This window comes from Clostridium sp. (genome assembly GCF_036660475.1).
Lineage (GTDB): Bacteria > Bacillota > Clostridia > Clostridiales > Clostridiaceae > Clostridium_J.
In genome coordinates this window covers 1-115,343 of record NZ_JAVXAO010000008.1, presented here as the reverse complement: position 1 = coordinate 115,343, position 115,343 = coordinate 1, and the positions used below count along the sequence as shown (strand labels likewise).

Genomic DNA, 115,343 nt, shown 5'->3' with positions numbered 1-115,343 from the left:
CCATACAATTCTCCTCTTAATTTAATAGTAATTCATTTAAACCCTTACCCTAGTTCTGATTTTCTTTCCTATGTATGCTGCCACAAAACAAAGTAATATATCGCCTGGAATATCTAACGGAAGGGCAGCAAGTAACAATGACCAAATTCCTGTTGAGGTTCCTACATAAAAGTTTAATATGCAATATTTATATATTATTCCTATAAAATAAACTACACCCATAGCTATTAAGCAGGCTATTAACATTTTTCTAAAACTTAAATTTTCTCTCTTTTTTGTAATCATTCCAACTACATATGAAGCAACTATAAACCCTAATAAATATCCAAAGCTTGGACGAATTATATAAGCAAGTCCTCCGCCCGCTGCAAAAACAGGAACTCCACAAAGTCCAATGAGGACATATACTCCAACTGATGTAGCACCCCTTATAGGTCCAAGTATAATTCCTGCTAGTAAAACAAATAGGAATTGCAATGTAAAATAATCCATGAACGGTACTGGGATCTGTATAAATGCTCCTACTGCTACTAGTGCTGCAAACATTCCACATAAAATCATTGAATGAGTTTTTGAAATTGATTGTTCCATAATAATTAACTCCCCTTTCTTATATCATTAATTTATCATTGCACCACCAAATTGTCAACCTTAATTTTATTTATAGTTTACAATATACTTTACTTAAAAAGCTCATATATAATGTACAATATTAACTTTTAAATGTTACTCCATTTTATTTTTCCATGAAAATTATAGTAATTAACTTTATTTCTAAAATCATACAAAACACGATTTAACCATAAAAAGGTATATACCAAAACCTAAGTTTTAATATATACCTTTTATATGGATATAAATCACTAACTATCCACAATTATTTCATTAAATTGTGTACATATTCCTTAAGATTTAATGTCTGTTTTTTAATTCTAGCTTCCTCTGCAACTAATGACATTACATGACTTTGAATTGACACTTTGCCTGTAGTATATCTGTCTTCAACCTTACCTGTTCTTACAAGGTTGAAGAAATCCTTCATTATTCCACTATCACCGCCACCGTGTCCACTGTCAGGCTCTTTTACATCTATAACTTTTAAGCCATTAGTTCTAAAATCATATATTTCAATTTTATTTGTTTCAGTATTTGCTCTAACTTCTCCATGAGTTCCCATAAACCTAGTTATTCTAGAAACTTTAGATGTAAATGCAGTCATAGTAAATGCCACAGTAACAGCATTTTCAAAATTTAAACTTACTACCTGATTATCCACTACGTTATTATCGCAGTGATAAACACATCTTCCGTAAGGTCCTTCTGCTAATGCTTTTGTTATTCCCTCATTAGATAAATCCTCTGTTATAGCACTAGTCGGCCATTGTCTTGTTGATGTGGTATTTGCATCAGAACTACTTTTAAAGTATATTTTTCTAGCATCGTATGGACAATCTTTTATTTCACATTCTAAACATATCTTAGATGCGCCCTCAGGTGCACACTCTGTTTTAAAATGTTTTGTGCTTCCATAAGAAGCAAGACTCTCACAAGGACTATTTGCAAACCAGTACATAAGATCCATATCATGGCAACACTTTGCAAGAATCATTGGAGCAGATTCCTCTTTATTTCTCCAATTTCCTCTTACAAAACTATGAGCTTGGTGATAATATCCTACATTTTCTATATGTTGAATAGTTATAAGCTCACCTATCTCTTTGCTATCTAAAATATTTTTAAGCTGTTTAAAAAATTCAGTGTATCTTAAAACATGACACACTAATAAATGTAGATTCTTTTCTTCAGCTTTGTTAACCATTTCTACACATTCTTTTAAATCAGGTGACATAGGTTTTTCTAAAAGTATATGATATCCAAGTTCTAAAGCCTTCATTGTAGGGTCATAGTGCATTCTATCTTGAGTTGAAACTATTGTAACATCCCCAATTTTTCCAATTTCTAAAGCTTGCTCCCAAGAATTAAATACCATATCATCACTAAGATTGAACATATTTTTAATATTTTCTCTTCTCTCCTTGATGGGCTCTGCTACAGCAACAATTTCAACTTCATCACTATGTGATTTTATGTATTTTGCGTAGATTAATCCCCTATCTCCAGCTCCTAGCAATATTACTTTAGTTTTTTTGTTCATATCAATATCCCCCTTATGTAATTTTTTTAATTTACTAAACATACTAATGCTAAATAAATTAAGTTAAAAAATAAGTTTATAACTATAATAATAAGTTAAAATTAATACACTGTCTAGATATGATGAAATATTTAAAATATATGTTTAAAATTTAGTAATTAGTAAATAATTATACTATACCCAATTAATATCTCCATATTAATTAATTTACCACCCAATTAAATCGAAATAGACTAGAACAAGTCGTTACTCCTCCTTGTTCTAGTCTATTTGTTTTCAAACATCATTTACAATTATTTCATATTACTAACTCTTACCCTAATTTTCAACTTATATAAAACAATATATACTAGTATTATTTTATATAAATATGTATATCCTAATAATGTTGTAAATCAAGGAGGTGTTATATTGTCAAAGAATTGTTGCAACCAGAAAAACAAAAAAACTACAACCCTTAAATCTGACCCAAAAGGCCCTAACTATCAAGAAGGTGTTAAAAACAAAGCAAATGAACATACACCTACTGGTGAAAAAGAACCTTCAACACATACCACATTTAAATAATATGTTAAATAAGAAAGAGATTACCCTATTAAACTTCATGATAAATTATCATGGCTTAATAATGTAACCTCTTTTTTATATAGCTTCAACTAAATCTATAAATAATTATAATGTATCCCTATTTTTAAGAGCTATATTAGAATCCTCATTAAGCGTTCGCTTATAAAATATAGTAAAGCAAGTTATGGTGCTCAAAGCTGCTAAAATATCTGCGATTGGCTCTGCAGTAAGAACAGCTTGAAGTTTAGCTTGGTCACCTGTAAAGAAAATTGGAAGTATAAATATTAATGGAATTAATAAAATTATCTTTCTTAACAGTGCCAGAATAAGCGATATTTTCGCTTGTCCAAGGGCAAGGAATGTTTGTTGACAAGCACTCTGTGCTCCAAATAAGAATATTCCTGCAAAGTATATCTTAATACTCCATGATGTTATTGCCATAAGTTGTGGATCATTGTTAAATATACCTACAAATACTCCTGGGAACAACATAAGGGATCCCCACATAAACGTTGTATATGCCAAACAGCATGTGATTAATAACTTAAATGTCTTCTTAACCCTATCTATTTGCTTTCCACCATAGTTATAACTTATGATAGGCTGTGCCCCCTGAGTTAATCCCATAAGTGGTAGCATTATTATTTGCATAATACTGCTCATTATTGTCATTGCACCTATAGCTAAGTCTCCACCATATACTTTAAGTTGATTATTTAAAGATATTAATACTAAACTTTCTGTAGCTTGCATTATAAATGGAGATACTCCGAGCGCCATAATTCCAAGAACTACCTTTGGGTTTGGAATTATATGTTTTTTTCTTATTTTAAGAATGCTCTTCTTTCCAAACAGGAAGAATAAAACCCATATAGCTGATACCGCTTGGGCAAGTATGGTTGCAAGTGCTGCCCCCTTAACTCCCATTCCAAGTCCAAATATAAATATCGGATCTAGAACTATGTTTATAACTGCTCCAACCATTACAGTAACCATACCAATTTTTGCAAAACCTTGAGTATTTATGAAAGGATTCATTCCAAGTGCTATTTGCACAAATATAGTTCCAATAAGATATATAGTTAAATAGTCATTAGCAAATCCAATTGTTTGATCGCTAGCACCAAATGCCCAAAGTATAGGTTCTTTAAATATTAGTAATCCAACAGTTAACGTTAATCCCATTAAAACAAGTGTAGAAAAACTATTACTTACTATCTTTTCAGCACCATCATTATCTTTTTCACCCATTTTTATTGCAGCAAGAGGAGCACCTCCCATACCAATTAAGGCACTGCACGCTGATATAATCATTATAATTGGAAATGCAACTCCAACCCCAGCCATAGCCAACTCTCCACTTGGCATTCTTCCAATAAATATTCTGTCAACTATGTTATATAACACATTTACAAGTTGAGCAATAATAGCTGGAAGTGCTAACTTAAATAATAAACTTCCTACTTTATCTTTTCCTAAATCCATATTACTATTTGACATTCAATCATCTCCCTATCTATCAATTTACAACCTACATACTAGTTATATTTATGTAATTTAAAATTTAATACATCTATAACATTTTGGCCACTCAATAAATTATTATATCACTTTATATCGAAATAATAAACTCTTTGCGAAAAGTTAACCGTTATTTAAATTCCTTGCCAAATAATATTAAATTATAACTCAAAATAAAAAATGGTAAGAATTCTAACCTTACCATTTTACACATATGTCTAACTAAATTTGTAGATTCTATTTATTTAAAATCCATGAAGTATTTTAAAATACAAATTATACATCATTAATTAAAATTTATATAAATATTTTTTAAAAATTGTTGTCTGACATCAAAATCCATAGGGCAACATAAATCCAAAATCCTGCTCCTGCAAAAATTGTAGATACTACCCATATAATTCTTAATACTTTTACATCAAAACCAAAATACTCTGCTACGCCTCCACAAACCCCTGCTATTGCGGCATTGTTAGACTTACATAATTTATTATTCATATAAAGCATCCCTCCATTGCATTGCAAATTTTTATGTGTCTTATATTTATTCATATGATATTTATATGCTGTTATATTTACAATATATCAGTATAGTTCATATACTAACACATTCCAATATCCTAAAATAATTTTATTATTTCTCATTTGTAAATATAGAAAACAAATCCTTTATTTTTACTCTGTTTCCGGTGTGTAATATTACAACAGAGTATACTCTAGCAGTAAATAATGTTAATACAATAATTGTTACAATAATTATTAATAACGCTATTAACATTTCTCCAACACCTACACTCCCTGATAAAATCATTGATGGAATATAAAAAGGTGATGAGAATGGCATATATGTTGCTATTTGGGCAACTAAAGAACCTTCCGCCATTATTGCTGCATATGCAATATAAAACCCTATAATTGAAATAAATGATACTGGCATTATTGCAGTATTTAAGTCCTCTAATTTGCTTATTGTAGCTCCAACTAGTGCATTTAAAACTGCATATAGTACATATCCCAAAATAAAGAATAATATTATTAAAATTATTTGTAATACTGGTATTTTCCCAAGAATTCCTGCTATATCAAAAATGTTGGCAGAAGTGTTTATAAACTTCTTAACTATAGCTCCACTTCCAACAAATGAAATAAATGCTGTAAGTAAAATCGATGCAAATTGAGTTATTGCTAAGAATCCCATACCAACACATTTACCAACTACAAGCTCCATTGGTTTTGTTGAAGTAAGTAGTAGTTCCATTACCCTTGATGTTTTTTCTGCTACTATAGAACTTGCAACCCAATATCCATAGAAATAAATTATATAAAACAATAACATACAAGCTACCATAGGAAATACCATCTTTATAATCATATCTTCAAAGGTATCATTTTCATCACTTGCAGCCATAACTCTTGTACTAATAGGTGTTGATAACTTACTTGTATCTTCTGGTGATATACCTACTTTCAAAAATCTTCCAGCATTTAAATTACTCGATATAACTTGTGCTAGTTTTTCTCCATCCTCTGATGATACAACGTCACTATTAGATGGAGTAATCACCTCCACATAATACCCTACAGCTTCATTGCTTATAGATACAAGTACCATGTTCTCATCAGTTGTATCCATTTTTTCAATTAACCTTGTTCTTGATTCTTCAGCTTTTTTAAAGTTAAGATCTGGAAACACAGCCTTAATTCCTGGTGTTAAATCTATATTTAAATCTGAATCATCCATATAGTAGGCTGTCTCAATAGCAATTTCCATTTGACCATTGGCCGATGTCCCACCATCTTTAGCATCATCTTTTCCTGTAAATGCCGGAATAAAATTAATTAAAGATGTTAATATCAGTACCGCGGCTAATATTATCGTAGTAGAAATTTTAAACGACTTCCCCTTAACCTGTTGAACTACAGTAAATTTAGTAACCTTCCAAAAGTTATTCATATCCATTCTACTCACCCACCTTTTCTATAAATATTTCATGAAGAGTTGGCTCTCTAAGTTCAAATCTTATAACTGGAATATTTCTATTTAGTATTTCCTTAAGTAGATTTGTTGCTTCTTCTTCCCTTGTAACATTTAATTCTATAAAGTCATTATTTTCATTTAATATATCCATATTAGACTCTTTAATTAACTCTCCAATATTACCTTCACATTTTAATAATAAATGATTTCTTCCATACGACTTCTTAATTTTATTTAAATTTCCACTAAGCACAGTTTTTCCTTTGTTAAGTATCACAAGATTATCACAAAATTCTTCTATAGTACTCATTTGATGACTTGACATTATTATATATTTCCCTCTTGAAATTTCTTCTTTAATAACCTCCTTAAATAAATCCGTATTTACTGGGTCTAGTCCACTTAATGGTTCATCCAAAATTAAAATATCTGGATTTGATATTAATGCAGCTATAAACTGAATTTTTTGTTGGTTTCCCTTTGAAAGCTGCTCTGCTCTCTTATTTCTATATTCTGTAGCCTCTAACCGTTCAAGCCAATATTCTATACTTTTTAAAGCCTCTTTACGTTCCATTCCTTTAAGTTCTCCAAAATATACAAGTTGATCTATTATTGTAAATTTTGAATAAATCCCTCTCTCCTCAGCTAAATATCCTGTAGAAACCTTCTTAGAATTATAGGTCTCATCATTCCAAGTAATAGTCCCATTATCCTTCTTTAGCATTCCGAGCATCATTCTTATAGTTGTCGTCTTGCCAGCGCCATTGGTTCCAAGTAATCCAAATACACCAGGTTCTTCTATAGCAAAACTAAGATTATCGACTACAACCTTGTCTCCATATTTCTTAACTAGATTATTTACTTTTAGTGACATGTCTTCGTCCCCCTCATTTCATTACATGTGATATTCTGTATTTACAAGTATCGAAACTTTAAATTTCGACACCAATAACCAATCATATCCAATTAATATTGTACCACACTTTAATTCACTATCTCAATAATACATGTTAATTATTTAACATGTTTTTTATTATAATAAAAAATAATTGATATGTATTTTGTGTAATAATAAAACAATTTTATTACAATTTATAATTAAAAATAGCACTTAAACCAGCGCTCCATCTAGAGGCCTCAAATCCTGTTAGCTCTAAGGGTTTAACCCCCTAAGAACATAAAAATATAAAAACATAAAAACATGCAATTACTGTAATTTATTTTAATTTTCCTATACATTTAAAAAAGAGTAAAATAATTTAAATTATTCCACTCTTTTTTTATTATCTGAATTAAATGTTTAGTTATCATAATAATTTTTATAGTATACTTTTTTAAAGCTCATACCTTTTATAATTATACCCATTACTCCTATAGCTATGATGATATCACCAATACTTGCTATCCCACCATATCTCAAAACCTTATATGGTATTATATCAGCTAGAATTTTAAAATTAGTTTCATTTGTTAAAATAGAATATAACCCCTTTATTTCAACATTTCCACTAACCCCCAAAAATCCCATTGCCCTTGTTCCTATAGGCATAGTACAGTTATTGCTAAATATAACTATTGCATTTAGTAATAATCCTAGTCCTATTATTAAAACCATTTTATTTTTTCTATTAACAACTATAAAAATCATTATAAGTCCATACATAATTATATTAAAAAAATATGTAAAATATCCTATACCTAAAAATTCATTTTTTAGTAAAATTTTCATTATGAGTTCTATTGAAAATCCAATTATTACAAGATATAAAGATGTAAACCTTAAATTATTTAAATTTCCAAGTCTACCCTTCAATAAATATCCGATTATAATAGCAAGAACAATTGCAAATAAAAACATAATTATCCCCCATAAACAACCTTATCTTCATAATGTGTATTAGTTGATTGATTTATTTCCTGCTCCCTCAATATTTTAAGATAAACTTCAGCTATCAGGGGATGAAATTGAGTGCCTGAATACTTTTCTAATTCTTCTATGACCACATTCATAGGTAACCCTTTTCTATACGGTCTATCTGATATCATAGCGTCTACAGTATCCGCTAACTGAACTATATATACATTCTGTGGGAGTTCATCACCCTTTTTACCATCGGGATAACCCTTACCATCATATCTTTCATGATGGTTCCTAACTATTTGATGAACATAATTAATATTCTTTATTTCCTTTATTATCTTTAACCCTATTGTTGAATGATCTTTTATTTTATTAAATTCATCATCCGTTAGCTTCCCTGGTTTATTTAGTATGTTATCACTAATTCCAATCTTACCAACATCATGAAGCATCGCTGCCACATTTAATTGCTCAATTTCCCATTGATTATATTTTAATTCCTTTGCAATGATTGTAGATATTTCCGCAACTCTTCTAGAATGACCCTCAGTATACTGGTCCCTCGCATCTATTGCATTCATTAGTGCTTCTACCGTTTCTATAAATTGAGATTTAGAATTTGTGTATAATACTAGCGTATATCTAATTAACATTATAGGGAATATTATGAATACCATTCCCCAATACGTATATTTTTGATATACATTTGCAACAAAAATTCCTATTGGTATCATTACAATAGAATTTAGTATCCCTGGACTAATATTATTTAAAAAGCAATATATCACTTTTTTCCCTAACATTATAGACATTAATATAGATATTATTAACACATTAATCACAAGATATGTAAGTCCAAATAATATAATTGGCAGTATATAATTATAAACATTTTCAATATTTAATATTCCACCAAATAAATTATAAAAATAATTTCCTGCTAATATCGGTAAAATTAAAGCGCAACAATTAAATATTGTACCATATATAGGTGTATTAAATACATGCATATAAATATCTTCTTCCACTTTAATAACCCTGCATAAAAAACCTAAAACGGTTATTATAATGCAGTTAAATGTCCCAAATAAGATATAACAGGCTAATGTAATAGCAAAACTTGTACTAAAAGATATATTCTTCACTGCTATTGTAAACGATTCTGTTAAAAAAGTTAAAGCAATAAAAAAAATAATAGCACCATAATTACCTATATCAAGCTTTATGCCTCCAATATACATTGAGAGTATTAATGATGTTATCGTTACAATGTACATTACAATAAAAAAAAGCCGTTGTTTAACTGGTAACTCTTTCATTTGCTAGTCCCCCTAAAATATATCTAATGCCGATTATATTGGTTATACTATACTTATTATCTAAATATCCAAGTTATACTTGATCCACCAGCCATTGCTAAAGCAAGTAAAGCTATTAAAGCTGGCATGATTTTCTTAGAGTTTTTCATGTTAAAATTCCCCCTCACATGTAAATTAACAACGATCCGCTAAAAATCTGCCATAATTTCCACTCCGCTAAGGGAAGATTTAATAATATAATCGGCCATTAAATCAAATTAATTATTTTTCTACTATTCTATTCATTGCATCTAGAGTAGCTTTTGCAATTGCTTCATTGATATCAGTCTTTACTACTGCTGTTCCTATAAGTATTTCCTCACAATTATTATTAATCATATTCACAATTACAGTTGCAAAGGATATATCTCTTGATGTATTTATATTAATATCTTCTATATCAAAAGTAGATGCTTGTCCTGTTATTTTCTCAACAGTTGATATAGTCGCCTTGGCTATTACCTTACGCCTATTACCACTTGTACTTATAGCTGTTTCACTAGCGCTATATTCTTCGTCTCCCGCTTTAAGCCTTACTTGACACTCAATATTATTATCTTTAATTTCTATTGAAATCCCTTCATATTTTATTCTTTTTACACCTTTTTTCTCTTCACTATCTATCTGGGCTATGCTTATTATCTTTCTATCAATTCTATAATCAAATATAGCAAGAAGTGCCGATTCTATGTCCCTTACAATCTGCTTAGGTGACCTTATTGTATTTGCAATAATATGCGCCTCTATTAATTCCTCATCGCTAAATATAATCTTAGCATGAGTTACGCCTTGAATTTTTGTTATAATTTCTTGAAATGATACAAAATTCATAATTAACACCTCTTTTTACATTTACAGTTAAATTATACCTTAATTTTCTATAATGTACAATCTATTATTTTTAACTTTTATAGTAAATTGTTTTAACATGTTTATTTACAGAGATATTTACACAATTTAGAACTTTGCCGTTTTTTTATAATATTTATCATGCAATTACTTCAAATTTTTATCTTTATATTTACATTAAATCTATAAAAAACACCCAATAAATAGTTGCAATCTATTTATTGGGTGTTATATATAATTTCTCTTAACCGCCTTAAAATTTTATCTCACTCTGCGATGATGCATATTCCTTTGTTTCTCTCGGAAGACCTTTATTCTCAAGTCCCTGTTCAACTAATCCTTTTATAATTGAATATATCACTGCAAATGCTGGAACCCCAAGTATCATTCCAATAAAACCAAAAAATCCATTCCCTATAAGTATGGCAAACATTACCCAAAATGCAGTTAATCCAGTAGAGTTTCCTAATATTTTAGGACCTAATATATTTCCATCAAATTGTTGTAGCACAAATACAAATAGTATAAACCATAATGCCTTAACCGGACTTGCAATAAATATTATAATTACGCTCGGTATAGCACCAATGAATGGTCCAAAAACTGGTACAATATTGGTCATTCCTATTATAAAACTTACAAGTAAAGGATATGGCATTTTAAATATTTTCATACCTATAAAACATATTATTGCTATAATAAATGAATCTAATAGTTTACCACTCAAAAATCCCATAAAGGTTCTATGACTTGACCTTGTAAGCTCTATCATGTATCTAACAGGTCTCTCTGGAAGTATTGCATATAAAAGTTTCTTTGTTTGTGCAAAAAACTTTTCCTTTCCTGCTAATAAATATATAGAAATAATAGTTGCAACAAATATATTAAGAACATATTGAGTAATGTCAGCCGAAAATTGGAATAAATCCATTATTGCACTCCCTGTAATACTAGTTATATAATTAGAAATATTACTAAAATCCTGAATTACTTCGTTTACCATTGTGGCATCCAAATTTAATCCAATGACTACACTATTAATATAAGTTTCTAGTGATTTAATATAAACTGGAATATTATCTATTAATGTAGTTATGCTACGGCTTAACTCCGGAATTAATATTGAAAATATGATGCCTATACTTATCCCAGCCAATATATATGTAATAGTAATTGCTAAAAATCTCTTTAGTTTATATTGCTTCTTCTTATCCAAGAAGCATAAAGCTCGCTCTTCTATTATCCCCATTGGAATAGCTAAAATATAAGCTATTGAAAATCCATATATAAATGGTGTAAGCAGACTCATGACACCTCTTACACTTCTAAAAATACCACCCATATTTTTAATTGTAAAGTATAAAATAATACCTACAGATAATACTATAATATTTGATACGGTTCTTCGTTTTACACTTGAATTTACTTTCAGCTTCATAATTCACTCCTTTTTCCTATTCAATTATTTATAAGACTATATAAGTATACTATTATTTCTTTTGCTTTTCTACTGTTGCTAACTATTAATTTATTATATGACCACGAACACCATAATCCATATCGCTATATTTAACAATATTTCATTTGCTTTATATTTATATAATTACCTTATACTCGAAAGAACCCACTTTTTTTCTCTATTTACTACTGTTACAGTATTATACACAGGTCCCTCAGCACCATTGCTTGTAGATAAATTAAATTTAACTCTATATAATTTTAACTTATCACTAACATTAACTACATCATTTATCTCATAGCCTGTCACCCAAGGACTAGATACTCCCGTTACCCACGAAATATTCTCATCATCTTTAAGTTTCTCTTTAAATTCTGCCTTAAGTTCATTATCCATTACAGCGTATTGAAGTACTCCATTTCTTGTCATTATCCCCTTTGCCCAAAGCTCCACTGCTTCCTTATCTGAATCTGCTCCAAATTCATTTATAGCCTCTTCTGCTAAACTTATATGTTCAATTAATTTATTGTTAACTACTTGGTTATTATCCGCCATAGCCTGTATATATGGTCCACTACCTTTTTGCTCCATATAATTAAAAAAACATACAATAGCAACTGAAGAAATTAATATACTCCAAGTAATTACTCTTACCATAGTTTTTCTCATTGTTATTACCCCCTGTAAATTTTAACAAGCAACTTCTACATCATGTTCATCCACTTAGGTAGGTTCAATTTTCAAAATATAAAATTTTGAACACCACTGAAATAAAGCTTACAAATAGGTTACCCTACTTGTAAGCTTTGCATACTCATTATTATATTTCTAAATTTAATTTCAACATTGTATTAATATTAATACCCATTCTAAATTGAATTACTTTCCAGTGCTACCAAATCCCCCGATTCTTTCCTCATCAGAATTACAATTATCACTTACTAAAAAAGGAATAAACATAGCTTGTGCAATTCTATCTCCTTTTTTAATTACATAGGGCTCTGTTCCCAAATTCAAAAGATTTATCCCTAAATTTCCATCATTCTTAGGATTACCATAATAATCACATTCAACCCAACCTTGTACATTTCCCATTATAACCGGATGACTTCCCATAGAACTTCTAACATTTAGAAGTAAAGCTTCTCCTTGCTGGAAATAGGATTTTATATCAGTCCATATTAACTCCTTCTCAGAAGGTTTTATTACTATGTCTATTGGTGAGTATAAATCATATGCTATGGAATGCTTACTCCCCCTCGTTGGCATCTGAACCTCCACCCCCGGATGCTTTCTCTTTTCATCTATAACTATTTCAAACCCTCTTATTTTCATATCTATATCTCCATTCATTTTCATATTAATATAACCCAACTTCTACGACCTTATTTTCTTTTAAACTCTCTTTCACATCTATAATTCTTTGTGACTTACTTCCTCTAAATTTTAAGGTTACATCCCTTTCACTTAGCTCAAATCTACCATCTACAACTACATCTACATATTTTAATACTTCAGCTTTACCTAGTTCAAATAATTGTTCCCAAGTATATCCTGTATATATCCATATATTTTTATTAGACTTTTCTTTTAATCTTTTAAGTAGTTCCAATGTATTTTCATATTGAATTGTTAACCCATCGCCACCACTTATAGTTATATCAGTATGTGGATTTTTTGTTAGCTTACTTACTACATCGTCAATATCATACCCACAACCTTCATCATCCCAGTATCTCTCATTATGACACCCTAAACATTTATGAGTACACTTAGCAATGTAGCAAACTTCTCTAAGCCCTATACCTTCATTTAAAGAGCATTGATTGTAACCTATTAACCTAATTGTATTTTCCATTTTTTCACTTCCTTAAAAAGGAGCTTCTCTAGCCATTCCCAGTAACCATATCCTATCACTGTTTTTGCTAGTGTCGCCCCTATTCAAATTACATCTTTATAATCAACCATACTGAACTACTAAGAAAATAAATTCAAGGAACTAAATTTTAAATTTAGTCATTTCACTATGTTTAAATCGCTCTTTAACTTCTGCCTGTTTTGCCTTATTAAAATTACGATAATCAGTAGTCAAATATCCCGTTACTCTTCTAAGCTGTTCTATTTCTTTACTTCCACACACTGGGCATTTATCATTAAACTCTGCTTGGTAACCACATTCAAGACATGTATCTATTGGAAAGTTAAATGCCAAATATGGTATATCTAGTCCAAAAGCATAGTCAACAATCTGCTCTATTGCCTTAGGATTCTGAATTACTGAGCTATCAAGTTCCACATAGGTTATACATCCTGATGTAGGATACTTTGTAAATGGAGCCTCTAAATTTAGCTTTGTAAATATATCTACATTTTTCCACACTGGAACATGATGTGAGTTTGTTACCCAATCCCTATCTGTAACATTCGGTATAATACCAAACTCTTCTCTTAATCCTTTAATTTCTCTATTTCCAGTTATTATTGTTCCGCATGTAGATTCAACAGGTGCAGCATAACATCCAAAGTTTAAGTCATATCTTTCTGAAGCCTCTTCAGCAAATTTTGATATTCTTTCAACTACAGATAGTGCAAATTTATGAACCTCTTCATTATCCGCATGATCTAATCCAAATAAGGCTTGGCACATTTCTGCAATTCCAACATACCCAATAGCCTGGCTTCCATGCTTCATTACATCATAAATACACGTTTCTGAATTAAACTCTCCACCTAGCATACTTTTATTTTTATACATAAACGGAGCAGATTTAGGACTTTGCGAACATATAAATTTAAATCTATCCACCAATGCTTCTGCACTTAGCTCGAGTAGTTCCTCAAGTTCCTTCCAAAATCCCTCAATATCTGCTTCACTTCTATCCCCAAGGCATATACCATGCTTTATTCCAATCTTAACTAGATTTATAGTCACTGGAGTTACATTTCCCCTACCAACCTTTGAGAATCCCATACCATGTCTATCAAAGCCTACTAATGTTCTACACCCCATAGTGGCCATAGCTGTATCTGGGTTATTTGTATCCTCAATATTTTTGCTCCAATCACAGTTTACCCAATTTGGATATATTCTCTTTGACATAGATTCGATTGCTAATCTCTTTAAGTCATAATTCTTCGTACCTTCTACATCATTTACCCCTTTTTTATATTGGAAAATAGATATTGGGAAAATACTTGTTTTATGATATTTGCCTATCCCATCTATACTCGCCATCATTAACCATCTAGTAATCATTCTACCCGCCACTGTAGCTCTCTTTCCTAAATTAATAGATGTAAATGGAACCTGTGATCCTGGTCTAGATTCTAATGTATTTAAGTTATGATACAACCCTTGTGCTGATTGCATTCCTTCCCTATCTAACTCCCTTAATGCAAAAGCTGTTAGCTTAGGATATTTCACTTTAAGTAGTTCCTTATTCTCTACGCATATTTCATCGGCTAACTCTCTCCACTTAACTTCCTTTTCTTCAAAATAGAAGTATGCATCTGCAAAATGCTTTCTAAATGATATATCAACTTGTTCTTCTAAATCATAGTCAATATGACAGCTTCCTGTCCCACCAAATTGTTCTTGACTTTGAATTTGGAATATTACAGCTACTAGCTGAAATGCGGTGGATAATCCATTTGCCCCTCTTACATCACCATTTCTAGTAATAAATCCATTATTAATTAGCTTTTTTATATCAGGAAAGCTACAGTTATGCATTCCTGTTGCATAGCTATCTAGATCATGTATATATAATCGATTCTCAATATGAGCATTTGCAACTTTAGGTTTTATCATTTTGTCTAAAGTATATCTTTTCAAAATTACATTAGCACTTTCAAACTTACGCCCACCAAAGCTATGCTCATCTACGTTTGCATTAGAATTCATAACGTCTGAACATTGAAGTACCTTATCTAATTTTTTATATGTATCACCATTGGTATCCCTTGCTATTCTTCTTTTCTCACGATAATCTCCATAAGCTTTTGCAACCTTTATGTCATTTTGCTTCAACGCATTAATTACGATATCTTGAATCACTTCAATAAATATTTGGTTTTTATTTAGTTCCAATATGTCTCTTTTTATAATTGATTCTATCTCCACATATTGTTCTTCAAACCGAATATCTTCCCCATAAACCTCTTCATGAGCCTTCTTTATGGCTATGTGTATCCTTTCCATGTCAAAATCTTTAACTCTAGAATCCCTTTTAATAATACTTAATTTCATATTATTCCCACTTTCTTTAAACCTTTAATATACATATCACCAGCAAACATATTTCTCTTTACTTCTATTATATCTTTCACATAGATTTTGCGCAAAGACCATAGCCTCAATTTAATCTCACCTTACTTAATATTTCAACATAATCTTTTAAATTCCAATAGATTTTACTCTCTTAATTAAAATTTATTAGACTAACGAAATTTATAATAATAATAAAATATTCAATATTTTTTTTAATACTACTTAAATATTTTTCCTGTATAAATTCCTTATGATTTTGGAAAATTAATAATGATATTTAATAAATAGGAGGTCTTAAAAATGAATTTCAAGGATAGTGAAACTAAAATCAACTTAATGAGAAGCTTTGCTGGCGAAAGCCAAGCTAGAAACAGGTATACCTTTGCTGCCAGTGCCGCTAAAAAAGAAGGTCTTTATGTAATTCAAAATGCTTTTTTATACACTGCTAATCAAGAACTTGCTCATGCAAACCAATTTTACAAAAAACTAAAAGAAGAGGCTGGCAATGTTATAGAAATTGGTGGTGGAGCCTATCCTGTAGATTTATATGACTCCACACTAAAGCTACTTAAATCTGCCCATCATAACGAATATGAAGAATATGATGATGTGTACAAGAAATTCTCAGAAATAGCTAAACAGGAAGGATTCACCGCCATTTCAACACTTTTCACTAATATAGCCTCTATTGAAAAGATTCATGGAGACAGATTTAATTGGTTTGCTACTCAATTAGAGGAAAATACATTATTTAAACGTGATACCTCTATTCAATGGCAATGCACTAATTGCGGATTTATATATGAAGGAAAAGAGGTGCCTAAATATTGTCCTGTATGTGAGCATCCTCAGGGATACTTTATTGAATTCTGCCGTGCTGAATTCGGCTCAAACTTTTCTTAGTTTATCAATATAAAATAATAAGTATTTACATTAAACTTTTGGCAAGTTTTTCAAAATATTTTTGTGAATATTAAATCCCTAAACGCTAATACTAACCTTGTAATAGATATTGCTTGAAGCGTATTTATTCAACACCTAATAACTATCTTATTCTATATGTCTAAATAAATTTAAGGGAGTGAATTTTAATGGAAAAAAATCAAAGTATCAAATGTACAATTACTAACTGTAAAAACCACTGTTGTAGTGATGACTATTGTACACTAAATCAAATACAAGTAGGAACTCATGAAGCTGACCCTAAAATGGTGGAATGTACAGATTGTAAGTCTTTTGTTCTTAAATAATTCTTTTTAGAATTTTTTCGTTAAATTTATTTGACCACAAACAATCATCTAAATCAAATGATGATTGTTAAAATCTTAGAGGCCCCATATAAAATTATTATATGGAGCCTCTTTTACTATCCACCTAATGTAACATCCTGCTCTTGATACCATTCTAAAGCCTCATTAAAATGCTGAGGTTTAAAATCAGGCCAAAAATCATCTATTACATAAAAGTCAGCATAAACCGATTGAACTGGCAAGAACCCACTAAGACGCCTTCTACCACCCCATCTTATTATTAAATCCACTCTTGAAATATTCTTTGATTCTATTTCCCTGGTTAAACTACTTGTTCCACCAATATTTTCTTTAACAAAATTCAAGTCTTTTTTCCAACTATAATTTATTAAGAAATTAACCTTTATTCCACCTTTACCACATACTTTTCTTTCTGTATAAGGTAATAGTACTTCTGGAAATAAATCTGAATTAGTATTTCCAATAACAAGTATTTCTGAGTCTTCCATAGCTATTAATTTAACTGCCTTTATACATGCATCTATAAACGCCTCCTTTTGTGGTGTTGGCCTCTTTGCATTGTCTGTTGTAAATCCATAAAAGGTTATTTCTTTAACCCCCGCAGCTTTGCACTGTTTAAATAATATGAGCCCTGGATCTATCCCAGATACATATCCACTTTGTTTCGATAAACCTTTATCTTCTGCCCATCTTCTATTTCCATCTGGGATTACCCCTATATGATTTGGTACTCTCATTTAATGCCCTCCTACTTAACAATAATCCAAATGATATTTTCTTATCCTCAAAATACCATTTAGAATATAGTTCCCATTTAATATTAGAAATAACCCTATCTCTCTGCATATTTTTTTTGAATTATGCTAAATTTATATATGTATAAAGTGTATTTACTGCTAATTTCACAATGTAAAGTTGTATTCTATAACATAATTTGCTATTCTTACATATGTAATTGGAGGAATGATATATGAAACTGTCAGAAGAAGATAAAAATCGGCAAATAAATAAAGAAGCTATTATTTCTATAATAGTATATGTATTGTACTTTATTTGGTGGTATATTACAGGGTTCGGTTTAGGAAATAGAGATCCTTCAACCTATAAATATGTAATGGGCTTTCCAGTATGGTTTATATTAAGCTGCTTTGTTGGACCTATTCTACTTATTTTAGTTGTAATATTTACAGTAAAACATTTTTTTGTAAACTTTAATTTGAATAGTGATGAAAATGATGACAAATAGAATTAAAGTGAGGAATCTATTATGAAAAATTTATTGATATTAATTCCAATAGTTATATATTTAGCTTTAAATTTATGTATAGGCCTTTGGATTAGTAGATCAGCTTCTAAAGAAAATACTAAAAACGGATTTATAAATAATTATTTTATAGGTGGAAGATCCATGGGCGGCTTCGTTCTTGCCATGACCATGATTGCTACATTTACTAGTGCGGGAAGTTTTATTGGTGGACCTGGAATTGCATACTCTGTTGGATTAAGTTGGGTACTAGTGGCTGTTGTTCAGGCTCCAACCGCATTTCTTACCTTTGGTATTCTTGGAAAGAAATTTGCTATAATCGCTAGAAAAATTAACGCTATTACAGTTACTGATTATTTAGCTAAACGCTATGAATCTCCTACTGTTGTTATTTTATCCTCCCTTGCCCTAGTAATATTTTTTATTGTTACAATGGTGGCTCAATTTATAGGTGGCGCCGTATTATTTCAATCCATCACAGGGTATTCATACTTAGTTGGTTTGATCCTATTTGGTACTATAGTAATTCTCTATACTACTATAGGTGGATTTAAAGCGGTTGTTATAACTGACACAATCCAAGGAATTGTAATGCTCTTTGGTACTGTACTAATTCTTTATTCCATTATAAAAACTGGTGGTGGACTAGATGCTATTTCAGCAAAATTAACTACTATAAATCCAGCTTGGAGCACACCTCTTTCAGGTGGCAATTTTACTCCTGGATATATCTTGTCCTTTTGGGTACTTGTTGGTATAGGCACTTTAGGCCTACCTCAAAATACTGTTAGAGCCATGGGTTTCAAAGATACTAAATCTATGCATAATGCTATGATTTATGGAACAATAGTATTCTCTGCTCTAATGTTTGGTATGCTACTCGCTGGAGTCCTTTCAGGGGCAATACTGCCACCTGGCATCTCAAACTCTGATATTGTTATACCAACCTTAGTAATTGAAATTATGAATCCCCTCGTTGCTGGAATATTCTTAGCTGCGCCTTTAGCTGCAGTTATGTCAACAGTATCTTCTATGCTTATTTTATCTTCAGCAGCAATAATAAAGGATATTTATCTTAATTACTTTATGAAAATTGAACACATTAAGGAAGACTCTAAATTCGAAAAAAAAATTTCAAGAATGAGTTTATGCTCTACTGCTATAATTGGAATAATAGTATTTTTACTTTCAATACAGCCACCAGATCTCCTTACTTTCATTAATCTATTTGCCTTTGGGGGCCTAGAAGCAGCCTTTTTCTGTCCAGTAGTTTTTGGGCTTTATTGGAAAAGAGCTAATGCTACTGGCTCAATACTCTCTATGATATTTGGAATTGGCTCCTTTATTTTACTTTCCAGCATTGGTTTTACCCCTTGGGGTATTCAACCAATTGTCCCAACTCTTTTAATTTCAATAGTTTCCTTTGTAATTGGAAGTTATCTAGGTAAACGACCTGATGGAGATGTACTAAAGTTGTTCTATGGGACAGATAAATAGCATTTCAAATTAAAATTAACTTAAAAAATCAACATCCAAGTTAATTTTTATGCTATAAACCAATTTCAAAATATAGAAAAGTGCTGACTCCTTAGATTGCCGAAAAACATATAGTTTTTCGACTGTCTTTGGTTTCAGCACTTTTTCATTTTTCATATTAGACATCTGAAAATAAATAATAGGTCAAATATACGAAGGATATTTTGATTTAAACAAGGAAGCATATTTCTCAGATAGTATCACTATCTGAGGGTTCTGCTGAAGACATGCAAATCAAAATAGCCGTGGATACTAACTTATTTATTTTTTGAAATATCTATCTACTTATTATTTCAACATCATCATGAGCTAATGCAAGTCCTTGTATTTCATACTCACATTTCTTATATATTGGATTCTCAAGTATTCTTTTAAACTCTTCATTGCTTACCCTATAAGTATATTCTCTATTTCTACAGTGACAATGTAAAACATTAATTTCCATTCCAATAAAATCTTTATACCACTTTTTATCACCAGCACTAATGATTCTTATTTTTTTGGGACCTTGTTCTTTTTTCATACTAATTGCAGCTTCATCTATAATTCTTTTATATCTTCTCTCATCACTAGGCACAGTTCCTAATATTTCTCCATTACTATTATTAGAAATTAAAGCTTTTTGGTCTGATTCAGACATTTCTTGGCATTTAAACGAAATTTCATCAGTATCATTTACTGATTCATGGACTGAATAACCACAAAGAGTTAGAAGTAATTTATAATCATACCTTTGATTACTATTAATAAGCTTCACTAACTCCTTTATAAGCTTGCATAGTACTGCCATATCCTCATTTGAGTCTAAACTAAGCTTTCCTAAAGTAAAGTAGTAAGCGGTTGTTATAATCTCATAATAATCATTCTCATTATTTTTACGATAAGATGCATTTGTCAATTTTGGAGAAAGTGCACATATTTCTTTCCCAGTACCTTCATATTTCATTCTCTGTAATCTGAAAATAACTTCACCAGTACTTAATTTAAGTTCAACATTCTTACCACTTGCAAAGTCAAACTTTAAATTCATTGAATCCTTAAAGCTGTCACATAGTGAATTTAAACTCTCAACATAATTTGGAATAATGCTAGCAAAAAACTCGTCATTTCCAACGTTCTTACCTTGTAAAATTTTAGGCATAAAATCCATCTCCTCTTACTACTACTATTTGATTTGGTCTATCATAAAAATAGGTCGCTGTTCGAACTGCCTTGGTTGTTATACATTTGCTTCTCTGGTTTCTATATTCAAAAACAAATTTAAATATAAATCCCCAAAATGCACCCAATGCTTTTTTATCATAATCTGTGATTTCAGATATTGTACCATTTATGCTAACAAAAACCTCCACTGGTGGTATGCTTAAAATATCATTCGCAAAGATTAATTTATTAAGTAAATCCTCATTTTTAATAAGTTCAATACACATATCCCATAGTTGGCCTGAATTCTTAAACTTAGAAAAAGGCTTATACCGTATTGTAAATTCCTTATCTATCTTTTCTAAAATATCTTGTGTAGTAACTTCCACGTCATCACTCCTAGGATAAAAATATAACCCTTAATATATTACCCTTAATTTTAAAGGGTTATACATTAAGGGTATACTTATAAGTCACTTCTGTCAATGCTTAAGGTATTTATTATATATCTACACTTATTTATAAATATATAATCTAACAATTAGTATATACATATATTTGAAAACTATTCCTTTTATTAAAATTTTAATCATGCATATATGCTCTAATTACTTGATACATTTCATTCCTTAAAAATCCAATGAGGATTTTACCCTCCATTTTAAATTCTGAATTTCACATTTTAAATTACAATTTATTTAGATAAACTCCATCTTCCAATTAAAATATCCTGTTTCCTCGTTCTTTTCATATCTAAAATAAGCTGCAAAGGTATTTCCCTTCTTGCTTTTTAATCCTCTAAACCCAACCTTACCATTTTTAAGAAGTAGTTCCACCATTTCTTTTGTTATCTTTTTACCATAGGATTCTATATACTTATCATTCTTCCAAATAGTAAACTTACAGCCATTTTTCCAATTAGAGCAACCAAACCCCTTATCACCTTCAATAATATGATTACCACATACAGGACATGCACCAACACTAGTTGCCCCTTCTGGTAGCTCAACCTTTATCTTAGAAAGCATAGATTCATCCTTCTTAATAGCCTCTACAGATTTATTTGTGAAATCACAAATATGATTTATGAAGGTTTCCTTCATAACCGTACCTCTTTCAATATCTGATAAAGTTTTCTCTAGCCTTCCTGTATATTCCAAATCAAACAACTCTCTTACTGGAAACATTTCAACCATAGTAGTTCCAATTTCTGTGCATGTAAGATTTTTACCCTTAGTAGTTATATATCCGATATCCTTAAGCTTTTTAATGGTTTCTGCTCTAGTTGCTGGTGTCCCTATACTAAAGCCACTTAGGATAGATTTCATTAGTTCTTCTGAAGTTTCCTCTCCATTTTCATCTGAAGAATTTTCATCTCCCTCATCACTATTATCTTCCTTACCCATACTCTTTCCACAGGTTTCCATAACCCTTAAAAGTGTCTTTTCTGTATGGTTTTTAGGTGGTTTCTTAGTTACAGTATTAACCTTACTATCTACTACATCTACTACTTCCTTTTCCATAACTAAAGGTAATATGGTGTCTTTAGTTTCTATCTTTTCCACCATACGCCATCCTTCAACTATTTGAACTTTCCCTTTAGATATAAATACACCTTTTATGTTTTCATCATATACTTTTGCAGTAATTTTACTTTCCTCAAACTCGGCTATAGGCATAAACTGCATTATGAATCTATTCTTAACTGCATTATAAACAATCGCTTCATCCGCACTAAGACCACTGGGCTTTATATATGTTGGAACTATTGCACTATGACTCTCTACCTTTGAATTATCAAATATCCTCTTAGTTTTCGCAAACTTTATGTGTTGTTCGTAGGGTAACCCCTTCTTTAAAGTCTCTAAAACCTTTCTCGTCTTCTCTTCTAAGCTTTCTTCAAGAACAATACTTGACGTTCTTGGATAAGTAATAAACTTTTTTTCATAAAGTGATTGTGCCACCTTTAAAACTTTATCTGACGTCCATCCCTTAAATTTACTAGTTACATGCCCTTGAAGATTTGATAAGTTAAATAAATAGGGCGGATACTCACGTTTCTTTTCTGTCTGTTTTTCAACAATCTCCGCTGTCTTCCCATCCAATAACTTAGATATATTGGCTAAGTAATTCTTATCTTCAAATTTCTCATCAAATTTTTCATCGCCAACCTCTGATGTGTTTTCATAATATAAGCCTTCGTACTCCTCATTGTTTTTAGTTTTAAAAGTAGCCCCAAGTTTATGATATGTAGTTGCCACGAAATCTTTTATTTCCTTATCTCTATCATAAATAATCTTCAAAGTAGGAAGTAACACTCTTCCAATATTCAAAATTTTAACATCTTCAAATTTATATCTTAAAGTAGCCACTGAGGTTAAATTTATTCCAATAACCCAATCTGCCCACTGTCTTCCAATCCCTGCATCCTGAAGTGATTTCATCTCCTCATTAGGCTTTAACGTCGCCATACCCTTCTTAACTTCATCGGGTGTCCATTCATTTAATAGTAATCTATAAACCGGTTTTTTCTCATTAAAATATATGAAGAGCTCATCTGCAATAACTTGACCTTCTCTATCAAAGTCCGTTGCTGATATAACTCCATCTACATTCTCTCTATTAATAAGAGATTTAATAATATTAATCTGTTTCTCTGCACCCTTATCTGTTATATTTCTATTAAGCGAATCAGATTTCACCTTATATCTAAACTCCTCAGGTATAAACGGAAACTTAGAGAATTCCCAGCCCTTCATGGATTCATCATAATCCCTAGCATCATATAACTGTAATAAGTGACCAAACGCCCATGTAACTAAATAGTCTTCCCCTTCAAAATATCCATCTTTTCTAGTTTTTATATTTAAAGCCTCTGCAATATTCTTTGCCACGGAAGGTTTTTCCGCAATAATAACCTTAGCCACTGTACTCACACCTTATCTATTTTCTTTTAATTGATTGCCATGCTTTAACTTAGGGTTTATACTAATTTCACATTATCTTCCCTAAAGCATATCCTAGTTGATTTATTTCTAGATAAATAATATACCATAATATTAACCCATTTGTTCTGTAAGTTAATTAAATTAATTAGGTTCCATGGTTTTATAAACGCTACTAATTATTTTATAGTTTAGTTTTACTACATCCATAGATTCCTCTAAAAACAATTTATATCCTATATATAAATACTAAAATATATATGTACTTTTTTATGTTATTAAAACATCTATGTCTCTTACTATTATATCCCATAAAACATGTTTGTTAAACAAAAAACCAGTTAAATATATATTACACTAGTCTTGTACCACTATATATTTAACCCATAGTTTACTTTATATCTATAACAATAAAACTAACTAACTATTCACACCCATTTAATTAACATATTACGAATTAAAGGGGATAACAATATCGTTATCCCCTTAAGGTTTATCATAGTTTTATCTTTTATAACAAAGATTCAAATATAGAGAAAGTTTACTATAAAGAAGTAATATAATCTTTAATACTTTGAACTACAGTGTGTATATTCTCTTCAGTTATCCAATAATGAGTTACAAATCTCATTGTCCCATTTTCTGCACCATTTATTTTTATTCCCTTTGAAAATAAATAGTCTACTAACCCATTTGAAGGAATAGATTCATCCAATGTTAAAAATACCATATTAACATGAATATCATCTTCAAAAACAGTTATTCCAGATATACTACTTAATTCTTTCGCTAATAGTAATGCTTTTTCATGGTCTACCTTTAAATTAGGTATCATTTCTTTTAATCCAATAAGCGCAGGTGCTGCAATAACACCACATTGTCTTAATCCTCCGCCCATAAGTTTTCTATATTTTTTAGCTTTAGCTATAAATTCCTTGTTACCTGCTAATATAGATCCTACTGGTGCACATAGTCCTTTTGATAAACAAAACATAACAGAATCAACATTCTTTGTAATTTCCTTAACATCCACCCCTAAATAACTAGCTGCATTAAATAGACGAGCACCATCTAAATGTATTGGAATGTTGTGCCTTTTAGATATTTCTCTAATTTCGTTCATATTCTCTAAAGAAATAACTCTACCATTTGAGTGCGCATTTTCTAAACAAATAAGTGCAGTTTTAGGATAATGAATATCATCACCTACCCTAATTCTATTTTCAATATCTAATGGATTAATTTCACCATTTTGTGTAGAGATTGTCCTAAGTTGAACACCTGCAATTATTGACGATGCACCTACTTCATCAGCTACTATATGACAATTATCGCCTAAAATAACTTCCTCGCCATGATTACAATGAGTCAAAAGTGATAATTGATTTCCAAAGGTCCCACTTGGTACAAACAGTGCAGCTTCCATACCAATTAATTCTGCTGCATAGGCTTCAAGTTGTTTTGTTGTCTCATCATCATCATAAACATCATCACCAACTATAGCGGTATACATAGCTTTTCTCATATTTTCCGTAAGTTCTGTAACTGTATCGCTTCTTAAATCTATAAAATTCATAATAACACTCCTTTGTACTATATCGTTATATTGTAATTATATAGCACTTTAATTCTTTTTTTAACCTAATATACAAATATTATTTTATCATACTGAATTTAATTGTTCTAAATATTTTTTCATTATGTCACTGGAATATATTTATCAAATAAATCATAGATTAATTTAAACTTATATATTAGAATATTAAATATAACATCTTTTAAGGAGGTTTCTATGACTAAAAGTATATTAAAAATTGTAATGATTATAATCATATCAATTGTTGCTATTGCCGCTATGTATATAGGCTTTATGATCGTTACTGATTATAAACCAGATGAAAAAATTTCTATTGATATAAAAAATAACAAAGATCAAGTTATTAACGTTAATGATGAGACAAGCGTTACTACCTTTAACATTGGTTATGGTACTATGGACGCCGATGTGGATTTTTTCATGGATGGAGGCATTATGTCTCGTGGCTCAAGTAAAGAAAAGGCTTTAGAAAACCTTGCTGGTATAGAAGGCATTATTGAAAATTTAAATTCTGACTTAGTATTTTTACAAGAGGTTGACGTAAAAGCTACTAGAAGTTTTAAAATTAATCAGCTACAAAGATTAGAAGATAAGTTCACAGATTATAGCACTAACTTCGCTATAAACTTTAAAACACCATGGGTTCCTATTCCACTCGCTAAACCGCATGGACAAGTTTTAGCTGGACTTACAACTCTTTCAAAATTTGATATTAATTCCAGCACAAGGTATGATTTACCAGGAAAATCCTCTTTCTTTGTACAACTATGTGACTTAGATAGAGCTATGGTTGTAAACAGACTGCCTGTAGATAATGGTAAAGAGCTTGTAGCTATCAATGCGCATTTATCTGCCTATGATAAAGGTGGTTTGGTACGTAAGATTCAACTTGGTTACATTAAATCCTTCCTAGAAGAAGAATATGCCAAAGGAAATTACGTTATAATTGGTGGAGATTGGAATCAACAAATGCCTGGCACAAATGCTTTTGATTTTAAAACTACAGAGCAGTGGCCTGATTGGTTACAAGATATCCCAGAAGACTTTGTTCCTAGTGGATATACTTGGGCTTATGATAAAACTGTACCAACTTCTAGAACCGTTGCAACTTCATACACTAAGGGTGAAAATCTACTTTCAGTTATAGATGGCTTCTTAGTTTCTGACAACGTAGAAATTATATCTACTATAGGTACAAATCAAGATTTTAAATACTCAGATCACAATCCTGTAACCTTAAAATTTAAATTAAAATAAGTAAAATAACACTCCATGAATTTCACATAATTCATGGAGTGTTTCTTATGGTGTTAATTTAAATATCTTCTTCAACTATATTTCCCCATTAATGCTATAAGTCCAGTAGCTAATGTTTCTCCCCATCCTAAATAGTCATGACCTGAGTAAAAATTCTCATATTTTACGCTATAACCTTTAGATAATAAAACATCCCTCATATTGTTTATCACTTCCATCATTATTGGTTCAGTATCATATGGATGATCTTCTAACACACCAGCATTTAAATAAAAGTTAATTGGTAGTTTATCTATATTTTTAACTTCTTTAGTTAAGGCCTCTGACTCATACCAATATGATCCCGATTGTGAAAGTACATTTCCAAATATATTTGAATTTTTAAGGGCTATATGTGTAGCTGCCAATCCGCCTAAACTAACTCCACCTATGATAGTTTCTTGTGGATTTTTAGTCACGTTATAGTTTTCATATACCCAGGGCATTATCTCCGTTGCTATAAATTTTGAGAAAGAATCATTACATGTTAACTCTTCATATCTATTTTTACTGGTTTCAATTAAAACACATATTGTAGCTTCTATAGTTCCTTCATCAATTAAATTATCCAGTACAGTTTGTGCTGACATAGCATTTATATAATCAAATCCATCTGTCAGTACTAATAATTTACATGGTGAATTATCTTTATTGTATCCATATGGTTTATATACCCACAGCCTTCTATCATTGTCTAATATTTCACTATGGAATCTATCTAAAGCTATACTTCCAGCCCTAACCTTTTCATTATAAATTGTCCATTTATCTGGTTTAACATTATTAAGACTCACAAAAGAATATGTATGCTCTTCATCCTCTGGATCCTCTTCATCCTTAATTGATGTTCTTCTATTTAAATTTAATGGGTCAGCAATAGAGTTTTTAAATATCTCTTTCTTACCCTCCTCATAATTCATGTAGAAATAGTATTTAAATTTAACATCATTTCTAACCTTATAAGTTTTAACCCATATATCTGTATTAAGCAACTTTTCCATTATATTATCTGAATAATGATATCCTGGAACCGAACCCCAAACCATTACATTTTCTATTGCTTCTGTCTCCATATATATAAATGTAACTAACACATTATTCTTGTCATCAGGAATTCCCTCAATTAAAGGTGTACCTTGTTGCTTTACGCTTGTCCAAAAATCATTTATTGCATTAACATTGTTAGATTTGATATCTTCTTTCAATCTATTTATTCTATAACTTATTAATTTTTCACTGTTCATGTTATCCCCTCCATAATTTATCCCTTTGTCCTATAAACTACTTATCTAATTATCATTTTCCACACCACCTTTAAGTTTAATTTTAATGTAATTTCTGTATATTATTCCTTATTTGTTAAAACCATATATTTCTTTCTCATCAATATTTTATCTGTTGTTTTATATACTTCTCTCATCTGCTAATCTCATTTCCTTCTCTAACTATATTAAAACTTTTTCTCGGTTTTTTAATTAAGGGTATAAGAAAGAATGCTAATCCCCCTAATCCTGCTGCGAAGAATAATGTAAAATTTACATTCACCCATTCTGTTAACACCCCACTTAAATAAGGAATTATAAGGGCTGATACTCCGTTATAAACACTCATTGCTAGTAATTGACCTGTGGATTTACAATGCTCACCACATAAATTGTCAATTAGAATCTTTGAGGCTATTAGTAGTAGTGGATATGTAAATACTTGCATTGCTGAAAGAATAAGCAATGTACTAATACTTGTTGCAAATCCGAAGAAAATAAATTGCACCGTGAACATAAATGCTGAAATCAGCAATATTCCTCTAGGTTTGAACCTTTGTAAAATTAAAGTTCCTGAAAAAAACATAGGAATCTCCACTAAAGCTTTAATTGACCACATTAGACCAACCTCTTTATTACTACCACCCAGTAATATTAATTTATCCACCGTAGTATATGCATTGAATGTATGAACGCAAGTTAATAAAAATAATATTGTAACTACTAATAAATATGACTTATTACTAAAAAGATCTATTATATCTCTTTTTGTAACTGGTCTTATATTTTTATCATAGCACTTTGAAGCATCCTCTAAAAATAAACATCCACCTATAACTATAACCGTAATAAGCATTATAGTTACACTAATTCCCTGATACCCACAAAAATTTATCAAGTATGCAACTAAAGTACTCCCTATTGCCCATCCTAGTGATCCAAAGGCTCTAATTGTGCTGTAAATTTGTCTCATATGATTATTTGTTTCTAAAATCCAATTATCCCCCATCCCCATAGCAAGATTAAAAAAACCACCTGAAAGAGCAATTAATAATAAGTGAAATACAAAGAATTTTACCTCTACGCTATAAAATAAATAAGTGGCAACCGCAAAAAATATAAGTGTAAGTATATAAATCTTTTTTACTGTTTTATATTTATCTGATATATACCCAAATATTAATTGAACAATAATAGTAACTGCTGCCATGGAAGAAAGTAATATGCCTCTTTCCACTGGTGAATATCCTAAACTAGTTAAGTATGGTATAAACTGCGTTATCCCTAGTGAATAAGCTAAATATGATAGTATATATATTCCACTAAATAAAGTGACTTGCTTCTTATGTTTCATGTTTTCTCCTTTAAATCATTACTTATTTCCTATTGATTCTTTATTTACTGTAGTCTATAACCAGAATCTCGTCTCCTGGTTCTATCCAACCTTCTTTTAATACTTTTGTAAAAATCCCCTCCCTTGGCATAACACAATCACCTGCAGTTTTCATTATTTCGCAGCCCTTATGACACTCCTTGCCAATTTGAGTTACTTCCATCAGAACCTGTCCAATTGAAATTTTTGTCCCCACATGAAGTTCATATAATATTATTCCTTCTGTTGTTATATTTTCCGCAAATATTCCTGGAGTAAGTTTTACTATAGTTTTCCCTCTAAGCTTTTCTATACTTTCATCTCCTAGGAGGCTAACTTGTCTATGCCAATTACCTCCGTGAGCATCTCCTTCAAGACCAAAATCCACCTTGAAAAATCCTTTTTTTATAGGCGTCTTTACAACCCCCTTTTCAGTACTAATATTTATTCCAATAACTCTTGCCATTAATTTCACCTCATTCACTGATTCTTATTTTATTTTTAATATAGCGGCTCATTAGATTTATACATTTCATTTTTTTCTTGTGTTAGGGACATCTTCATCAAAATAATGTTAACATCTAAAATTCACCTATATCTGAATCTCAACTGTTCCAGACTTTCCACCTATTTTATTTAAGAGCCTTATATCACCTATAACCATAGTTTTATCAATACCCTTACACATGTCATATATGGTTAACCCAGCTACTGCTACCGCTGTTAATGCTTCCATCTCTATACCCGTTTCCCCTATAATCTTTGTAATTGATATTATATCAATCTTATTTTTCTCATAATCGAATTTAAATTCAATATCACAGGCTCCCATCATAATTGGATGACACATAGGAATTATATCTGAAGTCTTCTTCGCCCCCATAATTCCTGCTACTTGAGATACAGCTAATACATCACCTTTAATAATTTCTCCACCTTCGATTCTTTCAATCGTAGATCTTTTCATATAAATAGATCCAATTGCTATAGCCTCTCTTTTAGTTTTTTTCTTCGCACTAACATCTACCATCTTTGCTCTACCTTGTCTATTTATATGAGTAAGATTTTGCTCCACATCTTTATTCTTCTCCATATGATTATCCTCCAATTTGAAACATGTTTTTAATACTTTTACTTTCGCCATCCTTGAAGAGGTTATGTTCCCAAGGCTTATTATACACAGCTTCATAAATTCTTTGTTTTAGTCTCTCCCCTAATAATTTTAAACCTTCATCACTATTATTCAGTCCTTCTCGAAGATCTTGTAGCACCTGATACTCAGCTTCTCCATGTAGACAAGGTCTAATTATTCCATCACTAGTTAGCCTAATTCTGTTACATTCATTACAAAACTTGCAACTTAAAGGAGTAATAAATCCTATATTACCCTTCCCATTTTTAGTTCTATATAATTCCGCTGTGGATGATTTTTTATGATTTTGTGGTATAAGTTCTGGATAACTGTCCACAATCTCCATTGAAGATATAAAATGTTCCTTAAACAACTGTACCCCTGATCCTATTGGCATAAGTTCTATAAATCTAACATCTACTGGTAACTCTTCAGTTAACTTAATAAAATTACCTACCTCATCTAAATTTATCCCCTTCATTAACACTACATTGATCTTTACTGGCGTAACTCCCAGTTCTAAACACTTTCTAATTCCAGCCTTAACCTTACTAAGATATGGCCTGCCAGTTATCCTTTGATACTTGTCCTCATTCAATGTATCCAGACTTATATTAACTCTAGTTAATCCTGCATTTTTAAGCTCTTCTATCCTTTCTTCGAGAAAAATACCATTAGTTGTTAATGAAATATCTCTTATACCCATTATTTGTGAAGTGTTATAAATTATCTGTGAGAGCTCCTTTACAATAAGAGGTTCTCCACCTGTAAACCTTACCTTGTCAATCCCTAGTTCAGCGAAAATTATGATAATTTTATTTATTTCTTCTATAGACATTCTAGTATTTATTTCAGCCTGATTACAACTTCCATTCGGCATACAATACATACACCTTAGATTACATTTATCTGTAAGTGAAAATCTCAAATAATTTATACTTCGCCCATGAGCATCTTTCATAATTTTTTCACTTCCTCCCACATTCAGTTGCTTCCCCTATAAGAATTTCAACCCCATGACCTAGGGCTGGTAAAATAAACTCTAAATTTTCTTTAGCACCCCTTGGACTTCCTGGAAGATTTATAATTAATGAATTTTTTCTGATGCCTGAAATACCTCTAGACAGCATAGCCCTTGGAGTTATCTGGAGAGATTTCATTCTCATAACTTCACCTATACCAGGTACATATTTTTCTATGACCTTTGCAGTGGCTTCCGGCGTTACATCTCTTTTAGAAAACCCTGTTCCACCATTAGTTATAACTAATGGAAGTCCAAGATTATCACAAATATATTTAAGTTCACATTCAATATCTCCAATTTCATCTGGAACTATTTTATAATATTTAACCTCGTATCCATAGTTTTTAAGACACTCCTTAAGTGTTGGTCCAGTTTCATCTATTCGCTGACCATTAAACCCTTTATCACTTACAGTTAAAATTCCAACTTCTATCATACAGCTGCCCCCTATATCATATTACTTCCTTAAGTAGTTTTTTCTAATATTCAGCTGTGGGTAATATATTCTTCTTAAACAAACTCCACCTGAATATGATTCCCCTAAAATCCTGACTGTCCCATCAGTTTTATTATCATCAATTATATCACATCTATTCTATTAATTGTAAAATACTTCTATTATTAAAATTTGAATCTATACACTTTTTATTAGTTTTTCAAACCACCTGTATTATAATTAAAAATGTACAATTTAGAATTTAAAATCAATGAAAATAAAAGATAAAATCCTTAAAGATTTTTAAAGAACGAAATGTATAAACTTAATCAGAACATACATGTTTAAAAACATCCCTCATTTCTATGTTATATTTTAACATTTATGTTGACATTTACTTACTATCGTAATAACATATAAATATAACTACTACATTTGTAGAAGGTGGGGATTATTATAAATAAAAAAATTAAAAGACTACCAGATTCTGAACTAGATATAATGCTAATAATATGGGATGCGGGCGAACCAGTTTCCAGAGCATACATTGAAAAACAAATTAATGAAAAAAAAGACCTTGCTCCAACAACAATACTCTCCTTACTAACTAGACTTATAGACAAAGGATTTGTTTGCTCCGAAAAACAAGGTAAAAGCAACATTTTTTCTGCTATAGTAGATGAAAATTACTATTTACAAAACGAAGGTAAATCCATATTAGAAAAACTCTATGGAAACTCTCTTAAAAATTTTGTTGCTGCTCTGTACCAAGGAGATCATATTGATGAAACTCAACTTTCAGATTTAAGAGACTTTTTAGATAAAACTAAGGAGGGAAAATAGTGATTGAAAAGTTATTTCTTACGTTTATTGAAATTACCCTTACAACCTCAATTATAATTTTACCCTTACTTTTATTTTCTTCTAAATTAAAGAAAATTTATACCTCTACGTGGCGATATATTCTATGGCTTGTTATTATAGTTAGGTTAATTATTCCCCTAAATCTTAACTTACCTAAGTCACCTATAAACATAACTGTACCTAAACAGCTTGAATCTACAGCCTATAATTTTACCGTTAACACAACTTCAGATAAATCTAATGTTTTAGATTTTAAAAATACTTCAGATAAATCTACTTCTATAGATACAAACATAAATTCAAGTAAAATTGCCACTCCAATAGAGGAAAAATCGCTAACCCCTATAGACATCACCCCTTTGAAGCTAATATCTATACTCTGGCTTATTGGTGTGTTATCTTTTATAATCTACCAATTCATTAATTATTTCATATTTAGGAAGATAACTTTACGCTGGAGTACACCTGTAACAGATAAAAAAATTCTAGATATATTAAAAAATCTTTGTAGTGATATGGCGATTAAAAAATCTATTAAAATTATGACCTGTAAAAAAGTTGCAAGTCCCATGCTTCTTGGATTATTAAAACCTATGATAATTCTTCCAACTAAAAACCTTAATAGCGACGATTTATCAGTAATTCTAAAGCATGAATTAACACATTTAAAATGTCATGATATAAGTTATAAACTAATAATGAACACTTCAACTGCATTACACTGGTTTAATCCACTAATATATCTTATGGTAAAAGAAACTTCTAAAGATATTGAATTCCATTGTGATGACCTTGTAATAAGGAATATGGATACTGCGTATAAAGCCAAGTATAGTGATGCTATATTAGCAGCTATGCACTATAATCCAAATTACAACACAATTTTCTCAACTAATTTTAATGGAGATGTAGAAACCATGAAAATGAGATTTAAAAATATTTTTGATACAAATAAAAAACATAAAGGCATTAGTGCCCTATGTATTATACTATCGATGATTCTAGTCAGTTCCTCTCTTGTTGCTTGCCACAAAACAAAAAAATCTTCAACCGAAGACACTGCAAAAGCATTTTTAAAAGGCTACTATGAAATTAAAGATTATGATATATTAGCAGAATATGATGTAGTTATTGAAGATGCAACCAAAAACAAAAAATATAAATATCCAATTACTACAGGGGTTCCTCAATTTACCGATGAAGTTGACGGAAAAATAAGAAATATATTTTTAAAACAAATTAATGATTATATGACAGTTGATGCTGGAACTAACCTTATTTTAAATCGATATGTTCCTAAAAATATAGTAATAGCTAAAGAATTTGGTTATACCGTTGAAGTAAAGGAACTAACTCTAGGGGATGCTGGTAACAACCAACTTATTAAAGATTACTATAATTATTTTTATTCAGCAAAAATCATCTTAACCTATGAAGATGGAAATGTGGAAGAGCAGGTTTTAGATGGTAATATTTCATTAAAAAAAGAAAATGAAAAGTGGCTTGTCTCTAGCTTTAAAGAAACAAATGGATTAGTACCAAATAAAAATTATTATAAACCATCAAATGATAATTCATCTAACTCACAAAATGAAAATATTAATGATGTCAATTCGAATACTTCCTTTGCTACTCCACAAGAGCTTTGTGATGCATATATGCAAGCAATGTTAGATAGTGATTATTCCTTCATAGGCGGCCATACTGCTAATTCAATTAATTCTACCAGTTTAGCTGAAGGACAAAAAACATGGGATACAATAAAAATTCAAGATGTAAAAATAGTTGAATCCGAGGTTAGAGATACTAAAGCGTGGTATGAACTTGAGTTTAATGTTACTGACCCAGGAACTTCTGCTTTTGATAAAGGCCCAACTGGAAGGTGGCTCTATATATCTTCTATAACAAAGAATAATGTAGTTTATTGGTATGTGGAAGGTCTGAATTCAGGTGGAAAACCCGATGAAAATTGGTGGAAACTAATGCTTGGCGGCTAATATTTTAAAAGCCACTAAGTAAGGTTAACCTTTACTTAGTGGCTCACTTTTTATAAACTTGTAGTTGTCTCTTTTTCCTCAAATATTTCTTTACAATTATCACTGCTTTCACAAGTCGTAATTGTATCCCGTAATAATTTCTTAGACTTTCTCTTTTTACCTTCTTTTTGTATTGCACTATCTGCTTTTGTAAAAAATTTTAATATTATAAATACCATTATTGATGCTGTTACTGCTAAGCTATAATACCCTTGTCCAACTGAAAGTCCAAGACATGCAACAACCCACAATGTAGCCGCCGTAGTCAAACCTTTTACAGATCCTTTATCCCTAAGAATTGTACCTGCTCCGAGGAATCCAACCCCGCTGATAACCTGTGCTCCAAGTCGTCCCATATCAACCTTTATTATATTTTGATACATTGGATCTGCTGCTAATTCCATAGCCTTTTGTAAGTTTAACTCACCAATTAATGATATAATAGTTGCTCCCAAACATACTATTATATGAGTTCTAAAGCCCGCTGGACTATGTTTGAACTCTCTTTCATATCCAACTAACCCACCTACAATTACGCCTATTATAAGTCTCTGTACAATTGTTATATAATCCATATTACCTCTTTCTTCAATAATTAATTAAACTATTCCCCACTACATTAAGTAAAATAAAGTGCCAATAATCTTAGTAATCATTAATTTTAATTTAGAATCTTACTTATATTATATGCAAGTAATAACTTTTGTCAAAACATTATACAAATAAAATAACTAATGTGTAAATTAATATTCATACATTAGTTATTTTTTAGTTTTTTTGTTTTCTAAAATTTCAAAGCTAATATTTCAGTAAGATTATCTATTTTATAATCGTATTCTTTAACATCTCCAAAACCATATTTAGCATAAACGAAAGGTATTGCTGCAAATTTTGCTGCTTTGCAATCCCCATCGGTATCTCCTATATATATTGGATTCTTCAAATTGTTTCTCTCTATTACAATCTTTATATTCTCACCCTTTGTAAGTCCTGTACGTCCTGGGTGCTCAAAATCTATAAAATACTTATCTAATTTATGTGCATGTAAAAATGCCTCTATGTATCCCTCTTGGCAGTTACTAACTATAAACAGCTTGTATATTTTAGATAACTTTTCAAGTATTTCCTCTAAATTATCATATAATTTTCCACCATGTTCACTTAAATACTCACATTCTGATTTACAACAATACTTTAATATTTCTGCTTGCTTTTCTTCATCTAAATAAGGAAAAAACTTTTTACCAATATCCTTAATCTGAAGTCCCATTACTCCTTTTAAATCTTCAACAGTTATTTCATTTCTTATTTCTTTATATCTGTGTCTAACATGATTCCATGTGTCCACAATTTGCTCTGATGAATCCCACATTGTTCCATCTAAATCAAATATAATACTATCAATTTTATTGTTTGACATCACAATCTACTCCTTTACTACCAATTTCTCTATTAGTATCTCAATGCTTAGCTGATATTATTTCTTATTCTTCACAAGCTGGTTCTAAATATACAATTCCCTTACCATGTTCTCTTGCATATTCAATTTCACTCCTTGTACTTGATCCAATATATCTATTCTTATTTATTACAAATATCTCATCTGCCATATCAATTTTTCTTTTATGTATATCATCAAGCATAACTTTAATCTCATCAGTTATAACAGTGCCAAATTCATTATCTGCATGCCCAAATAATCCAACCGAAATTACGATAGTTCCCTTAAGTGTAAGTTCCTTTTGTACCATTATAAACTCTTCTTTAAACTTTGTGCTGCCACATAGAGTTACAACTTTATATTCTCCAACCATCTATTTTCCCCTCCCTTTCTATTGAATTATTTATAGCCTCACTTTAGATATAATTATACCACATATATTTTCTATTTTTGTAAAATATATGCGGCATATATATAGGCTACTTCTTAATAGTTTTAATTTTAAAGAAAAAGTAATAACCCTTAGCTATTATCATTATTATGATTATTCCTTTAACTACTAAACTATCTAATATAATTAGTGGAAATAACATCATAAAATCTGCAAATAGTAATATTGACATCTTCTGCTTCAAAGTCATAGCTCGTTCCTTTACAAAGCTCTCTAAATGATCATTATATATTTTTGTTTCTTTAAACCAAATGTCCAATTTTTCTGACCCTCTCACAAAACAAAAGGATGCAAACAGTAAAAAAGGTGTTGTTGGCAATATCGGTAATATAACGCCTAGGAATCCTATCGCAAATGATATTATCCCTAAAAGTATATATAGAATTTTTTTATATCTAATCACGTAATCCTCCCTAATTTATCTGATATCCAACCATTGTAACCTACTCTCTTAAAGTAGTAATAGCAATAAGCAATTATATCTAATATTGATCTTGATTATAAAATTCATCTCAAACAATCTCAATGTAAAAATCACTTGATAATCTTATATTATATTCACTTACTGTATTTTTATATTCTCCTAATTTAATCCTCTAAGATTAAATTTTGCTTATATATTCGCCCCTAGTTATAGAATAGCAAATATCATCATAAATACTACCATCATATATCTCACTAGCCATTCTAAGTGTTCCCTCATACTTAAATCCACACTTTTCAATAACTCTTTTAGACCTTATATTATGTGGATAGTGATAAATTGAAATAATACTAGCACCAATATCTTCAAATAAATGCTTTATTACTCGTTCCACAACTTCTGTCATAATTCCCATTCCCCAGTAATCCTGTGAAAGTACATAACCAATCATTCTAGCTCCTGAGCTTCTCCTTTTTCCATCCCCATGATTTCCTACTGAACCAATAACTTTATTATTTTCCCTATCTACAATTGCCCATACTTCATTGCCCTCAATGAAAGATTCTAATATTTTAAGAGACTTGCCCATGCTTTCATGTGGTTGCCATCCTGCATTTGGTCCTACATTCGGATTTTTAGCATACTCATAAAAATCTTCTAAATCTTCTATCCTCCATGGTCTTAAAACTAGTCTTTTGGTTTCTAATACTTTCATAAAAAATCCCCCCATGTGTATTCCTTAACAATTCCCATAATTCAACTATATCACTTTAATTGTGTAAATAGAACCTCTATTCTAGAGCTATACATATTTCTAATTTTTTTAAAACCATACGTATGACGGTTTGTCTTGTTATACAAAAATAGCAAAAGAACCCTGATAACTTCAGAGTTCTTTATTCGTTAAATTTTTATTTATATTTTGAAATATCCTAAGATTTCTTTTGACATTTGTTTTAATTTAAATCCCCATATTATATTTTTGTACCATGCGCTTTAATATAACATATATCCTTTTACCTAAAGCGAGCATAATAAAATAATTTCCTACCATATGAATTAAATCATATGGTATTCCATTTATCCAATATGTTAATGCAAATGTTGGCGACACTACAAAAATATATGAAATTGCATATAGACCACCAAATATAAGCCCAAAGGCACCTGAAACTATACTCCATCCTAAAAAGTTTTCTTTTATGACCCTTTTTAATATTAATACTATTATTACCAATAGTGGCCACACAATCCAATAGCCAAACCACCATGTTCCCATTCCAGTAACAAGAACCAAAAGAAAGTTGAAAACTACTACTATTATTAGAGATCTTCTCCCTAAAACTAATGTATATATTATTAGTAAAAACGATACAGGCTCTATATTTGGTATTCCACTCATCATAATTTGTAATACAAACATAAGTGCTGCAAGTAATGATAATATTATTACATCCTTTGTCTTATACATATATCCTACCAGCCTATAGTAAGTATAATTTCTATTTTATCACCATCTTTTATTGGAGTATCATCAATTCCTGTTTGAGAATCCTCACCATTTATTTTTAAATTCCACCATTCCTGTTTACTTTTATTTTCATCTACCTTTAATCCATCAGCTGCTATTATAAATCTTGAAACCTGTGATGTATCAACATCCACTATCTCCATTTCATCCAAAGCTGCCCCTAATGTTTCCACATTAGTTGAATGTGTATGCATCTTTTCATAATTATCTTTTTCACTTTTAACAGTTACTTCTATATTTTTGTTTCCTTTAACCATATTCTTTGAGTTATATTTCTTATATATAAATAATCCACCTAACGCAATTATAATGACTAATGCTGATATTATTAATATTTTCATATTCTTTTTCATATTATATCCTCCTACTTTATTATTTGAACTTTTTTTATTTAGCTATCTTATCTCATATAAATTTAAAAACAAAACAACTCTCTTTCTATAAGGAAAGAGAGAAATCTTTTCATAATGTATATATTACACTATTTATTTTATTATATCAAATTAACCTGCTTTTTATTTTCATATATACTAGGAATAACTATATAGAAATCGCTAAATAAGTTACATACCCTGCAACTACAATTATACTAGCTAAGGCATATGGCAATGAACTAATTTGTTTATTTATTTCTTTATCACTTTCTTTTTTCATTTTTAATATACTATATGAAAAGACAGTGCATATAATTCCAAAAATTATTAACAAATACACTTGATTTGAAGGTATATAAATTGAACCTTTAATATACATAATATCTGCTAAAAATAATATACAGAAATTAAACAGATTGCTTCCTACTAAATTACCTATCATTGCATTGAAATTACCTTTAGCTACCAATGATATTGATGCAGTTACTTCTGGAAGCGAAGTTGCTACACCTAAAAATAATGCACCTGCTAAAGTTACACCTAAATTTAAATCTTTAGCAATCATATCCGTAACTATAGTTATTCCAATACTACATGCTATTAATCCTAAGCTTAAAATTATAAATCTAACATATATCTGCTTTACCGTAAGGTTACATTCACTCTCTACACTATTATTTGTGCCTTCATCTCCAGACATTTTTCTAACTCCAATAACATAAATTAACATGATTATAATTGAAAATATACTAACTCCAAAGAATGTAAAATCTCTACCTACTGAAATTGCAATAAATATAATCCCATATAAAATCATTAAAAATTTTAATGTATTTTGGTGGCTTGTTGTTATTTTAGCCTTCTTAAAAGGTTTAAGATACATAAAAATTAACAACCCAAGTACAGCCGTGTTAAATATATTACTTCCAAGGATATTTCCCGAAACTAATTGTACTTCATCTAAAAACACCGTTGATGCAATACTTGTAAAAAGTTCTGGTAACGATGTTACTGCTGCTAACATAACACCCCCAATAAATGCACCAGATAAATTTGTTTTTTTATCTAACTCATCTACATAATAAGATAATCTAATAGAGAATCCAATTACGCATATTGCTAGTATTAAATATAATATATAGATCATTTCAATTCCTCCTACCTATTTTTTCTTTCGTATTTTACCGTACATACAATTATATCCAAATTAGATATGATATTAGTCATTAAATTAAATGTTCGCAAAATAAAATAGACTTACATTCTAACTTTAGAATATAAGTCTCGTCATTTAATATTAAACCAAAGTACCGTTGTCTCTACTATGTTGATTTAATCAACATAACTTCATAACAACCTAGTCTAACTACTTTAATATATAAAACATATCAACTTTTATTTAAGTATCTACTTATAATTTAGATTCATTTTTGCCTTTTATATAATACCATATTTCTTACACTATATCAATTTAATATTTTTCCATATAGGTTTTTAGATTTATAATTTATTCATCCATAGTATTAACAATAACTACATTTATAGTATCCTTTAAATTAATATCATAAGGAGTTACTTTGTTATTAAGTTCATTCTTTACTATTCTAATAATAGGCCTGTCCGGATACCCCTTATTCTGATTAACCACATACCCAAATAAATTATTTGATAATCTTACAGGACATCCTAATGGATAAACTGCAAATGTTTCTTTAAATAACTTTATTATCTCTGGATCAAAACTTCTATAAGTTTCTGCTAAAATTAATTCATAAGCTTCCCTTGGATCAAATTTTTTCCTATATGACCGATCTGATGTTATCGCTGTGAATACGTCACATACGGATATAATTTTAGCAAATTCAGATATTTCATCACTCTTCAATTTAAATGGATACCCATTTCCATCATATTTTTCATGATGACTAATTACTCCACTTATTATCTCATCACTAACCATAGGATTATTTTTCAAAATTTCCATCCCATATTCTGGGTGTTTTTTTATTTCTTTGAATTCTTCATCACTCAATTCACTTGGCTTATTTATGATTTCATTTGAAATTCTAGTTTTCCCAATATCATGAAATAATGATGCCACCGCAAGTTCCCTCAACCGCTCTTTAGAATAATTCATATTTACGCCTAGAAAAATTGACATAATACTAGTATCTACTGAATGTATATATGTATAGTCATCATATAATTTTACTTCATATAAGTTTAAATTTATGTAGTTTTCATTTTGAACATAATCCACTAAATCATCAAGTACTGTTATGGATTTTTTTATAGATTTTTCATCACATCCAATTAAATCCTTAAACATATTTGGAAGTGTCTGAAGTACATTTTTTTTAAGATTTATAAGTTCCGTATCATCCTTTATATCTTTCAAGTCATCATGCTCTACATATATAAAGAATATTCCTTGTTGTTCTATTTTTCTTTTTATATCTGATGTAATTACTATGCCTTTTTTTAATAAAACCTTTCCATATGCAGTAATTATATCTTTACCTAGTATTTCATGACCTTTAAGATCCTTAAGTAACGTTAACTTCATATATCTTCTCCCCAAAATTTTCATTTTTTCTAATTTTATCATATCATATTATTGCATTTTCTGATACGGAAACTTAACATTTATGGATTTAAATAGCATCTTTTGTAATAATATATAATTGTTTCATGTTTCATAAAGTATTATTAAAATAAAAATAGCACACCGGTTACTTATTTATGACTTACCAATGTGCTACATATGTTTTAATTAAATCTATATATTTAATTCTTTAAAAATGAATCAACAATTTTATCCTTAATAGATTTCTAAACTATAAATTATATTTCCCTAATTAAAATTTATATATTATTTTTTATTTCTTGAAAATCAATCACCTTGCCACCACAGCATTTTTTATACTTTTTCCCACTACCACAAATGCAAGGATCATTTCTTCCAACTTTTTCTTTAACTTCAATCTGTTCCTCTTTACATTGTAGTTCTCTTATTGTATTTCCCTTTAATACCCACTGTGGAGTGTTACTTAAAAAGCTTTCCATTTCACCAATAATGATGTTTTTATACACTTCGCTTTCAACTTCCACACCACTTAGGAACTCTTCAATAATTTTATTTGAAGTCATTCCATTGTTTAGATCATCTACTATTGTTTTAATTATTTCATCACACTGCTCTTTATCTATATCAAAGCTACTTGATAAAAATTTGTGAAATTTGCTGTAGGCCTTACTTTTATGATTACCATAAGATTTGGCACTATCTAGCAATTCACTTTTGGTAAATATTTTATAATTTATATCTTCCCTTTGTATATGTTCCTTCAATATTTTATCAGCATCTAAAACTTCGTAATTACTAACAATTCCATTTTCATAATTTATAAATCTACCTATGGCTGAAGATTCTTTTAAAATACCTTCTACCTCTATATTCTCTATCTGGTTATCTATATATGTTCCTAGAAGTGTCTTAAGGTTTTCTATTGTAATACAGCCATAATAATTACACATACCGGTACAAATATTTATCATTTCATCATTTTTCTTAAGCTGTCGTCTTAAGTCTAATATATTAGCATTCAACAGTATATCTTGAGTTTCCTTTGGCATAATAGTAATGTATTTATCTTCTACTTCTCCTGTAAATATTATACCTCTATGCGCAAAATAATAACTATACTCTTCATCTATAAAGTCATCTGACTCTTTTAACCCACCATTATTAGCCATTTCCAGTAAATAACTGATTCTTGCTGTATCCATATTATTTAACACTAATAATAGCGCTTCTTTGTAATCATTAATTATTTTATCTTTAATTTTATCTTTACTTAAAGATTTAATTTTAAGAATACCTAAGTTATCTCCAATTGTCAAAAGCTCCTTTTTACCTAACTTTTGCAAATGATATTCTAAGTCAAATACCTTTTCTGTCTTTGCCCACATTTTCTCATAGTATTTTTCAAGCTCAGGTATAGCACTCTCCATCATATCCTCAAAGGATGGTTCTAGCCCTTCGTCTTCATAATTATTTAAAATTCCCTTGTCTGTATCTACTTTTAAATTTTTTAATTTATCTGACCATAAACCATTGTTAGGAACATATTCAAGTTCGTCCTCTTGACTACCATAGTAAGCACACATTCCGGCCCTTGGAGAATTTGTGAATTCCATCTTTTCTATCATTTCATCTGTATTCTTATATTTATTTTTTCTGCATGAATTACATAATAATAAATCTTCCCTATGATTAAAATATGTAGCTATCTCTCCACATCTTCCACACTGGAAAATCGGTTCATTATTTCTCGCCATAATTTCTATAGGTTTTATGCTATTATCAGAAGTAAACTTATCTAAAACCTTTATACTAAGCTCAGTTGTAGATCCAAAATCATATTCATATTTAAATTTACTTCCAACCTCTACAACTTCTTTTAATTCCACATTCATATTTTTAACATTATTACTATCATCATTATTAGTCTTTCTAACTTCAAAAAATTCTCCATTAATAGTAAATCTACTCAAATGTCCACAACACTCTAACCAAATATCCCTTAAAAATTGGTCTAATGCTTTTAGTGTAGAATTTTCATCAACATTTATATATAACCAATATTCACTTGGATCATATTTAAAGTTTATTTCTATTAAAAACTTCTCTTTTATATCTGTTTTTTCATCTTTATTTCCGTTAATATATTCATTTGCTTCATTGCAACTCTTAATATGCCTTGTAACTCCAGATTTTCCTAACTCCTTATTACAATAGTAGCATTTACCCTTCATCCACTATCACCTCGAAATATAATTTTTATCACATCTTGTTACTTTATCATAACTTCTAAAAAAAATCACTTAATTTATACATGTTTTTCTCCTACTGTACACATCCTCATCCTATATAAGACAATGATTTCATGATACTACATAAATATTTTCGTCCAATTTAAAAGGTGCAGAATTTCATTTTTATTTGAAATTCTACACCTTCCCAAATTATAATTTATAATTTATAAATTGTTAACCTTAAATTCTTAATTTTAAATTCTCAATTAATTAGTAACATCTCTTTTAGTAAATACTAAGAAAGATACTACAATTAGTATTGCCGCAATTAAAAGTAATTGTACAGCTCCCATAGTTGAATTCAATGCTATACCAAACTCCTTCGTTAACATATCAACCATGTAATTCCCACTAACAAATTTAGTTAAATCAACATAAGGTATTATAGTTTTCCCTACCCACTTCATGTTTAATTCCGCCATAACCATTAATGCCGCTGAACTTCCTAAGAATCCAACAGTTGTAAGTCCAACTGCAAGTGCTGTATTTTTTATAACTGTTGAAATAGTAAATACTACTGCAATTATAAATATTAAACTGATGCTTGAGAATAATAGTTTTGGAATTATAGATATAATGTAGCTTTTCTCAACTATAGCTCCACTTACAAATGATATAATAGGAGTTCCCAATGTTCCAAAACCATACACAACTCCACTTATTATAACATTCAATATAAAGGTTGCAATTAGAACCCCATATCCTAGCATAAATATAGTTACAAGTTTAGAAAATAATATCTTTGTTCTTGATACTGGTCTTATCATAAGTAATCTTACTGTTCCTGTAGAATATTCTGAAGATACAATTCCTCCACCAACTATTATACATAATATAATTGCTATATTTACGTAAATAAGATAAGTACTATCTATAGAATTTCTGGCATCGTCACTAAAATTAACTTGTGGCATATTATTTTCAAGACTATACCAATCCAATGCTATAGTTTCTTCTATTGTCTTTTTGCTTGTTTCAAAATTTTCCTTATACTCATCATAAGTTAGACCTTTAGCTATTTGATAATTATACTGCTGTTTAAACATATCCTCATTTAAAAGCTTCTCGCCTTTTCTATCTATATTATAGGCTATATCTTTTATAGTTTTGTTCTTCCAATTTTTTATATCATACGGTATTTTATTATCGTATCTATATTTAGTTGCTTCTAATCTCTCTTCCATTACTAATAATTGAAGCTTTGCATCTTCTAAAGAATCACTTATCTTCTTATTCTCTTTATCCTTACTAAATTGTTCTTCCAAAAGTTTTATATTTTCTTTACCTTGCTTTATCTCTTCATTTGAAAACTTTATAGTTTTTTCAAGATATCCTAGATAATCATTTTTATCAATAGTAGCATATAACTCACTACTTTCCTTTAATTTCTTATCTATTTCCTTTGTAACCTCTTCTTTTGTCATATCATAGTAATCATTAAACGACTCTATATCAAAATCATGTATATTGTAAAATAACTCTTCTTTTGATAATCCTTCTAAAATTCCTGAAAGTAGAATTGCTTCCTTTTTCTTTGAAGATGCTCCATTTAAAACTTCACCTCTCCAATCTTCCCATGATATGTTGCTGTCAATTGACACCTGAAGATTTTTAATTGATTCCTCAAAAAACTGCTTTTGAATACCACTGTTTTTCTTACTATCATCTATATTTTTAGCCTCTGTCTGTTGCCATTGGATCTGATTTTTATAGTTTTCCAGTTGCCAATTCCCATGATCTCTGTTGTTCATAACCTTTAAAGCAACTGGTAACACTATAGTCGCAATAAGGATTAAAATAATAATGACTTTTATACTTGTTTTTTTATACTGTTTTATTAATTCATTTTTAATTAGTCCACAAACCTTACTCATTAATTTTCACCTTCTTCTTAGATATTTTTAATTTATTTGACTCTTAGAGCCTTTAGTTATTTTCATAAATTCATCTTCAAGAGTATTAGTTAAAGGGGCAAGTGCATAAACAAGTATCTCTGCCTTTACTAATATCTGATTAATTTTAGCAACTTCATCTCGAGAACATGAAATCACAAATTTATTCCCTTTAATTTCCAATGTTATATTTTTATTTATTTCAGCTATTGCATACTCCATAGCACTCTGTGCCTTCTCAATATTGTCAACTTCTATCTCATAACTATTCACACTTGAAATCTCTTGATTTTTAATATCCTTTAAAGTCTTCATATCAATGATTTTCCCATTATCTATGATTCCTACACGGTCGCACATAAGCTCCATCTCACTTAATAAATGACTTGACACTAACACTGCAAGACCATCTTTTTCAGCTAAAACTCTTAAGTTATCACGCAGTTCCTTAATACCCATAGGGTCTAGTCCATTTGTAGGTTCATCTAAAATTAAAAGCTTTGGATTGTGTAGTAACGCTTGAGCAACCCCAAGTCTTTGACGCATTCCGAGTGAATACTTCTTAACTTTATCGTCAATACGATTTTCAAGTTTCACCATTTTTATAACTTCATCAATTCTTTCTTTGGAAATATTACCGTGCATTCTTCCGTATATTTCAAGATTGGTACGCCCTGTAAGATATCCATACATCTCCGGATTTTCTATGATTCCACCAACACCCGAAAGTGCTTTTTCAAAATTATCCTTAACATTGTTTCCACTTATGAAAATTTCACCTTCATCAATTTTTAAAAGCCCTGTAATCATCTTTATTGTTGTCGTTTTACCAGCTCCATTTGGTCCTAAAAATCCAAATATCTCACCTGAATTTATTTCAAAGCTGACATTATCAACAATTTTACGTTTCCCCATTATTTTACTAACATTTTTAAGTTCTAAAACTGTAGACATTCTCTCACCTCATACTATTTGATAAATTTAGCATACAATATCTTTAATAGTTTGAAAACACTTTAAGTACATTTGTAAGAAATATGTAAGAAATCACTCTAATCTTCCGTCAAATGTAATAATTTCTTAATAATTAATCTACTATAATTTATTTTTTAAATATTAAGATATATTTTATATAATTATTAAAACCCTTTATCCCAAACTCTAAATTTTACATTCTTAATTATAATTCATACACTTCATAAAATATTAAAAATCTAATTTGCAAATTTCTTTGTATAGCTTGTACTATTGTACTATAATAGAGGAAATAGATATGTACGTATTAATTATAATAAGTAGTGTCAAAACCAATTAAAATACCTTTACCACAGCCCTATTTATTTAAAGGAGTGATTGAATGAACTTTTTGAACGACACATATGGACTTGATTTTTTTTCTATTTTCCTAATATTTTCAGCATCTCTCCTAAACTTGTTTTCTGTTACTAGGCTAATCTCTTGCGTAGTACTAATTTTTGCACTATACAGAGTATTTTCTAGAAATGTAGAAAAGCGTGAGCAAGAACACAGAAAATTTTGCACCTATGCTAACAGATTTTTAAGTAAGTTTAATAAAGCTATACCTAGCAATCTCCCAGTATTTCACTTTAGCGATTGTGCACCATTATTCAGTAATTTAAAACGATGGTTTAATGAAAAAAGAAATTACAAGATTGTTAAATGTCCAAAGTGTAGTCAAAAACTTAGACTACCTAGAGGCAAGGGCAAGATAACTGTAAATTGTAAGAAATGTGGACATGAATTCAAAATGAAAAGTTAAAATATTATAGAAAACAGAGTGATTTCAATTAAATTGATATTACTCTGTTTTTTCTTCTAAGAATAATCTTATAACTAGTTTCTTACTTAAACACTAGTCATCTTGTATTTTTTTATAATTATTCATAACCCTCTAGCTTCTATACTGTCACACTAGCCTCAATTTTATTATATATATTTTAAACACATTTAATTTCCATATAAATTTTCTTGATTTTTTCGAAATTTCTATATATTATATAAATAATATTGTAAACTTTGTCTTTCAGTGTCACTTGTTGTATGCATCTTTGCTAATTTCATACAACTTAAAGCTTAAGTTTATTAAAATTTGATTAAACAAGGGGATGAATTATGAATTTTTTAACTAACATCGGAAACACACTAAATACTTTCATGGAATTTTTAGCAGGTAAAGTAGATATCATAAATACTTTTATGTGGTCCTACGTACTTATCTTCTTATTAATATCAGTGGGTATTTATTTTTCTATTAAAACAAACTTTGTTCAATTTAGGTATCTAAAGGAAATGTTTAAACTTCTAAAACCTAGCAATACAGATAAACAAGATGGTGTTTCATCATTTCAAGCATTCTGTATAAGTACCGCTTCTAGGGTTGGTACTGGTAATATTGCTGGGGTTGCCATGGCCGTTGCTGCTGGTGGACCAGGTGCAGTATTTTGGATGTGGCTTATAGCACTTATAGGTGGGGCTTCTAGTTTTGTAGAAAGTACTCTAGCCCAAATTTATAAGACTAAAGATAAAGATGGAAACTTTCTTGGTGGACCTGCTTATTACATAGAAAAGGGGTTAGGCAAAAGATGGCTTGGTATTTTCTTTGCCATTTTAACAACTCTATGCTTTGGACTAGTGTTTAACGCTGCTCAATCCAATACTACTACTTTAGCTTTTACTAATGCCTTTAATATTAGCCCTATAATAATGGGTCTTATATTATCTATTTTAACTGCTACTGTAATCTTTGGTGGCGTTAAAAGAATTGCAAAGGTTTCTGAAGTAATAGTTCCGATCTTTGCAACTGCTTATATTTTAGTTGCTATTTTTGTAATAGTAATTAACTTTAAATCTCTCCCTAGTATTTTGAAATTAATATTTGAAGGTGCTTTTGGCGTTAGACAAGCAGCCTCTGGAGCTCTTGGTTTTACTATAATGCAAGGAATTAAAAGAGGATTGTTTTCAAATGAAGCTGGTATGGGTAGTGCCCCTAATGCAGCTGCAACCGCAAATGTATCCCACCCTGTAAAACAAGGACTTACACAAACGCTGGGTGTTTTTACTGACACCATAGTTATTTGCACTTGCACAGCTTTTATAGTTCTAATATCTGGTGATTACGCAAATACAACTTTAACTGGAATTGAGCTTACACAAAGTGCATTAACTTCTCAAATCGGAGTTTTTGGTAGCTATTTTTTAGCTATTTGTACATTTCTGTTTGCCTTTAGCTCTATAGTTGGAAACTATTACTATGGCCAAGCTAATATAGAATTTATAACTAGTAATAAAATTGTACTTAATTTATTTAGATCATTTGTTGTAGTTACTGTTTTTACAGGTTCTTTAACTTCTATAGATATAGTTTGGAACCTAGCCGATTTATTTATGGCTCTAATGGCAGTTGTAAATCTATTTGCTATTGTACTTCTTGGTAAATATGCTTTTGCCGCTCTTGATGACTACTCACTGCAAAAGAAAAACGGTAAAGACCCTACCTTTAAAGCTTCTTCAATCCCTGGACTTGAGAATACAGAATCTTGGGATGATGAACTTGATGATTTTGAAAATTGTTCTTAGATATTAGTTATATCTAGAAAATTAATTCTAACAAAAGGCTAATAATTGATATGTTAACCATCAATTATTAGCCCTTTGTTATTTAATAGGTTTCATTTACCCTTGAACTTTATTCTTATTCTCATATGCAATTAGGATAATATTTTTATTGTCGCCCTTTGCTATAGTCTGTTCAAGGTCTGTAATCCTACTTTTTTCTTCCTCTGTCATGTTTGCAAATTTATAATCTTCAAATGTTTGCATAATATCAACTCCTTTTAAGATTAGTATTTCATTTAAAATTGAGTTTATGCAAAATTAGTTTATTTTTCATTTAAAATATTATAACAAGATTATGTCATATACTTTACTACAAATTTAATATTATTCCCTTGAAATTCACAGCTAATATTCCCTTCATTCTTTTCCATTAACTCCTTACATATAAATAAACCAAGGCCTGAACTTGCCTTTGTATTATCTCCATAATTATATTTTACAAATGGTTTAAATAGATTATCTTTAATTTCATCTGGTATAGACCTTGTCTTATTTTCAATTAATACTATCTTTTCATCACTGCAAACTTTAATATATATCTTTCCATCATCACTATATTTGACTCCATTATCTAGAAGATTTGCTATAACCATTCTCACTTCTTCCTTCACTCCATATATAACCATATCATTACCTTCAATTGATATATGATTATTATTTTTTTCAAATATAATATTATATTCCGTTACAAAATCCCTTAACATATTTGTTATATTAAATTTTTCTGCAATCTTAGTTATTTTTTCCTTGCCTTTAGCCACAACTAGCATATTCTGAACCATAGATTTAAGTCTATTACCCTCAGTTGATATCCTTTCATATGCACGTGTTACCTCTGATTCGCTCAATGTCCCCGTTTGTAGTAATTCGCTATATCCAAGTATTGCAGTTAATGGCGTTTTCATTTCATGAGTTGCATAATTCATAAACTCCCTTGAAGTCTTCTCTAGTTCTTTTATTTTTTCTTTTTCTAAATATAGTTGGTTCATCTGCCCCTCTATCTTATCTTGCATACTATTAAAGTGATAAACTAATGTTGAAACCTCATCACTCCCATTAACCCTAAGCCTCTCTTTAAAATCCCCTTCCCCTAAATTTACCATAGCAATAGATAGTTTATCCAAAGGCTTTATTGCACTTTTTAATAATATGTAAGCTATGAAAATCATTATTAAAAATAAAATGAATTGAACACTTATAATCTTTGTCACTAGTATAAGATTCTCTTTATACTTATATAAATAATCTTTCTGAAATACTAATGTTCCAGTATAAGTCTCATCAATATATACTGGATATGCATATGTGGCATAGAAATAATTTTCATTATTATTTCTAACCTCTTTACTTATATATAATAATGATGATTTTTTGTTGCTATCCCTAATAATACTTTCTCTTTCCATATCATCAATTAAACTTCCTAAAAACTCTATATTTCTATTCTCATCATAATCAAAGGATATGTACATGTCATACTTATTATTAATACCACTTAACACCTTCCAAATTTGATTATTATCATCACTAAAATCTCCAGCTCCTAAGTCATATTTATTTTCCATATCAGCTACTGCTATAGATTTAGCTTTATCCATATCTTCTTTAATATAATTTTTTAGATTACCCTCAAACATTCTCCATATTATTAAATTCACGGATACAAGCGTTAGTAATGTTGTAATTACAAATCCTAATATAATTTTCCCTTTTATGGTTTTTATCACACCCTCACCTCATCACATACCCTGTTCCAAATACTGTTTCAATAATTGATTCTCCAGTGATATCCACTTTAGCTCTCAGCCTTCTTATATGAACATCCACTGTTCTACCATCTCCATAATAATCATATCCCCATATTTCATTTAATAACTCATCTCTAGTAAATACTTTATTTCTATTATTTATAAAATGAAAAAATAAACCAGTTTCCTTTCTTTTCAGTTCTATTTCACTGCCATTCCTAAACACCCTTTGACCTTGTAAATCTACAGTTATATTTCCTGGAAGTATTAATTTTTTTTCTAATTCCCTGTCATACTCTTTTCTCACGCGCCTAAAAATAGCCTTTATTCTAGCTACAACTTCTCTAATTTCAAAGGGTTTTGTTATATAGTCATCAGCCCCTAGTTCTAGTCCCAAAATTTTATCAAATATATTCTCGCGCGCCGTAAGCATTACAACTAAGTAATCATTACTTATAGTTTTACAAACTTCAAATCCATCTATATCAGGTAGCATTAAGTCTAAAATTACTAAATCAGGATTAAATTCCTTAACTTGTTCTAAGGCGTTCTTTCCATCATAAACACTTTTAACTTCATACCCCTCACTTCTCAATCCGATAGTTAAGACATCATTTATTGAATATTCATCTTCTACAACTAGTATCTTTTTCCCCATATTTTTCTTCCCCTTTTTAATATTTCTGGTGTAATTATTCTATATCACCACCACAAATACCTTTTAATGCTTCATTTAACAATTAATCTACTATAATATCCTTCAAAATGTGTACCCCATATTCGTGAATATCTAGGTAAGGCATCTTGAAAAAAATAAATAAGTCAGTATGTTTGACTTGTTATTTATTTTCAGATGCCTAACTCAATTTCTTAGGATTTACTTGTTTTCAATAACATATCTCTTATATATGGCCTTTTTACTTTTACCATTTATATCGCAAAGATGCTTAACAAAAAATATTTCATTACCTTCTTCATTTACTACAGCACTTCCTCCTTGGTTCATTCCATATTCATTTTCGCCTTCACCTTGTATATCTTCTTTGAAAATCACCCTTAATTCTTCATCTTTCACCCTCATAATATATCTATTTTTACAAGACATCTTCCCTGCTGCTTCCTCAAATTCATCTGCTGTAAATATGTTATTTCCTGAATAATGAATTAACATATTCTTCCCCTTTGACCCTTCAAATAAAACTTTATATTCATTTGTTTTAAAATTATATTTGGAAATCTTGTCTGTTCTGTAAATAGGATTCTTATCATCTATATCCGTTTTATTTATGTCACTTGTGCAACCTATTATAATTTCACTCTCATTTATCACATCAATATATCCTACTTTTTCACCAAACATTTCTTCTATATTTATATATTTTTCTAATGTAATATGACCATCTTTTAATGTTACTTTATGAATCAAACCATTATTTATATCCCAGGCCATTAAAGAATTAGTTTCTTTTATATATAAGATTGAAACTCTCTCCCCCTTTGCTATTTTCATTTCATAAATTTCATTATTTTTCTCATCATATATGGCTAGATAACTTTCCTTATCTCCAATAGCATTATTACTATTAAAGTAGTAATATTCTTCACTCCCCAAAACTTCTCGAATTGTATTTGGCTTATCGTATATATTTTTATTCATTGCTTTCTCCAATCCATAAGCCTTCCTAATTGCATCATCAACTCCAAAATCCGTAATTAATATTTCTTTCGTGCTTCCTTGTTCATATTTATAATCTGCTGATTTAATTCCGTGAATTTCTTTAAATATCTCCTTATTAGTTTCCTCTAATACATTTTCATCATTTAACGCATATAAATACTTCTTCCTTTGTCCATCTATGGGAAAATCTTCCGTAGGTTCATCTGATGCATGTCCATAACCTTTTGAAATTGCCCCATATAACTTTCCATCCAGATAAAATCCTGGTTGAAAATATTCTCCTTCATCAATATTTAATTCAACTTCTTCAACTGTGACCTTTGTGCCATCCCCAACTTTCTTCGTAACATCTTCCTCAATAACTATTTTATCAACTGTAGTTTTCCCATCCTTATCATTTCCATTAATTTGATCCACAACTGCTTTATCTGTACTGCTCTTATTTTCTCCTTCACATCCCATTAATGAAACTGAAAATCCTAACATTAGTAATACTATAAATATTCTTTTCTTATCCACATCTATCACCTCTAATTAGATATTATCATAGACTTTTTACAAACTATGGTTAAGTTGTTGCCAAATTGTTAAACTTCATAATTTCTTTAGATAAATTTAATATTTATAATGGTATAATGCTAGCAAGGGGGTGTTTAAATGAACACAAAAAATATTTTCCAAATAGCACTTTGCATTTTAATAGGATTCTTTCTATTCTTTATATCAAATTATTTTCTTCACATACCACTAAATTTAAAATTCCCTTCTCTTATTATAGTCTTAGCAATTTCTATAGCTATTCCTTTAATTTTTTTAGCTATAAAAACTATAATACATAAGGAAGATACATCTTGTATCTCTAATCTTGGTAAACTTCTACTTGGATTATTTTCACTTTATTTAATTTACGCTCTAGTTACTACTAATGTAATAACTAATGCTAAGGATTATAGAGGACTTTTAGGGGACGTTAAAAACGAAAGCTTTAATGAAAAGATTTCCCCTATAGATTTATCTCAAATTCCAGCTATAGATGAAGGCTATTCACTTAAGATAGCTGAAAGTAGACTTGGTGAACTTTCTGCATTAGGAAGCGAAGTAAAGCTTGGATCTCCTACTATACAACAAGTAAATGGAATTCTTCAGTATGTAATTCCTTTAGAGCATTCTGGCTTCTTCCAATGGCTTAGTAATAAAGAAGGTACGCCTGGATATATTACTGTGAACGCAAATAATCCATCTGATGTTAAACTAGTAACTTCTTTAAATGGGGAAGATTTGACAATGAAATATTTAATGTCAGCATACTTTAGTGATGATATCCGTAGATATTCTCATTCGGAAAATAAAACCATAGGACTTACTGATTACTCCTTTGAATTAAATGATTCTGGCAGACCTTATTGGGTTATAAGTCAATACGAAAAGCAGGTAGGTGTATCTGGACGTGCTATAGTTGGAATAATGATTGTAGATGCCCAAAATGGTGAAATCACTGAGCATGATATGTCTTCAATACCTAGTTGGGTGGATAGAGTACAACCTCTAGAAACTGTGGATGATAATATTAATTCTTGGGGTAAGTATATTAACGGGTTTACCCTTTCTAAGAAGGATAAATTGAAAGCTACCGAGGGTACTAACACTATATACAACAACGGCAACTGCTATTACTATACTGGTATGACCTCTGTTGGTTCTGATGAAAGCACAGTTGGTTTTATGTTAGTAGATACTAAAACTGGTGAATCAACTCTCTACAAAATACCTGGCGGAATAACTGAAGTCGCTGCTTCTCAAGCTATTGAAGGTAAAGTTCAACAATTTGGATATACTTCTACAATGCCTACTCTTATAAATGTCCAAAATCAACCTACTTATTTTACTTTATTAAAAGATAATAATGGAGATATTAAAATGTATGGTATGGTTAATGTACAACAGCGAAATATAATTGCGGTGGGTGAAACACTAACTCAAACTATGAACAACTATGTGGATTCTTTAACTGAAAATGGTTCTAATTCTTTAGCGACAAGTGGTGAAGTAAAGATAGGTGAAGGTACCGTAGAAAGAATTGGGCTCTTACCTACAGATAAGGGAAGCTTATTTTATATAATAACTAAGGAAAATAAAACTACACTAGTTATAGCTCCTTCGTCTATTTCAAAAGAATTACCTATAACTAAAGAAGGTGACAAAATAACCTTTGAATATGTTGATATGGGAACTTCGGATATAACTATAAAAACTTTTAACAACTTAAATTTAGAGATTAAATAAATATACTAGGGTATCTCAAAAACACTATCTTTTGAGATACCTTTTAACTTACATCTAAGTTTTATGCACAAAAATAATTCTAATAGTATTAGTATCGCTATTATGTTAAGATTAACTAATCTAAGAAGAGATTTTATAGTATACAACTATAAATAATTATACTTATATTGCTACAAACTAAGTATAATTAAAACTTACTAATGAAAGGTATGAAATAATGAATTTTAAAAGTTTAGGAATAAGTGATGATATAATAAAAATACTTAAAAACAATGGAATTACAACACCAACGCCAATCCAAGAGGAAAGCATTTCTCTTATTAAAGATGGAAAAGATGTTATAGCGGAAGCACAAACTGGGACTGGAAAAACTCTAGCTTTTTTACTTCCAATGTTTGAAAACATATCCCCAGACATGGATGCTGTTCAAGGGCTAATTATAACTCCTACAAGGGAACTAGCTCTTCAAATAACAGAAGAGGCTAAGAAACTTAAATGTGGTAAAGATATAAATATTTTAGCTGCCTATGGTGGAAAAGATATTGGTTCACAACTAAAAAAACTCAACAAAAATATACATTTAATCATTGCAACTCCAGGTAGACTCCTTGATCACCTTGATAGAGGAACAGTAAATTTATCTAAATTAAAGACTCTAGTTTTAGATGAAGCTGATCAGATGTTACTTATGGGTTTTAAAAATGAAGTAGAATCTATAATAAAACAAACAAATAAAACTCATCAGACTCTATGTTTTTCTGCAACTATGGATTCTGCAGTGAAAAAACTTGCCTACAGATATATGCCTAATCCTTCAATCGTTACAATAAAAAAAGAGGAAGTTACTCTTTCAGGCATTAAGCAATTCGTTGTGGAAACTACTGATAGAAGAAAGCAGGATGCTCTATGTAAAGTCCTAGAAGAAGATAACCCTTTCATGGCTATAATTTTCTGTAGAACTAAAAGAAGGGCTGATGAACTTGAAATGGGCCTTGCTAAACGAGGCATTAAATCCGAAAAAATCCATAGCGACATAGTTCAAGCTAAACGCGAAAGAATAATGAAATCCTTTAGAAATGCTAATATTCAATATCTTATTGCTACCGATGTAGCAGCTCGTGGTCTTGATATTAGTGGAGTTTCTCATATTTACAACTATGATATTCCTGAAACAGTAGAAAGCTACATACACCGTATTGGCAGAACTGGAAGAGCTGGTGAAGAAGGTTATACTTGTGTGTTTACAGATCCTAAAAATGAATCTATTCTACAAGATATAGAAAGAAAAATCGGATTTAAAATTCTTAGAAGAGAAGTTGAACTATAATACATCGACACTTTCCTTCATACAGGGTTATATTTTAAAATTGTGTTACCTTATGAAGTTAATAAAGGTGCTATCTGAAGCTCTCCAGATAGCACCTTTTCTTATATAAACACCGTAACCATACTTGCTAGGACTATAGAAATTATATTTACTATTACTGTAGATCCCGTGGATAATACTGGATTTAAGTTCATTTTCAAAACCTGTTTTTCCTCATTATTCTTTGAAAGCTTTGCTGAAGCTTCATCAACTAGCATTAAATTAACCGGAAATCCCACCATAGAATTTAATGTTATCATAATCCCCTTATATGGACTAAATTTGTATATTTTACTAGCCACAATTCCTACTAATACTAATATAATAGTTGCAACTATAAACACCGTTAATATTGGTATAATTAAAGAAATTATTACCTTAATAGGTGTATGTGCCAATGTATTCGCCATAAGTGCCATAAGTCCTAACATTAAAAATCCCATGGTTTGAGATTTTATAAGTGGCGCTCTATCTATTATGCCTAGTTGACCAAGTGCAACTCCAAATATAAGAGCTGTAATATTTAAATTAATTCCTAAATCTGCAACAAAGCTTACATTAAGCCATCTATTAAAAACTGATATTATCATAAGAAATCCTAAATAATAGGCAGTTGTCTTATACTTATCTGGAATTCTATCACAAAGCTTTGACCTTTCATCAACTATAGTGTTATTTTTCATATCCCCATTGACCTTTTTACTTATATTTTTATTCTTCCTATAATTATTCAAAATTAGATTTGATTCTTTTCTTATTGCAAATGAACAAATTGGAATTCCAAAGAAACATTGAAACATAAAAATCATCCATGGGTACACAGATAATTCAGGTTTAATTTGCATTACCGATATTGATGAAATTGCTGCTGCTGCACCTCCGCCTATAATTGGTCCTGGAGACATTGAACCAAGTTCCTTTCCTATAAATGGTGACATCCCAAATATTATAACTGCTGACATTATCAAAACTCCAATAATAGCTATAATAAGACTTTGCTTCTGTGATTTCAATTGTTTAAAGTCTATCATGGTTCCTGAATGAATTATAAGCATATTAAAAGCTATAAATCCTACATCCTTCATCTTAGATGCAACTATAAATTCTGTTGGAAATAATCCTGTAGAAAATCCAACTATACAAATAATTCCTAATGCAAATGGCAGTGATAACCTTGATCTAGTTTTTATATCTACTACATTGGATGCAAATGCTATTATTAAAAATACCATAAGACTAAGTTCAAATGGCCATTCCATATATCCTCACTCCTAACTATTAATATATTTTAATCTCTAAAAACTTAGTTAAATGTCCACCCCAATAATTGTGGTGGACATTTGAAGTATATTTAATTAAGGTTTCATTTGAAAACTTTAATACTAGTGAGTACTACCTTTTCCACTTCCTCCAAATGATGTTTCAGTCACTATTGGCTGTAGCCAATTTTCACCTGGTGTATATGGAATATAAGGAAGAAGTATATAAGATGGATAGTCTGCATCCCTGTAAATTTTATAGTTAATTGTATCTACACTTGGAATTGGTCCTAAATGTCCAACTTTTCCTTGCCATGCCTTATCTTGATGTTCAAACACATCCATAGCTTTGATTTCTATTTCAATACTTGTTCCTGAATCAAATACCATACCCATTGGATTTATTTCTATCACATACTCATTGATTTCATTTGGAAGAACTGGCACTCTCTTAGTATAATCATGAACTGGTCGTCCTATTTCTGATTTTTCTTTATCTAATTTATAAGAAGCTTTTAAAGAACCTGTTCTACAAAGTGGCATTCTAGTTCCACCTTGAGTTATTTGCCACAATTTAATTATAAAGTTTGCATCCTCTGCATCTATAGATGCAAATAAATGAAGTTCTATAGGTCCAGTAAATTCTGTTGGTTTTCCAAATCTATCACTTCTATAAGTTAAAGTTTCTACCTGATTCGTGATGTTTGGTGGGCGGTGTGTAAAACTATCCGGTGCAAGATTCCCTTCAGGATCTTCTTCCCAACGCAACTGACCAAAAGTACGTAAATAAAGCTTCTTCCAATCAGTTCTTGCAAGTGGATATTCATGCTCATAACGATACCCTCTACCAATAATGTTCATTTTCATAGGTGGCTCATCAAGGATTCCTGTATCAACACCCTTTAACCATTGATCGTACCACTTTAAACATTCTTCATTCATAAATCTATATGGAAGTTCCATTCCACCATAAGATTCCATAACTCCACAACGCTTATAAATATCAAGTTCTGGAGAATTCATAGCATTAAATACTGGTGCACTCCATCTTCCTGTAGGTGCCCATCCACATTTAAAGTAAGTTGGAACCTTGATTTTATCATACATATTTTTAACTGATCTTTCTGCCCAAAACTTACCATCTTGTGGATGTAATAAATAATCTAAATAGAAAGTATGATATTTTGGTGGCCATGTGTTAAATATTTTATTAAAGTAAGAAATTGCTGCTATGTCTGGATCTAATTGAACATCCTTCATCCTCTTTTTCATTTCTTCCTCAGAATACATCTTGCATGACCAAGGTACAGGATTATTTGAAGGACAAAGTTCCCAATACATTGACATATAAGTGTTAGCAACTCCGCCATAGTATCCGTGTTGATAATAGTCATCTGTATATGAAAGTGGCATTATACATTTTAAATGTGGTGGTTGAAGTGCTGCCACTAGTGGCTGAATTATACCAAAATAAGAATAACCAGCCATAGCTACTTGGCTATCACAATGATCGTATTCTGTTCCTAGCCACTCTATAATATCATAGCAATCTTCTTGTTCTTGAGGATTATAAACGCCTAAAAATTCCCCTTCTGAAATTCCAATTCCTCTTGGGTCAGGAATTACAAATATATATCCACGTTGCACAAAGAAATCTATATCTCCTGCCTCTAAGCTATGATCAAAAATAGCAGACGAACCTGGTAATGCTCCACGTTTCATAGCTTGCATTGTTTTTCCATAAGATGCAAATGCAAGAAGTGCTGGTGCCCTTTCTAACTCCGCTGGACGATAAATATCTGCATAAATTATGATTCCATCTCTAAGCTTTATAGGTACGCTTTCTTCAAGCTTTACAGTATACTGAGGTTTTGAAAGCTTATCTAGATTCTTAGTATACCTTTGATCCCAGTAAACTGGTATGTTCTTAAGCCCAGTAGTATTTTTAAACTCTTCTCTATTCATAAGTAATACCCCCTCTTTATCTTAATTTAATTCTATAAGAATTTATGTAAACCGTCTGTCATATATTAGACATAAAAAAAACTTCCATGTTCCTAGTTATAACTAGAGCATGGAAGATTCTATTTAACTACTGAAATGATTTTTTTATACCAACTAATTGAATTAATACTTCGCTTACTTTTAAGTGTAATAATTTAGCATGACTTTGAACTATTAAGTAGAATATCTGTTAATGCATCCCTATCTATTATTTCAATCTTGCCTCTATGAGTATTTACAATGTCACATCGCTTCCAATTATTCAAAATCATTGAAACTGTCTGCCTAGATATACCACATCTTATAGAAAGAGTTTCTTGTGTTGCACTTACAAATTTACCTTGATTAGAGTCATTGTGAATCATCATAAGAATATACGCCAGTCTTCCCTCTGAATTAAACATAGTACAAGACATAAATTTTTGTGCTGAATTTTGAAGCCTCTTTCTATATATCTTCAAAATTGTTTTCATAACCTCTTTATTCTCCCACACAATTTCACAAAATATAGACCCTTGTATTACCAAAATAGTTGTTGGTGCTGATGCAATTACAGTAGTTACATAACTATTATCTAGTAACACACCTAAATCTCCAAAATACTCCCCTTTTATGCTATATTTTATCATTACAGAAAACTCATTATCATCCATAGCAAACTCTGTAACTGATCCTGATTTAATAACGTACACATTATTTGCATATGTATCTTTCTTGCATATCATATCACCTTTTGAATAAGTTATTTCTAACACCTTATTTGATAAATTTTCTAAAGTTTTATCATCAATACATCTAAATATAGGTATACTCTTTAAAAAATTTATATATCTACTTATATTTTCTCCACCCACATTTGAGACCATAAACTGTCTCCCCCTTAAAAATAATAAACAATAACTCCTATTGAATTTATTTATTAAACATATCTACTCATTTTCATTTAATTTTATAAATTTTTAATTTAAACTATCTAACCTTTATAGCAATTCTACCATTTATGTAATTTTTATTCAATATCCTCTTTATAATTTATATCTTCCTCTTTCATCTAACAGAATAGGTGTATCTCCATAATTAACGGAAATACACCTTTCATAGTAAAATATTATATAACTATTTTCACTCATCTTGTACTAGTAATAGTTATTTAAAAATTAGTGTTTAATTTTTTATATCTGTACCGCTCGTATCTATTGCAATCTCTGCTAATTCTTTTTCACGTTGAACCCAAGGCTCATAAGGTTTACGCATATTCTCAAATATATCAATGCCCTTATTCTTTTTAAGATATTGCCATCTAATTACTGTATATAGAAGAGCTATTCCGTAGAATCCTATCATGGAAATCCAATTTTTAGGTCCCATCTTTCCTACAACTGCCCATCCAAGTAATAAACTAAGTGCAGATGCAACCACAACAATAATACAAGATATCCAATGTGGAATCTTTAAGAAAGAATTTTTATAGCAATTTGGATATCTCTTAGGTAAATAGAATACTGCAAAGAATATAATTGGAGCCATTATAAGTCCTGGTACTGAAACCATAAGAACTACATCATCTAGACTAAACCCAGCAACTATTGCAAAAATTCCTATTATTGAATTAAGCCATATAGAAATTGCTGGTGCACCATGTTTATTGATTTTACTAATTGCCATTGGGAAAAGTCCATCCCTAGCAGCTACAAAGTGACATCTTGAGAACATAAGTATTAAAGCATTTATACTTGTAGCAACTGCTAATAGTGGTCCACCAATGATAAATAAAGTAAGTAATTGCGGGCTTAAGAATCCACTTGCAGCTGTTGCCAAATTTGTAGCATAATCCTTCCATTGATTTAATGGAATTGTACCTAATGCTACAAATCCAATAAGTGCAAAAATAGCTGCACATATTAATGTACTTATTACAAAGGTTATTGGTATTGTTCTACTTGGATTATCAATTTCATCGGCTGCATACATCAAAACGTTAGCACCAATCAAACTTCCGTGTAGAAGACCCATAGCCGCCCAAAGTTGAGTAACTTTAACTGTTGGTTTTATTACATCCATAAGGCTAATTTGAACACTTGGAATTCCCCCAAATATAAATATGCCTAAAACTAAAATAAGAATTATAACACAAATATTTTGCACCCAAGCACTAGTTTTAACACCATAAGTTGATATTACCGTAAATATCAGTGCAACTACAATTGCTGCAACTGGTACAGATACTGATGGCACTAACATTACAAAATATTGTGCAAATACTAATGACATTATAGCAACATTCATGGTTCCTAGAATTAATTGGTTATATGCATGAACAGCTCCTAATGATGGATGCATAAGTCTTGTTAAATGCATATAACTTGCCCCATTTGCTGGTAATGCAGAACTAACAATAATTTCAGGTATAGTTTTAAGGAAAACAAATATTGCGGCTAGAAAAAATCCCCATACTAATCCATTTCCTACAAGTCTTATAACTAATGGTGTCCTTGCAAAAATTCCCGCCCCAATTATACTTCCGATGCACATAAACATACACATGGAAAAAGACATTTTTTTCATATATACACCCCTTCTTGCTTATATTTAACTACTTACCTTTAAACAGTCCTTTGTATTTTTATACTAACCTTCATATATAATGGCCATTTATATATGAACTTTTCAGCTCCTAAGTATTGCTTAATTTATCTTACTCATAGCCAAATCACCTGTAAAACTGTAGAAAATCATTTCCATTATAAGTAACCTGTCTAGGGGACCCCTGATATTATAATTTATATTATAATTATATCATTCACCAATGGAATCTTATGTAAGATATCATACACAATATTCAGAAAATTAACTTTTATATATTTTTTCTAGTCAATATAATTTTATAAATTAGTCATATTAAATGCTTTGATAATCGTGATATCTTATACTCTATCACTCACTTCATTACTAAAATAAAAAACTTGATTTTTGACTGCTATAATAAAAATCAATTCAAATAGGAGGAAGGTATGAAAATCATACCTTCCTCCTATTTGAAAAATTCTTCTTTTAGTAATACTAGTGCCCTTTCAAAATTTTCCTCAGAAACCCCAGAACACGACAGTAGTAATCTTGGATATTTTTCACTTTTTTTCATATTAGAAGAACGAACTAAAACTCCAACATTTGCTCCGCGTTTTACAAGCTCCTCGGATGATAATTTGCTTTTAACCTCAAGTTGGATTAAGAATCCTCCTGAACCTGGTAATGCCACTGCCTTATCTCCAAAGACTTTATTTACCTCAACACACAACTGTTGACTTTTAGCCATATAAAGCTTTCTTGCCTTCTTTATCTGTCTCCCTAAGTGCCCATCACGTATAAACTGACATAATGCAATTTGTTCAGTTTTTGAAGCTGTTTGATTGTAAATGCCACCCTTTTCTGAATATACACTAGTTAGTTCCTTTGATAACACCATGAAACTAATTCGTAGTGATGGCAATAACAATCTTGAAAAAGTCCCCATGTATACTACTTTTTCTCCACCATCTAATCCCTGCAATGATGGAACTGGTCTACTATAATATCTAAATTCACTATCATAATCATCCTCTATTATTAAACAATCTTTTGACTGTGCAAATGACAATAGTGCAAGTCTAGTTTGCATTGGCATAACTTCACCCCAAGGTGTTGTATGGGATGGTGACGTATATATTATTTTGACGTCATCTTCTTCAAATTTAGATAAATCCTTTGTTATATTCTCATATACTAAAGTATCAAATCCTCTATCTTCAAAGATAGCTCTCCCTTGTTCAAAACTTCCACCAGTAAATGATATAGGTGATTTAACCCCTGTTAAAGAACATAGAATTTGTAATAAGCTTTGTACCCCTGCTCCTACTACAATCTGCTCTGGAGTACATATAACCCCTCTACGCTCACCAACATAACGTGATAACACCACTCTTAGATCATACTCTCCCTGTGGGTCTCCATATGATAAAAGTCTATCCCCATTCCTTAGCGCACTCTTTATGTATCTACTCCACAAATCAAAATTAAAGCTCCTATCATCTACTGCATATGCTGAAAAATCATAAAGCGGCTTGTCCTTAAATTTAGATTTGGTGATCTCAGGAGACGAAACTTTTGGAATATCTATATAATTTAAATCACTTACATAAAAACCACTTCCTGGACGAGGCATAATATATCCTTCTGCTCCTAGTTGCAAATATGCAGCCTCCACAGTTGTACGACTTATCATTCGTTCTTCTGCACATCTTCTTATTGACGGTAACTTACTTCCAGCTTTAAGACTACCTGAAGAAATAAGCCCTTTGTAATGATTATATAACTGAATATATAATGGTACCGTCGAATCATCATTTAGATTAATCATAATTGTGCTTGTTTTCCCCATAAAACCCCACCCCTTTTAGTATCTGTTTTAAAACTTATATTTACTACTACATAACTTTGTATTTTGATAATTTATTATTAATAATTTTCTTAACCTTCAAACTGTCCCTATTAAAATTTCACTTTTTGTATATTCTAACAATGACAAATATTATGTATAGTATACATAAGGGATGAGAAACATTCAAGTATACAGTACAAATTTTAAATTTAGAATGCTAAATTCTAAGTTTAAAATCTTGGAGTATTAAACTGATCTAAAATTTTAATACTATATAACTATAAGAGGGGGCTTAAAATTGGACAAATTAAAAAGAATCGTAGCAATTCATGATCTATCTGGCTTCGGAAAATGTTCATTAACTGTTGCACTACCAGTAATTTCTGTTGCAGGTGTAGAATGTACTTGTATGCCAACTGCAATTTTATCTACTCATACAGGTGAATTTACAGGTTATACCTTCCGTGATTTAAGTGAAGACATGTATCCTATGGCAAAACATTGGAATTCACTTGGTTTAGAGTTTGATGCTATATATGCTGGATATCTAGGAAATTCTAAACAGACAAATTTAGTTGCAAATATAATATCATTGATTAAAAATAAAAATACCCTAGTCATAATAGATCCAGTAATGGCTGATAACGGAAACTACTATAGCAACCTAGACAATGATATGTGTAAGGGATTTTTAAATCTCTGTAAAGTAGCAGATATAATAACACCTAACTTTACAGAGGCAACGCTTCTATTAGGTGAAAAATACCTTGAACCACCTTACACAAAGGATTATGTTGAAGGTTTATTAAAGCGTCTATCTAATTTAGGTCCATCAAAAATTGTACTTACTGGTGTATCATTTAACCCTGATGAAGTTGGCGCCGCATGTTATGACAAGGAAAGTGGAGAAATTCACTACGCATTTGAATCTAAAACTCCTGGCAGTTATCACGGTACAGGCGATTTATTTACAAGTGCTCTATCAGCCTGCATTGTTAGGGGTATTAATATTCAAAACTCTATGAAAATTGCCATAAATTTAGTCAAATCCTCCATCGAACTTACCTATAAAAGAGGAACTAAAGCACATTATGGTGTAGATTTCGAAAGTGTCTTACCACAATTTATCATAGATATTCACAATAATCTTAGTAAATAATTTTAAAATATAAATCTTGGGGGTATGTAAAATGAATACATCAACAAAGAAATTTTCTACACGCACCATGGTTCTAATTGGTTTATTTTCAGCACTTTGCTATGTGGCATTATTCTTTAAAATACCGATTCCATCACCTGTTGGTAAGCCATTTTTACACATGGGGAATATGTTTGTAATTTTAGCTGCACTTCTTTTCACTGGTACAATAGGTGGTCTTTCTGGTTCTATTGGTATGGGTTTATTTGACTTAATGAATGGTTATGCTTCTAGTGTTCCAAAAACAGTTTTATTGAAGTTTGGTATAGGAGCAATCGTTGGAATAGTTTTCTCGAAGGGAAATAAAAAGGATGCAAAATCTCCAATAAAATGGATAGGTATAGCTTCTGGAGTTCTTATTTTAACTGGCATAGTTCTTTTTGTAGTATCAAATAACTTAGGAAATCAAATTATAATTGAAGGTATTGAAAAAAAATTAGTAATTAATCCTGTATTATATATTTTCTCACTCATTTTAGGAATTTCCTTAGCCATTATATGTATTGCAGCTAAAAATCTATCTATTAAAGTTCAATATGCTGTTTTAGGTGCTGTTGCTGGTATAGCCTTTAATTTAGTGGGTGAATTTTTATTTGGAGTTATAACTCTTTTAATTGCTGGTAGTGGTCTACTCCCTGCTATTTTAAGTTCTGCTGTAAGTTTACCAGCAACTCTTATAAATGGTTCATTCTCAATATTCTTTGCAGTTGCACTTTATATTCCATTATCTAAAACAATATCTAAATCAAGTTTTACTACTACTTAATCTTTTACTAATATATTAAATAAACCACTTAGGTAAAGCCAAGGCACCACTGCCTTGGCTTTTACAGTGTAGATGGGGATTATTCATTCTACCTATAAAACATGAAAATTATTATAAATGCAATTACTGCAAAAATAATTAATACTGTTGGAATTATCACCGACGCTGTAGCAAGTATTAATGCTAACAAATCATTTTTTTCTAACTCCAAGTTTCCTACCATATCAGGACTTATTTCTCTTTTCTTGAATACATCTCTAAACGCATTTCTCATCCTACTCACGGATATTCATCTCCTTTTTATCTTCTATATTTCTCCTACAAGGTGACAAGCACAGAAATGTCCTTTTTCAATTTCCCTATTCTCTGGAACTTGTTCTTTACATATATCCCTTACATAAGGGCATCTAGTATTAAATTTACAGCCCTTTGGTAGTTTAACATTGCTTGGTATTTCGCCTTTAATAATGCTTATATCACTCTTATACTCAGGATTTGCTACCGGAATAGCTGCTAACAACGCTCTTGTATATGGATGTAATGGATTTCTGTATAAATCCTCCTTATCCGCCAACTCTACTATAGATCCCAAATACATAACTCCAACCCTGTCACTAATGTGTTTTACAACACTTAAATCATGAGATATGAATAAATAAGCAAGTCCCATTTTCTTTTGTAAATCCATCATCAAATTTAGTATCTGTGACTGAATAGAAACATCCAATGCTGATACTGGTTCATCACACACTACAAACTTTGGCTGTAATGCTAATGCCCTTGCAATTCCTATACGTTGCCTTTGCCCACCTGAAAATTGGTGAGGATATCTATAAATATGGTATGGAGAAAGTCCGCATTGTTCAATAATTTCCTGAACTCTTTTATTAAGTTCCGCGCCTTTCTTATATAATTTATGCTCAACTAGAGCTTCACTAACTATTGTGTGTACATTCATTCTTGGATTTAAAGAACTATATGGATCCTGAAATATAATCTGCATTTCACGCCTAAGTGGCTTCATTTTCTTTTCATTATATTTGATTATATTTTGCCCTTTATATATTATTTGTCCCCCAGTTGGTTCATATAACTTGATTAAGGTTCTACCAAGGGTAGATTTCCCGCAACCCGATTCTCCAACTAATCCCAATGTTTCACCTTCATATATTTCAAAAGAAACATTATCTACCGCTTTAACACAAAGTCTTTCCCCTGTTTCAGACCTGCCTTTTACCTGAAAATATTTCTTTAACTCCTTAACTTCAATGATTTTATTTCTTTCCTTTTCCATTATAAATATCCTCCTCTCTGTGGTGTTGCTCATCCACAGTTTCATTATATAGGAAGCATCTTACCTGATGTTTATTAGACCAATCACTTACAGCTGGCATTTTAGTCTTACATTCTTCCTTTGCAAATTCACATCTTGGCTGGAAATAACATCCTTTAGGTAAATAAAATGGATTTGGAACTACTCCATCTATAGAATATAATCTTTCTTTATCTTCCTCTAAACTTGGTATCGACGCTAAAAGCCCCTTAGTGTAAGGATGCATAGGGTTATCAAACAACTCCTTAATTGGAGCTGATTCAACTACCTTTCCAGAGTACATAACTATAACATAGTCAGCCATTTGAGCTATTACTCCAAGATCATGGGTAATTAACATTATCGCTGTATTAGTTTTTTCTTTAAGATCATTCATAAGCTTTAGAATTTGTGCTTGAATTGTTACATCTAAAGCAGTAGTTGGTTCATCTGCAATAAGCAATTTAGGCTCACAGGCAAGTGCCATGGCTATCATAACCCTTTGACGCATTCCACCACTTAGTTGATGGGGATAATCTCTTGCTACCTGCTCTGCCCTTGGTATCCCTACAAAACTAAGCATCTCTATAGCTATTTTCTTAGCATCTTTTTTGTTCATACCTCTATGGAGCATTACAGCCTCCATAATTTGATCTTCAATTCTAAATACAGGATTTAGCGATGTCATAGGCTCTTGAAATATCATAGATATATCATTTCCTCTTATTTTTCTTATATCATTATCCCCCATTGGTACAATGTCTTTATCATCAAACTTAATAGTACCTTCAACTATCTTACCTGGTTTTTCTATAAGCTTTAATATTGACATAGCCGTAATACTTTTACCACAGCCTGATTCTCCAACTATACCAAGGGTTTTTCCTGGTTCTACATCAAAGGATACCCCATCAACAGCTTTTACAATTCCACTGTCTGTATAAAAATATGTTTTCAAATCTCTTATTTCCAATAAATTTTTCATATACTCCACCTACCTTATCTCTTTTGGATCAAATGCATCTCTTAAGCCTTCACCAAGAAGATTTATACTTACAACTGTTAATATCATTAAAATGCCAGGTGGAATCCATATCCATGGATTGTCCATAAATATAAATGTATCTCTAGCTCTTTCAATCATATTTCCCCAGGTTGGCGTTGGTGGAATTACACCAAGTCCTAAGAATGAAAGTCCAGCCTCAGTTAAAATAGCTCCAGCCATTCCAAGAGTAGCATTAACTATAATATATGCAAGCGTATTAGGTAATAAGTGCTTAACTATTTTAGATCTATTTGAAATTCCAAGTGCTTTTGTAGCCACTATGAAATCTTGTTCTCTCAAAGATAAAATCTGCCCTCTGACCATTCTTGCTAGTCCTGGCCAAGAAAGTATTGCTAGGATAACCATAACCAAGTACATTTTCTGTTCGCTGGTTACTCTCCACATTAATGCAAATGAAAGGGTTATCATAATAGGCATAAATGGAAGAGAACTTACTATTTCAGTAAATCTCATAAGTATATTATCTACCCAACCACCATAATATCCCGCAATACCGCCTATAGTAGCTCCTATAATCACTGTTATAGTTGCTGTCATAACCCCTATAAATATAGAAATTCGACCTCCGGCAAATACTCTCATCAGTACATCACGACCTTGTTCATCAGTTCCAAGCCAATATTTTGATGACGGCGGTAACAGCTTATTGGATAATTCAAATTCACTTAAATTATATGGTGATATAATTGGCACCATAATAACTAATAGTACTATAATTGAAAATATTATGCCCCCAGTAAGTGCTATTTTATTTTTTCTAAACCTTTCCCATGCAACCCTCCATGGTCCTACAACTTGAAGGTCTTGTTTTAATTTCCCTTGTTTTAATTTTTTAACTTCCAACATAATAAAACTAACCTCCTACCTTTACTCTAGGATCAACCAAGGCATAAGACATATCTGAAGCTAAATTCCCCAATACCATCAGCACTGCAAAAAAAGTATTTGCTGCCATAACAACCCAAATGTCTCTCCCCATAACTGATTCATAAAGTATATTTCCAATACCAGGCCAACCAAACACCGTTTCAAGTAATATAGCTCCTCCAAATAACCCAGGTATATACATCCCTAAAAGTGTTACTATTGGTATTAATGCATTTCTGAAAGCATGACGGTATATAACTACCTTTTCTTTTAAACCTTTTGAGCGTGCTGTTCTTATATAATCTTGATTAATTACCTCTATAACACTATTTCTTACATATCTTATAAGCCCAGCAAGACTTAATAATGTTAACACTATTGTTGGTAATATCATATGTCTGCCTATATCTGAAATCATTGCCCAAGTACTTTTATATCCGATTGCTGCCATTACCGGAGTTCTCATACCGTTAAGTGGAATTGATCCATTGCTAGGTATTGCTATAAAGAATATCATAAGTAATGCAAAGAAAAATGATGGCATCCCTACTCCAATAAGTGAAAATACTGTCCAAGAATTATCAAATACCCCATACTTCTTCACTGCTGACTTTATACCTACTGGGATTGCAATAGCAAAAGCAATTATCATAGATACAATATTAATTAGAAAACTATTCCAGATATAATCTCCAATAACCTGGTTTACAGGCTTTCTAAACTTTAACGATGTTCCAAAATCACCTGTTACTGTTCTCTTAATCCAATTTGTATATTGTACTAATCCACTTTCATCTAGTCCTAACTTTTCTCTAATCTGTTGCTGCTGTTCTGGTGTAGTTTTAGACCCTTGACCTAAGTATGCATTAACTGGATCTCCAGGCATAAGTCGTAGTAGCACAAAAAGTATAACTGTTATAATAATCATAACTGGTATTAAATTAAGTAACCTTTTAAAAAAATACTTTAGCATCACATCACCCCTAAATATTTTTTAATAAACGCCCTACCATAAGTAGGGCGCCACTAACCTATATTAAAAATCTATATTATTCTTGAATGTAAGCGTCTTTAAGACCTTGTACCCAACCAAGGAATGGGCTTGTTTTTAGATCTTTAATCTTTTTATTATATAAATCAAAGTAACTATTTGCATAAACTGGCATTATTGGTGCATCCTCATTAAGGATTTTAGCTATTTTTTTATAATAAGGTTTAGCTTCATCAATATTTACTATACTCTTAGCTTCGTCTAGTAATTTATCAATTTCTGGATTTTTATATCTATTTGTATTATCCTTACCACTACCTATATACGCTGAATGAAAATCAGAATATAAACTATCTGGGTCTGGCGTAGTGATAGATGTCGCCATAAAGTATATACTCCACTTATCTACATTTTCATCTGAATTATAGATAACATAATCTAACATTGTATTAAATTCAAGGTATGCAATATTAAGTTTTACTTTTAAGCCTTCGCCCCAGTCTCTCTGCCACATTGGAATAAGTGTATTTAATATAGAGTGATCTGGCATTGCAGCTATATTAAGCTCCATAACTTTTCCATCTTTTTCTCTGAATCCACTTGGTCCAACTTTCCAACCAGCTTCATCTAAAAGTGATTTAGCTTTTTCTAAGTTAAAGTCATATTCAGTCATCTCTTTAAGTAATGTGTCGTCTATAGCCCATGACATTTGAGAGAATGGATGGTATTGTACTGATGCAAGAACATCTCCTGACACTTCATCTTTATAGAAGCTATTTACAAACTCTTTAATGTTAAAGCTATAATACAAAGCTTGACGTACTTTTTTGTCAGCTGTTGGACCTGATTCACAGTTAAATTTGGTATAACCATATCCACTTCTGTCATAAGTGTTAAACGTTAAGAAATCTTTAGATTTAGATGCATTAATTTTATTAGGTTCAATAACACCTGGAAGTAAATCTACATTTTTAGATGTTAATTCCACTATGTCAGTTGTATCCGTAACAAACTTACATACAACATTCTCTATTTTATATCCTTCTCCATAATACTTAAGATTTCTCTTAAGAGATGCAAATTCTTTCTCTTGGAATTTTTCTAAAATATAAGGTCCAGACCCCATCGGAGTTGTAGTAATAGCTTCTACTTTAGATGTATCACCAACTTTAAAATCTTTTCCATAATAATGTTCTGCCATTATAGGAAATCCACAATTTTCAAGATTAGTTCTTAATGGATCTACAAAACTAAATTTTACCGTATAATCATCAATAGCTGTAACACCTTTAAATTCTGTTGTTTCACCCTTTGAGTATTCTGTATATCCCACTAAATCTTTAGCATTTGACCCATATCTACCTGTATAAGATGGATCTGATATAACTTTATAGGTGAAAACTACATCATTAGCTGTAACCTTCTCTCCATCAGAAAACACCATATCTTTTCTCATTTTAAATGTTATCTCTCTAGCATCCTTTGAAACTTCCCAGCTTTCTGCTGCAGATGGTATTATCCCACCTTTAACATCTCTTGCCGTAAGTTTATCAAATACCATGTCTATTACATTAGCATCATACGCAGATGAGTAGTACGCTGGGTTAAAGTTTCCTGACATCTCTTTAACTCCCGTTACCAATGTTCCACTAGGACCTTTAGTCTCAACCGTTGGTTTATCCCCATTAGCCCCCGGATCTTTCTTATCTTTGTTTCCACATCCTATTAATGAAAATGCTAATACCGTCGATAATAATAAAGCCATTATCTTTTTATTTTTCAAAACCTCATTCCTCCTTAAATAAAAAATATAAATCAATATAAACACATATATGTATTCATAAAAATTTCCTAGTTATTTTATTATCTTTATAATGCAATCTTTTTCCACCTTATCAATTAATTTAAGTAGTTTACTTTAAATATTCCAATTCATATTATTTTTATCATTTCTGCTTGTTAAGATATATATGTTTATTCTTATAACAATATTACTAAATAAAACTTCACACTTTATGATTTCACCACTAGCAAATACACTTATCCATAACTAATATTTTACTTAAGGCTTACTAGCACAAAAAAAGTCTTGTGCATCTGCACAAGACTTTTTATAAAATTTAATTCTTAAACCAAATATTTTTCAACTATTTTTTTAAACTCATCTTTATTATTATCTACGTAATCTATAAACTTCATATCTGATTTTTTAACAATTAAAGCAATTTCATATAAAAACTCTGGTATTTTTGAAGAAATTATATCTCCATATGACTGCCCCATTTTAGCTTTATCTATTGCAAAAGATCCACCTACATATAGGGTAAAACACTCTACAACATCACCATCTATTCTCTTTTTCTTACCTGTAAATCCTATAGCCCCAATTTGATGAGTTCCACAAGAATTTCCACACCCTGAAATATAAATTCTAGGTAGTACATCACTATTAAAGGATTTTTCTTCAAAGTAATCTACAACCATTCTTAATAGTCCTTGACTATTACATTGTCCTATCTGACAAGTTGGAGCTCCTATACACGCTACACTCTGCTTAACCATAGTTTTGCTAGTAATATTCTCAGTAATAGCTAGTAATCTCTCAGCCTCTTCACCATTTAGATTTCTAAAATAAACTCCCTCAGTCATAGCCAATCTTATATCTACATCTTCTACATCATTTATCTCATCAATAATTTTCTGTAAATCTAAAATTCCTAATTGTCCTCCTATTGGATGTACATATACACTATATAAACCTTGTTGTTTTTGTGGGAATAACCTATTAGACTTCACATTTGTTTCCTTACCATTTTTTCTGCACTCTGTGGCGTTAATTTCTACATCTTTGCCACCAACCACTTTTTCTTTTTCAACATATTTTTTATATTCATTTAAGAATGTTTCTTCTCCCATTCTATCTAGTATATATCTTACTCTAGCTTTATTTTTATTTTCGTGGTCCCCTTCTGCCATAAAAAACTTAGTCATTGCTTCTATATGGTATATAACTTCTTTAGGCTCTATAAGTTCTGGATACTTTACAGCTAACTTAGGATTTTGACCAAGTCCACCACCTAGATAAACTTGAAAATATTCTTTTTCATCTTTCTTTACCGACAAAAATCCTAAGTCCTGTACTGTACAGTGAGCTCCGTCAGCAATACTGCTAGAAAAAGACACCTTTAGTTTTCTTGGCAATTTATATGAATAAATTTTCTCTAAAAAATGATTTCCTACTGCTAAAGCATATGGTGTAGCATCAAATGCCTCATCTGTATTTACCCCTGAAAGTGGCGATAATGCTACATTCCTTGGGAAATTGCCACCAGCACCCCTTGTGTATATATCATTATCTAAAGCTTCTTTCATTAAATCGCATACAGCATCTATAGATAACCCATGAAACTGAATAGCTTGGCGGGTAGTAAAATGAATTTTATCCATTCCATACTTCTTAGCAAATTCATAGATTTTTTGAAGTTCAGAATACTTCATAATTCCTGAAGGAATTCTAAGTCTAATCATGAATTCTCTTCCACCATTATGAGCATAAACTCCAAAGCCTCCTGAAGCATGCTTAAATTCCATCTTAGTAATTTCACCATTTAAAAATTTATGTCCCTTTTCCCTAAAATCTTCGATTTCACCATATAAAACTCTCTTTAATTCATCCATTTACTTTCTCTCCTAACTATATTTCTTCATTAGTTTTTAATTTAACCCTTTAAATTATTCATCAATTTTCTATAAGTTCCAACAATGATTAAGGGGACCACTTCCACATCCTAAGTTTAAGTCAGCTTTTAATGCTCCTGTTATATATTCTTTTGCCCTCTTAATACTTTCTTTTACATCATATCCATCTGCCAAGTTACATGCAATTGCTGAAGATAGTGTACATCCCGTCCCATGGGTGTTTGGATTATTTACTCTTTCTATTTCATACCAAATAATATTTTCATTTTCAAACAATAAATCATCTGCAGTATCTGCTAAATGTCCACCCTTTATAAGTATTTTCCCCTTATAACTTTCTGATATCTTCCTAGCTGCTCTTATCATATCTTCTTTATTTAAGATTTCAAACCCACACAAACATTCAGCTTCTGGAATATTAGGTGTAATCACATCTGCCATAGGTAAAAGCTTTGTAATAAGTGCTTCCATAGCATCTTCTGAAAGAAGTCTACTACCACTTGTAGATATCATAACTGGGTCTACTACTATATTCTTCATTTTATACATTTTTAAATCATCTACAATTTCTTCTATTATATCCTTAGATGATACCATACCTATCTTTACTGCATCAGGAAATATATCTTCAGCTACACACTTAATCTGATTTCCTACAAATTCTCTAGTAGTATCTTGAACCCCATAAACCCCAGTAGTATTCTGTGCTGTTAACGCTGTAATTACACTCATAGCATACATTTTATGAGCTGTAATCGCTTTTATATCTGCTTGTATTCCAGCCCCTCCGCTACAATCTGAGCCTGCAATAGTTAATACTTTTTTCATTTGAATTCCCCCATTCTTATCATTATTTATTATAAACTTAATACTAATTTACTCTTAATTTCATACCCTTCTATTAAATTATACTTCAATGATTTCCTCTGATAGCTTAAACATTTCTTGTGTTGCCTTAGCTACATCAGTTTTTGCAAATATAGCTGAAACTACAGCCACGCCATCTACACCTAACCCTTTTAATTCTAATATATTTTTTTCACTTATACCACCAATAGTAACTACTGGTATAGACACAGCATTACAAATGTCCCTTATAGTATCAAAGGAAATCACATTTGTATCTAGTTTTGTTGATGTAGAAAATGCAGCTCCAACACCAAGATAATTTGCTCCATCTGCTTCTGCCTTTAGTGCTTGTTCTACTGTTTTTGCTGTAATTCCAAGAATTTTATCATCACCGATTATTGCCCGCGCATCTTTCCCATCTATATCACTTTGACCTATATGTATTCCATCAGCATCAACTTCCATGGCCAATTTTATATTATCATTTATAACAAATGGCACCTTATACCTATCTGTAATTTTTTTTATTAATATAGCTTCTGCTAAAAACTCTTCATAGCTCAACTGCTTTTCTCTTAATTGAACAAAGGTTGCCCCTGATTTCACGACCTTTTCAATTTCCTCTACTAAAGTGTTTTCCTTCAACCATGTTCTATCAGTAACTACATATAATTTCATATCACCCTTACATATTTTCAAAACAATACACATCCCCTCAATTATATCTCTTCACTCTTTATGTATTTCACTAAAGTAGCCTCATCCATTTTACTTATATAATCTATGAGCTGAACTTTAAATGTACCTGTTCCCCCATCTATTTCTCTTGTTTTCTTATACGCTAATTCTCCACATACTCCTATAGTTGCTATAGCTGCTGCAGTGGCCTCCATAATATTTTCTTTATTTCCACCACAAAACCCACCAATAATGCTTGTAGCCATGCATCCTGTACCCGTTACCTTAGACATCATTCCTACACCATTTCTAATCAAATATCCTTTATTATCAAATACTATCACATCAATTTCTCCAGTAACAACTATCACTGATTTAAGTCTTCTGCTTATATTGCCTAGGAAATTTACTGTTTCATTAATGTTTTTTTCATTTACTAAATCTCCCGGCAATGCATCAATCCCCATTGTAATTCTATTAAAATTCTCGCAAGTCTCTATTTTTCCACTTTTACATTTAGGCCCTCTTTTATCTTGTATTGTCAATGCATCTTTATCTCCACAGGCTTCATGCTCTTTAAATATTTCATCAATAACCTTTATCTCTGAAATATTTCCTTTAATAACAGCTATCTTTACCTCTGCTAAAATCTTTCTTCCGGCTTCTCGTCTAAACTTTGAAGCTCCTATTCCAACTGGATCAAGAATTACAGGGTGTCCTAATTCATTTGCCTTCTTACCAGCTATAATCATTCCCCTTATAGCTCTTTCATTTAAAGTTCCCATATTTATAACTAAACTATCACAAGCTGAAGTAATTTCAGCTACCTCATTAAAATCATCTGCCATAATCGGTAAAGCTCCATATGCTAATATTACGTTAGCACAATCATTTGCGGTAACATAATTTGTAATACTATGTACTCTTACCCTTTTCTCCCTAACATTTTTAAATATTTTATTAAACATACCCTCTTTTAGTTAACTGCGATATTTACACATCACACTGTAGCTAAAATTTCATCACCTCCAATTTCAATTTTATAATATACATGTAATTATGAAATTTTTTATACTTATTTAAAATATAGTTATATTTTATTTCATTATTGAAATTTTTCTCCACATCTGATTTAAAACACAACAAAATAATTTCAATAGGATTTTTAGTTGAAAACTCCACCTAAATTAACGTTTTCCCTAGGAGCATCAAACCCAGTCACCCCTAAGTGTTAAACAACCTAAGAACATAAGAACATAAGAACATAAAAACATGGTAATCTCCATAATTTATTTTAATTTTTCTATACATTAAAATAGCTTGTCTAAAACCTTCGCTTTTTTAAGTGCATAAATAAAAATAAGTGATATGATAGCTCCAATAAATGAACTTACCATAAATGGAATTACAAATGCAAACATAGCCGCTTCTCTTGACAAAAGTAATGTTGCTACTGGGTATGCCACTATTGCTCCTAATATTCCCGTTCCTATAACCTCGCCTATAAATGCCAACGAAATTTTCTTTGTCTTTTTATACAGCAGTCCGCAAACTAAAGCTCCAACCATACTTCCTGGAAATGCAAGTAAACTTCCTGTTCCTATCAAAACTCTAATTAACGATGTACAAAATGCCATCAACACTGCATAAAGAGGTCCTAAAAACACCCCTGCTATAACATTAATAGTATGTTGTATAGGGAATGCTTTAGCCACTCCAAGTGGTATATAAAATGTTGATAGACAAACCCCTAGTGCTATTAACACACCTGCTACAGTCATTTTCTTTGTATTATTCATATAAAACACTCCTCCGTTAATACTCTATTAAATGAATTAAACTTCTTATATATTCTTTAAATATTACTGTAAATAAATATGGGATACACCAAATTAGTGTATCCCATTAACCTCTTAATGAATTTCCTACGTTGGCATTATCCAAATCAGGTTAGGCATCTTAAAATAAATAATAAGTCAAAGATACTAAGAATATTTTGGGTTAGTCAAGAAAACAGGGTCCCTAGATAGTAGCTTATCTACAGGTTCTGTTGACGCAGTATAACACAAAATAGTCGGATAGACTGACTTATTTATTTTTGAAGAGCCTTATGGGTCGAAGCTACATTTAGCTTCCTCTCAGCCTACTTGTGTAAGCTCCCCTTTAGTATTAAATATATTTAAACCATATCATGAATTACCCTTACTGTCAATTTAGCTAATACTTACTCATGATTTAATTAGCATTTTTATTAACCAAGTTTAAGTAACTAAGTTTAACATCATCACTTACTCAAATCAGAACTTTTTTATTGATTTTTATTAAATTGAATTTTAACCTTAAATAGATCTCCATCCACATCTATTCCAAAAGTTCCTCCCTGAAGTTCTACAAAACTTTTAGCAATTGCAAGTCCTAGTCCTGCTCCCTTTGTATTACGTGATTTATCACCTTGCACAAATCTATCAGTAATTTCATTCACATTAAAATCTATTTCTGTAGCTGACATATTCTTTAATATTATTTCTACCTTACCATTTAAATCTATTATATCTATATAAACCCTTGATCCTTTCATAGCGTATTTGGTTATATTTATTATAAGATTCTCAAAAACTCTAAACATTCTCTGACTATCAAGTGAAAGCATTACCTTATCATTTGGAAAATTACTTCTTACTATTAACTCTTCATTTTCAATTTTATCACTCAGCTCTAAAAGAGTTTGTTTCATAAGAGATACCACTTCTACATCAACTATATTTAAGATTATATTCCCACTTGTAGCCTTGCTAACCTCAAATAAATCCTCTATTAAATCTTGCAGCCTTTGAGCTTTTTTCTCTAAAGTATCTAAATATAATTTTTTATCAGCTTCCGTTAAATCATTATTTTTAAGCAAATCTACATAGGTTATTATAGAAGTTAGGGGGGTTTTTAAATCATGGGACACATTTGATATAAGGTCTGTTTTCATCCTTTCACTCTTAACCTCTTCCTCTACAGCCTTCTTAAAACCAGTTTGTATATTTCCTAAATCTTCTTTTAATGAATCAAAAACACCTAAATCTTCGTCTATATTCATATCTAAATTTCCACCTGAAATTTCATTTGTAATATCACAAAGCTTTTTATACTTACTGCTTATATCATAATAATGTTTATTTGCCTTTTTAAATAATATAAAGCTATATACAATTGCCAGTATTATTCCAAAAAACCACATACTACACATTATTATTAATATAATAAGATTAATTCCTAATATTTTTACAATCTTCTTTGTATTTTTCTCTTTTAAATCTATTGCCGTTAAATTTCTAGATATATTTTTATAATTATTTCTTATAAATCTACATATCATACTAATAATAGTATTTTCCCTTATATACCTTAAAAACCCTTTTGCAAATATATACTTTATAAGAATTCCATATATAAATATTAATCCAAAGCATATAAACCAGTGAATTAAATTCAATAAGTATGTTACATTATTGGATAGTGTAAGCTGACTTATATTAAATCCAAAGAACCACGTCAAATTCCCATTAACAGTTCCAAATATCATATTTTCTGGTCCCCAAATTATAAATAAAGCTGTAAACCAACCTACAATTAAATGTAACTCTAATGGAATCCTCGATATTTTATCAAAATAAATTAACTCTCTCTCTTTTTTATATGGAATTAAAAAGGCACATAGTAAAATAAATCCTGTTGCAATAGTTATAAATATACTTCCAGCATCTGCATATGGAGCTTTCTCTGCATTCCTAATATAATATCCTAAACTATTCCCACTCTGATATCCACCCCAAGTATTCAAACCAAAATCTTTAGGTATTCCATATACGAATGTAGCATTTTTTATTGTATTAATACTCATATTCTCTATGCTCTTTCTACCAAAAAACTCATTGTCTATAAATTCTCTTAACACATCCAGACTATCTGCACCTTTAATATTTTTAACACTAGCCTTACCCTTTTCATCATAATCAATAACTATATAAAAACCATATATTTCACTTAATTCATTGATTTTATCACTATCACCATCTTTACCTATTAAGCTGCCTATATCATAGTCACTTCTTGAAAGAACAACTTCACTATCCTTATCTATAGCGTAATACTCTAAATTACGTAGTCCATTATTTAATTCCCTCATATGGCTATATATAGAATTCTTTAATTCTCTTTCATAACTCTCAGCATTATTGTAATAACTATTATTTTCATCAGTATAATCCTTATTTATGAAAATATCGGTGACTTTCACCTTCTCATCTATTTCAGATTTCATCATATAATACAATCCATTATTAGAATCATTTAATTTGCTAAGAAAATTGCTTTGTTCATATGGATTATACTTATTCTCTTCTGCAATCTTCTTTATACTTGGATATGAAACTATCATTCCCAATGAAGCTACCATCACAATTAATATGGATATTATGCTTATAAAAATTTTATCTTTATTGCTTTTCAATTTTGTATCCAACACCCCACACCACCTTCAAATATTTTGGATTCTTTGGGTTAACCTCAATCTTTTCCCTTATGTTTCTAACATGAACCATTATAGTGTCAGTATTTATCGCCTGCTCATTCCACACTCTTTCATATATCTCATCAGCTGAAAAAACTCTACCTGTATTTTTCATTAAAAGATGAAGTATTTTAAACTCACTGGGAGTCATCTTTACTAAATCCCCATCTAAAATCACTTCTCGTGTATCTACGTTAAGCTCAAGCCCCCCTACTAAAAAAACATTTTTATTCTCCCTATGATTTTCTATCATATTCAGATATTTTGTATATCTCCTAAGTTGTGAGTTTACTCTTGCTAGAAGCTCCAATGGTTTAAATGGTTTTGTTACATAATCATCTGCACCAATGTTAAGCCCCATTATTTTATCTACCTCTTCAGACTTTGCCGATAGTACAATGATTGGAAAATTATAAACTTGTCTCACCTTCATTATTAGTTGTGTTCCATCCATCTTTGGCATCATCATATCCACAATCGCTAAATGTACTTCTTTTTCTTCTAAAATTTCAAGGGCCTCAACTCCATTATATGCTTTGAAAACCTGATATCCTTGATTTGTTAAGTATATCTCTATAGCAATAGCTATCTCCTTTTCATCCTCAACAACTAATATATTATATAAGCTCATACCTATACCTCTTTTCTATTATGATAATAATCTTCATAAATATATTATCACATTATATCTTTTTTAGAGAAACTTATCCTATCTATAACTCTAATTAGTTGTTGAATCCCTAAACACAAAAGTATTCCCCTTAAACATTTTCAACTAGCCGCTCACTAATAAACTTCTTATTGTCTTTGAAATCACTTAAGAACTCATTACTTATAATATTAAAATTACAAGCTGTAAAACTTATTTTAGTAAATGGAAGTGGTATTTGATACTTATCCCATCGTTTAACTAGACTGATTCTGCTCGATAACTTTACCTTTATTCCTACAAAAGCTTTTCCACCTTCCTTTGACAACATAAATCCTATCTTTTTAGGGTCATGTAGTGGCCCTAATGGTCCATCCATAGCTATTCCTAAAGTGGATTCTTCTATCCTACTCTCCGCCTTTAATTCCTTTAAGAACCCTTTCATCCTCACCCCATCTGGCATTCGAAGAGCTTCACCACCATAATTATTTATTATCCCCTCTATATAATCACCTCTTTTATCCTCAGTTACTACAACCTTGATTCTAATATTATCTTCTAGTATTTTCTTCATAAATAAGTTCATCACATAGCTATCACCATGCCAAAATCCTAATATACAATTTCTAAGTATTTTTTCATTCACTTCATCTCTGTTAAATTCAATATTGCTAGTTTTATAAACTAATTCAATATAAACTATATATAGCTTCTGTATAATTTTATCTAGCATTGACATTGTATCCATAACCTTCCTCCATATAATAGTCAGGTTTATTATGCGTTGCAATTGCATTCTCATAATTCTTCTCTGCAATTTTTGCAATACTACTGTTTACATACTTAAGAGCTGTATTATATGCACCTAACTTCATAGTCTCCATACTGCCTTCATTCATCATTAATAAAATTATTTTTTCAACCCACTGATTAGTGTCTTCCGATGTCATATACCCATTTACTCCATTTTCAACAACATCTGCAACTCCTGTAGCTTTAATTGCTATTACCGGATTATTTGCTGCCATAGCTTCAAGTAGAACAATGCCTTGTGTTTCAGACTTAGATGCAAATAGAAATATATCTGAAGCCCTGTAATAATCTCCTATGCATTCATTACTTACACTGTTTAAAAATATAATATTATCATCGACTTCTAACTGCCTTGCCCTCTCCTGCAATGAATTTTTTAAGGGACCATCCCCTATTATCATGAGATTAAAACAATCTCCAACTCTGTCCTTTAGTAATTTTACACCATCTATAATAAACTCAATATTTTTCTCCTTAGTTAACCTTGATACAGTACTAAACAAGTAATTTTTATCACCTTTATAGGTATTTCTTATTTTAATTGTTTCCGCTTTATTTTCACTAAAGTAGCTTTTATCTAAACCAGTAGGCATAACTGCTAACTTTGAATCCACTCCTACATCCTTCAAATAATCTTTTATTAGATTTGTTGGTGCAAATACAGTATCACACTTATTCAAGAACATTTTAATATAAGCTGGTATAATTCTCTCCTTAGTATAATTTAAGAGTGTTCCTTCCATTTCACTTAAGAAATTAATTTTCTCATTTTTATATTTCTCCTCTAGAAAATTATAAACCTTTATATTATGGAGATACTGCTCATATCTTGTATGATACGTAAATACAACTGGAAGATTATATTTCTTTCCTAAATGTAATGCAACATTACCTATTAGCATAGGATGATGAACATGAATAATATCAAAATCTAAGTGTTTGAATTCTTTTTCAATATGGTAATCAAGAATATTTGGCACCACAAATTTATTTACTCCCATTCTTTTCTTTCGAGATTTATATCTTATTAAAAAGTCCTCATCTATTTGATTATCATAACTTGGCGCAAAAATATATACCGTGTGACCAATCTCTCTCAAGCCTTTCGCTAGCCGTTCTATTGAAATAGGAACTCCTCCTATAAATGGTTTGTAGTTATTAGTAAACATGGCTATTTTCAATTGAATCCCCCCTATCTAATGGTCAAATTTATTTTTCTATATTATTAATTCTGTAAACTCACTATTCTAACTATGATTTTTTTATATCTTTACTATTTTATTAACTGCTTATTTTAAAGCCTGCATTACCACATCTCCAAAGAAATATCCAAAGCTTATAAATACTCCATTCCAAATCAAAATTCCTAATGCCGAGTATACTGTGTACTTAATAAAATTTAGCTTTAGAACTCCTGCTGGAACAGATATTATAGTTCTCACAGCAGGCATAAGTTTACAAATAAATACTCCTATATTTCCGTACTTCTTTAATCTATTCATACTTTTATCAATAACGATTTTATGCCTTGGAAATCTCTTTGTATATTTGTCCATAACAAAATCTCCACCATATAGACCAATAAAGTACAACATCCAGCTTCCAATTACCCCAGCTATAACCGATACTCCAAGTGCAATGAAAAAATTAGAACCAGTACTTGCAGTCCATACTCCTGCTAGTGGCATTATTATCCCTGCTGGAAATCCCGGTAAATTCAAATACTCCAAAAAAATAATAACAAATATACATATCATTCCATAATCTGATAAATAATTAATAATTGCTGTTGCATCCATGTTATACCCTCCGTGCTTTCCTATAATTTAATTATATGTTCAAATATTAAAGAAAAGCATGGTATAAATCTTAAGAAATTCTAAAGATTATTCTATAAACTGTTAATATTCTCGCTGTTAAACTAAAAAAGGACCCTATCCCAAAACTTTCGTTTTGAGATAAGACCCTTAGCTTTAACTTAAGTAAAATTCTATCTAGACATATCTGTATTATTCTTAACTATATTTTTACTCTTTACAATATAGAAATTCCATATTCCTAATATAAATCCAAGTCCGTAAGAAATATGTAATAATGGAAATGTAATTATAATATATGGTATACACTTCAACTTTTGATTTCTGGATATTTTAACTGCAAAACATATATCAAGTAACAGATACAGAGCCAAAATACCAAAGAATAGTATTCTTATAGGCTTAAAGAATAAACTTAATACACTTCCACCTATTAGGTATAAAACAAATAATAATGGTATTAAATGTCTTATAGCTGCTGGCTTCTTATGCTTCTGTATAACCCTTACCTTCCAGAATCCATATTGGAAATATTGCTTCCAAAGCTTTTTAAAGGATGCTCTACTATAATAGGTTGATTTAACCTTAGGTGTTAGCAGTATCTTCTTATTAGCCTTTGTAACCCTCATATTAAGTTCATCATCTTGATTTCTTGTAAGTTCTTCGTCAAAGAGCCCTATTTCATCTAGAACCTCACGCCTATATGCCCCAAATGCTACTGTATCCACAAATGTTTCTTTATCTGCAAATCTGAATAATGCATTTCCAACCCCAAAAGGACAACTCATTGCAAGCCCTATTGCAGCACCCTTATCGCTATCATTAATAGTTTCGATTGGTCCACCACAACATGCAATTTCTTCATTTTCTAAAGCTTTTACATTTTCTAATACAAAGTCCTTATCTGCAAATGAATGGGCCCCAAAAATTATAACTATATCACTATTAGTTGCTTTTATCCCTTTATTCATCCCTTTTGGAGCTGTAAACTCAATATTATCAACTAAGATAATATTACCATACTTTTCTTTGTGTTTTTCTATTATATCCCTAGTATTATCTGTTGACATTCCATCTGCAACTACTACGGTTAACAACTCTTTTGGATAGCTTTGTACCATAAATGAATCTATACATTTCCCTATGAAATTTTCCTCATTTCTACATGGTATAACTATTGATACGGTCTTAGTCATTACTTCACATCCTATTTTAATTTAAGTTTTCAAATACCTCTACCAACTGCTCCGTTAAATTTTTCCTATCGAACTCTTTACATATATCCGCAGATGATGTACTTAAATCTGACCCATTTTTCCATAATGAATAAATTTCTTTAATATACTTTTTTGCACCCTCGAAATCATCATACGTGATTGCGATGCCGATACCCTTAGAATTAATCAGATTTGAAGCAACTCCCCCTAATGGCATTACTCCAAGTATTGGTCTTTCGCTTAATATATAATCAAATATCTTCCCTGTATAAATCCCTTTACTCTCCACAGTATCTGGCAGTGTTATAAGGTTTATTGCTGATTTTTTCATTTCTTTTAATATTTCACTATGTGGAACATAGCTATTTATCTTAACATTATCCTTTATAATAGCATCATCAAATAAATGCAGATATTTGTCATGAACAAACCCTGTAAAGTTTATTAATAAATCCTTCTTAAACTCATTATTTTCTTCTATTATGCTTTTTAAAGCATTTAATACCATCTCCGGATTCTGCCCATCAGAAACTATTCCTGAATAATTAACAATAAACTTTGTGGTATCACTAATTTCATCTACCTTATCATTAATATCAAATCCATTAGTTATTGTTATAAATTTTTCCTTAAATTCTGGATATCTTTTAATATAATCATCAGTAATTGTTTCCGTAACATTTATTACTTTATCTGCATAGGTTATTACTTCTTTTTCTAAGGCTCTTTCTTTAGCTTTTCTCTTTTCATCATATCTTGCATAGATAAATTTATTCTCAACCCAAGGATCTCTAAAATCAGCAACCCAAGGTTTATTTGTTACTTTCTTAATTTCTAATGCAATTAAATGATCCGTGTATGGTGCAGATGTAGAGAATATCAAATCTATTTCTTCATTTTTTAATACTCTCTCCTTTATATCCTTTACAGCATGTTTATACCAACGAATTTTAGTATCTGGAACATAATGATTATATTCTAAATACTTAAATATCTTATCTTTTATAGTATACCTAGACTGTATATTTACCTTAGCTTCATTTTTAGTTTTGTCCATATTATTTATAGACTTATCATTGCCCACATTTGTATTACTTGATTTAACTATTCCCTTAATTTTCAAAGCAACTTTATTTGCTCCTTCAATTTGCTTGCGAAGCCAAAGCTTTTCTCCTGAATTAGAACGGTAAATTTTAACTGACTCCGGAACCTCTTTAATCATTTCAGGATCATATGCGAAATTATGTCCTTCCTTTACCGTTACAACAATAGGATTAACATTAAATTCAGGAAGATATTTTATAAATTTCAAACTTCTTTGAACCCCGCTCCCACCAAGTGGTGGAAAGTAGTAAGCTATAAAAAGAATATTTTTAGCCATATTGCTACACTCCTATTTATTCAATATTAAACATTCAAATGCACTTTGAATGTTTAGTATTAAATGTAAAATATTTTATTCAATTTTCATCTATTACCCTATTAATTCTAGGTATTTTTCTTCTACAATTGCCATATTATCATCCCAAATTGCTCTCTCACTAATTATCTGCTTGTTAATTTCTATAGATTTTTCTACTAACTCTTTTTCCTCTAAAGATTTAATCATATATTTTAGTAAGCACTCTTCAGTTAATTCTTCTAATACATATCCATTTTCATCATTATTTATCCACTCTCTATTGGCTGGCAAATCAGATACTATTGGAAATATACCACTGGCCATAGCCTCTAATAAATTGACTGATGTAGAATCTGAAGTTGGTATAGATAAATATACTTGAGATGACTTTAATAAGAAAGAAACCTGCTCTCGACTTACAAACCCCATAAACTCAACTGAATTCTCTATACTCAACTCTTTTATTAACTGTTTTACATAATCTTCTTTATCACCAGAATTAGTTAAAATTAACTTTACATCACTATGTATTTTTAACATTTTTTCAAATGCCCTTAGTATAATTCCAATATTAGAATTATCACATAAAGTTCTCATACTTAAAAATACCTTAGAATCTTTAACTCTGTTTCCAGCGTTAAAATCATTCTTATTTATTCCCATTGGTACAGTAATAATGTTATTGGGATTGCCACCTAGATTAACTATTTCTTTACTCATAAATTTCGAATCAGATGTCACTAAATTACATTTTCTAATTACAAATTTAGTTAGTTCCTTATATACTATATTTCTTTTAGGTGTTACTAGTATATCACTTCCCCATGTAGAAACAACTAATGGCTTTTTTCCTACAAGAGTTCCAATTAATCCATAGCTAGTAAGATAATGAGCATTTACTATATCAGGTTTAATTGATTTTACTATGCTCCTAATTTTAAATATTTTTTTCAAGTAAGAAATATTTCCACCTTCACTGTTTACAGACAATTTATCATTTACACAATGTACACTTACACCATCTATACTTGCAACTCTAAATGATATTATTGAAACCTCATGACCTTTATCTCTAAAATATTCACACCATCTTCTTATATGAATACTCGCCGCATCGCCCAAAAAACATATTTTCATAATATCAACACCTCGTATATTATTTATAAAACTTCAACATAATCTCTATAAAATAATACAAATAAGATTATAAATGTTGGAGTAAAACTATAGATTTCATTAGTAGTTTGGAATGATATCCCAGTCAAATTTCCATAAACAAAGAAGACAGCCACCATAGCCATAATTGCTACATTATTTAGTTTTATAGATCTATTTTTAAATTTAAAGTAATTCACCAAAGCTCCAATTCCAATAGTAATCAATAGTATCATTGATACTACCATAAATGGTATTCCTAATTCTGATGACATATTTAATATAATATTATGGGCATCTGAATATGCTCTTTCACTGCCTGAATATTCCTGAAAGAAATATTTAAAATTCCCAATTCCAACTCCTGAATAAGGATAATCCATTGATACTCCTATACCAGCCTTCCATAAAACTTGTCTAGTCTTACTTTGACTTTCAATCATTTTCATAATAATATGACCTGGTCCACTCTCCCCTAAATTTACTTCTGGCGGCTTACCACTAATAATAATATCTTGAATTTCTTTTACATTTGTATCTTCTTTAACATCTGCCCTATCCATTACATTATAAGTTAACATTGATCCAAATATTAGAGTAAGAACCACATATCTTTTCCAATTTTTTAAATTAAATACTATAAATGTAAACATTATTAGAAAAAAGCTTACCCAGGCCCCTCTGGATAGTTGCATTGATATAATAAAACACATTGATATTACTAATGGTGTCCATATAGTTTTTAAAGTTTTTTGATTTCCCCATTTAGCCAATAATATTGCTAATATTAATAAGTCATAAATCAGTATGAAATTAGACCCTATAGGTCCAAAAATTCTAATATTCTTATTTCCACCTGCCCATGTCATGAAGAAATATAAAATGTCTGGTATTGATGAAACAATACACCCTATACATACTGCTAAAAGCACATTATTTAGTAACCCTTTTTTATCTTCAACTTCAACTGCCTTTAATGTTAAAATAAATAATCCAAATGGAATAAATGATAATGATATAATCATAAAGCTAATACCTTTATCAAAAGCAAAAATACAGCTTATTACTAATAATAACATTAAAATAACTCTAATTACCTTATTCTTAATAATTACATTTTCCCATTTTACACTATTTATGATCCCATTTTTCAACAGTGCGATAGCTGCTATAACGTAAAATCCAACATAGACAACCCATTGAATCTCTAATAGGTTAAGTCTTAGCATCACATATCCACTAATCGGTAACATTGGCACTAAAAACCCTATAGCCATTAATGCTCTTTCCAAAGATTTGAACATAAAATTTACTATTCCTAGTATGCATGGAATTCCTAATACCCCTAGTAATAAAGTTAACTTTGCTTCACTATTCCATAACACACTTATGAATAAAGCTTCTAACAGAAAAAATAATCCTAGATAAAATATTTTAGTCTTATTTAACTTAACTGTCATATTTATCCCCCTCGTTTCTATTTAAATTTTATTTGTCATTTATTATTTTGATTGCACGTTCACTTACTTTACCGTCAACCTTGTAAAAATTCTTTTCTATAAAACTCTTATAATTACCTTTACCAGCTGCATTAATCTTATTTATACATTCTAATAATTCATCACTACTTTTTGCTCCCAAACTAAGTTCTTCTTTAACAAAGTTACCTTCATCATAATACTTTGGTAAAAGTATACATATAGACGGTTTATCCAAAATCGCACCTTCTAAAATCACAGTAGAATGTACACTTATAACCATATCGCACCATATTAAACAATCATATAAATCCTTTTCTTTTGTTATTTCTACATTGTTTAATTTATATTCATTAACATTCTTCTCGTAAAAGTGTAAATTGCTATCACTCGGATGCAATTTTACTATTAATTCATAATTATTTGAGCCTTTGAGTGCTTCACATAACATTATAAATGAATCTTCACTTAGATCTTTAATAGGTTGTGTAGCAAATAAAATTCTTTTATGATTTTTCTCTTCTTTACGGTATTCATCTTTATCTACTAGATTTTTTTCATACAAATAATCTGTACGTGGTTGACCAATAACTGCTATATTTTCCTCAGTAAATACCTCTGTATTATTAGTAAGTAATTCTTTAAATTTCGTCCCCCAAAGAAATGTTGTTTTTGGTACTAATTTTTTTTCATTTGATGGAACCAAATACGCCACAGACGTTTCATTTATTAATCCATGTTGAATACCAAATGTTTCAATACCTAATAAATTACCTGCAACTATCATACATCGTGGTCTATCAGCTTCATCTACTGCCAATACTTTTTTAATTTTTAATGATTTCATTAGCCTTTTAAAAACAAGAATTTCTTCAACATAATTCATATAGAAATGCTCAAGATTATTAAAAACATATTTAGTAATAAACCCCTTTAAATCATAGTCTCCATAATAAAAATTAAAAAACTTCAAATCATCTAGATTATCAACAATTTTCTCCTTATTTATTAACATTTTACCAAACATCTTTCTATATACACGTATATACTCAAAAGGAAAATAATTTTTTCCTAAGCCATTGGCTTTTATAATAATGTCCTTGGAATTCAATACTTGCAGATTAAAAACATTGTATTCTTTTTCTAATTGATCTTTAATTTTGCCATATAAGGCATCATATTCATAACTTATATTATTTATTGTAATGGTGTTAATAGCACTTACTTGGGTACACAGCAACAGCTTTTCCTTATTATATTTAAACTTATGTACTGTAAAGTGCTTTAACCCCTTAAGTGCTCTTTTAAGTAGATGGTATGAATTACTAATTTTAAATTTATTTTCAGTGTCTTCCTCAACTACATATTCTTCATTCAATATTATGTTTTTAATTGAAAATAAATTTTTTCCTAAATCATAAATAATAATATCATCAGTTACAATCTCAATCTCATTAGATTCACCTAATTTATTATCTCCCTCTACTTCATTATCAATAATAAACTTAATTATTTCCTCTAAAGTAATTACTCTTGTCATAAATTCCTTAAGTTTTTCATAAATTGTAGCTCTATAAAAACTGTACATTTCTAACCCGTCATAAATATACAATTTACTTATGCTTCCATCCTCAAATACTTGATTTTCTAATTCTTTTAAAAATTTAATACTTTTTTCATCTATATTGGTAATTTTCACAACATCTGCTATGTCTACCTTTTTTCCATGAGAAAATAAAATGGTATTTTCACATTTATTTAAATTAACCACAATTGCCATTATCTATTGTCCCTTATAACCTTTCCAGGAACGCCGTAGACTACCTTATTATCTTCTACATTTTTTGTTACAACGGATCCAGCACCTATAATACATCCCTTTCCAATTGTAGTTCCCAATGTTATGATAACCCCGTCATCCACTAAGGTATCTTCTCCAATAATAACTGTACCACTCAATGTTATTCCACTAGCTAAATAAACATTATTCCCAAGCACATTGTCATGATTAACTCCAGTCATTGTGTTAATAACACAGTGCTCCCCAATTATTGGATTTGGCGTTACTAAACATCCACACTCAATAAGTGTTCCTTTCCCTATCACTGCATTGGGCGCTATTACTGCATGGGGGTGTATAACGCTAACTGCTTCTATATTGAACTTGGAATATTTGTCAATAATTTTTCTTCTAATTTTTATGCCTCCAAGACCTAATATATATCCTTTTAGATTATACTTAACTATTAGCTCGTTCATATCATCATCCATGCCTATTACAGGTATATTATCTATGATTTTTCCAATATCCCCGTCACATTCACCTATATATCCTACAACATTATATTTATCTTGTTCAAGTGCGTTATATAACACTACTCTTGCATGCTGTCCACATCCAACTATTACAATGTTTTCTTTCATAAATATGCCTCCATATATCACTTTGAAATAACTGCTAACCCCACTATGCTAACAGTTATTTAATTACACTACTTTATAATTCAATATTTTTCTTTATATGCTTAAATACTTAAATTTCCTTTTTTCTTTATGTTTTTTTCAAATCTACACATAAAATTTATTATACTATTCTATAGAATAAATGTCTATAAACAACAATCGCTACAATTGCATTATTTATATTCCTTTTTTAGTTTTTACTTTCTTTAATAAATCTATAATTTCTTTTTTATAAATTACACACAGCACCATAAATACAAATAATACTATTAAAACCTTAACCAATATACTCATCCAAAAACTTAAATTCATTAATAAGAATGAAGACATTCCTATTAATAAGAATATAAATGTTATACAAAACAACCTTATAATACTAAAATTAATCGGCTCTATTTTTTTAGCTATATAGTATATTAAAATACAAGATACCATAGATGATAACATGCTAGCTACACTTGCCCCAATTATATTAAATTTAGGAACGAGAATAACGTTTAGTATAGAGTTTAATATTGCTCCTGTAAACGTCCCTATAGCTATAAATTTCACTCCTTTTTTATTAAAAAACAATGGGTTAACAAAGAAGTAATATATTCCATTAAATACAAATGCAAAACTTAAAAAAGGAATAACTGTCCATCCACTGAAATATGCTTCATTTACCATTATTTTAAATATTTCTGGACCAAATAAGGACATACCCATGGCTAATACACCATATACTATAGCCAATATCTCAGACATCTTGACAATTTCAGCTTCATTCTCTGCCTTATTTTTCATTCGTTCAAAAAACCATGGTACATATGCTTGATTTACAGCTTGTGTTAACACATTTATTATATTAGGAAATTGTGAACCTATACTATAAATCGCCGATGATGCCAATCCTGTTAGATTAGATAAAAAAAGTCTATCTATCATTGATACAGCCCACCCTGACAAAGCGTGTGGCAATAGGGGTAATGAATACTTCAATGCTTGAACAAGGTAACTCTTTTTAATAGTAATTGTAATAGTTGGTAGGAATTTTACAAGAGTGTATATGAAAAATACAATCTCTGTAATTGCTAATGCTAATAAAATACCTAATGATCCCAATCTAAACCCAACCACAAATAAGATATTTAAAGATATATTCACAATAAAATATGCTAAATTATTTCCTGCATATCTTCTACTTTCTTCTTTAGCTTGAAGCGTAGTTTGAAATATCGTAAAAACAGGATTTAATATGGTTGAAATCATACCTAAAAGTATGTATGGATAAAAGTCTATATTAGTAGCAAACGGTTCTATTAACACCGTTTTAAATAGGATGAATATCCCACCCATTATAATAGAGTTTAATGCAACAAAGGTTATACACGTCCCCCAAAATTCTTTTAATTTATTTTTATCCTCTTTGTAATCAACATAAAATCGCATTACTGCTGCACTTATAGATAGTGAGAAAAATATTCCTAAAACACTAACAAGGGCCAAAACAGCATCTGAAATACCCTTCGTGCTTGGATCCATTAAACTAGTATACACAGGTATTAAAATTAACCCTATGGATTTTTGCAATATTTGAACCATAGCATATATTCCTGAGTTTCTTAATAATCTCCGACTCGACATACTCTTCACTTTATTTAGGTACTTTCAGTTCATCTTCTGAGATAAATTTGACACCACTATACTTCATCATAATTATCCCTTTTTTATAACCACCTAAATTCCTTTCATTTACTTCCCCTTTAAGGTTTCTAAGTATCATATCTATGAAATTTATTCCAGAGTTATAGGCATGTGTATGACCTCCACCAAACCTAGGATTTATTTCATTGATATATAATTCTCCAAAGCAATCCTCAAATATATCAACATCAATAGGACCTCTAAACTTAAGTTGCTGTAGTTTTAAAATTTCTTTAACAATATCCTCTCTATATACAGAGATTGATTTGTCAGTTTCTCCAGCTCTCATATTTAACTTTTCTTTGATAAATAAGGACTTTATTTCACCATCTATCATATCAAAATAAACATCTACACCATACTCTTTTTCTTTTAGATAGGGTTGAAAAATGTAATTTTTCTTATTTGTATATCTTGAAAGTTCATCATCATTTGATACTTTCCCGATACCAATACTACCACTTCCATCTCTTATCTTTGCAAATATAGGAAATGTAATCTCCTTATTTTCTATCGCACGCTTCACTTCTATGTATCCATTAAATGTTGGAATGACCTTTATTATAGTATCAAGTTCTGTCGAGAAATTATATTTATCAAATGTAATCATAATCTCATCTAAATCAGAAACTATTGGTAAAATCCCTTTCGCTAAAAATCTACCTCTATTTTCAGCCAATATACTCAGCTCTGGATCAATTAATGTAATGATAGCCTTTACGTCTTTATCCACACATATATCAATAACTTTATTGATATATGTATCTATATCTTGAAAATCTTTTTCAACAACAAAGGCTTCATCACCTTCATAAAGTGCCGGTGAATACGGACTCATATCTATAGTAAATACTTTTCCTCCATCCTCATGAAAGTGTTTCTTAAAGTATTGAACAATATCAACTCTTCTTCCTGGACTTAATATCATTAAATTCATAAGCTTCTCTCCTCACTAAACATTCCCACAAAAATATTAACTAATAAAATTAGTATTCTATTTACCATTGAATTAAATTGTAATCATTCTATAGTCACTACCATCCTATTAGTCTTTACTCACCAATAAATGAATTCATTAAATATTCGTCTACAGTCCATGCTTTTCGTGCTAATAAGATTTTTTCATTCTTTTCAACATATACAGCAGGATAATATTGAATAAACAAAGGACTTAAACACATAGAATAGGCTCCCGTATTATAAAATAATATATAATCACCAACATTTAATTCATTTTCATTATTCACGATTGCCATTCTATCTTTCTCTATACAAGTAAACCCTGAAATTATTTGTCTTTCATTCATAATTTGACCTGTTCCAAAACACTGCTGCAAAAATTTAATTCCATGCATTTGTGGATCTATATGTATTCCACTACCATCTGTAGATACTATTCTACTTTCAAATACATTTTTTTTATCAATAACCCTACATAGATATTTAAATGGAGATGCTACCAGTGCTGCACCTGGTTCTAATATTAATATAACCTTTTCTTTATCAAAGACTGGTTCTAAAACACTACATATTGTATCTGCATATTCTTCAAAGCTTGGTGCTCCTGGTTTATCCCCGAATATACAACCACCTACATCTATATACTCTATATCCTTAAATATATTATTAGAAACCTCAATAAATTTATTACATATAGTTTTAAATATTTTTAAACTTTTAGTTTTTGTACTATGATGCCCATGTAATCCTACTACTTTTACATATGGAATTAAACTTAGTTCTTGAATCGCTCTTTCAAAAGAACCATTTTCTATGTTAAATCCAAATCTCCCCGGTTCTAAGCCCATTATGGTTTCACCATTACATACTTCTTCTAGATTAAAGTTTATCCTTATTCCAACCTTCCAAATATCAGCCTTTGCTGGTTTATTTTCCTTAATCCATTCTATTTCATGAAAGGAGTCTAGATTTACAATTGCTCCATTATCCAAAGTTTCCTTTAGCGCATTAAACCCCTTACATGGACCATTTATAATCACTTTTTCTGGACTAAACCCCAACCTAACCCCAAGTCTATATTCAGCTTCTGATACAACTTCAGCATAAGCACCTTTATTTTTCATAAAATTTAATATCCATGGAAGTGAATTGGTTTTAAATGAGTATCCAACTATAACTCTATTCCATCTAGATTCAAATGCCTTAACTAATCTCTCATAATTGTTATTAAGTTTGTTTTCATCCAAAATGTAACATGGTGTATCTAAGTGTTTATATAAGCCATTCAATTTTTCCTGCATAATTAGCTTATATCCTCCCACATAATTAACTCATCTTTGTTTATATCTCTTTTTAATTCTCTACCCACAAGAACATCTGCTAGTTCCGGTTTTATTCCACTACCTGGTCTCTTATATGCTAGCATTGATTTATCTATAAGTGTTCCTTTAGGCAAATTAATTTTAGCAACCACGCTTCTTCTAACATCTTTCATAATTGAAATTTCTCTTTTACTAGGTCTCTTAATACCATCACCTAATAATTTTTCAGTATTTCTTATAGACTTAACATACTGTTTAAACTCAGCTGATGCCATAGATGCTTTATGGTCTGGTCCTTCCATTTCTTTATCTAAAGTTATATGCTTCTCTACAAATTCCGCTCCTAATGCTACTGCAGCAATTGCAGCTTCATTTCCAACAGTATGATCTGATAATCCCACCGGAACCTTAAAAGCTTCTCTCATTGTTACCATAGCTCTCAAGTTAACATCTTCTTCTGCTGTTGGATAATCAGTTGTACATTGCATTATCTTAATATTTTTATTTCCCGTAGATTTTAAGATATTAATTGCTTGTTCTACTTCACCTAAAGTACTCATTCCTGTAGATAAAATTATCTCTTTACCAGTGTTTCCAATCTCCTTTAAGTACTCTACATTTGAAACTTCTGTCGATCCAATTTTAATTAAAGGTACATTAAGGCTAACAAGAAAATTTAAACTCTCTGTTCCATCTGGAGTAGAAATAAATAATATTCCTTTCTCCCTACAATAGTCTTGAAGTATTCTAAATTCCTCAAAAGGTAATTCTAATTTTCTTACCATCTCTAACTGTGATTCTTCAACTGGCATATTTTCCATTTGATAGTCTGCCTTTTCAGCATAAGAACCTACACACTCTTCTGCTTTAAAAGTTTGAAATTTTATAGCATCCGCACCACATTCTGAAGCCATATCTATTAACTTCTTAGCTAATTCAAATTTTCCATTATGGTTAACGCCCGCTTCTGCAATTATTAATACTGACATATTATCTTCAACTCCATATCAATTTTTTCTTTAATAGTTTTTCCCCAAGGTCTATATTTTTTAATACTTTCACTATTTCTTCGCTAGTATTTCCCTCACCATATAAACTTTCAACATTCTTTACAAATTCTCTGAATTCTTCAGATAAAGCCTTCTCTATTCCATTATAGATTTCATCTGTTGAATAGTTTGTTTGTATTATATTCTCTGCCATTAATCTACCTTGTTGCCTATTTCCAACATTAACTACAGCTTTTTTTAAATAAGGTGCTTCAACTAATGCACTTGAGGAATTCCCAATTACCGCTCCACAAAGATTCATTACGCTTAAGTATCTAAGGCTACCTAAGCTTTTAAACAGATGTACATTAGAATTTCTATCACCAAATTCATCTAATGCAGCAATAATTTTATCTCCACCATTATCTGAATTTGGATATGTAATTATCATCTTTTTATTAACTTTTTCTAATGCTTCTATTAAATTTTTAATTTGCTCTTCTACACTATTTACTTCCAAAGTTACGGGATGGTATGTAACTAATAGCGTATCCTCATCAACCTTTACACCTAAGCTTTTTTCTATCTCTTCAGAAGTCATTAGGTTTGTAAGCTTAATATTTTCAATCCCTGAATCACCTACATTAAATACTCGCCATGATTCTTCACCCATATTACGAATATTCTCTGCATAACATTCAACTCCTGGAAAATGAATATGAGCCATCTTTGTTATACTATGTCTTATTTGTTCATCCATAGCACCCTCTGTTATTTCTCCACCTGAAACATGCGCTATGGGAATGTTCATTGCCATAGCTGTAGTTGTAGCCGCAAGAGCTTCATATCTATCCCCTAACACCATTACCACGTCAGGATTAAGTCTATTAAATGCCCCCACAAACTCACCTATAGCCAGTGATATTTCCTTAGCATTCTTATCCTTACCATTGTAATCCAGTAATATTGGACATTCTTCATTTATAAAAAAACCATCTTCTAAAATGTCATTCTTAGTCATTCCATACTTAGGTGAAAGATGCATACCAGTTACAACAACTTGTAACTCCAAGGTTTCATCCTTATCTATAGCCTTCATTATATTCTTTAAAAGCCCATATTCAGCTCTTGTTCCTGTTACCACTGCAATTTTACGCATCTATATATCACCACGTTCCTTCATTATAACTTCAGCAATTTTAAAGTCCATTTCTGTATCTATATCAACCGATGAATATGCATCCATAACATACCCTGTTAATTCTTCTGGCTCAAAGGTTTTTTCCGTCTTTAATACATCTAATTTTATTAAGTAGATTGCCCCATTCATTCTATAAACATCCGGAAGATCCTGTCTTCTTGTAATATTTTTACCTTCTTCGATAAAATACTTTAACTTTTCACCTTCAAAAACATTAGACCAATAAGGATTAACTTCAGATTCACACACTGAAACAAGGGAATCATATTCACTATTTATAAGCTTATCTATAGCCTCCTGAATATGAACTGAATTTCTTAGTGGTGATGTACATTGTAATAATAAAATGTAATCAGGAACATATCCCTCATTTTCCTTCAAGTAACTAATTGTGTGCAAAATACAATCTATAGTTGGTGAATTATCTCCTGATAATTCACTAGGTCTTAAATAAGGTATCTCAGCCCCAAATTGTTTAGACACTTCCGCAATCTCATTATCTTCCGTAGATACAATTACTCTAGATACCCCACTACATTTCTTAGCTGCCTCTATTGTATACCCAATCAATGGTTTACCTTCTAAATCCCTAATATTTTTTCTTGGCACTCCTTTTGAGCCTCCCCTTGCAGGGATTATTGCTAAAATCTCTTTATTCATAGCTTATCTCCTTATATATCATTTCTTTATTATATATCATTTCTTTATTATATATCATTTCTTTATTACATAGGTATTAATTTTACATAATTATATCATTATTATTGCGCAAAAAGAAAAAGAAAAACCATATAGTTTCTCCTTCTCACATTAATTATTTATCGCAGTATTTATTTAAGTTCATCTTAAATATAACTTTTACTTATTTTTTTTAGATACTAAATTAGAATCTTTAATGAAATAATTTGGTCTACTCTTAGCCTCCATATAAGTTCTCGCAATATACTCTCCAAGTATCCCAGTTGCTATTAATTGCATCCCACCTAAAAATGTAATTATACATATCGTGGATGCATATCCTGGTATATCTTTACCTTGAATTAAAGTTCTTAACAAGATATATACAAAGTAAGCAAAACTCATAGATGAAATTCCTACACCTGTAACCGTTGCTATCTTTAAAGGTTTTGTAGAAAAGGATACTATGCCTTCTATTGCATATTTAAACAAATGCCAAAATGACCATTTACTTTCTCCTGCTATTCTATCTTCACTTTCGTACTCTATCCATTTAGTGTCATAACCAACCCATTCAAATATTCCCTTTGAAAACCTATGGTATTCTACAATTTCTAGTACAGATTCAACCATTTGCCTAGTCATCATTCTATAATCTGTAGCACCTTCAATTATCTTAACATCTGATATAATATTTAGCATTTTATAAAACTTTTTAGAGAAATAGCCTCTAAATTTCGATTCACCATTTCTTGCAACTCTTCTAGTTGAAACTGAATCATACCCATCCTCTATGTGCTCTATCATTCTCCCAAGTAATGTCGGTGGATGCTGGAGATCCGCATCCATAACAACTACTAAATCACCCTTACAATTTTTCAAACCAGCTAAAATACCAGCTTCTTTACCAAAATTTCTGGAAAATGAAATATATTTCACTCTTGTATCTATATCTCCTAATTGTTTTATCATTTGTAATGTCAAGTCACTACTTCCATCATTAACAAAAACAAATTCAAAACCATATCCATCTATTTCATCTATGCACTTAATACATTCTTTATAATATAAATTTATAACTTGTTCTTCGTTATAGCAAGGTACTATTATACTTATCGTTTTCATATTTTCCCCTTTTCATTAACAAACTATTTGCATCTTCTAAACTAGATTACCATTAAATTTCTTTCTTAAATATATACCTATTATAACTGATAAAGTTATAATAGAACATGATGTTCCTACTATTAAACTATAATTAATGTACTTCATTTCCACGTTGTGGTGTCCAGCGTCTAGCTTAAGTGTAATAAATCCTCCATTCACTATATATGGCTCAATAACATTATCATCACTAGTTATTTTCCAATTTTTATCATGTACTATTGGGAATACTACATACCCTTCTTTGCTTAAATTAAATTCACTATTAATGCTATCATTAGTTCTATTAACACTATTTACATCTATTGAATTCATATTGTTTACAGATTCATTAATATAGTCACCATCTATTGTTATAAACACTCCATGTGAATAAATATAATCTTTAAATTCAATTATATCTTCTTTATTTAAATACCCAATATAAAATAAATAATATGTTTCCTCTTCTTCCTGAAAATTATGAATTGACTCTATTGCCCTATAATCACTGCCATTTGTAGATATTAGTATAGATTGATTTAATTCATATTCACTTTTAGGTATTTTAATATAATATTCACCACTATCTTCAATTAAAAATTTATTATTTTTTATTGGTTGCTCCTTTATTATATTATCTAGTGATTCGTCCAATTTTTTTTCATATAAATCTGATTCTTTATTACCACTAACATATAAATTATTATAAAGAAGTGCATCTTTTTCTACTAAACCTTCTGGTAACTTTTCATACCTTAATGAATTTTCATCAAAATACCTTAATTCATTATTATCAAGTTTATATATATATAAACCATCTAATCTATCCACAAGCTTAGAATTCACATATGGACAATAATTGTAATAGCTCACATAATAATCTACACCTGTGAATTGCGATATTATATTTCTTCCCTTTATATTATTCCTAACATCACTATTATTTGTATTGGTAAATACCTCGCCAATTTCTTTATAGCTAGAATTGACTAAAGAATGATAAGATGATACGCCCATTACATTCTTTGATGTATACAAGTTTAAACTTCTATTTTCACCCAACTCAACTCTATTACCTTTTCCATATGTATCTTCTATGTATTGCAACACTCCTGAGTAATTATTTCTTTCTTCCTCACCATATAAACTAGTGTCCTGATATATAAAGTAACAATTAAACATGACTTCCAACACTAGAACTGAAGCTAATAAATTCACTTTCATAGTCTTACCTAAATTTTTACTTATCAATAAAATCACATACATAGAAATAAATATTATATTTATTAATTTTAATAATATGGAGCATTTATTTATACCAAATAAAACAAAACCCATAAATGCCCCAATTATAATTATCCCATTTTTATACTGTTTTTTTCTCCATAATTCCTTCTCAATAATTCGCTTTAAATATGTGCAAACAATTATCCCAATATATATATTAAGAAACAAGTTATATCTGTAGTTACCACCTGCAGGTATATAGTTAAAATTAAGTATATAATTAATTTTGTCACTAAATACAGCTAAAAATAATATTGCAATATGAATGCCATATATTCTACCTTTTCCAATTTTTCTATTTAAAATAGCCAGAATTGTAACTACCATACCTAATATAGTTATGTAACTATTACTGTTTAATAAAATACTCCCTATATAGTTATTAGTGAATAGCGTAAATACTCTTTTCAAACTTGTTGTAAATTGTGGAAGTACATTAATTGATTTTGCTGAAGATAATGTTATATCAATAGCTGGTATCAAAGCAAATCCAGCTAGTAATAGTGCTACTATAGAAATCAATACCATAGAGCCTATAAATTTAAATACACCCTCCTTATTATTGCGAATAATATATCTAATTATCCCATAAATAGCTATATGAGGAATGATTAGAGCCGCCAAATAATAATCAGTTATTACAAATAAAAATAATGCTAAAATATAAATTCCACACTTTTCTTTGTTTAATATTTTCTCTACACCAAATAATACTAATGGTAAAAATATAAATGTATCCATCCACATTATTTGATAATTTCCATACATCATAATATTATAATTTGATATATATATTAATGCACCTATCCATCTATACTTCTTCCCTACCACCTTTTCAAAAAATAAACTAGCAAAATAAATCATAAATGTAATCTTAAACGTCAAAAATATAGGTAATATATCTACCATTTCAAAGCTTCTCATAAATTTAAGTATTAAATTAAATGGACTTAATAAATAATATATTATTAATGCAAAATTATTATCACCTAATGCTATGCTCCAATTGTATACCCAATCTTTACTAAATATATTGAATTCATTTTTATAATACTCTAAAAAATCCAAACCTTGATGATATAAATCTCCTTGTAACACGCTTCCATTTATCATATAAATCAAATAAAATGTAATAATTGCTATTAGAAACGCTATTCCAATATCTTTTAAAAACTTTTTCATATCTTCACCTTCACTTTTTATTAAGTGCTTTTTTTACTAAAAAGAAATTAACAGGTACGCATATAAGATAAACTAAAATTGGAGCTACCTGATCCGGAATTCCAAATTTAACATATACATTTAGAAGTAGTATTTGTAGTCCATAATTTATTCCATGTGCTAACAGAAATTTCATGCCTTTTTCTTTCGTTGGCTTAGTTTTAAATGTAAAATAGTTCGATAATATAAAATTAAATATAAAGCTTACACCATATCCTATAGTATATGAAATGTTAATTCCTAATAAAGATTTTAACATCAAATAAATTACATATTGTATTACTGTTGCAATACACCCCACAAGTCCAAACTTAACAAATTGCTTTATCAGTTTTAAATTCATAATATTATTATATCCATCCTTCCATCTTCTATTTTTATATAATATATAGCCGTTGCACACCAAACGTCTCTTTAGTGTGATAATAACAGATACGACCTAACTAAGTTCTTCTAATGTTCACCCTAAGTTAGCTATTCCTTTTAAACAAATTCAACCTAAATATAAGAATCACTTTAGACAAATTCCCCATACGTACTATAAAAGTATACTATAACACTATCTAAATATAAATAGTGTTTAGACAAACAAAAGAGGATGATAAAATCATCCTCTTTTGTTTATCTAAAACTGTTTTGAAACTGAATCCGCTAATGCTTCCGCAATTTTCTGTTGAGTCGCCGGATCTGCCGCCTTTTGTGCATCACTTGAATTTGTTATAAATCCATTCTCAACCAAAACTGAAGGCATAGTTGTATTTTTCACAACATAAAAACTATTATCCTTAGCACCTCTATTATAATAACCAATTCTAGAGGCTAAATTATTGACCATACTTGTAGCAAGTGTTTTACTTGCTGAAACTTTTCCCGCATTCCTCGGATTAATAATACTACTTTTAGACTCTGCTGATAATTGTAATCCATCGCCTACCAGTAACCCCCTTGATCCAGGGGTAGCTGAACTATAGTAAACCTCTACACCATTAGCACTTGAGCTACTATACGCATTATGATGTATACTAATAAATAAATCAGCATTTAAATTATTTGCATAATCAACTCTTCTTTTTAAACTATCAGATACATTGCTTGTATCTATTTCGCCTGGATTTCTTGTCATTGCAACCTGATATCCTCGTCTTTCAAGCTCACTTTTCAATTTGCTTGCAATCTGCATATTTAGTTCTGTTTCTGAATAAGTAATTCCATTATGACTTGCAACCGCTCCACTATCACCACCTTGATTATGACCAGGATCAATCACAATTAAAGTATCACCTTTCACAAATACATCTACAGCTTGATAGTCATCTTCTTCTTTACCAGTACTTGCTTTATGCTTTACGTGTACCACAAATGAGTATTTACCACCTTTTGTCGGTGTAAAATCCACACTGCTTGTAGTACTATAATCACTTAAAACTGTCCAAGTTCCCGTACTTCTATCTGTTACCCATAGCTTGTACAAAGTATCTTGTGCTGGTTCTGCTGTTGCACTCATTGTTAAAGTTGACCCAACACTTGCACTTCCAGTAACCTTTAAAGATGTTACACTTGACTTCGTATCAGTGATATTAACATCTACTGACCTATAATCATCCTCATCTTTTCCATTACTTGATTTATGCTTTACATGTACTACAAATGAATATTTACCTATCTTTTGTGGCTTATATTCAATACTGCTTTTAGCACTGTAGTCACTTAAAACAGTCCAAGTATCAGTACTTCTATCACACACCCATAGCTTATATAATGTATCCGCTGCCGGTTCTGCTGCTGCACTCATCGTTAATGTTGAGCCTATAAATCTATTTCCTGTGACATTCAAAGATGTTACCCTTGATTTTTGGGACTCTCCACTAACATTAATGTCTACACTCTTATAGTCATCTTCTTCTTTTCCGTTACTCCCTTTATGCTTTACATGTACTACAAATGAATATTTACTAGCCTTTGTTGGTGTAAACTCCACACTACTCTTAGTACTATAATCACTTAAAACAGTCCAAGTATCTGTACTCCTATCACACACCCACAACTTATATAATGTATCTGCTGCCGGTTCCGCTGTTGCACTCATTGTTAATACTGATCCAACACTTGCACTTCCTGTAACATTTAAAGATGTAACCTTTGACTTCGGCGCAGTGACATTAACGTCTACTCCCCTATAATCATCTTCATCTTTACCATTACTTCCTTTATGCTTTACATGTACTGTAAATGTATAGTTTCCAGCCTTAACTGGCGTGAAATTCACACTACTTTTAGTACTATAGTCACTTAAAACTGTCCAAGTGTCTGTACTTCTATCACATACCCATAATTTGTACAATGTATCTGCTGCCGGTTCTGCCGCTGCACTCATTGTTAATGTTGAACCAACATAAGTACCTCCTGTAACATTTAAAGATGTCACCTTTGACTTCGGCGCAGTGACATTAACATCTACTGCCCTATAATCATCTTCATCTTTTCCGCTACTTTCCTTATGTTTTACGTGTACTACAAATGAATAATCTCCTGATTTTATAGGTTTAAAATCAACACTATTCTTATTACTGTAATCACTTAAAACGGTCCAAGTATCTGTGCTTCTATCACATACCCATAGCTTATATAGAGTATTTTCTGCAGGTTCTGCTGTTGCTTTCATTGTTAATGTTGAACCTACAAATGTACTTCCTGTAACATTTAAGGATGTAACCTTTGATTTACCTGCATCTACTGTTACTTCCTTATATATAACATCACTTTGTGTACCAGATGTAGAATTTTTATGTTTTGCATAAACCATAAATTTATATTTACCTGATTTACTTGGAGTATAACTAACGGTATTTCTACTACTCCAATCGCTTAATATTATCTCGTTATTATTCCCATCTTGTACTATTATTTTGTAAAGTGTATCATTTGTTGGTGTTGCATCCGCAGTTACTGTTAAAATATTATCTGTTAATAACTTACCATTTACATTCACACTATTTAACACTGAAAAATCCAATGTGCTACTTATAGATGCAATTGTTGTTCTCACTTTTAATAAATTATAACCGTATCCCCTAGCTGCTGCCCATCCTTTTCCATCCGGATTTTCTTGAATTCCTAAATGCTCTACATATAATGCCGAACCTCTAGCTACATAGTTAAACCTTGGGTCCACACATGTTTGCTTTAAAGGTTCCGTTGATGCATACGCCTTTAAGTGCTGAACTACAGCTCTAATTCCTATTTGGACAGTTGGAAAAGAATTACCTGGCACACCATTTCCTGTTGCACCAATACCTGCAAAATTATTTTGCTCTGGTTTTACATCACCACCAAAGTTAAGATATCCAGTTTCATGCATCATTTGTGAAAATAAGATATCGTAGTTTACCCCTTCAGTGTTGGCTTCTACTATAGTGTAATCAACAAAATCTGATATATACTTAAGACTCAACCCTTTTTTATTATTATCTCGCAACTTCTTAATCATCTGATTTCTATCTAAAGTTCCTTTACCCATAATAATAGTCTTAGTATTATCAACAACTATCGTTGTACTCTGCTCTTGCACATCACCTTTAATATCTGTAACTACAATTTTCACTGTATGATTCCCGTCCGGAATGTTTGTAACTTTGTACGTAAATCCACTTTTATCTGCATTTGGATAATTACTGTATTTGTCACCAATATCTTTTCTCGATATGCCATAGGTAGCTCGTCCATTGATAACTTCATCGATATACACATCCACTTTTGATATACCCTCTACACTTACTGCAAATCCTTTTATAAAAAAATCTCCTGTAAGCTTTTGGTTATCTATTGGATTTTCAATCTTTGATACTATTGGTAATAGGATTTCATCAGCTTTTTCAGCTTGATTATTACCAATATCCTCTTGTCTTTCCGTTGAAACCATCTCAGAGTCATTAACATCCTTAGGTACTCCACCTAAGGACTCTTCATCTACTTTCATTTCTGACCCTTCAACTACGTGACTTAAAGTATCATTGTCTATTGCTATAGCTTTTATTGTTGGTGACGTTACATTTAATAGGAATATAACAACCAACATTAATGCATACTTTTTAAATTTTTCCACTAAATTTCCCCCTCTATAATTTGAGGAATGTTAGTCAAAATTTCAGCTATAAGAATTGGTTATTTCACCTTTATTATACATACTTATTTATATCTCTTCAAGAAAAATGTAAATATATTTATATTTATGTGAATAAAGATAAATTACTGTAAAAAAATAGAATTCAAACAACCTTAATAAGTTATTTAAATTCTATTTCATTCATAGTGCCTGTAAATTGTAGCATCATTTAACGTAATTTTATACAACTTAATCCATTAAAATAGTATATTATATCTAAATACTATTTATAACTTCACAAATTTGTCTCACTTCATCCTCTGTAAGCGAAACAGAACTTGGAAGATTAATTCCTCTATTACTTACATCAAATGTAACTTCCATTGGTCCAGCTTTACATTCTTTGTAAGGAGGCATATCATGAACTGGCATAAAAAATGGTCTCGCCATAATTCCATTATCACTTAGAACTTTTAAAAATTCATCTCTTGAAACCTTAAAGCTATCTTCTACTAATATAGAATATAACCAATAGCTATTATCAACTTCATCACACTGCTTAATTAATGTTATCCCTTTTGTATTCTTTAAAAGTTCATTATAAAGCTTTGCATTTCTTCTCTTAACATCTAAATACTCTGGTACCATCTCAAGTTGTGCAACACCAACTGCTGCCAATAAATTTGGCATTCTAAAATTAAAACCTACTTCTTCATGGTACATTGCACCATTTGGAGCTATTGTTTTTGTTTGATTTGATAAATATTTTGCTCTATCTCCTAAAGCTTTATCTTCAGTTACAAGCATTCCACCTGCACCCGTAGTAATTAACTTATTACCATTAAAACTAAAACACCCTATATGTCCTAAAGCCCCGACCATTTTACCTTTATATAAAGTTCCCAATGCCTCTGTTGCATCTTCAATAACATACAAATTATATTTCTTTGCAATTTCATTAACCTTATCCATATCTACCGGATATCCGTATATATGAACTGGCATAATCGCCTTTGTTTTGGAAGTTATTAATTCCTCTATTTTATCTGTATCCATAACAAATGTATCTCTGCACACATCTACAAAAACCGGAGTAGCTCCTGTATATTTTATAGAATTTACTGAAGATATAAATGTCATAGATGGTGTAATAACTTCATCTCCATTGCCAATTCCTAAAGTAACCATCGCTAATTGAAGAGCAGCTGTTCCATTCATTGTAACTACAGCACTGTTACATTTTAGATACTCTGCAAACTCATCTTCAAATCTATCCACAAATTTTCCAACTGATGAAACCCAATTTGTATCTAGGCACTCTTTAACATATTTCCATTCATTCCCTTTAATTTCCGGCACACATAATGGTATCATAAATCTCCCTACCTTTTTAATTATAATTTAGAGATTACCCTAAAATGCTAATTTCAAGATAATCTCATTAAAATTCTATATTAAATATTTCCCTTAAACATTATATATATCTGTTTTAAAATATTGCATATTGTTTTTAATCCAAGCTACAGTTTCTGCTAAACCATCATCTATTGAATAGTTAGGTGTCCAATTTGTTAATTGTTTTATCTTCGTATTATCTGCCCAAAGTCTATTAACTTCACTTTTCTCCGGTCTTAATCTATCTTCATCACAAATTATTTTTACATCTTCACCTATGATATTAATTATCTTCTTAACTGTATCACCAATAGAAATTTCATAATTTGATCCTGCATTAATAACTTGACCTATTGTGTTGTCTGACTCTGCAATCTTAATAAAAGCTTCTGCTGTATCTTTTACATAGTTAAAATCTCTAGTTGGAGTTAAACTTCCAAGTTGTATTTCTTTTTTTCCCGCTAAAATTTGAGATATTATTGTTGGAATAACAGCTCTTGCAGATTGTCTAGGACCATATGTGTTAAATGGTCTCACTGTTGCAATCGGCATGTTGAATGATCTATAGAAACTATCAGCTAGCATATCAGCTCCAATTTTAGATGCTGAGTATGGCGATTGACCTTGCATTGGGTGCTTCTCATCTATAGGAACATATAATGCAGTTCCATAGGTTTCTGATGTCGAAGTATGCATAATTTTCTCCACGCCATGATTTCTACAAGCCTCTAATACGTTAGTGGTTCCCTCTACATTTGTTCTTACATACGCCATTGGAGATTGATAAGAATATGGTATTGCGATTAAAGCTGCAAGATGAAATACTACTTCATTCCCCTTAACAATTCTATTCATTCCATCTAATTCTCTTATATCACCTGTTTCTACCTTAATACTATTTAGAACATTTTTATCAAATGTATCTATCCATCCCCAATTATTAAAAGAATTATACTGTACTAATGCTGTAACATCTGCTCCTAGTTCCACTAATCTTTCAGTTAAGTGGCTTCCTATAAAGCCCTCTGCTCCAGTTACTAAAACCTTTTTTCCTTTTAAGTTCATTGTATTCACTCCTAAATTTTAATCTTTTTTCTCATTTTGTTCTATTCTTTCAACCATGTCTTTCATTTCACTAATTTGACCCATATCCATCCATGATTGCTCACTTATAGGATATACTCCTACCGATACACCTTTTTTCATATAACTTTCTACTATATCTGGCAAATTATAAAATTCATTGTCCGGTATATCATTTAATACTTCAGGTTCAATTACGTACATACCTGTATTAATTAGAAATGTATACTCTGGTTTTTCCTGAATATCACTTATATTTCCCTCATCGCTGAGTTTAAATACACCATATGGAACCTGAAAATTTTTCACTGAAGCTACCACTGTAATTTTATTCTTCTTTTCCTTATGATGTGTCAATATAGATTGATAATCTGTATCTATTAATATATCACAGTTAGATACAAAAAAAGTATTCTGTATCTTTCCTTTTAATAATGAAAGACTTCCTCCCGTTCCGAGTGGTTTATCTTCCTCAATATACTGCACTTCATAATTTTTTTCTATATCATTGAAATATGATTTAATCATACTCTTCTTATAATTTACAGTTAGATAAAAATCTTTAACCCCGTAATTAGTAAACTTGTTCATGATTCTTTCAACGATAGGTGTATCACCTATGGGAATTAATGGTTTAGGCAATATTTTTGTGTAGGGATAGAGCCTAGTCCCAAGTCCACCAGCCATAATTACTATGGGTATATCCTTCAATGATTTTCTTGCATTTTTAGTATGTAACTTTGTTTTGAAAAATTTTATATCAAGAATTCTTCTATTTACATCAACGATAGGGATAGCATTTATAGATTTATCCACCATTATCCTAATTAATTCATCATCATCCTTTTCTTCTGAATAAATTGGATAATTGTTCATTACATTTTCTATATTTTCATCCATGCTCCCATTTTTAAGTATCCATCTACGAATATCGCCATCTGTAACAGACCCACATAATATTTCTTCATCATCAACCACAAAAAGTATCCCTTTTGCAGTTTCATCTAACCTTTTCATTGTTTCTCTTACATTTACATATCTACTTATAGTTAATTCATTATTATTCACATTATCACCATTACTTTCAAAAATAAATTACTTACTTATTTTCAACTTAATTTATATTATAATGCAAAAATATTATAAAATCTATATATTTATCACCATAACCATTTATATCTAATTTACTTTAGCCCTTTTGTCCATAATTTAATGAGCATAATAAAAAGTATCATAAATATTTTTTATTCACGATACTCTTTATTACTTATTCAAAAAAATTAATCAGTTCTATACTCTACATGCTTTATCAAAGCTTCTCCTGATAGTCCTAATGCCTGCTCTTCATACACATACTCTAAAATATCTTCATAGACAAACTTCCAGCTTCCCCATTTCGATGTGTTATCAAAAGACGAATTATGCCAAAGCAATGTAAATACCCCCTTAACAGCCTTAATTCTATCTATTAATTTTTTTGCATACAAAAGCCCATCTTCAGCTGATAACCCCATATATTCAGCCTCTAACAATGTTCCATCCATTAATACTAAAGGTATCTCATATATGTTCATGACTTTGTTATTTATCAAATCATAAGGCTTAAACGGTGTGCAAATACTGCCTCTAAATCCAGCAACCTGCGCATATCCTAAAGTCGTGTCATACTTTAGCTTGTTTACTTCTTGAATTCTCCATGTATATGGTGCTCTAAACCGCAAATAATGTTGTCTAATTCCACTAACTTTAGAAATATCATTCAGAGACCTAATTTCAGTTTTTAAAAGCTCACTATTATTATAAGAATTATAACTACCATGTATTCCTATTTCACTCTTATTAGCCTTAATCTCCTTTAAAATAGTTGCTAATTTTCCATTTGTAATCTTATATATATTATCTTTTTTAGTTTCCCCACCTGTCATAAAATAGTAAGATGCTGTAAATTTATATTTATTTTCTAGTTTCAATAAGTATGGAAATGTCCAAAATGGATCATCCAGGGGATTTTTAATTGCCTTAAAATAGTTTTTAGCTCGCTCTACAGCACCCTTTATATCTCTTTCTTTAAGTATTTTAACCCCTAACACTTTTATAATTTTATCTTTATATTTAAATATAGAATCTATATCATGGCTTAAACAAAACCCAAATTCTTTATCTCCCCACATATTTTTTCTCTTCAATGAAGGATTTATTAACTTTAACTCTCTCCAAAGCAGTTCTATCTGTTCATTTACTACTGGTCTATCAATAAAATTTTCCTTATATGCAACGGAATCCATTGGATTAAATCTATCATGCATGTCCTTACTTTTCACCATAACTTCTTCATATCTAGTTACTAAAAAAAATATATCCGAAATAATATCAACATTTATTAGAGTATTATAATTGTTCCTATATATATAATCTTCATCCTTTGAAAATAAAGATATGACATCCTTAATATACTTAATTGGTTCCTCTAATGAGTATTTATTAATATTAATTTTTGGCATTTTTTTCAAATAATTACCATTAAACAATTCACCTGAATCTTTTATGAAAATGCCCTTATAATCCTTCATTTCTTTTAAAGGTTTTTCCCCATAGCTAATTATAATATCATTATCTTCACTTACTCCATTGTATATTTCATATTTCAATCCCAAAATGAAGAATATTAAATCAAAAACATATATCTTCTGCTGTAGAAACTTTTTATTTGCAATATCCAACAAAATCATATTATACCTCTACCTCATATTATTTTTTTAAAATTGACTTTAACAGTTTTTTAAATCCAGTTGAATTAGAAACTATAAACATTAACGTATCCTTAATACTAAATTTAAAAGATTTACTTATTGTAAAATACTGAACTTGCCTTCCCCCAAAAGAACTAAAAAACTTCTCTATATCTTCATTCATCGTTCCTTCAAAATCAAATTTCAAATTCATAGATACTGAAAATTCAATGGCATTTTTCAGTAATAAGGATGTAGCATTAGAATTTTTGTAGTCAGGATTAATTCCACCTAACAAGTAGTAAACACTTGTTTTATCCCATACTAAATAAATTGCAGCATGTATATTACCTTCCTCATCAACAGCATAAAAACTTTTGCTACATTCCCTTCTCTTTGTTTCACTTTCTATTTTCTTTATTAAATCCTTATCATAAGGAATATTCATACCTTTTCTTTCAAATGTCATCTTGTTTATTTCATAAAAACTATCCACATCTAAATTTTCTTTTATTTTTACTATTTTTTCAGCTTTTCTTATCATGTTTTTTGTGGAAGAATCAATGTTATTATAAATCCTCTCAAAATCAGATATATCTTCTATAACATATGTATATCTACTTGTTTGATTATATCCACGCCAATAAAAAGGTAACCAGTTTGTTACTGTATAATCAAAATTCTGAGTATATTTATTTAAATTTCGTTTTTCAAGTTCATCTATTATTTCTTTCATTGCTTTTTTCTCAAAAGATAATTTTGATGTGTATTTTTGATTAGATGGATATTCAATATAAACACCATTTTTTTGTGTTAATTTAGCTTGATGAATATCAATTCCATGCCTATTTTCACTGTAAGAAAACGGTAAAGCAGCAACTATCGATCCACCCTTTTCATTCAATATTACATCCCAACCATCCTTTCCCGACACTGTATCTAACCACCAGTATTGAGAGAATATCCCTATATTTTTATCATCGCAGAACTTCATATATTTTTCTTTATTGTTCATATCTACCATTCCTTAATCTATCGTTAATTTCATTACATATCTTTTACTATTTTGTTATATATAATATATTATCACACATTTAAAAGCATTCAGATTAAAAATTTCTTAATATTTCTTAATATTTCTTAAGTTATTCTTTCAATTTAAGCTATAAATGCATTCAAACAATTATATCTTCTATACTTTTTCAATAACTTCAATAGGTAAAGTAATCTGTACACTAAAGATATCTTTTGATTTATTTACGTCTAGAGTGCCACCAAGGCTTCGCATAATTCTTCTTGAATTTTTAATCCCAATTTCTGTACTTTCAACATAGTTAAACTGTTCATTAATTACATTGATAATCCTTATATTTATACTTCCTTGCTCCTTATTATATTCAATATTAATTGGATATTCCCTATTTGCATATTTCATTATATTTGAAAATATATTATCAAACACTCTACATAATAATTCAATATCTACATTTATGTAATACCGTTCAGTTATGGCCTTAATTTCAACCTGAAATTTATTTTCATATAAAAAAAACAAGTGCTCCCCAATGATTTGCTCTATTACATCCGTTCCAGAAAAGCGCTCAAATTGCACAGCATCTATATTTTCATCCGTATCAAAAGCTAGAAAATATTCAAATAACTTGTCCGAAAGCAACTTGATTTGATATGATTTTTCTCTTACTTTATGAATATATTCATACAATTGTTTCTCATCATTATATTTTTTATACTCAATAATATCTAAATATCCCATTTGTGTAGTTAATGGTGTCCTCAAATCATGAGACATTGCTGTAATTAATTCTCTATTTGCCGCCCTTGCCTCATCTTCACTTTTTAATTTTTCCATAAAAGATTTCCTCATTTCATCAATGCTCATCGCTAGAGCAGAAAGTTCATCGTTACCTTTTATAGTTATTTTATAATTCAAGTCTCCACCTTCTAATATTTTTATCTCATCATTTAATTGACTTATATAAGATGTTCTATCTTTTATAAATAAAAACATAATAATACTAAAACATAGAAATGATGCAACTAGATTAAACACCTTTACAATATCATAGAGTTTATACTCCCAAAAACTTATTACATATAATTCAGCGTCCCCATCTAAAAACGATACATCATAATATGTTTGCCAGGGGTATAAAGTCATTTGAATATCCATATCTAGTATCTGTTCAGATTCTTTATTACTAGAATCATATATTAGTTTTCCATCCTTGTACAAATAAAATATTATAAAATCCTTTTCTTTAACCCATCTTGTTATTTTGCTATAATCTGTAGTATTTACTCCATTTAATGTTATGTAAGTTTGAAAATCTTTAATTATTTTTTCTGTTTTTTTCTGAATAAAACCAGCTTGTGAGAAGTAATTGTTTAATATCTTTGTAGTCACCTTGTCCATGGATAAGAAAAGAAATGCAGCAATGCTAAATGATATACTTACACCTATTATTAGTTTTACCCCTAATTTTGAACTTAAAAATTTATTATTCAATACAATATCCTTTCCCCCAAACAGTTTTAATATATTTAGGACTCTGAGGATTATCCTCTAATTTTAACCTTAAATTTCTTATATGTACCATAATTGTATTATTCGATGTATAAAAATAAGCTTCTTTCCATATATTCTCGTATATATTTTGTGCTGAAAATATTTTCCTGCGATTCTTTGCCATCATCAACAACATCTCATATTCAATACTTGTAAGTATTACCTCTTGATTGCTTTTGTAAACTTCATTTAAATTCATATTAATAGATAAATCTCCAATTACAATGCAATCGTCGGCTTTAGCAATATCCTTCCCCTTATATACGTAATATCTTCTTATTAATGCTTTTACCCTAGAAATAAGTTCAGTATACGAAAATGGTTTAGATAAATAATCATCTCCACCCGAAGAAAAACCCATGCATTTATCCGAGTCCTGTGTTTTTGCTGTCAAAAATAAAATAGGTGCAGCTGTTGTTTTTCTTATCTCCACACATGCTTCAAAGCCTGATTTTCCTGGCATCATAACATCAAGTATTATAAGATCAATACTATTATTTATTTTACTAATAGCATCTTCTCCATCTACAGCTTCTATAACATCATAACCTTCACTACCTAATAATACCCCTACAACTTCTCTTATCTCTTTATTATCATCTACTACTAAAATTTTCTTGCTATCCATACACTCATCTCCAAAATATCAAAAGCTTTAATTTCTTTTAATTTTTAATCCTTTGTAATAATTATAATTGATATATCACAATTATACTCCTTAATAAACCTTAATAATCCTTAATATTTCTTAATTCTTAGTTCTTAATAAAATACACATATTAGCTTTTAATCTTAAATTTAAAAACAGCTAAATAGTTCTTTAGGATATTGTAATATCCTTCATACCATCTAACTGTCATTGTTATATTTTATCTTTAATTTAAACCTCTGTATTATATTTAAATAAATTACCAGACACGATTCTATTACCTACATAGTATTTTAGAGTCATTCTTATTTATTTTCAATTAATTATTTAATAAGTATAATATATCTTTTACTGCTTCTTTAGCTTCCTTTGGCAATCTAGCAATCGCCTCGTTTTGGGATTTTTCATCCTTGATTTGAGCTATCTTTATTATCTCTTGTTGTAACCCTGGTATTCTATTTATTACATCTGATGCATTATTAAACTTTGTTGCAAAAACTGGATCATTCATCTTTTGTTTAATTTTCATAACTAATTCATAAGCATTCATTTAAAATCCTCCTATAAGTAAAATACTAAATTATAATTCTATAGTATTCACTTATCACTTAGATGTTCATAAAATATAATTTTAATATATAAAAAAAGCTTATATCCTAAGATATAAGCGTATAATTCATGTTTAAATTGGTTGCGGGGATAGGACTCGAACCTACGACCTTTGGGTTATGAGCCCAACGAGCTGCCAACTGCTC

At 30.3% G+C, this 115,343-nt stretch carries 101 protein-coding genes (1 of these 101 running past the window's edge); 14 read left to right on the top strand and 87 right to left on the bottom strand.

Annotation, left to right across the window (positions count from 1 at the left end):
• From bioB to RSA29_RS12100, 3 genes are all read right to left on the bottom strand, one after another.
• On the bottom strand, nt 1-4 hold the 5' portion of the coding sequence (gene bioB / locus RSA29_RS12110) for a biotin synthase BioB (RefSeq protein ID WP_346942044.1). The gene continues 959 nt to the left of window position 1, outside the view; only the first 4 of its 963 coding nucleotides appear in the window; the start codon lies at nt 2-4; the stop codon falls past the left edge of the window.
• 32 nt (nt 5-36) lie between these two features.
• Nucleotides 37-591, bottom strand: a complete 555-nt coding sequence (locus tag RSA29_RS12105; RefSeq protein ID WP_346942045.1) for a biotin transporter BioY — start codon at nt 589-591, stop codon at nt 37-39.
• Nucleotides 592-877: 286 nt separating this feature from the next.
• Nucleotides 878-2,155, bottom strand: coding sequence for a Gfo/Idh/MocA family oxidoreductase (locus RSA29_RS12100; RefSeq protein WP_346942046.1), 1,278 nt, complete (start codon nt 2,153-2,155; stop codon nt 878-880).
• Between the two features lie 411 nt (nt 2,156-2,566).
• On the opposite strand from RSA29_RS12100, the gene RSA29_RS12095 reads away from it, so the two are divergent.
• A complete protein-coding gene (locus tag RSA29_RS12095) occupies nt 2,567-2,722 on the top strand; it encodes a hypothetical protein (RefSeq protein WP_346932896.1) in 156 nt (51 codons plus the stop codon).
• A gap of 105 nt (nt 2,723-2,827) precedes the next feature.
• Here the strand turns inward: RSA29_RS12095 and RSA29_RS12090 are convergent, their stop codons facing one another.
• The 12 genes from RSA29_RS12090 to nrdD all read right to left on the bottom strand — a co-directional run bounded on the left by RSA29_RS12090 (nt 2,828) and on the right by nrdD (nt 15,997).
• Nucleotides 2,828-4,222, bottom strand: coding sequence for an MATE family efflux transporter (locus RSA29_RS12090; RefSeq protein ID WP_346942047.1), 1,395 nt, complete (start codon nt 4,220-4,222; stop codon nt 2,828-2,830).
• 333 nt (nt 4,223-4,555) lie between these two features.
• Nucleotides 4,556-4,741 (bottom strand): PspC domain-containing protein, encoded by a 186-nt coding sequence (locus RSA29_RS12085; RefSeq protein WP_346932894.1) that lies wholly within the window; start codon nt 4,739-4,741, stop codon nt 4,556-4,558.
• Between the two features lie 136 nt (nt 4,742-4,877).
• Nucleotides 4,878-6,203 (bottom strand): ABC transporter permease, encoded by a 1,326-nt coding sequence (locus tag RSA29_RS12080; protein ID WP_346942048.1) that lies wholly within the window; start codon nt 6,201-6,203, stop codon nt 4,878-4,880.
• Between the two features lies 1 nt (nt 6,204).
• A complete protein-coding gene (locus RSA29_RS12075) occupies nt 6,205-7,095 on the bottom strand; it encodes an ATP-binding cassette domain-containing protein (protein ID WP_346942049.1) in 891 nt (296 codons plus the stop codon).
• Nucleotides 7,096-7,521: 426 nt separating this feature from the next.
• A complete protein-coding gene (locus RSA29_RS12070; protein ID WP_346942050.1) occupies nt 7,522-8,079 on the bottom strand; it encodes a DUF5317 family protein in 558 nt (185 codons plus the stop codon).
• A 2-nt stretch (nt 8,080-8,081) separates the two neighbouring features.
• Nucleotides 8,082-9,401, bottom strand: coding sequence for an HD-GYP domain-containing protein (locus RSA29_RS12065; protein WP_346942051.1), 1,320 nt, complete (start codon nt 9,399-9,401; stop codon nt 8,082-8,084).
• Nucleotides 9,402-9,662: 261 nt separating this feature from the next.
• The gene (locus RSA29_RS12060) at nt 9,663-10,271 is read right to left on the bottom strand and encodes a hypothetical protein (RefSeq protein WP_346942052.1); all 609 of its coding nucleotides are present in this window, start codon (nt 10,269-10,271) and stop codon (nt 9,663-9,665) included.
• A gap of 271 nt (nt 10,272-10,542) precedes the next feature.
• A complete protein-coding gene (locus RSA29_RS12055; protein WP_346942053.1) occupies nt 10,543-11,727 on the bottom strand; it encodes an AI-2E family transporter in 1,185 nt (394 codons plus the stop codon).
• 165 nt (nt 11,728-11,892) lie between these two features.
• Nucleotides 11,893-12,417: a hypothetical protein gene (locus tag RSA29_RS12050; RefSeq protein WP_346942054.1), complete on the bottom strand. Its 525-nt coding sequence runs from the start codon at nt 12,415-12,417 to the stop codon at nt 11,893-11,895.
• Nucleotides 12,418-12,627: 210 nt separating this feature from the next.
• Complete coding sequence (locus tag RSA29_RS12045) at nt 12,628-13,107, bottom strand: dUTP diphosphatase (RefSeq protein WP_346942055.1); 480 nt, start codon at nt 13,105-13,107, stop codon at nt 12,628-12,630.
• Nucleotide 13,108: 1 nt separating this feature from the next.
• On the bottom strand, nt 13,109-13,606 hold the full coding sequence (gene nrdG, locus RSA29_RS12040; RefSeq protein WP_346942056.1) for an anaerobic ribonucleoside-triphosphate reductase activating protein: 498 nt from the start codon (nt 13,604-13,606) through the stop codon (nt 13,109-13,111).
• Nucleotides 13,607-13,747: 141 nt separating this feature from the next.
• Complete coding sequence (gene nrdD, locus RSA29_RS12035; RefSeq protein ID WP_346942057.1) at nt 13,748-15,997, bottom strand: anaerobic ribonucleoside-triphosphate reductase; 2,250 nt, start codon at nt 15,995-15,997, stop codon at nt 13,748-13,750.
• Between the two features lie 321 nt (nt 15,998-16,318).
• On the opposite strand from nrdD, the gene rbr reads away from it, so the two are divergent.
• Together rbr and RSA29_RS12025 are read left to right on the top strand one after the other, a co-directional pair.
• Nucleotides 16,319-16,921: a rubrerythrin gene (gene rbr / locus RSA29_RS12030; RefSeq protein WP_346942058.1), complete on the top strand. Its 603-nt coding sequence runs from the start codon at nt 16,319-16,321 to the stop codon at nt 16,919-16,921.
• 188 nt (nt 16,922-17,109) lie between these two features.
• Complete coding sequence (locus RSA29_RS12025; RefSeq protein ID WP_346932882.1) at nt 17,110-17,268, top strand: DUF1540 domain-containing protein; 159 nt, start codon at nt 17,110-17,112, stop codon at nt 17,266-17,268.
• 116 nt (nt 17,269-17,384) lie between these two features.
• Here the strand turns inward: RSA29_RS12025 and RSA29_RS12020 are convergent, their stop codons facing one another.
• Nucleotides 17,385-18,026: an undecaprenyl diphosphate synthase family protein gene (locus RSA29_RS12020; RefSeq protein ID WP_346942059.1), complete on the bottom strand. Its 642-nt coding sequence runs from the start codon at nt 18,024-18,026 to the stop codon at nt 17,385-17,387.
• A gap of 233 nt (nt 18,027-18,259) precedes the next feature.
• On the opposite strand from RSA29_RS12020, the gene RSA29_RS12015 reads away from it, so the two are divergent.
• Together RSA29_RS12015 and panF are read left to right on the top strand one after the other, a co-directional pair.
• Nucleotides 18,260-18,535: a YhdT family protein gene (locus RSA29_RS12015; protein WP_346932880.1), complete on the top strand. Its 276-nt coding sequence runs from the start codon at nt 18,260-18,262 to the stop codon at nt 18,533-18,535.
• A gap of 21 nt (nt 18,536-18,556) precedes the next feature.
• Nucleotides 18,557-20,050 carry a sodium/pantothenate symporter gene (gene panF, locus RSA29_RS12010; RefSeq protein WP_346942060.1) on the top strand — a complete coding sequence of 498 codons (1,494 nt, stop codon included), beginning with the start codon at nt 18,557-18,559 and terminating at the stop codon, nt 20,048-20,050.
• A gap of 316 nt (nt 20,051-20,366) precedes the next feature.
• Here the strand turns inward: panF and RSA29_RS12005 are convergent, their stop codons facing one another.
• From RSA29_RS12005 to RSA29_RS11990, 4 genes are all read right to left on the bottom strand, one after another.
• Nucleotides 20,367-21,230: a hypothetical protein gene (locus RSA29_RS12005; protein WP_346942061.1), complete on the bottom strand. Its 864-nt coding sequence runs from the start codon at nt 21,228-21,230 to the stop codon at nt 20,367-20,369.
• Nucleotides 21,223-21,621, bottom strand: coding sequence for a hypothetical protein (locus RSA29_RS12000; RefSeq protein WP_346932877.1), 399 nt, complete (start codon nt 21,619-21,621; stop codon nt 21,223-21,225). Before RSA29_RS12000 ends, RSA29_RS12005 begins: the two co-directional genes overlap by 8 nt.
• Nucleotides 21,622-21,930: 309 nt before the next feature.
• A complete protein-coding gene (locus tag RSA29_RS11995) occupies nt 21,931-24,159 on the bottom strand; it encodes a DNA topoisomerase (RefSeq protein ID WP_346942062.1) in 2,229 nt (742 codons plus the stop codon).
• Nucleotides 24,160-24,721: 562 nt separating this feature from the next.
• Nucleotides 24,722-25,753 carry a low specificity L-threonine aldolase gene (locus RSA29_RS11990; protein WP_346942063.1) on the bottom strand — a complete coding sequence of 344 codons (1,032 nt, stop codon included), beginning with the start codon at nt 25,751-25,753 and terminating at the stop codon, nt 24,722-24,724.
• Between the two features lie 216 nt (nt 25,754-25,969).
• Between RSA29_RS11990 and RSA29_RS11985 the strand changes: the two genes are divergently transcribed.
• A complete protein-coding gene (locus RSA29_RS11985; protein ID WP_346942064.1) occupies nt 25,970-27,031 on the top strand; it encodes an endonuclease/exonuclease/phosphatase family protein in 1,062 nt (353 codons plus the stop codon).
• A gap of 71 nt (nt 27,032-27,102) precedes the next feature.
• Here RSA29_RS11985 and RSA29_RS11980 read toward each other — a convergent pair whose 3' ends face one another.
• The 6 genes from RSA29_RS11980 to RSA29_RS11955 form a co-directional block, all read right to left on the bottom strand.
• Nucleotides 27,103-28,314 carry an alpha/beta hydrolase-fold protein gene (locus RSA29_RS11980; RefSeq protein ID WP_346942065.1) on the bottom strand — a complete coding sequence of 404 codons (1,212 nt, stop codon included), beginning with the start codon at nt 28,312-28,314 and terminating at the stop codon, nt 27,103-27,105.
• A 172-nt stretch (nt 28,315-28,486) separates the two neighbouring features.
• Complete coding sequence (locus RSA29_RS11975; RefSeq protein WP_346942066.1) at nt 28,487-29,686, bottom strand: MFS transporter; 1,200 nt, start codon at nt 29,684-29,686, stop codon at nt 28,487-28,489.
• Nucleotides 29,687-29,726: 40 nt separating this feature from the next.
• Nucleotides 29,727-30,170, bottom strand: a complete 444-nt coding sequence (locus RSA29_RS11970) for an MOSC domain-containing protein (protein ID WP_346942067.1) — start codon at nt 30,168-30,170, stop codon at nt 29,727-29,729.
• A 126-nt stretch (nt 30,171-30,296) separates the two neighbouring features.
• Nucleotides 30,297-30,779 (bottom strand): cyclic pyranopterin monophosphate synthase MoaC, encoded by a 483-nt coding sequence (gene moaC, locus RSA29_RS11965; RefSeq protein WP_346942405.1) that lies wholly within the window; start codon nt 30,777-30,779, stop codon nt 30,297-30,299.
• Between the two features lie 22 nt (nt 30,780-30,801).
• The gene (gene moaA, locus RSA29_RS11960) at nt 30,802-31,797 is read right to left on the bottom strand and encodes a GTP 3',8-cyclase MoaA (protein WP_346942068.1); all 996 of its coding nucleotides are present in this window, start codon (nt 31,795-31,797) and stop codon (nt 30,802-30,804) included.
• A 7-nt stretch (nt 31,798-31,804) separates the two neighbouring features.
• The gene (locus RSA29_RS11955) at nt 31,805-32,296 is read right to left on the bottom strand and encodes a MogA/MoaB family molybdenum cofactor biosynthesis protein (RefSeq protein WP_346942069.1); all 492 of its coding nucleotides are present in this window, start codon (nt 32,294-32,296) and stop codon (nt 31,805-31,807) included.
• Nucleotides 32,297-32,740: 444 nt separating this feature from the next.
• Here RSA29_RS11955 and RSA29_RS11950 point away from each other — a divergent pair, with 444 nt between their 5' ends.
• Both RSA29_RS11950 and RSA29_RS11945 read left to right on the top strand, forming a co-directional pair.
• On the top strand, nt 32,741-33,139 hold the full coding sequence (locus RSA29_RS11950) for a BlaI/MecI/CopY family transcriptional regulator (protein WP_346942070.1): 399 nt from the start codon (nt 32,741-32,743) through the stop codon (nt 33,137-33,139).
• Nucleotides 33,139-35,157: a M56 family metallopeptidase gene (locus RSA29_RS11945; RefSeq protein ID WP_346942071.1), complete on the top strand. Its 2,019-nt coding sequence runs from the start codon at nt 33,139-33,141 to the stop codon at nt 35,155-35,157. Before RSA29_RS11950 ends, RSA29_RS11945 begins: the two co-directional genes overlap by 1 nt.
• A 50-nt stretch (nt 35,158-35,207) precedes the next feature.
• Here the strand turns inward: RSA29_RS11945 and RSA29_RS11940 are convergent, their stop codons facing one another.
• The 12 genes from RSA29_RS11940 to RSA29_RS11885 form a co-directional block, all read right to left on the bottom strand.
• Nucleotides 35,208-35,771 carry an MgtC/SapB family protein gene (locus RSA29_RS11940; protein ID WP_346942072.1) on the bottom strand — a complete coding sequence of 188 codons (564 nt, stop codon included), beginning with the start codon at nt 35,769-35,771 and terminating at the stop codon, nt 35,208-35,210.
• A 209-nt stretch (nt 35,772-35,980) separates the two neighbouring features.
• Complete coding sequence (locus tag RSA29_RS11935) at nt 35,981-36,616, bottom strand: HAD family hydrolase (protein WP_346942073.1); 636 nt, start codon at nt 36,614-36,616, stop codon at nt 35,981-35,983.
• A gap of 64 nt (nt 36,617-36,680) precedes the next feature.
• A complete protein-coding gene (locus RSA29_RS11930; protein ID WP_346942074.1) occupies nt 36,681-37,010 on the bottom strand; it encodes a hypothetical protein in 330 nt (109 codons plus the stop codon).
• Nucleotides 37,011-37,116: 106 nt separating this feature from the next.
• Nucleotides 37,117-37,488: a YbaN family protein gene (locus tag RSA29_RS11925; RefSeq protein WP_346932930.1), complete on the bottom strand. Its 372-nt coding sequence runs from the start codon at nt 37,486-37,488 to the stop codon at nt 37,117-37,119.
• A 202-nt stretch (nt 37,489-37,690) separates the two neighbouring features.
• Entirely contained in the window at nt 37,691-38,227 is a 537-nt protein-coding gene (locus tag RSA29_RS11920; RefSeq protein WP_346942075.1) for a GNAT family protein, read from the bottom strand.
• A 246-nt stretch (nt 38,228-38,473) separates the two neighbouring features.
• Complete coding sequence (locus RSA29_RS11915) at nt 38,474-38,983, bottom strand: hypothetical protein (protein ID WP_346942076.1); 510 nt, start codon at nt 38,981-38,983, stop codon at nt 38,474-38,476.
• A 5-nt stretch (nt 38,984-38,988) separates the two neighbouring features.
• The gene (locus RSA29_RS11910) at nt 38,989-39,396 is read right to left on the bottom strand and encodes a DUF4430 domain-containing protein (RefSeq protein WP_346942077.1); all 408 of its coding nucleotides are present in this window, start codon (nt 39,394-39,396) and stop codon (nt 38,989-38,991) included.
• Between the two features lie 187 nt (nt 39,397-39,583).
• Entirely contained in the window at nt 39,584-40,564 is a 981-nt protein-coding gene (locus RSA29_RS11905; protein ID WP_346942078.1) for a cation transporter, read from the bottom strand.
• 360 nt (nt 40,565-40,924) lie between these two features.
• A complete protein-coding gene (locus RSA29_RS11900; RefSeq protein WP_346942079.1) occupies nt 40,925-41,983 on the bottom strand; it encodes an HD-GYP domain-containing protein in 1,059 nt (352 codons plus the stop codon).
• Between the two features lie 299 nt (nt 41,984-42,282).
• On the bottom strand, nt 42,283-44,235 hold the full coding sequence (locus RSA29_RS11895; protein ID WP_346942080.1) for an SEC-C metal-binding domain-containing protein: 1,953 nt from the start codon (nt 44,233-44,235) through the stop codon (nt 42,283-42,285).
• Nucleotides 44,236-44,501: 266 nt separating this feature from the next.
• Nucleotides 44,502-46,169 carry an ABC transporter permease gene (locus RSA29_RS11890; protein WP_346942081.1) on the bottom strand — a complete coding sequence of 556 codons (1,668 nt, stop codon included), beginning with the start codon at nt 46,167-46,169 and terminating at the stop codon, nt 44,502-44,504.
• 27 nt (nt 46,170-46,196) lie between these two features.
• Complete coding sequence (locus RSA29_RS11885; RefSeq protein WP_346942082.1) at nt 46,197-47,141, bottom strand: ABC transporter ATP-binding protein; 945 nt, start codon at nt 47,139-47,141, stop codon at nt 46,197-46,199.
• A 403-nt stretch (nt 47,142-47,544) separates the two neighbouring features.
• Here RSA29_RS11885 and RSA29_RS11880 point away from each other — a divergent pair, with 403 nt between their 5' ends.
• Nucleotides 47,545-47,967 carry a hypothetical protein gene (locus RSA29_RS11880; protein WP_346942083.1) on the top strand — a complete coding sequence of 141 codons (423 nt, stop codon included), beginning with the start codon at nt 47,545-47,547 and terminating at the stop codon, nt 47,965-47,967.
• A 395-nt stretch (nt 47,968-48,362) separates the two neighbouring features.
• Nucleotides 48,363-49,784 carry an alanine/glycine:cation symporter family protein gene (locus RSA29_RS11875; protein ID WP_346942406.1) on the top strand — a complete coding sequence of 474 codons (1,422 nt, stop codon included), beginning with the start codon at nt 48,363-48,365 and terminating at the stop codon, nt 49,782-49,784.
• 96 nt (nt 49,785-49,880) lie between these two features.
• Here RSA29_RS11875 and RSA29_RS11870 read toward each other — a convergent pair whose 3' ends face one another.
• The 4 genes from RSA29_RS11870 to RSA29_RS11855 all read right to left on the bottom strand — a co-directional run bounded on the left by RSA29_RS11870 (nt 49,881) and on the right by RSA29_RS11855 (nt 53,768).
• Entirely contained in the window at nt 49,881-50,027 is a 147-nt protein-coding gene (locus tag RSA29_RS11870) for a hypothetical protein (RefSeq protein WP_346942084.1), read from the bottom strand.
• Nucleotides 50,028-50,116: 89 nt separating this feature from the next.
• Entirely contained in the window at nt 50,117-51,550 is a 1,434-nt protein-coding gene (locus RSA29_RS11865; RefSeq protein WP_346942085.1) for a HAMP domain-containing sensor histidine kinase, read from the bottom strand.
• Nucleotides 51,551-51,554: 4 nt separating this feature from the next.
• The gene (locus tag RSA29_RS11860; RefSeq protein ID WP_346942086.1) at nt 51,555-52,229 is read right to left on the bottom strand and encodes a response regulator transcription factor; all 675 of its coding nucleotides are present in this window, start codon (nt 52,227-52,229) and stop codon (nt 51,555-51,557) included.
• 219 nt (nt 52,230-52,448) lie between these two features.
• The gene (locus RSA29_RS11855) at nt 52,449-53,768 is read right to left on the bottom strand and encodes a hypothetical protein (RefSeq protein WP_346942087.1); all 1,320 of its coding nucleotides are present in this window, start codon (nt 53,766-53,768) and stop codon (nt 52,449-52,451) included.
• A gap of 138 nt (nt 53,769-53,906) precedes the next feature.
• Here RSA29_RS11855 and RSA29_RS11850 point away from each other — a divergent pair, with 138 nt between their 5' ends.
• Nucleotides 53,907-55,532 (top strand): cell shape-determining protein, encoded by a 1,626-nt coding sequence (locus RSA29_RS11850; RefSeq protein ID WP_346942088.1) that lies wholly within the window; start codon nt 53,907-53,909, stop codon nt 55,530-55,532.
• 217 nt (nt 55,533-55,749) lie between these two features.
• Complete coding sequence (locus RSA29_RS11845) at nt 55,750-56,859, top strand: DEAD/DEAH box helicase (RefSeq protein ID WP_346942089.1); 1,110 nt, start codon at nt 55,750-55,752, stop codon at nt 56,857-56,859.
• Nucleotides 56,860-56,960: 101 nt separating this feature from the next.
• Here the strand turns inward: RSA29_RS11845 and RSA29_RS11840 are convergent, their stop codons facing one another.
• The 5 genes from RSA29_RS11840 to RSA29_RS11820 form a co-directional block, all read right to left on the bottom strand.
• Nucleotides 56,961-58,157 carry a hypothetical protein gene (locus RSA29_RS11840; RefSeq protein ID WP_346942090.1) on the bottom strand — a complete coding sequence of 399 codons (1,197 nt, stop codon included), beginning with the start codon at nt 58,155-58,157 and terminating at the stop codon, nt 56,961-56,963.
• Nucleotides 58,158-58,280: 123 nt separating this feature from the next.
• Nucleotides 58,281-60,122, bottom strand: a complete 1,842-nt coding sequence (locus tag RSA29_RS11835) for a CocE/NonD family hydrolase (protein ID WP_346942091.1) — start codon at nt 60,120-60,122, stop codon at nt 58,281-58,283.
• Nucleotides 60,123-60,316: 194 nt separating this feature from the next.
• Nucleotides 60,317-61,027 (bottom strand): Crp/Fnr family transcriptional regulator, encoded by a 711-nt coding sequence (locus tag RSA29_RS11830; protein ID WP_346942092.1) that lies wholly within the window; start codon nt 61,025-61,027, stop codon nt 60,317-60,319.
• 298 nt (nt 61,028-61,325) lie between these two features.
• Nucleotides 61,326-62,726, bottom strand: a complete 1,401-nt coding sequence (locus RSA29_RS11825) for an APC family permease (protein ID WP_346942093.1) — start codon at nt 62,724-62,726, stop codon at nt 61,326-61,328.
• A gap of 466 nt (nt 62,727-63,192) precedes the next feature.
• Nucleotides 63,193-64,575: a PLP-dependent aminotransferase family protein gene (locus RSA29_RS11820; RefSeq protein ID WP_346942094.1), complete on the bottom strand. Its 1,383-nt coding sequence runs from the start codon at nt 64,573-64,575 to the stop codon at nt 63,193-63,195.
• A gap of 298 nt (nt 64,576-64,873) precedes the next feature.
• Between RSA29_RS11820 and RSA29_RS11815 the strand changes: the two genes are divergently transcribed.
• Complete coding sequence (locus RSA29_RS11815) at nt 64,874-65,734, top strand: pyridoxamine kinase (protein ID WP_346942095.1); 861 nt, start codon at nt 64,874-64,876, stop codon at nt 65,732-65,734.
• 31 nt (nt 65,735-65,765) lie between these two features.
• Nucleotides 65,766-66,539 (top strand): ECF transporter S component, encoded by a 774-nt coding sequence (locus tag RSA29_RS11810; protein ID WP_346942096.1) that lies wholly within the window; start codon nt 65,766-65,768, stop codon nt 66,537-66,539.
• Between the two features lie 88 nt (nt 66,540-66,627).
• Here the strand turns inward: RSA29_RS11810 and RSA29_RS11805 are convergent, their stop codons facing one another.
• The 40 genes from RSA29_RS11805 to RSA29_RS11610 all read right to left on the bottom strand — a co-directional run bounded on the left by RSA29_RS11805 (nt 66,628) and on the right by RSA29_RS11610 (nt 115,138).
• Nucleotides 66,628-66,822, bottom strand: coding sequence for a hypothetical protein (locus RSA29_RS11805; protein WP_346942097.1), 195 nt, complete (start codon nt 66,820-66,822; stop codon nt 66,628-66,630).
• 24 nt (nt 66,823-66,846) lie between these two features.
• Complete coding sequence (locus tag RSA29_RS11800; RefSeq protein WP_346942098.1) at nt 66,847-67,833, bottom strand: dipeptide ABC transporter ATP-binding protein; 987 nt, start codon at nt 67,831-67,833, stop codon at nt 66,847-66,849.
• Nucleotides 67,814-68,836 (bottom strand): ABC transporter ATP-binding protein, encoded by a 1,023-nt coding sequence (locus RSA29_RS11795; RefSeq protein WP_346932105.1) that lies wholly within the window; start codon nt 68,834-68,836, stop codon nt 67,814-67,816. The genes RSA29_RS11800 and RSA29_RS11795 overlap by 20 nt, the downstream gene beginning before the upstream one ends.
• Nucleotides 68,837-68,845: 9 nt before the next feature.
• Nucleotides 68,846-69,763 (bottom strand): oligopeptide ABC transporter permease, encoded by a 918-nt coding sequence (gene opp4C, locus RSA29_RS11790; RefSeq protein ID WP_346932104.1) that lies wholly within the window; start codon nt 69,761-69,763, stop codon nt 68,846-68,848.
• 7 nt (nt 69,764-69,770) lie between these two features.
• Complete coding sequence (locus tag RSA29_RS11785; RefSeq protein ID WP_346932103.1) at nt 69,771-70,757, bottom strand: ABC transporter permease; 987 nt, start codon at nt 70,755-70,757, stop codon at nt 69,771-69,773.
• A gap of 76 nt (nt 70,758-70,833) precedes the next feature.
• A complete protein-coding gene (locus RSA29_RS11780; protein WP_346942099.1) occupies nt 70,834-72,558 on the bottom strand; it encodes an ABC transporter substrate-binding protein in 1,725 nt (574 codons plus the stop codon).
• A 344-nt stretch (nt 72,559-72,902) separates the two neighbouring features.
• Nucleotides 72,903-74,453, bottom strand: a complete 1,551-nt coding sequence (locus RSA29_RS11775) for a nitrite/sulfite reductase (RefSeq protein WP_346942100.1) — start codon at nt 74,451-74,453, stop codon at nt 72,903-72,905.
• Nucleotides 74,454-74,522: 69 nt separating this feature from the next.
• The gene (gene thiD / locus RSA29_RS11770) at nt 74,523-75,302 is read right to left on the bottom strand and encodes a bifunctional hydroxymethylpyrimidine kinase/phosphomethylpyrimidine kinase (RefSeq protein WP_346932100.1); all 780 of its coding nucleotides are present in this window, start codon (nt 75,300-75,302) and stop codon (nt 74,523-74,525) included.
• 78 nt (nt 75,303-75,380) lie between these two features.
• Nucleotides 75,381-76,022, bottom strand: a complete 642-nt coding sequence (gene thiE, locus RSA29_RS11765) for a thiamine phosphate synthase (RefSeq protein WP_346944431.1) — start codon at nt 76,020-76,022, stop codon at nt 75,381-75,383.
• A gap of 20 nt (nt 76,023-76,042) precedes the next feature.
• Nucleotides 76,043-76,969, bottom strand: coding sequence for a hydroxyethylthiazole kinase (locus RSA29_RS11760; RefSeq protein ID WP_346942102.1), 927 nt, complete (start codon nt 76,967-76,969; stop codon nt 76,043-76,045).
• 342 nt (nt 76,970-77,311) lie between these two features.
• Nucleotides 77,312-77,800 (bottom strand): energy coupling factor transporter S component ThiW, encoded by a 489-nt coding sequence (gene thiW / locus RSA29_RS11755; protein WP_346942103.1) that lies wholly within the window; start codon nt 77,798-77,800, stop codon nt 77,312-77,314.
• A 509-nt stretch (nt 77,801-78,309) separates the two neighbouring features.
• On the bottom strand, nt 78,310-80,514 hold the full coding sequence (locus RSA29_RS11750; protein ID WP_346942104.1) for a HAMP domain-containing sensor histidine kinase: 2,205 nt from the start codon (nt 80,512-80,514) through the stop codon (nt 78,310-78,312).
• Nucleotides 80,486-81,190: a response regulator transcription factor gene (locus RSA29_RS11745; protein ID WP_346942105.1), complete on the bottom strand. Its 705-nt coding sequence runs from the start codon at nt 81,188-81,190 to the stop codon at nt 80,486-80,488. Before RSA29_RS11745 ends, RSA29_RS11750 begins: the two co-directional genes overlap by 29 nt.
• Before the next feature lie 130 nt (nt 81,191-81,320).
• Nucleotides 81,321-81,956 carry a hypothetical protein gene (locus RSA29_RS11740; protein WP_346942106.1) on the bottom strand — a complete coding sequence of 212 codons (636 nt, stop codon included), beginning with the start codon at nt 81,954-81,956 and terminating at the stop codon, nt 81,321-81,323.
• Complete coding sequence (locus tag RSA29_RS11735) at nt 81,931-83,202, bottom strand: glycosyltransferase (RefSeq protein ID WP_346942107.1); 1,272 nt, start codon at nt 83,200-83,202, stop codon at nt 81,931-81,933. The genes RSA29_RS11740 and RSA29_RS11735 overlap by 26 nt, the downstream gene beginning before the upstream one ends.
• Nucleotides 83,203-83,310: 108 nt before the next feature.
• Nucleotides 83,311-83,820: a DedA family protein gene (locus tag RSA29_RS11730; RefSeq protein WP_346932092.1), complete on the bottom strand. Its 510-nt coding sequence runs from the start codon at nt 83,818-83,820 to the stop codon at nt 83,311-83,313.
• Between the two features lie 191 nt (nt 83,821-84,011).
• Nucleotides 84,012-85,034: a glycosyltransferase family 2 protein gene (locus RSA29_RS11725; RefSeq protein WP_346932091.1), complete on the bottom strand. Its 1,023-nt coding sequence runs from the start codon at nt 85,032-85,034 to the stop codon at nt 84,012-84,014.
• A 16-nt stretch (nt 85,035-85,050) separates the two neighbouring features.
• A complete protein-coding gene (locus tag RSA29_RS11720) occupies nt 85,051-86,436 on the bottom strand; it encodes a glycosyltransferase (protein WP_346942108.1) in 1,386 nt (461 codons plus the stop codon).
• A gap of 93 nt (nt 86,437-86,529) precedes the next feature.
• Nucleotides 86,530-87,594, bottom strand: coding sequence for a glycosyltransferase (locus RSA29_RS11715; protein ID WP_346942109.1), 1,065 nt, complete (start codon nt 87,592-87,594; stop codon nt 86,530-86,532).
• A 23-nt stretch (nt 87,595-87,617) separates the two neighbouring features.
• Nucleotides 87,618-89,072, bottom strand: coding sequence for an O-antigen ligase family protein (locus RSA29_RS11710; RefSeq protein WP_346942110.1), 1,455 nt, complete (start codon nt 89,070-89,072; stop codon nt 87,618-87,620).
• Nucleotides 89,073-89,100: 28 nt separating this feature from the next.
• Nucleotides 89,101-90,870, bottom strand: coding sequence for a CDP-glycerol glycerophosphotransferase family protein (locus RSA29_RS11705; RefSeq protein WP_346942111.1), 1,770 nt, complete (start codon nt 90,868-90,870; stop codon nt 89,101-89,103).
• Nucleotides 90,870-91,514 carry a NeuD/PglB/VioB family sugar acetyltransferase gene (locus RSA29_RS11700; RefSeq protein WP_346942112.1) on the bottom strand — a complete coding sequence of 215 codons (645 nt, stop codon included), beginning with the start codon at nt 91,512-91,514 and terminating at the stop codon, nt 90,870-90,872. The genes RSA29_RS11705 and RSA29_RS11700 overlap by 1 nt, the downstream gene beginning before the upstream one ends.
• A gap of 216 nt (nt 91,515-91,730) precedes the next feature.
• Entirely contained in the window at nt 91,731-93,179 is a 1,449-nt protein-coding gene (locus RSA29_RS11695; protein WP_346942113.1) for an oligosaccharide flippase family protein, read from the bottom strand.
• Between the two features lie 10 nt (nt 93,180-93,189).
• Entirely contained in the window at nt 93,190-94,176 is a 987-nt protein-coding gene (locus tag RSA29_RS11690; RefSeq protein WP_346942114.1) for an ATP-grasp domain-containing protein, read from the bottom strand.
• 115 nt (nt 94,177-94,291) lie between these two features.
• A complete protein-coding gene (locus tag RSA29_RS11685; RefSeq protein ID WP_346942115.1) occupies nt 94,292-95,500 on the bottom strand; it encodes a pyridoxal-dependent decarboxylase in 1,209 nt (402 codons plus the stop codon).
• A gap of 2 nt (nt 95,501-95,502) precedes the next feature.
• Nucleotides 95,503-96,510 (bottom strand): N-acetylneuraminate synthase, encoded by a 1,008-nt coding sequence (gene neuB / locus RSA29_RS11680; protein ID WP_346942116.1) that lies wholly within the window; start codon nt 96,508-96,510, stop codon nt 95,503-95,505.
• Nucleotides 96,511-96,517: 7 nt separating this feature from the next.
• On the bottom strand, nt 96,518-97,669 hold the full coding sequence (gene neuC, locus RSA29_RS11675; protein ID WP_346942117.1) for a UDP-N-acetylglucosamine 2-epimerase: 1,152 nt from the start codon (nt 97,667-97,669) through the stop codon (nt 96,518-96,520).
• Nucleotides 97,670-98,371 (bottom strand): acylneuraminate cytidylyltransferase family protein, encoded by a 702-nt coding sequence (locus RSA29_RS11670; protein WP_346942118.1) that lies wholly within the window; start codon nt 98,369-98,371, stop codon nt 97,670-97,672.
• 198 nt (nt 98,372-98,569) lie between these two features.
• Nucleotides 98,570-99,514: a glycosyltransferase family 2 protein gene (locus RSA29_RS11665; RefSeq protein WP_346942119.1), complete on the bottom strand. Its 945-nt coding sequence runs from the start codon at nt 99,512-99,514 to the stop codon at nt 98,570-98,572.
• A gap of 36 nt (nt 99,515-99,550) precedes the next feature.
• On the bottom strand, nt 99,551-102,004 hold the full coding sequence (locus RSA29_RS11660; protein WP_346942120.1) for a YfhO family protein: 2,454 nt from the start codon (nt 102,002-102,004) through the stop codon (nt 99,551-99,553).
• 10 nt (nt 102,005-102,014) lie between these two features.
• A complete protein-coding gene (locus tag RSA29_RS11655) occupies nt 102,015-102,386 on the bottom strand; it encodes a GtrA family protein (RefSeq protein WP_346942121.1) in 372 nt (123 codons plus the stop codon).
• Between the two features lie 282 nt (nt 102,387-102,668).
• A complete protein-coding gene (locus RSA29_RS11650; RefSeq protein WP_346942122.1) occupies nt 102,669-106,145 on the bottom strand; it encodes an N-acetylmuramoyl-L-alanine amidase in 3,477 nt (1,158 codons plus the stop codon).
• Nucleotides 106,146-106,421: 276 nt separating this feature from the next.
• Nucleotides 106,422-107,519 (bottom strand): LegC family aminotransferase, encoded by a 1,098-nt coding sequence (locus RSA29_RS11645; RefSeq protein ID WP_346942123.1) that lies wholly within the window; start codon nt 107,517-107,519, stop codon nt 106,422-106,424.
• Nucleotides 107,520-107,612: 93 nt separating this feature from the next.
• Nucleotides 107,613-108,605: an NAD-dependent 4,6-dehydratase LegB gene (locus tag RSA29_RS11640; RefSeq protein WP_346942124.1), complete on the bottom strand. Its 993-nt coding sequence runs from the start codon at nt 108,603-108,605 to the stop codon at nt 107,613-107,615.
• A gap of 18 nt (nt 108,606-108,623) precedes the next feature.
• Nucleotides 108,624-109,691, bottom strand: coding sequence for a nucleotidyltransferase family protein (locus RSA29_RS11635; protein ID WP_346942125.1), 1,068 nt, complete (start codon nt 109,689-109,691; stop codon nt 108,624-108,626).
• A gap of 212 nt (nt 109,692-109,903) precedes the next feature.
• Nucleotides 109,904-111,352, bottom strand: a complete 1,449-nt coding sequence (locus RSA29_RS11630) for a polysaccharide deacetylase family protein (RefSeq protein ID WP_346942126.1) — start codon at nt 111,350-111,352, stop codon at nt 109,904-109,906.
• A 19-nt stretch (nt 111,353-111,371) separates the two neighbouring features.
• A complete protein-coding gene (locus RSA29_RS11625) occupies nt 111,372-112,367 on the bottom strand; it encodes a peptidoglycan bridge formation glycyltransferase FemA/FemB family protein (protein ID WP_346942127.1) in 996 nt (331 codons plus the stop codon).
• Nucleotides 112,368-112,544: 177 nt separating this feature from the next.
• Entirely contained in the window at nt 112,545-113,879 is a 1,335-nt protein-coding gene (locus RSA29_RS11620; RefSeq protein ID WP_346942128.1) for a HAMP domain-containing sensor histidine kinase, read from the bottom strand.
• Nucleotides 113,872-114,567, bottom strand: coding sequence for a response regulator transcription factor (locus RSA29_RS11615; protein WP_346942129.1), 696 nt, complete (start codon nt 114,565-114,567; stop codon nt 113,872-113,874). Before RSA29_RS11615 ends, RSA29_RS11620 begins: the two co-directional genes overlap by 8 nt.
• A 340-nt stretch (nt 114,568-114,907) precedes the next feature.
• Entirely contained in the window at nt 114,908-115,138 is a 231-nt protein-coding gene (locus RSA29_RS11610; RefSeq protein ID WP_346932068.1) for a hypothetical protein, read from the bottom strand.
• Nucleotides 115,139-115,343: the final 205 nt, after the last annotated feature.

Coding starts and splice junctions, on each gene's coding strand:
- RSA29_RS12105 (WP_346942045.1), bottom strand. CDS start 591: ATGGAACAATCAATTTCAAAAACTCATTCAATGATTTTATGTGGAATG.
- RSA29_RS12100 (WP_346942046.1), bottom strand. CDS start 2,155: ATGAACAAAAAAACTAAAGTAATATTGCTAGGAGCTGGAGATAGGGGA.
- RSA29_RS12090 (WP_346942047.1), bottom strand. CDS start 4,222: ATGTCAAATAGTAATATGGATTTAGGAAAAGATAAAGTAGGAAGTTTA.
- RSA29_RS12085 (WP_346932894.1), bottom strand. CDS start 4,741: ATGAATAATAAATTATGTAAGTCTAACAATGCCGCAATAGCAGGGGTT.
- RSA29_RS12080 (WP_346942048.1), bottom strand. CDS start 6,203: ATGGATATGAATAACTTTTGGAAGGTTACTAAATTTACTGTAGTTCAA.
- RSA29_RS12075 (WP_346942049.1), bottom strand. CDS start 7,095: ATGTCACTAAAAGTAAATAATCTAGTTAAGAAATATGGAGACAAGGTT.
- RSA29_RS12070 (WP_346942050.1), bottom strand. CDS start 8,079: ATGTTTTTATTTGCAATTGTTCTTGCTATTATAATCGGATATTTATTG.
- RSA29_RS12065 (WP_346942051.1), bottom strand. CDS start 9,401: ATGAAAGAGTTACCAGTTAAACAACGGCTTTTTTTTATTGTAATGTAC.
- RSA29_RS12060 (WP_346942052.1), bottom strand. CDS start 10,271: ATGAATTTTGTATCATTTCAAGAAATTATAACAAAAATTCAAGGCGTA.
- RSA29_RS12055 (WP_346942053.1), bottom strand. CDS start 11,727: ATGAAGCTGAAAGTAAATTCAAGTGTAAAACGAAGAACCGTATCAAAT.
- RSA29_RS12050 (WP_346942054.1), bottom strand. CDS start 12,417: ATGAGAAAAACTATGGTAAGAGTAATTACTTGGAGTATATTAATTTCT.
- RSA29_RS12045 (WP_346942055.1), bottom strand. CDS start 13,107: ATGAAAATGAATGGAGATATAGATATGAAAATAAGAGGGTTTGAAATA.
- nrdG (WP_346942056.1), bottom strand. CDS start 13,606: ATGGAAAATACAATTAGGTTAATAGGTTACAATCAATGCTCTTTAAAT.
- nrdD (WP_346942057.1), bottom strand. CDS start 15,997: ATGAAATTAAGTATTATTAAAAGGGATTCTAGAGTTAAAGATTTTGAC.
- rbr (WP_346942058.1), top strand. CDS start 16,319: ATGAATTTCAAGGATAGTGAAACTAAAATCAACTTAATGAGAAGCTTT.
- RSA29_RS12025 (WP_346932882.1), top strand. CDS start 17,110: ATGGAAAAAAATCAAAGTATCAAATGTACAATTACTAACTGTAAAAAC.
- RSA29_RS12020 (WP_346942059.1), bottom strand. CDS start 18,026: ATGAGAGTACCAAATCATATAGGGGTAATCCCAGATGGAAATAGAAGA.
- RSA29_RS12015 (WP_346932880.1), top strand. CDS start 18,260: ATGAAACTGTCAGAAGAAGATAAAAATCGGCAAATAAATAAAGAAGCT.
- panF (WP_346942060.1), top strand. CDS start 18,557: ATGAAAAATTTATTGATATTAATTCCAATAGTTATATATTTAGCTTTA.
- RSA29_RS12005 (WP_346942061.1), bottom strand. CDS start 21,230: ATGCCTAAAATTTTACAAGGTAAGAACGTTGGAAATGACGAGTTTTTT.
- RSA29_RS11990 (WP_346942063.1), bottom strand. CDS start 25,753: ATGAATTTTATAGATTTAAGAAGCGATACAGTTACAGAACTTACGGAA.
- RSA29_RS11985 (WP_346942064.1), top strand. CDS start 25,970: ATGACTAAAAGTATATTAAAAATTGTAATGATTATAATCATATCAATT.
- RSA29_RS11980 (WP_346942065.1), bottom strand. CDS start 28,314: ATGAACAGTGAAAAATTAATAAGTTATAGAATAAATAGATTGAAAGAA.
- RSA29_RS11975 (WP_346942066.1), bottom strand. CDS start 29,686: ATGAAACATAAGAAGCAAGTCACTTTATTTAGTGGAATATATATACTA.
- RSA29_RS11970 (WP_346942067.1), bottom strand. CDS start 30,170: ATGGCAAGAGTTATTGGAATAAATATTAGTACTGAAAAGGGGGTTGTA.
- moaA (WP_346942068.1), bottom strand. CDS start 31,797: ATGAAAGATGCTCATGGGCGAAGTATAAATTATTTGAGATTTTCACTT.
- RSA29_RS11955 (WP_346942069.1), bottom strand. CDS start 32,296: ATGATAGAAGTTGGAATTTTAACTGTAAGTGATAAAGGGTTTAATGGT.
- RSA29_RS11940 (WP_346942072.1), bottom strand. CDS start 35,771: ATGGATTATATAACAATTGTACAGAGACTTATAATAGGCGTAATTGTA.
- RSA29_RS11935 (WP_346942073.1), bottom strand. CDS start 36,616: ATGTCAAACAATAAAATTGATAGTATTATATTTGATTTAGATGGAACA.
- RSA29_RS11930 (WP_346942074.1), bottom strand. CDS start 37,010: ATGGTTGGAGAATATAAAGTTGTAACTCTATGTGGCAGCACAAAGTTT.
- RSA29_RS11920 (WP_346942075.1), bottom strand. CDS start 38,227: ATGAAAGTATTAGAAACCAAAAGACTAGTTTTAAGACCATGGAGGATA.
- RSA29_RS11915 (WP_346942076.1), bottom strand. CDS start 38,983: ATGTATAAGACAAAGGATGTAATAATATTATCATTACTTGCAGCACTT.
- RSA29_RS11910 (WP_346942077.1), bottom strand. CDS start 39,396: ATGAAAAAGAATATGAAAATATTAATAATATCAGCATTAGTCATTATA.
- RSA29_RS11905 (WP_346942078.1), bottom strand. CDS start 40,564: ATGATCTATATATTATATTTAATACTAGCAATATGCGTAATTGGATTC.
- RSA29_RS11900 (WP_346942079.1), bottom strand. CDS start 41,983: ATGAAGTTAACGTTACTTAAGGATCTTAAAGGTCATGAAATACTAGGT.
- RSA29_RS11895 (WP_346942080.1), bottom strand. CDS start 44,235: ATGAAGGGTAAATGCTACTATTGTAATAAGGAGTTAGGAAAATCTGGA.
- RSA29_RS11890 (WP_346942081.1), bottom strand. CDS start 46,169: ATGAGTAAGGTTTGTGGACTAATTAAAAATGAATTAATAAAACAGTAT.
- RSA29_RS11885 (WP_346942082.1), bottom strand. CDS start 47,141: ATGTCTACAGTTTTAGAACTTAAAAATGTTAGTAAAATAATGGGGAAA.
- RSA29_RS11880 (WP_346942083.1), top strand. CDS start 47,545: ATGAACTTTTTGAACGACACATATGGACTTGATTTTTTTTCTATTTTC.
- RSA29_RS11875 (WP_346942406.1), top strand. CDS start 48,363: ATGGAATTTTTAGCAGGTAAAGTAGATATCATAAATACTTTTATGTGG.
- RSA29_RS11870 (WP_346942084.1), bottom strand. CDS start 50,027: ATGCAAACATTTGAAGATTATAAATTTGCAAACATGACAGAGGAAGAA.
- RSA29_RS11860 (WP_346942086.1), bottom strand. CDS start 52,229: ATGGGGAAAAAGATACTAGTTGTAGAAGATGAATATTCAATAAATGAT.
- RSA29_RS11850 (WP_346942088.1), top strand. CDS start 53,907: ATGAACACAAAAAATATTTTCCAAATAGCACTTTGCATTTTAATAGGA.
- RSA29_RS11845 (WP_346942089.1), top strand. CDS start 55,750: ATGAATTTTAAAAGTTTAGGAATAAGTGATGATATAATAAAAATACTT.
- RSA29_RS11840 (WP_346942090.1), bottom strand. CDS start 58,157: ATGGAATGGCCATTTGAACTTAGTCTTATGGTATTTTTAATAATAGCA.
- RSA29_RS11835 (WP_346942091.1), bottom strand. CDS start 60,122: ATGAATAGAGAAGAGTTTAAAAATACTACTGGGCTTAAGAACATACCA.
- RSA29_RS11830 (WP_346942092.1), bottom strand. CDS start 61,027: ATGGTCTCAAATGTGGGTGGAGAAAATATAAGTAGATATATAAATTTT.
- RSA29_RS11825 (WP_346942093.1), bottom strand. CDS start 62,726: ATGAAAAAAATGTCTTTTTCCATGTGTATGTTTATGTGCATCGGAAGT.
- RSA29_RS11820 (WP_346942094.1), bottom strand. CDS start 64,575: ATGGGGAAAACAAGCACAATTATGATTAATCTAAATGATGATTCGACG.
- RSA29_RS11810 (WP_346942096.1), top strand. CDS start 65,766: ATGAATACATCAACAAAGAAATTTTCTACACGCACCATGGTTCTAATT.
- RSA29_RS11800 (WP_346942098.1), bottom strand. CDS start 67,833: ATGGAAAAGGAAAGAAATAAAATCATTGAAGTTAAGGAGTTAAAGAAA.
- RSA29_RS11795 (WP_346932105.1), bottom strand. CDS start 68,836: ATGAAAAATTTATTGGAAATAAGAGATTTGAAAACATATTTTTATACA.
- opp4C (WP_346932104.1), bottom strand. CDS start 69,763: ATGTTGGAAGTTAAAAAATTAAAACAAGGGAAATTAAAACAAGACCTT.
- RSA29_RS11785 (WP_346932103.1), bottom strand. CDS start 70,757: ATGCTAAAGTATTTTTTTAAAAGGTTACTTAATTTAATACCAGTTATG.
- RSA29_RS11775 (WP_346942100.1), bottom strand. CDS start 74,453: ATGGATGAATTAAAGAGAGTTTTATATGGTGAAATCGAAGATTTTAGG.
- thiD (WP_346932100.1), bottom strand. CDS start 75,302: ATGAAAAAAGTATTAACTATTGCAGGCTCAGATTGTAGCGGAGGGGCT.
- RSA29_RS11760 (WP_346942102.1), bottom strand. CDS start 76,969: ATGTTTAATAAAATATTTAAAAATGTTAGGGAGAAAAGGGTAAGAGTA.
- thiW (WP_346942103.1), bottom strand. CDS start 77,800: ATGAATAATACAAAGAAAATGACTGTAGCAGGTGTGTTAATAGCACTA.
- RSA29_RS11745 (WP_346942105.1), bottom strand. CDS start 81,190: ATGAGCTTATATAATATATTAGTTGTTGAGGATGAAAAGGAGATAGCT.
- RSA29_RS11740 (WP_346942106.1), bottom strand. CDS start 81,956: ATGGATACAATGTCAATGCTAGATAAAATTATACAGAAGCTATATATA.
- RSA29_RS11730 (WP_346932092.1), bottom strand. CDS start 83,820: ATGGATGCAACAGCAATTATTAATTATTTATCAGATTATGGAATGATA.
- RSA29_RS11725 (WP_346932091.1), bottom strand. CDS start 85,034: ATGACTAAGACCGTATCAATAGTTATACCATGTAGAAATGAGGAAAAT.
- RSA29_RS11720 (WP_346942108.1), bottom strand. CDS start 86,436: ATGGCTAAAAATATTCTTTTTATAGCTTACTACTTTCCACCACTTGGT.
- RSA29_RS11715 (WP_346942109.1), bottom strand. CDS start 87,594: ATGAAAATATGTTTTTTGGGCGATGCGGCGAGTATTCATATAAGAAGA.
- RSA29_RS11710 (WP_346942110.1), bottom strand. CDS start 89,072: ATGACAGTTAAGTTAAATAAGACTAAAATATTTTATCTAGGATTATTT.
- RSA29_RS11705 (WP_346942111.1), bottom strand. CDS start 90,870: ATGGCAATTGTGGTTAATTTAAATAAATGTGAAAATACCATTTTATTT.
- RSA29_RS11700 (WP_346942112.1), bottom strand. CDS start 91,514: ATGAAAGAAAACATTGTAATAGTTGGATGTGGACAGCATGCAAGAGTA.
- RSA29_RS11695 (WP_346942113.1), bottom strand. CDS start 93,179: ATGTCGAGTCGGAGATTATTAAGAAACTCAGGAATATATGCTATGGTT.
- RSA29_RS11690 (WP_346942114.1), bottom strand. CDS start 94,176: ATGAATTTAATGATATTAAGTCCAGGAAGAAGAGTTGATATTGTTCAA.
- RSA29_RS11685 (WP_346942115.1), bottom strand. CDS start 95,500: ATGCAGGAAAAATTGAATGGCTTATATAAACACTTAGATACACCATGT.
- neuB (WP_346942116.1), bottom strand. CDS start 96,510: ATGTCAGTATTAATAATTGCAGAAGCGGGCGTTAACCATAATGGAAAA.
- neuC (WP_346942117.1), bottom strand. CDS start 97,669: ATGCGTAAAATTGCAGTGGTAACAGGAACAAGAGCTGAATATGGGCTT.
- RSA29_RS11670 (WP_346942118.1), bottom strand. CDS start 98,371: ATGAATAAAGAGATTTTAGCAATAATCCCTGCAAGGGGAGGCTCAAAA.
- RSA29_RS11665 (WP_346942119.1), bottom strand. CDS start 99,514: ATGAAAACGATAAGTATAATAGTACCTTGCTATAACGAAGAACAAGTT.
- RSA29_RS11660 (WP_346942120.1), bottom strand. CDS start 102,004: ATGAAAAAGTTTTTAAAAGATATTGGAATAGCGTTTCTAATAGCAATT.
- RSA29_RS11655 (WP_346942121.1), bottom strand. CDS start 102,386: ATGAATTTAAAACTGATAAAGCAATTTGTTAAGTTTGGACTTGTGGGG.
- RSA29_RS11645 (WP_346942123.1), bottom strand. CDS start 107,519: ATGATACCATTATGTGTGCCGGAAATTAAAGGGAATGAATGGAAATAT.
- RSA29_RS11640 (WP_346942124.1), bottom strand. CDS start 108,605: ATGAACTTAAAAGGAAAAAAGGTTTTAGTAACTGGAGCAGAGGGCTTT.
- RSA29_RS11630 (WP_346942126.1), bottom strand. CDS start 111,352: ATGATTTTGTTGGATATTGCAAATAAAAAGTTTCTACAGCAGAAGATA.
- RSA29_RS11625 (WP_346942127.1), bottom strand. CDS start 112,367: ATGAACAATAAAGAAAAATATATGAAGTTCTGCGATGATAAAAATATA.
- RSA29_RS11615 (WP_346942129.1), bottom strand. CDS start 114,567: ATGGATAGCAAGAAAATTTTAGTAGTAGATGATAATAAAGAGATAAGA.
- RSA29_RS11610 (WP_346932068.1), bottom strand. CDS start 115,138: ATGAATGCTTATGAATTAGTTATGAAAATTAAACAAAAGATGAATGAT.